Genomic DNA, 113,232 nt, shown 5'->3' with positions numbered 1-113,232 from the left:
GGTCAATTTCGCCGCCAATCTCGGTATCGTCGCCCTGCCTGTCGGCCTTCTGATGATATCAGGCGAGCTCGATATCTCGATCGGCGCGATGATCCCGGCGGGCTCGATGACGATCGCCATTCTCTCGGGCTATTACGAGCTGCCGATCGCCATCGGCATGCTCGGCGTGCTCACCATCGGTATTGTCGTAGGGCTGATCAATGGTTTACTGGCGGTGCGCACCAGCGTGCCCTCGCTGATCATCACCCTCGGCACGCTGGTGGCGGTGCAGGGGCTCGTGCTGGCCGGATCGGTCATCCTGACCGGGGCCGCTTCGGTTCCGCTCAATGCCCCGGCCTGGGCCAAGACGGTGTTCGGCGACCTCATTCAGGGCAAATTCCAGGTGATCATCCTGTGGTGGCTGGCGCTGACGGTGGTCTTTGGTTTCGTGCTGCACGCAACGCGCTACGGCAACTGGATCGTCGCCATGGGTGGAGACGAGGTCAGCGCGCGCAATGCCGGCATCCCGACCGATCGGCTGCGGATCGTTCTCTTCGTTCTCTCGAGCACGGCCGCCTCCTTCGTCGGAATGTGCGGCGCCATCCTGTTCAATTCCGCGCAGGTCTCGGGCGGCATGAACTACATCTTCAATACGATCGTCTCGATCGTCGTGGGCGGCGTGCTGCTCACCGGCGGCTTCGGTTCGGTCGCCGGGATCTTTCTCGGCGCGCTGACCTTCGCCGTCGTCAGCCAGGGCATCTACTTCACCGACATCGACCGCAACTGGTCCAACCTGATTATCGGCGTGATGCTGATGGCCGCCGTTCTGATGAACAACACATTCCGGCAGATGGCCTTGAGCTTCGTACCGAAGAAAAAGAAGTGAGCGTCAACCATGTCCGACAATATTCCGATCCTTGAACTCCAGAATGTCGACAAGAGCTTCGGCCCGATCGACGTGTTGCACGACATCTCGCTCAAGGTCCGCGCCGGCGAGGTGCTCTGCCTGCTCGGCGACAACGGCGCCGGCAAATCGACGCTGATCAAGACGCTGGCCGGGGTTCACAAACCGACGCGCGGCACCATCCTGATGGATGGCAATCCGGTCGAATTCAGCGGGCCGCGCGATGCGCAGGAAAAGGGCATCTCGGCGGTGCATCAATTCGGCGGCACCTTTCCGCTGATGTCGATCGGCCGCTCCTTCTTCGTCGGCGTCGAGCCGACCAAGGGCTGGGGTCTTTTCAAGGTCTATGACCGCAGGAAAGCCAATGAGATTGCCGTCAAAGCCGTCCAGGATTTCGGCATCACGCGGATCGACGATGGCGACCGCCTTGTTGGCGGGCTGTCGGGCGGCGAACGCCAGTCGCTCGCCATCGCCCGGGCCGTGCATTTCGGCGCGCGCGTGCTGATCCTCGACGAACCGACCGCCGCTCTCGGTGTGAAGCAGGCGGCGCACGTGCTGAGGATCGTCAATGAGGCGAAGCGGCGCGGTCTGGCGGTGATCTTCATCACCCACCAGGTGATGCATGCGATGGCGGTGGGTGATCACTTCGCCGTGCTCATCCGCGGGGCGATCGCTGCCGATTTCCGCCGGGGCGAGAAGACCCGCGAGGAGATTACCGACCTGATGGCCGGCGGGGAAACCATGGCGGATCTCGAAGCGCAGATCGACACTTACATTGCCAGCCATGAGAACCATTCGTCGCCGGCCGAGTAACCGCTGACGGCACCGTAAACAACACTGCGCAAAACACACATCGTCCGGCAGCGGCAAAACAGACCGCCGCCAGGGAAGGAAAAATATGTCTGGAATCCGGAGGTCAAAATGAAGATCGCAATCGACCCGTTCATGCATCGGCATCTCTCACTCGAGGCGTTGCCGGGGAAGGTCAAGGAACTCGGCTACGACTGGATCGAGCTCTCGCCGCGCGGAGATTTCCTCGAATGGTTCAAGGCGCCGCGCGTCTTTCCCGAGCGGATCAAATTATTGAAGCGCGCGCTGAAGGAGGCGGATGTCGGCATCGCCTCGCTGCTGCCGATGTACCGCTGGGCCTCCAACGACGAGACCGAACGCCAGGCCGCCGTCAAGCACTGGAAACGCGCCATCGAGATCGCGGTCGAGCTGGAAGTCAGCGTGATGAATTCCGAGTTCGGCCGCGGCCCGCATCCGGACAGGGGATCCTGCTACTGCTGCCACACCGGCTCGATGATCGAGGCCTGCGAAGATGCCTGGTGGCGCTCAATGGAGGAGCTGGTGCCGATCCTTGAGCGCGAGGGCATTCAGCTCAATGTCGAGCCGCATCCGGAAGACTGGTGCGAAACGCTGCAGCCGGCGCTCGACATCATCCGCACCGTCAATTCGAAGAGCGTCAAGTTCCTCTATTGCGCTCCGCACACCTTCTATTTCGGCGACGATACCAAGGCGATGCTGCGCGAGGCGAAGGACGTGCTGGCGCATGTCCATGTCGGCGACACGTTCAATCACAAGGCTTCGTCGGGCCTTCGTTATATCCTTAATCCGCCCGGCACCAACGCCCGGGTGCACCAGCACCTCAATATCGGTCAGGGCGAGGTTCCCTGGGACGACTTCTTCGGCACGCTCGCCGAGATCGGCTTCGACGGCATCATGACCAGCTGCGTCTTCGCCTGGGAGGACAAGGCGGATCAGAGCGGCACTTTCATGCGTGCCGAAATCCAGCGCTACATCGATAAGTATTGGAGGGCGAAATGACCCTTCAGGTTGGTGTGATCGGTACGGGTATGATCGGTCAGGATCATATCCGCCGCCTGACGAATGTCGTTTCCGGTGTCGAAATCGTCGGTGTCACCGATATCGATCAGGCCCGCGCCGCCGCTGCCGCCCCCGCGGGGGCGGAGGTCTTCGCTACCCCGTCGGCGCTGATCTCTTCGGGAAAAGTGCAGGCCGTGATCATCTGCTCCTGGGGGCCGGCCCATGAGGAGCAGCTGCTCGCTGCCATTGCCGCCGGCAAGCCGGTCTTCTGCGAAAAGCCGCTGGTAACCTCCGAGGCAGCTGCACTTCGCGTCATGGAGGCGGAAGCCGCCTTCGGACGGCGGCTGGTGCAGGTGGGCTTCATGCGCCGTTTCGATGCCGATTACCGCCGCCTGAAGGCCGTCATCGACGGCGGCACACTCGGCGCGCCGCTGCTCTTTCATTCCGTGCATCGCAACGCCTCCGTTCCCGCGGGCCTCTACACCTCGGAGATGCCGCTGAACGACACGCTGGTGCATGATGCGGATATCTCCCGCTGGCTCCTGTCCGACGAAGTCGCCGGGGTGGAGGTGCGTGTGCCGCGCCGGTCCTCACGTAGTGGCGCGTTGCGCGACCCGGTGTTCGTGCTCCTGCACATGGCCTCGGGCGCGCTTGTCGATGTCGAGATTTCGGTGAACGTCGCCTATGGCTACGACATCCGCGGCGAGATCAGCTGCGAGGCGGGCGTCGCAGCACTTCCGAACCGCCCGGCAACCGTGATCTCGGATTCGAGCGGTATTCGCCAGGCGATCCCCGAAGACTGGCGCGAGCGCTTCATCGAGGCTTACGACCAGGAATTTCGTGAATGGATCGTCGCCGCCTCCAAGGGCACGGCCGGCGGTCCCTCCACCTGGGATGGCTACGCAGCCACGCTGGTGGCCGATGCCGCTCTCAAGGCCGTGGCCAGCGGCGGCCTCGAACCCGTCAACATGATACCCAAACCCAAGCTTTACGCCGCGCCGACCGCCATGGCGGCGGAATGACGCGGCAGGCCATTTCAGGAGCAATGATCAGATGATCAACGGAGAAAGATCCATCGAGCGCCCCTTGCGCTGGGGCATGGTCGGCGGCGGCCGCACCGGGCAGGTGGGCTACAAGCATCGAACCGGCGCCCAGCGGGACGGCACCTACCGGCTCATTTGCGGGGCGTTCGACCTCGACGCCGAGCGCGGGCGCGATTTCGGCACGAAGATCGGCGTCGTCGCCGACCGCTGCTACGGCGACTACAAGGAGTTGATCGCCGTAGAGGCCGGGCGCGAGGACGGCGTCGAGGTCGTCTCGATCGCCACGCCGAACTTCACCCATTACGAGATCACTAAAGCATGCCTGGAAGCCGGGCTGCACGTGATCTGCGAAAAGCCGCTGTTCTTCACCGTCACCGAATGCGACGAAATCGCGAAGCTCGCCGCAGAGAACGGCCTGATCGTCGGCGTCACCTATGGCTTCACCGGCCATCCGCTGGTTCATCAGATGGCGGCGATGGTCAGGAAGGGCATGCTCGGCGAGATCCGCATCGTCGACATGCAATATAGCCACGGCTTTAATTCGGGCGACGATGGCGGCGCCGGCGAGGCGGTGAAATGGCGCACCAATCCGAAGACCGCCGGCCCGACCTTCGTTCTCGGCGATATCGGCACGCACCTCTACTATCTCTCCGAGGTCGTGCTGCCGCATCTGAAGATCGAAAAGCTGCTCTGCGACCGCAAAGCCTTCATTCCGACCCGTGCGCCGCTCGAAGACCATGCGACCGTCCTCATGCATTACGACAACGGCGCCCGCGGCCGTCTCTGGGTGTCGTCGGTCAATGCCGGCAACATGGGTTCGCAGCGCTATCGTTTCGTCGGCTCCAAGGCCTCGATCGAATGGTCGGATGCCCATCCCGACCAGCTGACCTACGAAGTGCAGGGCGAGCCGAACCGGATACTGCATCACGGCATGCCCTATCTCGAAGAGGAAAGCCTCGCGACCGACCGCATGGGCGCGCTGCATACCGAGGGCCTCGGCGATAGCTGGGCGAACATCTATCTCTGGATCGCCCAGGCGATCGACGCAAAGCGCCGCGGCGACGAAGCCTTCCTCAGGAGCCACCATTATCCCGGCATCGAAGCCGGCACAGAAGGCGTGCGCTGGCTGGAAAACTGCGTCCGCTCGGCCGATGCGGGCGCGGCCTGGGTCGCGTTCGAGTGACGACGAGGGGACGCGCCGGATCTCCTCCATCCTCCTCCCGAGGCGCGTCCCCACCCCCCTCTTTTTAGAAAGATAACGAGATGAAACTTTCGATCTGCACCGATGTCATGGGCAACCTTTCCTTCACCGACATGCTCGACAAATGCGTCAAGCTCGGCGTCGAAGGCATCGAGATGACCGGCGGCGGCTGGTCGCTCGCACCGCATTTCCGCGCGGATGAATTGCTCGAAGATAAGGGCCTCCTGAGAACCAAGCTTAAGGAAATCGAGGCCCGCGGCCTGGAAATTGCCGCACTGAATTGCTCGGCAAACCCGCTCGACCCGGGCGACATGGGCAAGCGTCACCGCAGAGAGATGGAGCAGACGATCCGTCTTGCCGGCGAAATCGGCGTCAAGACGATCGTTACCATGTCCGGTCTTCCGGAAGCCGCCCCCGGAGACAGCGTGCCCAACTGGCTCGTCTACACCAAGAGCTGGCCGGACGAGATGCCGGAACGTGACCGCTACCAGTGGGAAGATCGCGCCTTCCCTCTCTGGCATGATCTGGTGAAGCTCGCGAGCGAAGTCGGGGTCGAGCGATATGCGCTCGAAAACTTCTCGGCGATGCTCGTCTGGAACCCGGAAACCCTGTTCCGTCTGCGCAACGAGGTCGGTCCGGCGGTCGGCATGAACCTCGATCCGAGCCACTTGTTCTGGAAGGGCGCCGATCCGATTGCCGCGGCACGCGCGCTGGGCAACGCCATCCATCATTGCCACGGCAAGGATACGCGTATCGAGCGGGGACTTGCCGACGTCAATGGTCTTCTGGAACTGAAGGACGTGACCGACGTCGCCAACCGCAGCTGGAATTACGTCGCCGTTGGCGCCGGCCATGACCTGCAGTGGTGGAAGGAATTCTTCTCGGTCGTCAGGATGGTCGGCTACAACGGTTGGGTCAGCCTCGAGATGGAAGACTTCACCATGTCGACCGAGGCCGGCATTCAATCCTCCATCGAGGCGCTGCAAGCAACGATCAGTCGCTGACAGGGCAGGGCGGCTTTCGCGCCGCCCTCCGCGTTCAAATGAGCCTGGACACTATTATGGACACATGTTCTATAAAGCGGACAAGCTTGAACCGGAGCGCGCCATGCACCTTTCCATGTGGACTTACCCCTGGGATATCCAGGACCAGGGGCTTGATGCGATAAGCGCCGAGCTGAGCACCCGCGCCGGGCTCAACACGATCAGCATGGCGACCTCCTATCATGCCGGCCGCTTTCTCCAGCCACGCAGCCCGCAGCAGAAGGCCTATTTTCCTGAGGACGGGACGGTCTACTTCCGGCCGGACGAGAGCCTGTGGCAGGACAAGCTGATCCGGCCGCTGATGGCGGAGAATGTCACCGAGCGCGGCGACATGCTGGAGGCGCTGACCAGGGGACGCGACGCGACCGGTCTTCGGGTCTCCTGCTGGACGGTCTGCCTTCACAACAGCCGCCTCGGCATGCTGCATCCCGATCACGTGACGCGCAACGCCTTCGGCAATCCCAATTATTATAATCTCTGCCCCTCCAGCCCGGCGGCGCGCGCCTATGCCGTCACCCTTGTCCGCGACATCACGGAAAATTACCGGCCGGATATGGTGGAATTGGAAAGCCCGAATTTCATGGGTTTCGCGCATGAATACCATCACGAGAAAGACGGCGTCGGCCTCAATGCCGAAGACGATTTCCTGCTGTCGCTCTGCTTCTGCGACCATTGCACGGCGCGCGCGGCAAAGGCTGGCGTACCGGCCGAAGGTGCGCGCCGAACGGTTGCGCGTTTCATCGCCGAACTCTGCGAACGGGCCGTTCCGGAACGGCAGTTCCCGGATTTTCCGGCAGCCGGCATCGATGCCTTCCGCGACCACCCCGATCTGCATGCCTATCTCGCCTGGCGCAGCGAACCGGTGACCAGCCTGATCGGCGAGATCAAGGCGGCGGCCGATCCGGCGAGCCGGATCGTGCTGATCGACCTGAAGGATGGCTGGCTCGGCGGCGTCGATCTCTCAGCTGTCGGCAAGCTCTGCGACGGGGCGATCCTCTGCTGCTACGACATGACGCCGGATGCCGTCGGCGATGTCATCCGCACTGGCCGGGCGGCGATCGGGCCGGAGAAATTCCTCGGCGTCGGCCTGCGCGTCTTCTATCCGGAGGTCGGTGAAGCCGCGGTGCTGGCGGCCCGCGCCAAGGCGGCCGTCGATGCCGGCGCCGACGGCATGAACTTTTACAATTACGGCCTGATCCCGGCCAAACGTCTTGACTGGGTCAGGGCGGCCATCGACGGGCTTCGCTAAGCGGCAATCGGTTCGGCGACCTGGATCAGACAATCGCCGGCCTGACTGTCGCAATGCAACCGGTGGGAAATGACAATGCCGCCCTCGGCAAAGCGCAGCTCTTCCTCCGGCTGCTCCAGGCGTTCCAGGTCATGATACCATCCGGCCAGATCGCCGGCCGAAACCGTGGCGCCAAGGGCTGCGGCCGGCTCGAACCAGCCTCTGCGATCGGCGTAGATGCCCTGGCTGTGCCGGGAGAGCGAGAGGAGCTGCAACGGCCCGGGTTTGGTCAGCGGCGTGCGGGAAAGAACCGGACGCCTGATAATGCCGAGTGTTATGAGCAGCCGATCGATCGCTGCCGCCGTGAAAGCCATCGTCGCAGGCGTCACGGTTCCGCCGCCACCGAACTCGCCGGAAAGACCGACGATGCCGGCCCTGGCCGCGGCCCCCATCGATGTCGGCGCCGCCGGGCCATTGTCGGCGATGAAGGCATGCGACGCGCCCATCGCCCGCATCAGCGCGACCGACCGTTCGAAGCGGGCGGCGTCGGCCTGACGCTCGATCAGCGTGCAGGGCAGGTGCGCCATCGACGTGCCGCCCGAATGCAGGTCGAACATGACGTCATGGCGCGGGAAGAGCTCATGTTCGAGGAAATGCGCCAGGCGCGCCGTTGGGACCCCCGCGGGATCGCCGGGAAAAGCCCGGTTGAGGTTGCCGCCGTCGAAGGGCGAGCAGCGTTTGGCCGCCATCACCGCCGGCAGGTTCGTCATCGGCAGGATGGTGACGGCGCCACTTATATCAGCAACATCAAGCAGGCGCATCAGCCGGCCGAGCTGCAGTTCGCCCTCGTATTCGTCGCCGTGGTTGCCGGCCATCAGCAGCAAAGACGGCCCCTCGCCATTCTTCAGGCGAAGGATCGGAATGCGGATCTGATAATAGGGCGAACGGTCGATCGAATAGGGAATGGCGAGATGGCCGGCCTGCCGGCCCTGGCGTGAAAAGTCGATCGGATTGACGAGGCCGCTATGCATGATCTCTCCAGTGCGGGCGGCTACAGCGCCGCAACCGCGGTCATTTCGACACGCAGATCGGGATCGGCGAGCCGCGCTTCCGTGCAGGCGCGCGCCGGCGGGTTTTCGATGTCGATCCAGTTGTCGTAGACGCCATTCATCGCCTCGAAATCGGTAATCGCCGGCAGGAAAACGTTAACGGCGAGGAGACGCGAGCGATCGGTCCCGGCTTCCTGCAAAAGGGCGTCGATCTTGCCGAGCACATCGCGGGTCTGCTCCTCGATGCCGGCCTTGCGATTTTCCGCGATCTGGCCGGCAATATAGACGAGACCTCCGTAGCTGACGGCCTGGCTCATACGCGAGCCCTTCTGATAGCGCTGGATCATGCGGCTTTTCCTTTTCTTGGTTTTACATTCTTGGTTTCACAGGGAGAATTCAGCCGAAGCTTGTGAGATAGGCCGCCGTCACCGAATAATCCGGATCGAGGCCATAAAGGATCGCATGCCGGTCGAGGCAGGTGCAGGGATGCGAGATGCCGAATTCGATGACGTCGCCCACGGCGACGTCGCAGTCATCGGCAAGCGTTAGGAAGGCATGCTGATCGTTGAGGCGGAAAACTCTGGCGCCGTCGAGATCGGCGAGGCGCACGCCATTGCAATAAAGCGCCAGCGGCCGCGGCAAGTCCTGGTCCATCGCCACATCGCGCATGCCCATGCCTGCGATCGCAAGCCCTGGCTCCGGCCGCGACAGGACCTCGGCCCAAACTCTGAGCGCCGGACGGAAACCCGCCGCCGCGGAAACGATGTCGCCGCCGATGCGAAAGCCGGCGCGCGCGTCGAGACCGGCAAGGCCGCGCTCATAGACGCCGTGGTCGTGAAAGAAGATCGCGCCGCTGCGCAGCACGAGCCGGCAGGCGGGATCGGCCGCGACGACGGCCGAAAGCCGCGCGACGATGATGTCGAAAAACACCGAACCGCCTGCTGTGACGAGAAGCGGCCGCTCTCTTCCGATGCGGACGCGGATCTTCGGCAGGAAATCGGATGTCATCGCCATCAGCGCGTCGATGCGAAGCATCGTTTCTTCCGGATCGGCGGTCGCGGCCGCACCCTCATAGGCGGCGATGCCGCTCAGCCGCAAGGCCGGCGTCTCCACGGCAAGGATTGCGTCGAGAATTCCCGCCGCGGCTTCGGCGCTACGAAGACCGGCGCGGCCGGCGCCGAATTCCACCAGCAGGCCAAGAGGCGGCAGATCGGCGCGCTCCTGCCAGGCGAAGGCAAGCGCCTCGACGAGCGCTGTCGAATCCACGAAGACATGGAGCTCCGCATCGGGATAATGGCCGAGCAGGGCCGCCAGCCGGCGGGCCGCGGAGACGCCGCCGATCTCGTTGGCGAGGATCAACCGGCGCTGTCCGGCCTTGAGCAGCACGGCGGCTTGGCGGATGTCGGCGACCGTCGTGCCCCAGGCGCCTGCCGAAAGAAGCATGTCCGCCAGTGCCGTCGACATCGGCGTCTTGGCGTGCGGCGCGATTTCGGCGCCATGGCTTTTCACATAGGCCATCATCAAGTCGACATTACCGGCGAAGGCCTGCCGGTCGAGCGAGATCAGCGGCAGTGCCATTCTGCCGTCATAGGGCTTCCATCCCCGGGTTCCGATGGCCGCGAGCGGCAGCGGCGGATGGCCGGGCGGAAAGCCCCGCACCCGCTCGTCGATCAGGACGTTTTCGGTCGCAGTTTGAAGATCAGACATGGGAACCTCTCCCGATCTCGGCCGGATCGGCCAAACCAAGGCGATAGGTGTCGTTGGCGGTGGCAAAAAACAGAGCGCGCTGCTCGTCCAGAGAGAGCTCGGCGGCGACCGTGCGGAACACCTGATAGACCTGGTCGAAAGAAGCATGCAGGCCGGCGACCGGGAAGTCGCTGGCAAACATCGCGCGCGCGGGGCCGAAACAATCGAGGCAATGTTCGATCACTGGCTGCAGGCTTTCGAGCGTCCATCCATGATCATAGGCGACGAGGTCGGAGATCTTCAGGCGCAGGTTCGGCTCTTTGCCGAGCGCCCGCAGGCCGCGGTGCCAGAGCGCCATGCCGTCCTCCGTCCGGTCGGCAGGGCTGCCACCGTGATTGAGAACGAAAAGCGTTTGCGGAAACGCCCGCACCAGGTCGAGCGCCTCGTCCATCTGCCAGGGATAGAGCATCAGGTCGAAGACCAGCCCGAGCCGCGTGGCATGGGCAAGCCCCGCGCGCCAGGCGGGATCGGCCATTCGATCCGGACGCGGCGCAAAACGCTTCGCCGCATCGGGATGCCAGCTCAGAATATCACGGATGCCGACGACGTTGGGATTTTCCGCTTCGGCTTCGAGCAGGCGCCGGGCGTCCGGCCCGTCGAGGGGAACGCGGGCGACATAGCGGCGCGCCACGCCGGAGGTGCGGTCGAGGCCATCGAGCCAGCGGCTCTCTTCCAGCGGATAGGCAACGGACCAGCCGGCCTCCACATGCACGGTCGCAACGACGTTCTGGCGCACGGCGTCGGCACGATAATCGTCGATGCCGTAATCGCGAAGGATCGGCGCCAGGCTGCCGAATACCATCTCCTCGCCCGGTGCCCGCGCCTTCTGCAGCCAGGGATGGCGTTCCAGCGCAAGGTCCCAGAGATGGTGGTGCGGGTCGATCACCGGCCCGTCGTAACGCTCTTTCATCGGCGCGCCTCCCGGCCGGAAACGAGCAGGAGGGCGAGGATCAGCGTGCCGAACATGATCGACCGCCAGCCGGGCGAGGCGTTGACGACGGTGATCAGCGCCGTCGTGGTGACGAGCAGGATCGCCCCCGGAATGGTGCCGGCATAGGTGCCGCGACCGCCGAGGATGGAGGTGCCGCCGAGCACGACGGCGGCGATCGACGTCAGCAGATAGGGATCGCCGATGCCGACATAACCTTGCCGGTTCATGCCCAGCACGAGAATGCCCGCCAGCCCGGCAAAAAAGCCCGACAGCGTATGGACGATCAGCGTGTTGCGGGTGACGCTGATGCCGGAAAGCCGGGCGGCAAGCGGGTTTGCCCCGAGCGCCAGAAACCGTGCGCCGATCGGCATGCGGTGGACGAGCAGCAGCACGACGATCGCAACGGCGAGCCACAGAATGATGCCCGAGGGAATGCCGAGCGGCCGCGCCTGCCCGAGCAGGATGACGGCCGGATTGCTGACGGTGACTGCGCTGCCGCCGGCGATGATGACCAGCAGCCCCTGCAGGAAGGTCGCCATGGCAAGCGTCATGATGATCGGCGGCACGCGCAGATAGGCAGCGCCCGCGCCGTTCATCAGGCCGATGCCGGTGGCGATGGCAAGCGCTGCCGCAATGCCGGCAAGGCCGGTCGGATCCCAGGCCGGCGAAATCAGCGGCAGCAGGATCGCCGTGACGGTGATGACGGCCCCGACCGAAAGATCGATGCCCCCCATCAGGATGACGAGCGTCTGCCCGGCCGCGACGATGCCGATCACCGCGGCGAGTTCGAGGAGATAGCGCAGATGACCGTAGGCGCCGAACCCGCGCAGCGAGAGGCTTGCGACGATCCAGACGAACGCGACCAGAAACAAGGTCAGGAGCGGCGGATTTCGGAATGTGGACCGGATGATGTTCATCGCCTTGCCCTCCAAACCCCAAGAAGCTCCGGTACGGCGACCGCACCGACGATGATCAACCCTTGCGCGACATATTGCGCGACCGGCGGAAAGCCTAGGAAGAACATCACGTTGATCATCACCGAGAGCAGCAGGCTGCCGCAGATCGCCCCGCGCATCGTGCCCTTGCCGCCGAGGAAACCCACCCCACCGAGCACGGCAGCGGCAATCGAGTTCAGCGTGAAGGGTGTGCCGATCACAGGATCGCCCGAGCCGGTCTGCGCCGCGACGAAAAGACCGGTCAGCGCTGCAAGCAGACCGGAGAGCGCGAAGGCTGCGACCTTCACCCGTTCGACCGGGACACCGGAGCGGAATGCGCCGACCGGGTTGTCGCCGGCCGCATAGATGCCGAGGCCGAGCGGCGTTGCAAGAAAAGCTTTCCAGAGCATGAGGATCACGAGGAGCAGCAGGAAGGCGACGGGCGTGTGGCCGGCAAGCGCCGTCGACAGCCAATCGGGAATGAACCCGCCCGGCCGCGGCAGCAGGATGAGCGCGACACCGCTGATGATGAAGGAGCCGGCCAGCGTGACGATGATCGCCGGCAGCCTCAGATGCGTGACGATGGCGCCGATGACCGCGCCGATTGAAAGGCCGGCCAGCGCGACCGCCAGAATGCCGCCCGGCACGCCGAACACCCCTTGCATCGTCGTCGCCGCGATTACCGCGCCGAGGCTGACGAGCGGGCCGATCGCCAAGGTGATGCCGCCGTTCAGCATCAGCAGCGCCTGCGCCATGGTGACGAGCGCCAGCGGGAACCAGTTCTGCGTGAACTTGGAGAAACCGCCGACGGACAGGATGCCGGGAAAGAGCACCGCATAGAGGATGAGAAAGCCGGCGACGACGAGATAGAGGCCGCCGAGGCCGCGGTTGCGGCGGAGCTGGATCGAGCCGTAGAGCCGGGATGGTGAAATCGTGCTCATGCCGCCTCTCCCTGCGTCGCCGCCGCAATACCCATCGCCGCGCCGACGATCGCGCTTTCGCTGATCGCATCCTGCGACAGGGTTGCCGCGATGCTGCCTTCGCGCAGAACCACGACGCGGTCGCAGAGATGGACGAGCTCCGGTGTATCGGAACTGGCGAGAATGACGAGCCGCCCCTCGGCGGCGAAGGCGCGCAGCATCAGATAGATTTCACGCTTGGTCTCGATGTCGACGCCGCGCGTCGGATCATTGAGGAGCAGAACGGACGGATCGAGCGGCAGCCATTTGGCCAGCGCCACTTTCTGCTGGTTGCCGCCGGAAAGCGCCTGCACCGGGCGGGCCGTATCGCCCTTGATCGTCAGGCGACGCGCGAGATCGGCGACTAGGCCGTTTTCCGCCGCCAGGTCGCGCAGCCCCTTGCGGGCAAGCCGTGCGAGCGAGGGCAGGATGAGATTGGCGGCGATGGAGTGGGGCAGCACCAGTCCCTCATGTTTGCGGTCGGCCGGCACATAGACGATGCCCGCCGCATTCGCCGCGCCGACATCTGCGGGCAGGCCGGGTTTTCCCGATACCTCGGCCTGAGCGGCGGAGGCCGGGATCGCACCGTAGAGGCCGAGCAGCAGGTCTTCCTGACCTTGCCCCACCAGCCCACCGATGCCGACGATCTCGCCGGCGCGGGCGGAGAAGCCGATATGGCGCACCATGCCGGCGGAAAAGTCTTCGACGCTGATGCGCATCGCGCCGGGCTTGGCGGCGGCGCGCGGCGGAAACAGGTCGCCGGTCTCGCGGCCGACCATCAGGCGGACCAGCCCCTCGCCATCGATGCCGGAGAGCGACTGGTCGGCCGCGACGCCGCCATCCTTCAGCACCGTGACATGCGAGCAGAGCGCCTGCACTTCGTTGAGGCGATGGGAAATATAGAGAATTGCGGTGCCGCGGCCCTTGAGCGTCTCGATGAGCCGGGCAAGGATACCGGCTTCATGGGCGGAGAGCGACGAGGTCGGCTCGTCTAGAATGAGCACACGGGGCTTGCGGAACAGCGCCTTGGCGATTTCCACCATCTGACGGCGGCCGAGCGCGAGATCGGCGACCGGCATGTCGAGCGGTTCGGTAAGCCCGACCATGTCGCAGACCTCCCGCACGCCGCGATGCAGCGCTGGATAGTCGATGAGGCCGAACCGGCGCGGGAAGGCGCCGGTCCCGATGTTTTCGGCAATCGAGAGATTGGCCGTCAGGCTCAGCTCCTGCTGCACCACGGCGATGCCCGCCGCCCGCGCCGCCGCCGGGCTGAAACGCCCGACAGGCCTGCCGTCGACAAGGATGGAGCCGCTGTCCGGCTGGAGGGCGCCGGACAGGAGATTGATCAGCGTCGACTTGCCGGCGCCGTTTTCGCCGAGCAGGGCGTGAACCCTGCCCGGCAGAAGGGCGATATCGACGCCCTTCAAAACGGGATTGCCGAAAAATCCCTTGAACACCTGCCGGGCTTCCAGCAAGGGCCGTTCTTCCGTCATGACGGTGTCCTCAGCTCAGGATTACTTGGCAAGCAGCTTGTCGAAGAGCGCCTGGTCGTAATCCGAGTAGATATAGCCGTCAGCCGGGAACTTGTCGGCGCGGGCGAGGTAGCTGCCGATGGTGCTGTCGTCGATGACGGGCAGCGGCACCTTGACGAAAGCCGGCACGTCCTTGCCTTGCAGCGCCTGTACGGCGGTATAGACAGAGAGCGCGCCGAGCCAGTTCGGCTGCATCGTCGCCCAGCCCTTCAGGCCCTTCTCCTTCCACAGCTCCAGGAACTGCCTGGCATTTTCGCCCGTCGTCGGCACCTGGTCGCGCCCCTGGCGCTCGAAGGCGAGGACGGAACCGGCCGACAGCGCGCCGCCGAGCGACAGCACGCCGTCGATCTCGGGATTGGCAAACAGCAGGCTGGTCATCGCTTCCTGTGCGGGCGCGACGTTATATTCGGTGTTGGTCTCGGTGATCACCTGCAGACCCGGATTGGCGTCGAGCACCGGCTGGGCACCCTTGCGGCGATCATCACTGACCGAAATGCCGGCCGGGCCGTTCATGATGATGATCTTGCCCTTGCCGCCGAGCTGGCTGATCATCCACTTGGCAGCGGTCGCACCCCATTCGTTGGAATCGGTGTTGATCTTTGCCGTCACCTTGTCGGTGTTCACAAGACTGTCGAAATTGACGACGGCGATGCCCTTGTCGCAGGCATCTGAAATGACGCGGTCGAGCGCGTTGGAGGAGCCGGCGATGACGACGATGGCGTCGACATTGGCGTCGATCATCGACTGGATATGCTGGATCTGCGTCTGGGCGTTGCCCTGCGCGTCGGTGATCATCAGGTCCTTCACGAGACCCGCCTTCTTCAACTCTTCCACTTCGGCGGTGATCGTGCCTTCGGTCTGCTTCATCCAGGTCGGCACCGAATAGATGTTCGCCCAGCCGATTGTATAAGGCGCTTTCCTGTCGCCCTTGATGCAATTGGCGGCGGCCGAGGCCGTGCCGGTGGAAAAGACGAGGAGGGCTGCCGCGGCGGCGGCACCCGCGAGAAGGCGACGGCGCAGTGAAGCGGAAATGCTGTTTTCAAAATTTTTCATGTCGATCCCCTTTTTGTTACGGCAGCCTTGACGGCTTGCCATCTATGTCCAATATATCGTACATATGATCCTTATACCGGACGAGGCGATCTTATGCCGATTTTTCCACCTCGCAAGAGGGGTGAAAAAAATTTTCGTCTGCTGTGAAATCACGGAGGTCGGTTGACAGATGCGGCGGAGGATTTGAAAAGCTTGGCCGAACAGAAATTGGGATCGACAGCAATGGATGCAGTTCAGGACGAAGCAGCCGGCAAACGCGCCCGCGGGCTCGACCGCGCCTTCGAAATCCTCGATTTCCTGCGCCAGAAACGGCAAGCGCTGAAGCCGAACGAAATCGCAGCGCAGATCGGCGCGCCGCGCTCCTCGGTCTACGAACTCGTCAACCTGCTGCTGAGCAACGGCATTCTGGAATTCACCGGCGGCGAGGGACGGGTCTATCTCGGCCGCAAACTCTATTTCCTCGGCGCCGCCTATGAAAATCATTTCGATTTCACCCGCGAATGCGAGGCGACGCTGGAACGGCTTGCCGACGAGACACGCGAGACGGCGCAGTTCTGCATGCTGGATGGCAACCGGTATACGGTGGTGCGCATGCGCGAAGGCGCGCGGCCGTTCCGCATTTCGACCGATGTCGGCCAGTCGGTGCCGATCCCGTGGACGGCGTCGGGACGGCTGCTGGTTGCGCATCTTTCGGATCAGGACATCCTGAATTTCATTCCGCCGCAGGATTTCCGCCTGCCGGGCGGCGAATGGCTCGAGCCCCAGACCTTCATCGCCGAGGTGCGCCAGGCCGAGCGCGAGGGCCTCTTCACCTTCAACAGCATCGTCGACAGCTTCACCCACTGTTTTGCCGTGCCGGTGCGCGGCGAGGAAGGCCATGCCGCCGCAACGCTCTGCCTCGTCACCCCGCGCGACGACGGCATCGCCAACCGGGACCGCTATCTCGACTGCCTGAAGAAGGCCGCCGCCGGCCTGGAGCATGCCCCGGCCCGGCCGAAACGAAGCTGATGCTGCAGCTCATGAACCACTCAGTCGCTTCACGACATCATCGACCGTCTCCCTGACCGGGTAATAACTTGGCCCGCCATCTTTCTGCAGCACGCAGACATAAATATAGGTGCAGTTGGGGAAAGGCCGCACGGCAACAACGTGTTCGGGATTGATGAAGACGAGGGGGTCGTTTGGCCCCGCGTAGTGGAATGGCACTAGCCTCATCTATCATCCTCCCTGCGTATTCCCGCAATGAACGTGAAAGGCCGCGGTTGGTTTCGGAACGGCTCGTGGTTTCAACACGACCAGTATTCGACGGCGATACGGCACGGCGGCCGTGACGGGCTCGGGGGGCTCGCCAGTCCTTGGATCGCCACCCGATCGTTGAATTTCGAGTTTTCAGCCGATCCCGGAAATCTATTCACTCTTCATTCGAATCTACGAAATTAAGTTTCTCTATAAAATCTATGGAGAACGTATCTTAGCGTCCGACGGCCAGATTGTAGCTCGGCTCCCGAAAGGACCGGGCCGGCGACGGCAAACGGAGAGGACGCAAAATGACACGGAAAATCAGGCTTGGAGCATTTCTCCCCGGTGGCGGGCAGCATGTTGCATCCTGGCGCCATCCCGACCAGCCGGCCGATGGTGCCACCAGTTTCGAGTTTCACAAGCAACTCGCTCTGACAGCCGAGCGCGGACTCTTCGATGCTTATTTCCTGGCCGACGGTCTGGCTGTCGGTTTTGGCGGAGCACGCGAAGGCGGCAATGCCCGCGTCGCCGGTTTCGAACCCGTCACATTGTTTTCCGCGATTGCGCCTTTCACCACCCATCTCGGCTTTATCGCGACGTCCTCGACGACCTATGAGGAGCCCTATACGACTGCTCGCAAATTCGCCTCGCTGGATCTGATCTCCGAGGGCCGCGCCGGCTGGAATGTCGTGACCACGACGGGCGACCTCACGGCACAGAACTTCAATCGCGACACCCAGCTTCCGCATGCCGAGCGCTACCGCCGGGCCGCCGAGCATGTCGACGTCGTCCGCAAACTCTGGGAGAGCTTCGAGGACGACGCGTTCATCCGCGACAAGGAGAGCGGCGTGTTCTTCGATCCGGCGAAGCTGCACGATACCGACCATCGCGGCGAGCATTTCAGCGTGCGCGGTCCGCTCAACGTCTCGCGCTCGCCCCAGGGACATCCCGTTATCGTCCAGGCCGGGCAGTCGGACGACGGGCGTGGGCTTGCCGCGGCAACGGCCGAAGTGATCTTCACCGCCCATCAGCACATCGAAACCGCCCAGGAATTCTACCGTGATATCAAGGCACGCGCCCGCGGTCTCGGTCGCAACCCCGATCACATCCTCGTCATGCCCGGCGTCTCCGCCTTCGTCGGCAGGACCGAAGCCGAGGCGCGGGAGAAGTATGATCGCCTGACCTCGCTCATCGTCGAAGAGGACGGGATCGGCCTTCTCAACGGCCTGACCGGCGGCACGCTCGACCTGCACGGTTATGATCTCGACGGGCCGCTGCCGCCGGCGCCGCCGACCGAAGGCATGAAGAGCCGCCAGGCCCTCATCCGCCAGATCGCCGACGAAAACAACTTCACCATCCGCCAGCTCTATCAGTGGATCGCATCGGCCCGCGGCCATTACACCATCGTCGGCACGGCCGAGCAGATCGCCGACACGCTGCAGACTTGGTTCGAGAACGAAGCGGCCGACGGCTTCAACATTCTGCCGCCCTGGCTGCCGACGGCGCTCGACGATTTCGTCGATCTGGTCATCCCGGAATTGCAGCGCCGCGGCCTGTTCCGCACCGCCTATGAGGGCAGGACGCTCCGGGAAAATCTCGGCCTGCCTTTCCCCGCCAATCGATGGGCTGCCGGACACGCAACCCTCCAGGCAGCAGAGTGAGGAGCGACCCATGGCCTATGAAATCAACCAGACTCTGCCAAGAAGCTTCGGCCGCCTGAAAAGCGGCGAAAGAAGCACGATTTCGATCCTCGCATCTTATCTGCGCGGCGCGCTCGCATCGCTTTTGCCGCGGTACGGCCTGCTCCTCGCTTTCCTCGCGCTCTGGCAGGTATCGAGCACCGAAGGCTGGGTCAATCCCGCCGTCTTCCCGCCTTTGAACGCAATCCTCTCGGCTCTGTGGACCAACCTTGCCAACGGCGCGCTGCTCGATGACATCGCCATCAGCCTGCAGCGATCCGGAACCGCCTTCGCCTTTGCCGTCGTGATCGGCATTCCGCTCGGCCTGTTCATGGGCCAGGTTCGTGCGGTCGAGCAGGCGCTCGATCCCATCCTGCAGCTCTTCCGCCAGACCTCGGCGCTGGCGCTCTATCCGGTCTTCATCCTGCTGCTCGGCCTCGGCGAAACGTCCAAGATCTTCGTGATCTTCTGGGCGACGCTGTTTCCGGTGCTGCTCGCCACGATCGGCGGCGTCAAGGAGGTGGACCAGAAGCTCATCGAGATGGCGCGCACCTATGGCGCCGGATCGCTGACCGTCTTCCGCCGCGTCATCCTGCCGGCCTCCGTCCCGGCAATCTTCGTCGGGCTGCGCCTCTCGGCGACGACGGCGCTGCTCCTGCTGATCGCCGCCGAGATGATCGGCGCCAACAAGGGCATCGGCTTCCAGGTCATGAACGCCCAGTACAATTTCCAGATCCCGCTGATGTTTGCGGCGATCCTGCTGCTCGCCTTTCTCGGCCTTGCCGCCAATGCCTTGCTGGTTCTCTTGCAGCGCCGCCTCTGCCGCTGGTCTCAGCCGAACGCTTGATCTCTTTCTCCGATTTTCCTCTTCCGAAAGGACACGTCATGACTTTCCATCCTCGCAACCTTCTCCTGCCGGCCCTGATCGCGCTCGGTCTCGCCACGCCGGCAGCCGCCACCGATTCCGTCAAGCTGCGCTATCTCGCGAGCCAGGGCGGCCTTGCTGCCCATGAACTCGCCGACGCGCTCGGCTATTTCAAAGACACCGGCATCACGCTGGAGAATGTCGGCTATGCCCAGGGCGGGCCGGCCTCCCTCATTGCGCTCGCATCCGGTGACGTCGAGATCGGCAGCGCCGCCACGTCAGCCGTTTTGAACTCGATCATCGGCGGCAACGACTTTGTCGCCGCCTATCCGTCGAACGGCATCAATGACGAGGTGCAGTCGACTTTCTACGTGCTGGAAGACAGCCCGATCAAAAGCATCAAGGACATCGCCGGCAAGAGCATCGCCGTCAACACGCTCGGCGCCCATCTCGACTACACGATCCGCGAGGCCCTGCACTCCGTCGGCCTGCCGAGCGACTCCGCCAATCAGGTCGTCGTTCCCGGGCCGCAGCTCGAACAGGTGCTGCGCTCCAAGCAGGTCGATATTGCCGCCTTCGGCTACTGGCAGACGACCTTCGAAGGTGCGGCGCTGAAGAATGGCGGCCTGCGGGCGGTCTTCGACGATACCGACGTGCTCGGCGACATTGCCGGCGGCTTCGTGGTTCTGCGCCGCGATTTCATTCAGAAGCATCCCGAAGCCTCGAAGATCTTCGTCGAGCAGTCGGCCCGCGCCCTCGATTATGCCCGCGAACATCCCGAGGAAACCAAGAAGATCCTGGCCAAGGCCCTGACCGAACGCGGCGAAAACCCTGATATTGCTCAATACTTCCGCGGCTACGGCGTGCGCGCCGGCGGCCTGCCTGTTGAGCGCGATATCCAGTTCTGGATCGACGTCCTGGTTCGCGAGGGCAAGCTGAAGCAAGGCCAGCTGGCGGCGAAGGACATCATCTTCGCGGCCGATGCCAAGCCGGCAAGCAACTGAGGAAGAATGATGAGCCTCGCCCAAGACATTCGCCGCGGAGAGGTGACGATCCGTCACCTCTCCAAATCCTACAAGCTGAACGGCAGCCATCTGCAGGTTCTGAAAGATATCAATCTCCACATCCGCTCCGGCGAAAGCCTCGCCATCGTCGGCGCCAGCGGTTCGGGCAAGACGACCCTGCTCAGGGTTCTGGCCGGCCTTGAGGAGTCCGATACCGGCGAGGTGCTGGTCGACGGCCAGGCGATACGCGGTGTCGGCGCAGAACGCGCCGTCATCTTCCAGGAGCCGCGCCTTCTTCCCTGGCTTGATGTGCTCGACAATGTCGCCTTCGGGCTGGAAACCAGGGGCCTGTCCCGCGAGCAGGCGAGGGGGCGGGCACGCCACTATGTCAAGCTTGTCGGCCTGCAGCAATTCGAGGCGGCCTATCCCCGGCAGCTCTCCGGCGGCATGGCGCAGCGCGTCGGCATCGCCCGGGCGCTTGCCGTCCAGCCGGAAATCCTGCTGCTCGACGAGCCGCTCGGCGCTCTCGACGCGATGACCAAGATCGGCATGCAGCAGGAGCTCGCCCGGATCTGGCGCGACGAGGATGTGACGACCATTCTCGTCACCCATGATCTCGAAGAGGCGATTTATCTCGCCGACCGTATCCTGATCCTGCCGCGGGAAAAGGGAGCCGAACCGCGCCTGATCGACATCGATCTGCCGCGCCCGCGCGATCGAAGCGCACCGGAATTCGTCCGGCACCGCGAAGAGCTGCTGAACCTGTTCGGACTGCATTGAAGGCTGCCGCCTCCATCAGTTCCGCAGGCCGGAGACATTTCACCTGGCCCAGGGGTCGATGAGTTCGACCCCAAAGCCCTCGAAATCCCTCGTGTTACGCGTCGCGAGGCTGAGATCGTGAGCAACCGCGTTCGCAGCGATAAGTCCGCCCATCGACGACCGGCCGCGGCCCCTCCGCTTCGCCTGGCCCATAAGGTCTCCCCATGCCAGGGCAACCGGCTCGTCCACCGGAATGATGCGATGCTCGAAGCGTTGCGTCAGGTCGTGGGCAAGCCATTCGGCCAGCGCATCGCGTTTCCGTCCCTTGTCCATCAGGGCAATACCGCGCTGGATCTCTGCGACCGACACGATGCTGATGAAGCTGCGATCCTCGTCGAGCTTGTCCAGCCACTCCAAGACGCGCTCAGCAGGGTTCGGCTTCGTCACCTCGGACAGGACATTGGTGTCGAGCAGAAGCTTCACAGGTCAGGATCACGCGGTTCGTCGCGCTGACGCTCAAGGTCCAGATCGGCGCCGCGAAACGGCGATTCCATCAAGAATTCGGCAAGCGTCCCCTTGCGTGCCGTCTTCCGCTGCCATTCCTCGGCGGAGACGACGACCACGCTGGGTTTGCCGTTTCGTGTGATGGTCTGTGGCGCGGATTGCGCGCGTTCGATCACCTCGGAAAGCTTCGCCTTTGCACCGGCTACAGTCCAGCTTTCATCACCTTGCTTTGGTAGCCGCATCGCTCACCTTCTGACCAGTATGACCATCATGACCATATAGCCGGTACTAGGTGTTAGCAAGTGGCGCCGGTTCGATCGAATAGTTCAACTTGCAGGGGCCGACGATGCCCGGCCCCTCCATTGTGCTGAAGAAACCGGAGCGGCTATCAAGACTTGTTCTTCGCTCCGGCAGTCAAATAGGGCCGCCGATCCAGTTCCGCCGACCGGTAGGAACTGCGCAGCCGCAGCAGATCTTTGCGGGCGATCAGGCCGCATAGTTTGCCGGAAGCCGGATCGACGATCGGAATGCGGCCATCGCCGGTCGACAGCATCAGGTCGGCGATGAAGGCGACGGTATCATCTGGATGCCCGACGGGAACGGAGCCGTCCGTGACGTTTTCGCCGAGCGTCTGGGTGGCAAGCTCCGCCTTCCCCTGCCAGAGCAGGGCGTCCGCCCGCGAAACGATGCCGGCCAGCCGGCCTGAAGCATCGACCACGGGATAGATCCGGTGGGTTTTCTCTTGGGAGGTGAAGAAATCGCAGGCCTCTCCGACCGTCATGCTGACGGGAAGCGTGTCGACATCGCTGATCATGATCTCTCTTGCCCGGGAGAGTTCGAACGGATCGACGCCATATTCGCGGGTGATGTGTTGCCCGCGGCGCGCAATCTTCTCGGTGAGGATCGAGCGGCGCAGCAGCAGGACCGTGACGGCATAGGCCACAACCGTTGCGGCGAGCAGCGGAACAAGCGTGCCGATGTCGCCGGTGATCTCCATTGCAAAGAAGGTGCCGGTGAGCGGCGCCCGCATGGTTCCGCCCATCATCGCCGCCATTCCGAGCAGCGCCCAGAAGCCCGGATCGTTGCCCGGCATGACGAGCCCGACCAGCCATCCGAGAGCGCCGCCAAAAATGAGCAGCGGAGCCAGCACACCGCCCGATGTGCCCGACGACAAGGCAAACAGCCAGATGACGGTCTTCACCAAAAGGATCGACATGACAGCCGGTGCGAGCAGCCGGTTGTTGAGCAGGCCGTCGATGATGTCGTAGCCGACGCCCATCGCCCGCGGTTCGATCAGGCCGCCGAGGCCGATGACGAGACCACCGAGCATCGGCCACCACATCCAGTGGATCGGCAGCGCCTCGAACAGATCCTCGATCCGATAAAGCAGCGTCGTCAGCAATCCCGATTGCAGCCCCGATATGATGCCCATCGCCGCACAGGCGAAAATCCCCCACCAGGGCAAATCCACCTGGAAATGGGTCGGGAACAGCGGGCCTGTGCCGAAGAGCAGTGGGCGCCAGCAGATCGACACACAGGCGGCAACGGCGACCGGAATGAAGCTGCGCGGCTTCCATTCGAACAACAGGAGTTCGACCGCCAGCATGACCGCGGCGATCGGCGAGCCGAAGATCGCCGTCATGCCCGCGGCGGCACCGGCGACGAGCAGCGTCTTCCGCTCGGCCGCGCTCATGTGGAAGAATTGCGCGAACAGCGATCCGATCGCCCCGCCCGTCATGATGATCGGTCCTTCGGCGCCGAACGGGCCGCCGGTTCCGATCGAGATTGCCGATGACAGCGGCTTCAGGACCGCGACCTTCGGCGACATTCTGCTGCCGCCGATCAGAATGGCTTCGATCGCCTCCGGAATGCCGTGGCCGCGGATCTTCTCCGATCCGAAGCGGGCCATCAGGCCGATGACCAGCCCGCCGAGCGGCGGCACCAGCACCACCCACAGCGAGCGCGGCACGGCGGCGAGAGAAGCGGGCTGAATGCCGATCTGCCCGAACCAGATGACATTGGTCACAAGCGCGATCAGGCTGACGAGACACCAGGCCGCAAAGGCGCCCGCGGTGCCGACGATGACGGACATCCCGACCAGCAGGAGGACCCGCTTGTCGGTGGTGAAATCGCCGGCCTCGCGCCGGGAAAGACCGCCGGTGAAATCATGCGGCCGGTTGCTGGGTTGATGCTGCGCCATGGAAGCCTCTGCTACGCGGAAATGGGTGTGCTTGAGTGGCGTGATTATATCGTGATACGATATAAATCAATGGACGAAAGCAAGAAGGCGAAAATGTCTCGGACGATGCCTCACTTGACCGGCCGGCGGCTGCCCATCTATTCGAGATCGGCAAGAGCGCGCGCATGGATCACCTCCTGCGAACGACGCGGCAGAGGAGAATAAGTGTGAAGAAAATCCCGCCGCCGCTCAGACAGGAAGATTACGAGGCGCTCGCCGACCTCAGGTTCGCGCTTCGCCAGTTCATGGACTTCAGCGCCTCTGCCGCCCAGTCGGAAGGACTGCCCGTGCAGCAGCATCAGGCGCTGCTGGCGATCAAGGGGCAACGCGGCGGCGAAGCGATGACCATCGGCATGCTGGCCGAGCGGCTGATCATAGCGCCGCACACGGCGACCGAGCTCGTCGGGCGGCTGTCTGATGCCGGGCTGGTCGAACGCCATGCCGATCCCACAGACAGGCGCCGCCAGACGCTGCTGCTGACCGAAAAGGCGGACGAGCTTCTGACAAGGCTGAGCGCCGTCCATCTTTCGGAAATCAGGGTGATGGCGCCGAAGCTGATCGAGCTTCTCCTCGAGCTTCAGAAGACGGCGCCGAAGGCGGAGTGAACGAAGCCGCGCTGCGAGTTATCTTGAAAGCGTCTTGCCGAGACGATGGATATGGGCGGCGCCGATGCCGCAGCAGCCGCCGATGATCGTGGCGCCAGCCTCGGCCCAGGAGCAGGCAAAACGCGAATAGGCGTCGTCATTCAGATCGTCGCGGGTGTCGTGCAGGCCTTCATTGGCGGCCGATGCGCCCTGTTCCCCTTCGAAGGCATTGGCATAGACGCCGATTTCGATCTGAGCGTCCGCCTGGCGGAACACGCGCGCCGCCGTCTCGACGGCGCCTCGCATGACTTCAGGCTTGCTGCAGTTGAACAGGAAGGCTTCCGCACCTGATGAGACCGCCCAGGAGGCCGCGTCCTCGACACTTTCGCCCGAGCGGAGCTTCGGTTCGCCGCTGTCGATATCGGCCTCGTCATCCGCCAATGTGAAGGAGATCCAGAACGGTTTGCCGGTTGCCGACACCGCCTCGCGGACGGCCTCGCCCTCGGCGATCAGGCTCAGCGTCTCACCGAGCCATATGTCGACGAAAGGCGCGAGGTTTTCGACAAGCACCTTCAGATAATCCTGCACCCGCGAGGGCTGAAAATTCTGCGGCTCGTAGGAGCCGAAGATCGGCGGCAGCGAACCGGCGACCAGCACCTTGCGGTCGGTGATGGAATCGGCTGCCTCGCGCGCCAACCGGCCGGCAAGACGGATCAGCGCCGCCCCCTCCTTCTGGAACCGGTCCTCGCCGATATGGAAGGGCACCAGCGCATAGCTGTTCGTGGTAATGACCTCAGAGCCGGCGGCGATGAATTCCTTATGCACCTCGCGGACGATATCCGGCGAATTGATCAGCGCCAGGGCCGACCATTCCGGCTGTTTCAATTCCGCGCCGAGCCGCAGCAGCTCGCGGCTCATGCCGCCATCGAGGATTCGTGTCGTGCTCATCAAGGGTCTCCATTCAGGCTGCCGCGCCGTTACCGGCGGCGGGCTTTTCATAACAAACGGGGTGAAATGCGCGTCGATACGCGCCGGGGTTCATGGCCGGACCCTGCTAGCGTCGCACCGGCACCTGCGCTTCGAGACCTCGAAAGACGCGGGCGATGACTGCGGTCAATGCGAGATAGAAGAGGGTGACGACGAGCAGCGGTTCGTAGACCAACAGCGTGTCCTGGCGGACCTTGTTCGCCACGGCATAGAGATCCATCACCGTCACCGTGAAGGCAAGCGGCGTCGCCTTGAGCTGCATGACGATCTCGCCGGCAATGGTCGGCAGGGCAATGCGGATGGCGCGCGGCAACCAGATGCGCCGGGTCAGCTTCCAGGGCGACAGGCCGAAGGCCCGGCCGGCTTCGAGCTCGCCCTTGGGCACGGCAAGCAGGGCGCCGCGCAAGACCTCCGCCTCATAGGCGGCATAGTTCAGCGTAAAGCTGACGGCTGCGAAGAAGAAGCCTTCGCGCAGAATCGGCCAGAACAGGCTCTGGCGAATGCCGGGGATCATGGGCAGCAGAGAGCCGACGCCGTAATAGAGAAGCCACAGCTGGATCAGCAGCGGCGTGCCGCGGAAGAAGGTGCAGTAGCCGCGGGCAAGCAGCCGCGTCAGCCTGCCGCCACTGACCTGCGCGAAGGCGAGACCGATGGCGATGATGAAACCGAACACCACCGAGATGACCAGCAACGACACCGTCTGCCAGGCGCCGGTCAGAAGAAGCGGCCAGTAGGAAGAGATCCAGGTGAAACTCATGGGGCGCTTTCTTCAGGCAAGGCGAGGCTGTCCCCGCCGCACCCGTCCCTCGATCAGTTTGAAGGCGACGTTGGAAACGAGCGTGATGGCGAGATAGAGAAGGGCCGAGGCCAGGAAAAACACGAAGTAATGTTTGGTGCTCGCCCCGGCGAGACGGGTGGCGAGCGCCAGCTCCTGGTAGCCGACGACCGCGACCAGCGCGCTGTCCTTGGTGATCGACATCCATAGATTGGCAAGCCCCGGCAGCGCATTCGGCAAGAGCGCCGGCAGCAGAACGCGGCGGAAGCGCAGCATCGGCCCCATGCCGAAGGCCTTGGCCGCTTCGATCTGGCCGGTGGGGATGGCGAGGATCGCGCCGCGCAGCACCTCCGTCATATAGGCGCCCTGCACGAAGCCGAGCACGGTGATCGCCGCGACGAAACCGTTGACGTTGACAGGCGGCAGGTCCAATGCCGCCAGCAGCCGGTTGAGACCGTCGGTGCCGGCATAATAGAGCCCGACGATCAGGATCAGCTCGGGAACAGCGCGGATCACCGTCGTGTAGAAATCGAGCAGCAGGCGAAGTGCGCGATTGCCCGAAAGCTTTCCCAGCGCACCGCCCGTGCCGAGCAAAAGTCCGACCGCGAAGGCGCAGGCCGAGATGGCGACCGTGGAGACCGCACCTGCCAGAAGAACGCCGCCCCATCCCGGAGGATAGGGAGACAGCAGGTCCAGAATGCCTTGTTGCGTGGTCGCCATCGGAATTGCTTACTTCGCGCCGTAGATGTCGAAGTCGAAGTATTTCTTGGTGATGGCGTCGTACTGGCCGTTGGCCCGAACCGCAGCGATTGCCGCATTCAGCTTGGCTTTCAGCTCCGTATCTTCCTTGCGCAGCCCGCCCGACGACCAGATCACGTCGAACTTCTTGCTCTGGAGAGCCGGAATGAGACCATCCCAGGAAATGTCGACGATCGAGCATTTCTCCTTCATCTCGGTGCAGACGGCGTTCATGAGATCGATTTCCCATCCGTGCCACTCGCCCGAGGCGTCCTTGGCGAAGAAGGGCGGATAGGATTCATTCATGACGCCGAAGCGGACTTCGGCCTGCGCGGTGACGGCGGAAAGCGCAAGGGCCGCGCCGGCGAAAAGCATGGGAAGCAGTTTCATTCGCAGGATTCTCCTGGTTCGTGTGTTAGTGATGATGGATGCGCATCAATGGGCGCCGAGACGGGTGAACTCCCGGCAGCGGGCGCTGACCGGCGCCCCGAAAACCTGCTCCGGCGGCCCTTCCTCCTCGATCCGTCCCTGATGCAGGAAGAGGACGCGGCTCGACACATCCCGGGCGAAGCGCATTTCATGCGTGACGATCAGCATGGTGCGTCCTTCTTCCGCGAGATCGCGGATGACCTTGAGGACCTCGCCGACCAATTCCGGATCGAGCGCCGATGTCGGCTCGTCGAAAAGCATGACGGCAGGATCGACGCAGAGCGCCCTCGCAATCGCCGCGCGCTGCTGCTGGCCGCCGGAGAGAAAGGCGGGATAGGCGTCACGCTTGTCGAAAAGCCCGACCTTGTGAAGCAGGGCCTCCGCCTTTTCGACCGCCTCGCGCCTGGAAATGCCCATGACATGGACCGGCGCCTCGATGACGTTTTCCAATACGGTGCGGTGAGCCCAGAGATTGAAACTCTGAAACACCATGCCGAGCCCCGTCCGCAGCCGTTCGATCTGCCGCCAGCTCTGCGGCTGCAGCTTCCCGCCGCGACCGGCCTTCATCCCGACTTCCTCGCCGTTCACCGCAATGCGGCCGCGATCCGGTGTCTCCAGGAAATTGATGCATCTGAGAAAAGTGCTCTTGCCGGAACCCGACGAGCCGATGATAGAGATCACATCCGACTTGTGGGCCTCGGTGGAGATACCCTTGAGAACCTGTTGCGAGCCGAAGCTTTTATGGAGATCTTCGACGCGAAGAGCAGGAAAGGGTTGATCCGACATGCATGGGTCCGGCTGAACTTGAGATGCGAAGGATAATGATAAAATAACGCGGTTTTTTCGCGCAATTATCACCTATTTTGCATATTTTGTGCAAAATAATCTTCCTCGCGCATCGAATGCGGCAGAATGTATGATGTGCCGCAGCTGAAATGGAAATGGACAATGGAACAGCTGGATCGTTTTGACCGTGACATCCTCGATATCGTTCAGCGCGACTGCCAGCTGAAGGCCGAAACGATCGCCGAACGGATCGGCTTGTCTGTCTCGGCCGTGCAGCGGCGGTTGAAACGGCTGCGCGAGGAGGGGATCATCAAGGCCGAGGTCGCCGTCGTCGATCGGAAAGCGACGGGAACATCGATGGTGTTCATCGTCGGCATGGAGATCGAGCGGGACAATTACGACGCTTTGGCGAAGTTTCGGCTATGGGCGGAGAAGCAGGATCATATCCAGCAGGTCTATTACGTCACCGGCGCCGTCGACCTGATCGCCATTGTCACCGCCCGCGACGTCGAGCATTATGACGACATCGCCGCCCTGATCATGGCCGACAATCCGCAGATCCGCCGCATGCACACCAATGTCGTGTTGCGCGACGTCAAGCTCGGCCTATTCGTGCCGCTGGAATAGCGATCGCGCCCGGGCGGCTGGACTCATATCGGACAAAGGGCATAATTCCGGGCGCAGATCCTTGGGAGGAATGACCGTTGACGCTACGACACCAGATCATCGCATTGGCGATCGTCCCGCTGGTCATTTCGATCCTCGCGATCACCACCTTCATCACCTGGCAATCGGCAAACCTCGCCAAGAACAGCATCGATACGTTCGAGCAGAACATGCTGAAGACCAAGGAAGCCGAGATCCTCAACCTGACCAATCTTGCGCTCTCCGCCATCCAGACGATTTACGACAAGGCCGGCGCAGACGACGAGGCCGCCAAGCAGCAGGTGGCGGCGATTCTGACCTCGCTCGACTACGGCAAGGACGGATATTTCTTCGTCTACGACTACGACGGCAACAACATCGTCCATCCGCGCCAGAGTTTCCGGCATGGTCACAATTGGCTCGATCTCACCGACCCGGATGGCGACAAGGTCATTGCCGAACTGATCGCCACGGCCAAGGCAGGCGGCGGCCTGCATCAGTACAAATGGCAGAAACCGTCGACCGGTCAGATCGCCGACAAGCTCTCCTTCGTCGTCAGCCTCGACAAATGGCACTGGGTCGTCGGCACCGGCGTCTATCTGGATGACGTCTTTGCCCAGAGTGCCGCCGCCAACAAGGTGATGCGCGCCAACATCAGGCGGACCTTCGTCATCGTTGCGCTGATCGCCGTACCTTCGGTGCTCGTGGTGTTCACCACCTGCATGCTGCTGACGTTCCACGAGCGCCGCATGGCCGACGGCCGGCTCAAGGCGCTGACACAGCGGGTCATCGACACCCAGGAAGAGGAGCGCACGCGGCTGGCGCGCGAGCTGCATGACGGCATCTCCCAAACTCTTCTCGGCGTGCGTTATGCAATGGACCTCGCCGGCCGCAAAGTCAGGACCAATGTCGATGAGGCTGCGCTGACCATCGAGCGCGGCGTCGAGGCGCTGAACGGCGCCATCAAGGAAATCCGGCTCCTCTCGCATGATCTGCGGCCCCGCGTGCTCGACGATCTCGGCCTGAAGGCCGCGCTCGAAGCGCTCTGTCACCATTTTGCCGAGCGGACGGGGATCGAGACGGAAATCGACGCTTCGGCGTTCACCGATACGCTGAAAGCCGAAGCCAACACCGCGCTCTATCGCGTTGCGCAGGAAGCCTTCAACAATGTCGAGCGGCACGCAGGCGCCTCGAAGCTTTCGGTCAAGCTCTGGAGCGACAGTGGCCGCGCCCGTATGACGATATCCGACAACGGCGCCGGCTTCGACGGCAGCAGGGACGGCGCATCCGGCAGGGCGGGGCTCGGCCTGCGCAACATGCAGGAGCGCATGGCCCACTTCCGCGGCCTGTTGCTGATCAACAGCAGCGAGGCTGGCACGACGCTGACGGCGATGATGCCGAGATCGGCCAATCTTGTCGCCGGCAAGCAGGCGGAAGCCGCATGACGGAACGACCCAAAATCAGGGTGCTCCTGATCGACAACCATCCGCTGGTGCTGGACGGTCTGAAAGCCGTGCTCGAAACCTTCGACCATATCGAAGTCGCCGGCACCGCCGGCCTGGCTCAAACCGGGCTCGACATTGCCCGGCAGATCCAGCCGCAGGTGGTGCTGATGGACATCAACATGCCGAAGCTCAGCGGCATCGATGCGATCGAATTGTTCAGGAATGAATTTCCTGAGACCCGCGTCGTGATGCTCTCCATGCATGACAGCCGCGAGTATATTTCCTCGTCCGTCATGCATGGTGCCGCCGGCTACGTTCTCAAGGACGTTTCGACGGACGAGATCGTCGCGGCGATCGAAACCGTCGCCGACGGCGGCACCTATTTTTCCTCCGGCGTCTTCGATGCGCTGATGGGCGAACGCGCGGAGGAGGGGAGCGATCCTTTGACGCCGCGCGAGCATGACATTCTCGGGCTGATCGTTGCCGGTAGGAGCAACCGCGAGATCGCCGAAGTGCTCGGGATAAGCTCCGCCACCGCCGAAACCCATCGCAAGAACCTCAAGAAGAAGCTCCGCATCGCCACGACGGCTGGCCTCATCCGCTATGCGCTCGACCACGGCATCGCCTCGAGTGTAGGTGGAAATCCGCGCCTACCCACTTCTGGGTAGACCCCGGTATTTCGCCTCTGCGCCCATCTTGTGGGGATAAAACCAACGCCCTAGGACTCCAATCACGGCTGGCCAAGTGCCAAGCCGTTGGGAGGAATTCACATGCGTTACATCAGCTTCCGATCCGCCGGAAAAGCTCGAGCGACCCGAACCGGGCCTGCTGCCGCCGCCGGCTGACAGACCTGCCTTCCACGCCCGACAACTGGAACATGGCGACCGCTATTGCGGCGCCTGAAAGGTATTCCGACATGGAAAAACCACGTAGCAAGGCAGCGCTCTGGCTGCTGATCATCCCGTATATAGGTCTGCTCTGGCCGGCATTTTACAATCTCCGCGAGCCGTCGCTTTTCGGCTTCCCCTTCTTCTACTGGTATCAGCTTCTCTGGGTGCCGATCACGGCGACGCTGACCTGGATTGCTTATCGGAGCGTGCGCCATGACGACTGACATCAACGGTACGGCGCTTGCCGTCTTCATCTTCTTTTTCGTTCTCGTCACGGTCATGGGCTTCGTCGCCAGCCGCTGGCGCAAGCCCGAGACGCTCGCCCATATCGATGAATGGGGTCTCGGCGGCCGCAACTTCGGCACCTGGATCACCTGGTTCCTCGTCGGCGGCGATTTCTATACCGCCTATACCGTGATCGCCGTCCCGGCTCTGGTCTATACGGTCGGCGCCTACGGCTTCTTCGCGCTGCCCTATACGATCGTCGTCTATCCCTTCGTCTTCATGGTCATGCCGGTTCTGTGGAAACGCGCCAAGGATTTCGGCTATGTAACGGCCGCCGACGTCGTCCACGGCCAGTACGGATCGCGCGGTCTCGAACTCGCGGTCGCGGCAACGGGCGTCATCGCCACCATGCCTTACATCGCCCTCCAGCTCGTCGGCATGACGGCGGTCCTGAAGGCACTCGGGCTGCATGGCGAACTGCCGCTGGCGATCGCCTTCATCGTGCTGGCGCTCTACACTTACTCCGCAGGCCTGCGCGCCCCGGCGCTGATCGCCTTCGTCAAGGACATCATGATCTATATCGTGGTGATCGCAGCTGTCGCCCTCATCCCGTCGAAGCTCGGCGGCTACGCCAATGTCTTCGCCTCGGCCGATGCGGCCTTCCAGGCCAAGGGCTCCGGCAGCCTGCTGCTCGGCGGCAATCAATATGTCGCCTATGCCACGCTCGCTTTCGGCTCGGCGCTTGCAGCCTTCATGTATCCGCATACGCTGACCGGCATCTTTGCCTCCAACAGCGGCAAGACGATCCGCAAGAATGCGATCATGCTGCCCGCCTATACGCTGCTGCTCGGACTTCTGGCGCTGCTCGGCTATATGGGCCATGCCGCCAATCTGAAGCTCGACAGCGCCAATGACGTGGTTCCGACCCTGTTCAGGACGCTGTTTTCAGGCTGGTTCTCCGGCTTCGCCTTTGCGGCGATCGCCATCGGGGCACTGGTGCCGGCAGCGGTGATGAGCATTGGTGCCGCCAATCTCTTCACCCGCAATTTCTGGAAAGCTTATGTCGATCCGAAAGTCGGCGATGCCGGCGAAGCCAAGGTCGCAAAGGTGACGTCGCTGGTGGTGAAGGTCGGTGCGCTGCTCGTCATCATCTTCCTGCCGACGCAGTTCGCACTCGACCTGCAGCTGCTCGGCGGCATCTGGATCCTGCAGACGCTTCCGGCCCTGGTCTTCGGTCTCTACACCAACTGGTTCCGTGCACCCGCTCTGCTTGCCGGCTGGTTCGTCGGCTTCTGCGGCGGCACCTTCCTCGTCTGGGATGCCGGCTGGAAGCCGCTGCACCTGATCAGCCTCGGCGGCGAGCCCTTCACCGTCTACACCGGACTGCTGGCGCTTGCGGCAAACATCGGCGTTGCCGTCGTGATCAACGCCCTTCTTCCGGCCAAGGTTCCGGCCCGGGCGTGAGTCCAATCAAAGCAAAGGGCGGCAAACGCCGCCCTTTGCAATTCGCATTCCAGCAGAAGCTGACGATAAATCAATCCGATTTAAAACTCTTCCCAATCGCCGGCCAATGCTGCGTTCCCCTGGGCCGCATTTCCCTGGCCCGCGCTTCGCTGAAACGACCTGCCTACCTTGGCAATCATCTGGCGCGCCGGCGAGGACACAGGTTGAGCATGTTGTGCCGCGGCAGCGGGCTGCGATGCGCGCTTCGATGCCACCGCGCCCCCGATGCTGAACTGGCCTAAGAGCTGGAACAGCGCGTCGGCTTCCTTGGCGAGATTATGGGCGGCGGCTGTCGCTTCTTCCACCATGGCGGCGTTCTGCTGCGTGCCCTGATCCATCCTGTTGACAGCAGTGTTGATCTCCTTCAGCCCCGTTGCCTGCTCTTGCGAAGCGCCGACGATAGCGCCAACATTGCCGTCGACCTGCTGTACCTGTGCGACGATCTCTTCCAAGGCTTTTCCGGTCTCGCCGACCAAAGCGACACCGTTTTTCACATGACCATTCGAAGCGTTGATCAGTTCCTTGATTTCCTTCGCAGCCTTGGCGGAACGTTGCGCCAACTCGCGCACCTCCTGGGCAACGACGGCAAAGCCCTTGCCTGCTTCACCGGCGCGGGCGGCTTCGACGCCGGCATTCAGCGCCAGCAGGTTGGTCTGGAAGGCGATTTCATCGATGACACCGATGATGCTTCCGATTTCGGTGGCGGAGGATTCGATCTTGCCCATGGCATCGACCGCGCCCCGGACGACGCTGCCCGAACGCTCTGCGCTGTCCTTCGTCTTGCGAACGAGCTGTCCTGCTTCCTGTGCCTTGTTGCTCGAGTCGGCGACGGTAGTGGTGATTTCCTCCAGCGCAGCGGCGGTTTCCTCAACGGATGCGGCCTGCTGTTCGGTCCGCTTGGCGAGATCGTCCGAGGAAGATCGGATCTCCTGTGCGCCGGCGGCGATGGCACTGGCGTTCTGGGCAACCTTCTGCATGGCAGCGCGGAGCTTTTCGACCGCGGTATTGAAGTCGGCTCTGAGCTTTTCCAGAGAGGGGATGAACGGCGTGTCGATCTGCTGCGTAAGGTCGCCGTTTGCCAGCGCCTGCAATGCATCGCCAAGCTGGCCGACAGCGCGGTCGGTTTGCTCGGCAAGAGTGCGGCGTTCGTCTGCATCCTGCTCGAGCCGATGCCGTTCTGCGACGGCCCGCTTGGCTTCCGTGTCGGCTTCCCGCTCCGCCTTTGCCGAAATGGCGTCGCGCAGGCCGGCCACGGCGCGCGCAAGCTTGCCGATCTCATCACCCCGCGCTTCGAGGCGACGGTCGCCGTCGAGATTGCCCTCCGCCATCGCCTTCAGCGACAGCTGCAGTTTTGCCAGCGGGCCAACGATCGTGCGCGCGGTAATCGCAGCGGCAACGATCGAAAGAAGAGCCGCGATGCCGAGCGCCGTCAGGACCATCGGCTTGAAGCCGCTCGCCGTGCTGCGGACCTCGCCGCCAATCGATTTGTTCAATGCTTCCTGATAGTCGATGAATTTGTTGATGGCGCCGAGCCAGGCAACGAAGGCCGGCCTTGCCTGTTCGAGCAGGATCTTGCGGGCCGCCTCGCCATCGCCCTTTTCCTGCAGCGCAATGATCTGGGCGACGAGAGGATTGGTTTTCGCCTGGATGTCGGCGATCTCGCTCAGAATGGTCTTTTCCTGATCCGTGGCACCCGCCGGCGATGCAACCATCTCCGCCATGCGTTTTTCGTTTTCGGCGTAGGAGGCGGCGAGCTTTTCGATCAATGCCTCGGCCGTCTTGCGTTCATCGGCGGAGGTCACCAGGGTCACGTCGCGAATGGCGATTGCCCGATCGTGCACGCTGCCGCGGTAATTGATAGCAAAGCGCTGCTTGACGCTGTTGACGTCGTTGATCGTCCCGAGATTGTTGTTGATCTCCGCGACCTGCACTGCCGAGTAGATGCTGAGGCCCGCCATCAGCAGGATCAGAAAGCTGAAACCAAGGGCGAGACGCATCGCGATCCCGAAACTCTTAATGCTGTTCATTCGCGCGCTCCATCGTGTCGGCGAGGTTTAAAGGTGTCTGGGACCAGGATCTGTCCCCGAATGCGTCGCCGGGCACCACTGCGCACGTCGCATCTAGAGCCGGGCGAGCGTCAGGGTAACAAGTCGATTTCATGCGGGATTTCGGGATACCTGGCGGGCCATCATGGCGTAGGTGACGATCCTCAGAACGTCGCTCCGATATGCTTAAAAATAGGAGGAGATATTTTAGAGAGTGTAAACGAAGCCGACAGGGCATCATTATGCTGCGCTTTTTGGACATTTTGTCGTATTTTTGGTCGTAGTGACACCAACGCCCGCGCCGGAATAGAGTACACCAAGTTGTTGGTTTGAATTGGCACACATTTCCTGTTGCAAACGGGCCGTTTAAATCTGCCTGCCAGCATCGATGTTCAGCGATGAAGTTCGCCGTTAAGCGCAACTCTTTGAGAATTGTTAGAAGTTCTCGCAGACTATGCGGTACGGATAAGGGAATAGGGCAGAGGTGGCACGACAGGCTTCTTCCACGTCAAGGCACGATCGGAACCTGGCAGCGAGCTGGCAGGAACTGCTGGACAGTGCCGTGCGCCTGGACTGGGAATGCCGCACCGGCGAAGCGCTCGAGGCTGCAGAAGCGGCTTATGAAGCAGCCCTCGAGGCGGGCGATGTTGCCGGAGCCTTGCGCGCCTCGCATCGGCTTGCGCTCATCCATTTCAACAAGGAGACCTTGGCTGAAGGTCTGAAGATCTGCCTTCGTGCTGAAACCTGGCTCCGATATTGCCAGGATCAGGCTGCGATCATTTCCCTTCAGTCGGTCCATGGCGGCATTCTCGTGGCGCTCGGCGATCTGGAAACCGGCTTCGCCCTGCTGATCGACTGCCAGAAACGCACCAAATCCTGCCCGGATCCGTTGGCCAACTGGCGAGCGCGCACCGCCTATGCGGTGGCACTGTTCGATTCGAACGACTTCGACCGCGCCGCCGAGGCGGCGGCCGAGAGCCTTAATTATGCGGAGGCGAGCGGTCTGGCTAAGAGCTCCGTGCTGATCGCCCGCTCGATTGCCAGCCATGGCGGCGCGCGCGCTCGGCGAACATCGGCTGGCACGGAAGGAGATCGACGCTCTCCTGCTTACCCGCACCGAGGAGCAACTGCAGTCGATCATGATAGAGGCGCAGGCCGAAAACCTGAGCTACGAGATTGCCGAATGCCATTGTTATCTCGGGCTTCTGGCCTGGACGCGCGGCGAAGACGCCGTGGCGGCGAGCGGCTATGTCGCCGCCATTGCCGCCTGTCAGGCCGCGCAGGACGAGGTGCTCGAGGCGGAGACCTCCTATTGGTACGCCTATCTTCTGGCCGGCCAGGGCGCTTTCGATGAAGCGCAGTCGCTGCTTGCCGGCGTCGAGGCGATGGAGCAGGTTCTGGTCGTGCCGCGCATGAAGCTGCGCCATTTCGACATGCGCTTCCGGATTGCCGAAATGGCCGGCGACTGGCGGGCGGCCTTCGACCATCACAGGATCTATCACGAGCTGGTGGTCGAGGATTATCGGCGGCTTGCCTCGGCGCGCGCCTATACGATGAAGCTGGCGCTCGATCTGGAGACCATGCGCCGCAAGGAAGACAGCGCCCGTCTGGAGCGTGAGCGCCTGCTGGAGGAAAATCTGCGGCTTGCCGCCGAACAGCGCGAGGCGGTGCTGGCATCGCGCACCGATCCGCTGACCGGCCTCGGCAATCGCCGCGAATTGCAGCTCCGGTGCAGGGACTGGGCCGATACCGGCGTCACCCATGCAGCCCTGATGCTGTGCGACATTGATCACTTCAAACGCATCAACGATGTCTTCTCCCATTCGATCGGCGATATCGTCCTCGCCCGCGTTGCCGGCTTGCTGGGCGATGCGGGGGCGGAAGGCGGTCTGGCGATCCGCATGGGCGGCGAGGAATTCCTGCTTCTGCTTCCCGGCACGCGAGCCGCGGACGCCTTTGCCGCCGCCGAACGGCTGCGCCTACGGGTGCAGGACCATGATTGGTCTGAGGTCGCTCCGAAGCTAGAGGTCGCCTGTTCCATCGGCCTGGCGGATTGGTCCCTGGCCGATAGTTTGGAAGCGGCGCTGCAGGTGGCCGACGCCAATCTTTACGCCGCCAAGAATGCCGGCCGCAACCGATGCATGGCGCCGGCACCCTGACACCTTCGCACAGCCGTCGCCTCCGGCTTCAGCCGCGCAGCAGCGGCAGAAGCTGATCGCCCTGCCGCTTGATCTCGGAGAGATAGGGCGTGTCGGACAACACGAAATGTGTGATCCCGAGATCCTGATATTTGCGCAGCGACCGCGCCACATCCGCCGCCGACCCGACCAGCCAGGTGGTGCCGGCGCCGCCGCCGCCGAATTTGCCCGGCGCGGTATAGAGATTGTCGTCGAGAACATCGCCACGCTCGTAAAGAGCAAGCAGCCGCTGCTGGCCGACGGCAAGCACGCGCTGGTGATCGTGCCAGCCGGTGCCGTTGCTCCTAGCCATCTCGGCGACCTTCGCCTCGGCGTCGGCCCAGGCTTGTTCTGTCGTGTCGCGGACCAGCGTCGTTATCCGCAGCCCGAATTCCAGCGGCGGGAGGTCGCGGTCGAGCGCCCGGCTCAGCCCCTTGAGCCGTCCGATCCGCTCGCGGACGCCCTCGAGCGGCTCGCCCCAGAAAAGCTGGACATCGGCCTCGGTTGCCGCCACCCGTTCGGCCGCTTCCGAGGCGCCGCCGAAATAGAACTTCGGATGCCGGCGGTTGCCGCGAACCTCGATGCGCGGCACCACGGTGGATTCGGCGACCCGGAAATGGTCGCCTGTAGAGGTGACGTTTTCTTCGGTCCACAGCCTGCGGACCAGCCGCATGAATTCCTTGGTCCTGCCATAACGATGCGCCTGATCGCCCTCGCTGTCGCCATAGGCGGGCAGGTTGTCCTTGCCCGAGACGATGTTGATCCGCACCCGGCCGCCCGTCAGATGGTCGAGCGTCGCCGCTGCGGAAGCGAAGTTCGCCGGCCGCCAATAACCCGGACGGATCGCAATCAGCGGCTCGAAGGTGGTGGTCCGCGCGGCGAGCGAGGCCGCGACGGTAAAAGTGTCGGGACGGCCCCAACCGGTGCCGATGAGCGCGCCCTTCCAGCCATGCTCCTCCAGCGCCTTTGCGTGGCTGGTCAGCGTTTCCAGGCTGTTGTGGTTGTCGACGGCGGAATCGCCGCGATGGCCGGCTCTGATGTCGTTCGGAATATACCAGAGAAATTCGGAATGATTGCTCATGCGATGCTGCGGTTCTGTGTGGTTGGAAAGGGAGCCAAAGGAAAATCGAGCCGACAGATCATACGGCCGCCTGCACGTCCTGCCCCCGAAGCGCAAAGCCGTTCGGCGGGCGCCCGAGGCCGAGATTCTCCCGCAGCGTTGTGCCTTCATATTCGTGCCGGAACAGGCCGCGCTTGCGCAGGATCGGCACGACCTGATCGACGAAATCGGTGAGAGCCGTGGGCAGGATCGGCGGCATGATGTTGAAGGCGTCGGCGGCGCCATTCTCGAACCAGATCTGCATCGCATCGGCGATCTGCTCGGGCGTTCCGATGACGGTGCGATGGCCGCGCGCGGTGGCGACCGCGAGATAGAATTGGCGCAGCGTCAGATGATTGCGCGAAACCAGGTCGGAAACCAGCTTCAGGCGGCTTTTGTTGAGTTCGGTATCTCCCGGCAGGGGAGGGGCGGGATCATCAAGCGAATAGCCGGAAAGATCTACACCCTTATAGTGGCGGGCAAGGATGTTCCAGGCGATGGAGGGGTGAACGAGGGACTGGATATAGTCGTAATTCGCCTGAGCCTCCGCTTCGGTTCCGCCGAGAACGGGGAATATGCCGGGACTGATCAACAGGTCGTCCGGCCGCCGCCCGTAGCGGGCAAGCCGCCCCTTGACGTCGGAATAGAATTCCTGGGCATCGTCGAGCGTCTGATTGGCGGTAAAGATCATCTCGGCGGTGCGGGCGGCAAGTTCGCGTCCCGGTTCCGATGCGCCCGCCTGCACGATGACGGGATAGCCCTGAACGGGGCGGCCGACATTGAGCGGACCCGCCACCGAGAAGAACTTCCCCTTGTGATTGACGAGATGCACCTTGTCGGGATCGAGATAGACCCCGCTTTCCTTGTCGCGGATGAAGGCATCGTCCTCGTAGGAATCCCACAATCCCTTCACTAGATCGACGAATTCCTCGGCCCGCTCATAGCGATCGGCATGGGCGGGATGGCCTGCAATCGAAAAGTTCTTCGAAACGTCGGCGCCCGTCGTGACGACGTTCCACGCCGCACGCCCCTTGGAGATATAATCCAGCGAGGCAAATCTGCGGGCGAGAAGATAGGGGTCCTCATAGGTCGTCGATGCCGTGGCGACGAAGCCGATATGTTCGGTCGCCTGCGAGAGGGCGGCCCAGAGGGTCAGCGGCTCGAAATGCGCGCCCTGGGCGGTGCGGCGAAACGCCTCCAGATCCTTGGCGCGCTCCCACCCCGCCGGGCTATCCGCGACGAAGACGAGATCGAATTTCCCGCGTTCGGCGGTCTGCGCAAGCTGCCGGTAGTGATCGATATTGAGTCCTGCGTCGGCTTGCGCATCCGGATGACGCCAGGCGGCGATATGATGGCCCGTCGCCATGATGAATGCGCCGAGCCGCATTTGCCTTTTCGATGTGCTCATTGGCTTATCCCCAATTCAAATTGCGCTGTCGGTGGATGTCACGCTGCCTTGCGGCCCGGGACGTCGACCCCGAGCCGGCCGAGAAGATGGCTTCGGAACTCTGCAAAGCGCGGATCGCCATGATCGCGCGGCGTCGGCAGATCGATCCAGAGATCCTCGATCAGCCGGCCTTCGTCGAGGACCAGTATCCGGTCGGCCAGCGAAATCGCCTCGTCGACGTCGTGGGTAACGAGCAGCACGGCAGGACGGTGCCGTGCGCACAATTCCCGCAGCAAGTCGTGCATTTTCAGCCGGGTCAGCGCGTCGAGCGCGCCGAAGGGTTCATCGGCGAGAAGCAAAGCCGGTTCGCGCACCAGGGAGCGGGCAAGGGCGACTCTCTGCTGTTCGCCGCCGGAAAGCTGGTTCGGCCACGCGGTTTCCCGCCCTTCAAGTCCTACCTCCGCCAAAGCCTTCCTGCCGCCTTCCTGGCCGGAGGCGCCGGGCAGGCCGAGCGTGACGTTCTGGATGACGCTGCGCCATGGCAGCAGCCGGGCATCCTGGAAAACCACCGAAAGCCTTTCCGGCGTCTCAAGGGTGCCGCTTCCCTCAACACCGTGATCGAGGCCGGCGAGGGCGCGCAGGAACGTGCTTTTGCCGGAGCCGCTGCGGCCGAGCAGGGCAACGAATTCGCCCTCCACTATATCGAGGTCGATGCCGTCGAGAATCGTCTTTGCCGAAAATCGGCGGACGAGGTTTCGGACATGGACGGCGTTGGCTTCGGGCTTCAGTTTGCCAGGGTGCGGCGCCATGAGAGGGCCCTCCGTTCGATGAGACGGACGAGGCCGTCCGAGACGAGACCCAGCAGCACATAGACCACGAGGCCGACGAGGATGACGTCGGTCTGCCCATAATTGCGGGCAAGATCGATCATGTAGCCGAGCCCGCTGGTGGCGTTGATCTGCTCGACGACGACAAGAGAAACCCAGCAGAGGGTGACGGCGAAGCGCAGCCCCAGGAGGAAACCGGGTAAAGCGCCCGGCAGCACCACCTGGAGGATGAAGTCCTTCTGGCTCATGCGCAGCGTCTCGGCCAGTTCGACATAGCGACTGTCGATGCTGCGCAGCGCATTGTGCGTGTGGATGTAGATCGGCACGATAACGGCAAGCACGATGGTCGTGACCTTCATGCTCTCGCCGATGCCGAACCACAGGATCAGCAAGGGGATCAGGGCGAGCGTCGGTATCGCCCGCTTGATCTGGACCGGGCCGTCGATCAGCGCTTCGCCGATCCGGGAAAGACCGGCGATCACAGCCAGGACCGTGCCGATCAGCAGGCCGATGCTGAGGCCGACCAAAGCGCGCGTCGCCGACGTCAGGAGATTGTCCTGCAGGCGGCCCTGCTCCAAGAGCCGTGCGAAAGCCTCGACGACCGTCCACGGAGCCGACAGGACACGCGGGTCAATCCATCCGAGCGCCGAGCCGACGACCCAGGCCAATACCAGCAATGCCGGCCCGATCTGCAGCCCGAAAGGTATCGCCGGGCCGGGACCCAGCCTGCGCCGGGCGCGCGGGCCGGCAGAGCCGAGAAGACCAACCGGCCTTGCCGCGCGTAAGCCCGCCGGCGCAATTTTGCCGCCTGACCTCAGGGACAGTTTCGCCTCATCTGCATCCCAAATGGTTGCCATGCTTGAAATCTCCTCCTGAATGGAATGGGGAAAGTTACAGGCCCTTGGCCAAAGCCGCCGCACCCAGCTTTTCGAAGCGATTGTCGAAAATCCGCTCGACGTCGAACGGCTTGTTGCCGAGCTCGTCCGCCAGCAGGTTGATCGTTTCCTGATGACGCTTCTTAACGTCGCTCCAATCGGAGGGAACGATCTGCTCCCCGGTCATCTTGACGAGATATTCCCCGTCTTCCTGGCTGAGTCCCTGCTGACCGACGTAATATTCCGTGATCCAGAGGTCCGGGTTGCGGTTCACCCATTCGGTAGCGCGCGCCCACAGGCCGACATATTCGGCGAGGGCGGCCGCCTTGGCGGGATCGTCCAAAACCCATTGCGGCGCATAAAGATGGCCGGGATCATCGCGCAGGCCATGCTCGATAAGCGTCGCGCCATCCGGCCCGTATTGCGTGATGTAGCGCCTGATATAGACGGTGCCGAGCGGTGCGATGTCGACCTGTTTGCTCGCCAGGGCCTTCGGATAGACATCGCCGGTGCTCGGCAATTCCACGAGAGAGACGTCGCTACTCTTCAGACCGGCGGCGTGAAGCGCGCGCAAGACGAGAGTGCCCTGAGCCTGACTGGGGCTGAACGCGATGCGCTTGCCGCGAAAATCCGCGAGCGTCTTGACGTCGGCGCCGGGTGCGATGCCGAAGCGGTAGATCGGATTGGCGATCGGGTCGCGGCGTTCGCGATAGGCGATGTTGCGGACCGGCAGGTTGTTCCAGTTGGCGAAGATCGAGGGGATCTCGGCCACCGAACCGACATCGAGCGCATGAGCGCGAAAAGCTTCCGACGTCTGCGGCCCGCCGCTGATATTGGCCCATTTCACTTCGAAAGTGAGCTCCTTGTCGAGGCCGGACACTTCGAGCGCCTTCTGCGTGACCGGATCGCCGATCGTCAGCACGGTGCCCGGCGGCACTTTGGCAAGGAGGGGAGCGTCCGCCTGGGCTGCGGCCGGATTGTGAATGGCGCCGAAGCCAAGCAGACTGAACAATGCGATTTTGAATGTCTTTGCCAATGTCATCATCGATCTTCCCGTTTCGGATTGCTGATTGCAGGAACGATGCACGGTAAGATGGAACATTATCCACTAAATCTATAGACTATTTAATTCAATAATCGCGCCCCTGATAAAAAACTGTCCCAAAGCGCAGGCCCGCCGGACCGATGGGCACCCCGAGGATTGCCGATGCCCAGACGCAAAAAGGCGCCTGAGCATTTGCCGCAGGCGCCTTGTGGTCGGTTCAGTCTTCGATCTTGTCTAGGAGCCGGCAGATGTCAGTCGCTGACGTCAGGCAGCAGCCGGCGGGTATTCGTTGGCCCGGAATACGTGATGATGCACCTTCCCGGTAAAGAGCTGCAGCAGCTCGCCGGTGACCTCACGGCTCTCGAAGCGCACATCGGAGTTTAGCGCTGCGCTCACCGCATCCATATCGGGATAACGGATCGCCAGGGCCATGGCATAGACCGGGGCGCCTTCGTCGCGCTCCATCCCGTCCAAGACCCGAACTTCCTCGGCGCCTGGAAATTTCGTCCAGAGAGGAACGAGCCGCTCTCTGACAAAGGCGCGGAATTCCTCTTCTCTGCCGGGATGGATTTCGCCTTCAAACAAAGCATAACGAATGATCATAGGTTCTCTTTTCCAAAACTCGCCGGAGCCGGATCGATGTGATGCGGGGAGGGGAGGGCGTATCGATCGATACGCCCTGATTGGAGGCTTATTTGCCCCAGATTTTCTTATATTGATCGCGGTAGCCGTTATCGGGATCGAAGCTGTTCTTCGGTCCGCCGTCGAACTCGACGTTCGCGCTGGTCACCACATGCAGCGGCGACACATAGCCCGACCACGGGGCACCGGCGAAAGCGCGGTTCAGCTCGTCGACGAGCTGCCAGCCCTGGAGGTTGAGCGGTTCGGCGACCGTGACCGCCTGGAACTGCTTGGCGCGGATACGCTGATAGGCGCTCTCCGAACCGTCGCCAGCTGCGACGTTCACCGGCTTCCCGTCGCCGGCAATGCCGGCTGAGGCAAGCGACGGTCCCATGAAGTCGTAATAGAGGTCGTTGATCGCCAGCGAATGCGTCCACTTGGCGCCATACTTCTGCAGCAGCGAGGTGGTCAGCTGCGGCATGCGCTGGGAGGTTTCGGCGATCGGCGTGTCGACATATTCGAGCACGGTTCCGCCGAGATCCTCGATCTCCTTCTTCATGCGGTCGGCCTTGGCAATCGCAATTGCATAGGTCGAGTCGGTGAAGATGATGACTCCAGGCTTGCCGCCGGCATCGACGAAAGCCCAATCCGCCGCGGATTTCGAGACTTCCATCGCATCGGTGGTGACGTTGGCGAAAACGCCGACTTCGGGAACCGGACCGACGGCCGAGGCGGCGTGCCAGGAAACCATCGGAATGCCGGCTGCCTTTGCCGCTTCCATCGCCGGCTTCTGCTCGACCGCGTCGAAGCCGTTGATGATGATGCCGTCGGGCTTCAGCGCCATGGCCTGGCCGAAGGCAGCCGTCCGTCCGCCGATCGAGCCGGCGCCGTCAAGCGCCTTCACCGTCCAGCCCAGAGCGCCTGCCGCTTCCTCAACGCCGTTGACCACGCCGAGAATGCCGCCGTTCTTCATATCGCCGGCAAGAATGACGATGTTCTTTCCGCTAGCGCCCTTGGGGCCGCTCGTCGGGCCATCCCAGGCGCTCACCTTGGACGCATATTTGTCGACCACGGCCTTGGCGTCGGCCATGGAATCGGCCAGTGCCGGCATGCTGAGCATAACGGCGACGGTTGCGACCGTTGCCTGCAATAAAGTCCTGCGCTTCATGTTCACTCCTCCATTTTGTTTGTTGTGGAATGCCGGTGAGCCGACATCCTCATTTGGATGCGGGTGTGATCCTCCTCACAGCTCCGCGCTTGCGCTGGGCATAACCTGCAATGCCGATGGCAATCAGCAGGGTTACGCCGTTGAACAGCGGTTCGACGAAGAACGACCCGCCGAATTGCTGAATTCCCGATATACCGACCGCCAGAATGATGACGCCGATCAAAGTGCCCCAGACGTTCACCCGGCCCGGCTTGATCGTCGTCGATCCGAGAAATGCGCCGACCAGCGCCGGCAGCAGATATTCAAGACCGACGCTCGCCTGGCCGATGCGCAGCTTCGAGGCGAGAAGGACCCCGGTCAGAGCAGCCAGCAGGCCGGAGGTGACGAATGCGCCGATCACGAACTTGCGGACCGGAATGCCGTTGAGGGCCGCAGCCTTGGGATTGGCGCCGATCGCGTAGAGATAACGGCCGATCGGCAGATATTCGAGCACGATCCACATGCAGATGGCGATCAAGAGCACGTAGAAGCCGGTGATCGGCAGGCCGAACAGCATGGTGCCGTTCAGCGCATAAAAACCTTCAGGCAGGACACCGACCACCTGCCGCCCGCCGGTGTGCCAAAGGGCAAGCGCGTAAAGAACCGTGCCGGTGCCGAGCGTGGCGATGAAGCTGTCGATCTTGGCGACCTCGACCAGCAGGCCGTTGATGAAACCGGTGAGGACGCCGAGCGCAAGTACGATGAGGACGGCGACCGGCCAGGGCAGGCCGTAGGCGGTCTGCAGGCTGATGGCGAGGATATGCCAGAGCACGATGCCGTAGCCGACGGTCAGATCGATGCGGCCCGATGCCATCGGGATCATCGCGGCCAGCGACAGAAGGGCGATGATCGCCTTGTCGGAGACGATCGAGCGGACGTTCAGCACGGTCGGAAACGTATCCGGCAGAAGGATCGAGAAGATCACGATCAGGCCGAGGGTCAGGATCACCAGCCCGTAAACAGGGATCAGGCGGCCGATCTTCTGGCCTGTGGACAGGCCGGCCATTTCGCTCTTGGTCGGCTCCAGCGCGGTGGATTCAATGGATTGCATGGCTGTTCTCCCGATGGCTCAAGCCGCTTCCGACGCAGATGCTGCCGTTATGACCGCCTCCGTCGTCAGAGCGTTTCCAGTCAGTTCGCTGACGATTTTGCCCCGCGAGAAAACCAGCGCGCGGTGGCAGATATGGGCGATTTCCTCGAAATCCGTCGAGACGACGACGACCGCGAGACCGGCTTCCAGTGCCTGGGTGATCAGGCGGTAGATCTCGGCGCGCGCGCCGATGTCGACGCCGGCTGTCGGATCTTCGGCGACCAGCAGCTTGCGGCCGGTGGCCAGCCAGCGGCCGACGACCACTTTCTGCTGGTTGCCGCCCGACAGCGCCTCCACCGGCAGATCCGGATCGTTCGGCCTGAGGCCGACGGTATGGCCGATCGCATGGGCAAGATCGGCTTCGCCGCGCGGCGACAGAAAGGAGAAAAGTCCGCGACCGACGGCGCCTGGATTGAGGTAGGTGTTTTCCCGAATGGAAAGCGAGAGCGCAACGGATTCCTCCGTCCGGTCACGGGCGATCAATCCGATGCCTGACGCCATGGCCTGCCGCGGGCTGGAAAGATCCGGCACCTGACCACGCAGCAGAACCGAGCCATTGAAAGGCTCGCAGCCGAATAGCGCCCGGCCGATCCGTTCCTGGCCGGCGCCGCGCAGTCCCACCAGTCCAAGCAGCTCACCCTCTCTTATATCGAAGGAAATCGGGCTTGTGCCGGCGCAGACCAAGTCGCGAACCTCAACGATCGCCTTGCCGGGCTTGATCTGGCTTTTGGAGAAGAGACTGTCGCCGCTGCGGCCGATGATCATCGTCACCAGTTCGTCGGGCGTGGTCTCGCTGACGGGCTTCTGTCCCACCATGCATCCGTCGCGCAGCACGGCGACGCGATCGGCGATGCGGAAAATCTCGTCCAGCCTGTGGGAAACGTAGATCATGCCGACGCCCCGCTCCTTCAGGGGGCGGATCGCATTGAACAGCCGATCGACTTCGTCGGCGGGAAGGCTCGCGGTCGGCTCGTCGAGCACCAGAACGTCGGCCTCGACGGCAAGTGCGCGAGCAATGGCGACAAGCGATTTTTCGGTGCGCGACAGGGCCGAGACCCGCGTCGTCGGATCGAAGTCGCAGCCGACCAGTTTCAAGGCTTCCCTGGCGCGCGCCTGCGTCCTGTTCCAATCGATCAGGCCGCCGCGCATCGAGAAGCCCTGCGACAGGCCCATATTCTCGCCGACCGTCATCCACTCGATCAAACCGAGATCCTGGTGGATGAAGGCAACCGGCTGCCGCTCGTTCGGTTTCGGCGGACGATGATGGTAGCTCTGGCCGCGAAAAAGAATGTCGCCATTATCCGGCTTGTAGATGCCGGCAAGCGTCTTGATCAGCGTCGATTTCCCGGCGCCGTTTTCACCCAGCAGCGCCAGGATCTCGCCCTCGCGCAGATCGATCGACACATCACGCAGCGCCTGCGTGCCGCCGAAGCTCTTGGTGATCGATTGGAACTCCAGCAGTCTCTTGGCTTCCACTGTGGCTCCTCCCAAAGCTGCAGCTGTTCTTATGGAAAGATGTTATCGATAACATCGTTCGATAGTCAAGCGGAAAGTGACGATCCCCAACCCCGCGAGATGACGTCAGTCGGCGCGAAATCCGTCGAGGAGATGCATCATCTCGGCGGAGTCCTTCGGCCCAAGGCCGGCGGAGCAAAGCAGGCGGTGAATCTCCACCACCGCGCCGGTCATCGGCAGCGGCGTCTTGGTCTTCAGCGCAAAGGCCTGGAGCGAATCCAGGTCCTTCAGCATATTGTCGATCCGCCCTGTCGGCGAGAAATCCCGGGCGGCGAATTTCGCCATGAATTCCTGCAATATCCGGCTGTCCGCCCTGCCGCCGGCAAGGGCTGCCGGAATTGCGGCGGGATCGACGCCGCCGGCTTCCGCCAGCTTGACGGCTTCGGCGACCGCCTGGAACAGCACGGCGCAGAACAGCTGATTGATCAGCTTGGTGGTCTGCCCGGCGCCGGAGGCGCCCATCAGCGTATAATTGGCGGCAAGATGCCGCATCACCACGCGCGCCCGCTCGAAATCCTCGGGGCTGCCGCCGGCCATGATCGTGAGTTTTCCGCCGAGCGCACCGGGCACGCCGCCCGAAAGCGGGCAATCCACCCATGCCATGCCGGTGTCCGCACGCAGCCGCTTCGCCATGTCGGCCGTCTCGGCGGGGTCGATGGAGGACATGTCGATCAGCAGCTTGCCGGCGCTGGCCGCCGCCGCAATACCCCTTTCGCCGAAGACGACGGCGCGCACGATGCTGGCGTGATTGAGGCTGAGAATGCAGAATTCCGACGCCGAGACGGCACTCGCCGCGGAGTTCGCCGCGTACGCGCCTTTGGCCGCCAATGCCGCGACCTTTTCGGCATCGAGATCGAAGACCGAGACTTTGTGGCCGGTTTCGATCAGCCGAGTGACGATCGCCGTTCCCATGATGCCGGCGCCGATGACGGCGACATCTGCTCTATAATCATCCTGCATGGAAACCTCCCTTGACGGCCGCACTTCTCAGCCCCTCACAAGCCAGCGCCACCATATCATCCAAAGCCATATCGATCGCCACCGTTACCACCCCGGCTTCACCTGTCGGCGACTCCAGCGTCTGCAGCTGACTGTCGAGTAGCGACGCCGGCATGAAGTGGCCCTGCCGGGCCTGCATCCGCGAGAGCAGCAGATCGCGCGTCCCCTCCAGGAAAACGAAGGCCAGGCGCCCGCCCGCCGCCTGACGCAGCCTGTCCCGATAGGTCCTCTTCAGCGCCGAACAGGAAATCACCAATCCCTGCGACGCCTGTTGCGCGGTCTTAATTTCCTCGCCGATCCGGTCGAGCCAGGGCAGGCGGTCGGCGTCGGTAAGCGGTATGCCTTTCGCCATCTTCTCGACATTGCGAGCCGGGTGGAGTTGGTCGCCCTCCAAAAACGGCATGCTATTTCGAGCGGCGATACCCGCTCCGACCGAGGATTTGCCGCAACCGCTCACGCCCATGACCACGACGGCCAAAGGCAGCGCTTCTTTCTCGAGTTCCATCGTCGCGTTCCTGTCAGAGGCAGGTCGTGATGCCGCCATCGACATAAAGCGTATGGCCGTTGATGAAAGAGGATCCGCGGCCCGAGAGGAAAACGGCGGCCCCCACCAGTTCCTCAACATTGCCCCAGCGCCCGGCCGGCGTCCTCTTCTCAAGCCAGGACGAGAATTCGGGATTGTCGACGAGCGCCTGGTTGAGCGGCGTCTTGAAATAACCCGGCGCGATCGCGTTGATCTGCAGGCCGTGCTTGGCCCAGTCGGCGCACATGCCGCGCGTCAGATTGCGCACTGCGCCTTTGGTTGCCGTATAGGGGGCAATGCCCGGGCGGGCGAGTTCACTCTGCACGGAAGCAATATTGATGATCTTGCCCTGGCCGCGGGCGATCATGGCTTTGGCGGCTGCCTGGCCGACGTAAAACACGCTCGAAATATTGGTGGTCAGCAGCAGTTCCCATTTGTCCGCCGGAAAATCTTCCAGCGGCGTGCGAAACTGCATGCCGGCATTGTTGATCAGGATGTCGAGCGGGCCGATATCGGCCTCGATCGCATCGATCCCCGCTTTGGCGGCGTCCTTGCTGGTTACGTCGAAGATGGCCGCATGGGCAGACAGTCCGTGCGCCTTGAGGCTCTCGACGGCACGTTTGACGCTTTCGGGCGTGCGGCCGTTGATGACGACCTCGGCGCCATGCTGCGCCAGGCCCTCGGCCAGCGCATATCCGATCCCCTGGCTCGAGCCAGTGATCAGGGCAAGCTGCCCGGTCAGATCAAACAGGTTCTTCATGCAAATAACTCCTCCGGTGTCGCTGCGAATGACGGCTTATACCGCCACTTCAGGTGAAACTCACTTGACATCGCTTTTTCGAATTATATGTTATCGATAACATAATCAACTGTCAAAATGCGGGACGGAGATGGAATGCCTGAGCTAGAGATCTTGATGGCCGGAGCCTATCCGGAATGGGATATGGTCGATCTGGAGGCGAAGTATCGTATTCACCGCCTGTGGGAAGCGGCCGATAAGCAGGAACTGATTGCAAGGGTCGGCAAGAATGTTCGCGCCATTGCGACGCGTGGCGAACTCGGCGCCTCCGCCGAACTGATGAAACAATTGCCGAAGCTCGAGATCGTCTCCTGTTATGGCGTCGGCACCGATGCCATCGACCTCTCCTATGCCCGCGCCAACGGCATTCGCGTCACCAATACACCCGACGTTCTGACCGAGGATGTCGCCGATATCGCCATCGGACTGCTGATTGCCACGGCGCGGCAGATTCCGCAGGCCGATGTTTTCGTCCGCGCCGGCCAGTGGGGCAATGTCGCCATGCCGCTGGTAACGCGCGTCGCCGGCAAGAAGGTCGGACTCGCCGGCATGGGGCGGATCGGCAAGGCGATCGCCAGGCGGGCTGCCGCTTTCGGCTGCGATATCGCTTACTTCGCCCGCAACGAGCACACGGATGTTCCTTATGCTTACCAGCCGGACCTGGTGGCGCTTGCCGATTGGGCCGATTTCCTGATCGTCATCGTCCCCGGCGGGCAGGCGACGATGAAAATCATCAATGCCGAGGTGCTGAGAGCGCTCGGTCGTAACGGCATGTTGATCAATGTTTCGCGCGGGACGACCGTCGACGAAGAGGCGCTGATCGCAGCCCTTCAGAACGGCACCATCCAGGCCGCCGGCCTCGACGTCTTCCTCAACGAACCGAAGATTGATGCGCGTTTCCTGACGCTTCAAAACGTGGTGTTGCAGCCCCATCATGGCTCCGGTACCGTCGAAACCCGCAAGGCCATGGGCCAGCTGGTCAGAGACAATCTCGCCGCGCATTTTGCCGGCAACCCGCTTCCAACTCCCGTCGTGTGAGGGTTTCGATATGAAAGCCATCGTCATTCATGCCGCCAAGGATCTCAGGATCGAGGAGCACGAGCCGGAGGTTGCGGGCGAGGGGCAGGTGGAAATTGCCATCGAAGCCGGCGGCATTTGCGGCTCCGACCTGCATTATTACAATCACGGCGGCTTCGGCACCGTTCGCCTGCGCGAGCCGATGATCCTCGGCCACGAAATCGCCGGCACGGTCAAGGCGCTGGGTGCGGGTGTGAGCGATCTTGCCATCGGAGACCGCGTTGCGGTGTCCCCGAGCCGGCCGTGCAATCATTGCCAATATTGCCTGAAGGGACAGCAGAACCACTGCCTCAACATGCGGTTTTACGGCAGCGCCATGCCGATGCCGCATATTCAAGGCGGCTTTCGCCAGCGGCTGGTGGCGGAGCGCTGGCAATGCCACAAGGTTGCCGACGGCATCTCCATTCACGAAGCGGCCTTCGCCGAACCCTTTGCCGTGACATTGCATGCCGCCAGCCGCGCCGGATCGCTGCTGGGCAAACGAGTGCTCGTCACCGGCTGCGGCCCGATCGGCATGCTGGCGATCGTTGCGGCGCGCGTTCTCGGCGCCCGCGAAATCGTCGCGACCGATGTGACCGATAGCGTTCTGGCGATTGCCCGCACCAGCGGCGCGGATCGAACGATCAATGTTGCCACGCATGCCGCCGACCTGGCCGCCTACGGCGCCGACAAGGGCTATTTCGACGTCATGTTCGAAGCATCGGGCAATGAGCGGGCGGTGCGCGCCGGTCTGGAGGCGCTGAAGCCCCGCGCCGTTCTCGTGCAGCTCGGTCTCGGCGGCGATGTCTCCATCCCGCAGAACATGATCGTCGCCAAGGAAATCGAGATGCGCGGGACATTCCGCTTTCACGAGGAATTTGCGCTTGCCGTCGAGCTGATCAATGCGCGCCGCGTCGATCTGAAACCGCTGCTGACAGGTGTCTTTAAGATCGACGAGGCCGTCGCCGCCTTTGAACTGGCAAGCGACCGCAGCAAGTCGATGAAAGTCCAGATCGCCTTCTGACAAGGCACGGATTATCGGGCGCTTCGATCCGTGCTTTCGCGCAGCACGACCCTGTAGCCGGTCAATGTGATTTCGTCGCCGGTCGCCTCGCCGCTGCCCTGCAGGGCATCCAGCAGGCGGACGGCGGCCTGGCGGCCGATGCCGTAACAGTCGACATTGATCGTGGTGATGCTGGGATGACAGATCGACGAGATCTCGTAATCGCCGAAACCGGCAATGGCGATATCTTCAGGCACGCGCATTCCCCTGCGCTTGCATTCCATGATCGCGCCGAAGGCGGACAGGTCGGAGACGCAGAGAACGACTTCCGTGTCCGGCCAGCGCTCCAACAGACTGACGATTGCCTGGCCGCCCTGCTCCATGGTGATCGGCGGCACGCCGAAGGAAATTGCCCGGCCCGGTCCCAGGCCCAGTTCTTCGACCGTCTTCAGGAAACCGCTGCGCCGCTGGCTGCCGCGCGTATCGCGCGCCGTCGTGCCGCCGATATAGCCGAACCTTTGATAGCCCTGGCTGGCTAGCGTCCGCACCAGCAGCGACATCGCCTCGCTGTTGGAAAAGCCGACGACATGATTGATCGGCTCCTCCGGAATTTCCCAGGTTTCAACCACGGGAATGCCGGCCTTATCAAGCATGCGCCGCGCCCGGTCGGTATGCGAGCCGCCTGTCAGGATGATGCCCTCGGGACGCCGGCGCAGCATCGCCTCGATCAGCTTTTCCTCCTTCTCAGCGGCATAGTCGGTATAACCGAGCAGAAGCTGAAGGCCGGTATTCTCCAGCGCGTCGGTGATGCCGCGCGCGGTGTCGGAAAAATTCGAATTGTTGATGGAGGGCACCAGCGCCGCAATGAAGCCGCTGCGCCGCGAGGAAAGGCTGCCGGCGGAAAGGTCGAGCACGTAACCGAGCGCATCGACCGCTTCCATGATGCGCTTGCGCGTCTCTTCGGAAACGCTCGCATCCTGGCGAAAGGCGCGCGAAACGGTCATGGCCGATACGCCGACATATTTGGCGACCTCAGCCATCGTCAGCTTTTGGGCGTCTCCTCCCTTGAGACGCTTGTCTTTTGGCTCATCCTCGTTTTTCACTGGTCTCCGCCCTTAAAACAGCTATCCGAGTTGGCAACTCCGGATAGGATAAAGTTATCGCTATCATCGCACAATCAATATTATTACTGGAATGCTGCGTTCCACAGTCCATCGATCTCTGTACGAAGGCCGCGAAGCAGGGCAGAATGGTATCGATAACAATTTGAGACGAGGAGGCATCATGTTCGGGGAAATCGAGGGTACGGGGTTCGAGGTTCTCGACCCGCGCTTTGAAAGCTGCTTCGTCGGCCATGCCCGCGTCGAGCGGCTTTGGACGGGCGGCCGCTGGCTGGAGGGACCGGCCTGGTTTGCAGCCGGGCGCTACCTGGTCTTCTCGGATATCCCCAATAATCGCATGATGCGCTACGACGACACCAGCGGGCAGACATCGGTCTTCCGCTCGCCCAGCGACAACTCCAACGGCAACACGGTCGACAATCAGGGACGGCTGGTCACCTGCGAGCATCTGACGCGCCGTGTCACGCGGACTGATTTCGACGGCGGGATCACCGTGCAGGCCGATCGCGTTGCGGGCAAGCGGCTCAATTCTCCCAACGACGTCGCCGTCAAATCCGACGGGACGATCTGGTTCACCGACCCGAGCTACGGCATCCTTCACGATTATGAGGGCGACTACGGCGAAGAGGAAATCGGCGGATGCCATGTCTACCGGTATGATCCGGCGACAGGCGTAACCGACCGGGTGGCTTCCGATTTCGTCAAGCCGAACGGCCTGGCTTTCTCCCCCGACGAAACGGTACTCTATATCGCCGATACAGGCGGAACGCATCTGCCCGGCGGCCCACGTCATATTCGAAAGCTTGCCGTATCCGGCGATGGAAAGCTGAGCGACCTCGGCATCTTTGCCGAATGCACCGCAGGCTTTTTCGACGGCTTCCGCCTCGACCGGAAGGGAAGGATCTGGACGAGCGCCGGCGACGGTGTGCACGCCTACGATCCGGATGGCACGCTGCTCGGCAAGATCCATATTCCCGAGATCGTCTCCAATGTGGCTTTCGGCGGCGAGAAACGGAATCGCCTCTTCATTACCGCCACCACGTCGCTCTATGCCGTCTATCTCACGGCCAATGGCTCAAGGCCGGGATAATCGCTGAGCCGCCTTTCAGGCGGCCTAAGTTTGTCGACAAACTCTCCTCCGTCATGCTCGGCCTTGTGCCGAGCATCTGACTACAATAATTGCTTGACAGGAAAACATTTATTTTCAATGACTTAATTGCGCTGGCGTAGATCCTCGGCACAAGGCCGAGGATGGCGTCGCGGGTTTTGCAGTGGTTTGCCCGCAAGCCTGAGGCCGCCTTTTCAGGCGGCCTGCCTTTTACCAGCGCACGGGCGCTTCTTCCCTATCGTTGGCTGAGACTGTCAGCCAATCTGACGAGACCGAGGAAATCCGACCTGTAGCCGAAGGCATCCGTTCCCCGCGATGCCGCAGCGAGATCGGCGATCGCCTGATAGGGATAGGCATCGAGGGCGCTGGTGCGGCTCAATTTCTGGCCGAAGGCGGCGACGGCCACCGAGAAGCGAACGTCCTCAGGCGCGGCATCGATAGTGGCGACCGCGTTGCCGTCACCGACCGGCGTGGTGATCAGGGCGCTCTTGTCTTCGCCCGGCCGCTTGTAACGCATCTTGACGAAGGCGAGCTCGCCGTGATGCGCGCTGCCCGATGCCTCGGCCGGCGCCTTGTCGGCTGCGCCGTAACGCAGGTCATCGTTCATGACCGCGGGGCTGCCCTTGGGCGTGATCTCGTAGATCGCTGTGACGCTGTGGCCGGAGCCGATATCGCCAGCATCGACATGGTCATTGTTGAAATCCTCGCGTTTGAGAGAGCGCGTCTCGTATCCGATCAGCCGGTATTCGGCGATCCGTTCCGGATTGAACTCCACCTGGAACTTGACGTCCTTGGCGATCGGAAACAGCGTCGATCCGGCCTCTTCGACCAGCGCCTTCTGCGCCTCTGCCAGGGTGTCGATATAGGCGGCGCTGCCATTGCCGTTCTGGGCGAGCGTCTGCATCAGGGAATCGTTGAGATTGCCGCGGCCGAAGCCGAGAACGGTCAGGAAGATGCCATCCTTGCGTTTCTCCTCGATGATGCGTTTCAGATCCTCGTCGCTCGACGGGCCGACATTGAAGTCGCCGTCCGTCGCCAGCATCACCCGGTTGACGCCGTCCTTGACGAAGGCCTTTTTGGCAAGATCGTAGGCCGCCTCGATACCCTCGGCACCGCCGGTCGAGCCTCCAGCCTCCAGCCTGTCGATCGCCGACAGGATCTTCGCTTTCTCCGCCACCCGCGTCGGCTCGAGCACCGTGCCGGCATTGCCGGCATAAGTGACGATCGACACGGTATCGTCGGCCTTCAGCCTGTTGACCAGCAGCCGGAAGGCGCTCTTCAGCAGCGGCAGCTTGTCCGGTTCGTCCATCGAGCCCGAGACGTCGATCAGAAAGACGAGATTGGCGTGCGGCGCGGTCGCCGGCGCGATGTCATAACCCTTGATCGCCACATGCATCAGTTCCGTGTCGTGATTCCATGGGGTCGGCATCACCGTCACGGTCGCCTTGAAGGGCTGATCGGCCGTCTCGGGACCCGGCCAGTCATAGGGGAAATAATTGATCATCTCCTCGACGCGAACCGATTGCGGATCCGGCATCGCCCCGCCGGTGAGCGACCGGCGGACGAAGGAATAGGAAGCGCTGTCGACATCGGCGGAGAAGGTAGAAACCGGATCGGCCGCGACACTTTTGATCGGATTTGCCGCGGCATTGGCAAAGCGCTCGCGACCGGGGTCGAGCTGGAGCTGAGCACGTCCATCCGCCGGCGGAACAGGCGAGGGGGCAACGGCGGCCATCGGTTCAGCCAGTAGCTGGCCTTGAGCAACCACGCCAGGAGCAGCCGGCGCAGCACGTTTGGCCATGCTAAGGGCCGCCGCGGATTCATCCGATTTGTTCTTAAGACCGGCGATCTCGCCGGCATCGAATTCAGCGCGCAACTCCGCAGCGGACTTTGCCGCCTGAGGCTCCTTGTCCTGCAAGATTTGAGCGCTATCAGCCGCCGACGATTGAGCCGGCCGATTCTCTTCGGCCGGCGCTTCGGAAAGCCGAGGTTGGGACGGTTTCGGCTGTTCATTTTTCGAAACGGTGCCGGCGATCTTCTCCCGGTCGACGATCGGTTGGTTGCGGGCCAGTTCGAGGGTGAGATAGCCGGCAGCGGGAATGACGAGCAGCGTCGCAAGGGCTGAACCGGCGAGGAATTTCTTGTTCACAGCAGGGCTCCATATCCAGTTGATGATGGAGCTTGGACGCCAGCCTTTGGTATTTCCTTGGGCTGCCGCTGCATTATTTTCCGTGCTGTCGAAGGCCTGCATCGCCGCCGCAAGCGCGCGCGCCCGCGCCTGTGGATCGGCTACCGGCGGGGTGAGGCGGGCGAGTTTTTCGAGTTCCTTGTCCATCATACCTCTTCCTTACCGAGCATTGCCTTCAGCCGCTTGCGCGCCTCGTGGACCTGCCAGGAGACGGTCGCCTCCGAGCAGCCCATGACATCGGCGGCCGCCGAATGGCTGAGGCCTTCGCCATAGACGAGCAGCACGGCGTCGCATTGCCGTTCCGGCAAAGCGCGCACGGCCGCCCATAATGCGCTCGACATCTCGTCGTCTCCGCCCGGCGCGTCCGCCTGCGGTTCGGCAGCATAGGCGCGGAACGTCTGCTCCTCTCGTGCGCGTTTGCGCCTGTGATCGCGGGCGGCGTTCAGCGTCATCGTATAAAGCCATGTCCTGAAGCGGCTGGCGCCGCGAAAGCCGCGGATGGCGGCGCCGATTTTGACGCAGACCTCCTGGGCGATATCGTCCGCATCCGTGGAACTGCCCGACCATCGCCACGCCGTCGCGCGGATGAAATCATAATGGCGCGAGACCAGTTGCCCAAAGGCCTCCCTGTCGCCGCGCTGTGCTCGTTCTATGAGCTCCGCATCCAATGCGCACCTACCCCCAAGCTATCAAGCAAGATGCTATTTCAGGATTGAGACGTTTCTCGGATGGCTTTCCTTGGGTCGTCCGCGAAAAAATAGCGGATCTTTTTGAAAAAAGCGGCAAAGCCCTGAATGCAGGATCAAAATAAGAAAGCATCGCGACATCCACGGGTCGCGGCCAGACAGATTGCCTCCGCCGCAAAGGGGCATGATGGACGCAGAGTCGGCCAAGGGCATGATCCGCATGTCCAAAATCGAAAGGACCCTCAATGTCCGCTCCATCGCCTGTCCCCACCGAAAAGGGCATCCTGCAGTTTCTCCAGATTTGCGATAGCTTCTATCCCGCAGACGCCGTCGAAGCGTCGGTTGAGCAGCAGCGGCATTGGTACGATGCCCTTTGTGCGCGCTTCGACCGCCCGCTGCCCCCGGATATGATCTTTGCGGACGGCATGGTCCAGCGCATACCGATCCGGCGCTACCGTCCGCGGAAAATCATCAGCCGGACTGTTCTGCTTTATCTCCATGGCGGCGGCTTCGTCGTCGGTTCGCTTGAGAGCCATCACGCCATCTGCGCCGAGATCGCTGATTTTGCCGGCGCCGAACTCGTTTCCGTCGATTACCGGCTGGCCCCTGAATATCGCTGGCCGGCACAGACGGACGACGGCTTCGCCGTGCTCAAACATCTGCTTGCCGCCAGCAACAAAGTGGTTCTGATCGGTGACAGCGCCGGCGGCAATCTCGCGGCGGGCCTTGCCTTGCGGGCGCGCGATGAGGAGCTATCGGGCGTCGTCGGCCAGGTGCTGATCTACCCCAGCCTCGGCGGCGACCTCGATACAGGGTCCTATGCGGAAATGGCGGCCGCACCCGGCCTGACGACGGCCGATGTCGCCTATTATCGCGAAGTCCTGCGGGCGCCTGCAGGAAATGAGATCGCCGAGCCGCTGCAGGCAGCTTCGCTCGTCGGACTGCCGCCGACTTTCATCACCGTCGCGCATTTCGATCCGCTTCGCGATGACGGCCGGCACTATGCCGCCCGGCTGACCGCGGAGGGCATCGAAGTCTGGTTCCGGGAGGAGCCGCAGATGGTGCATGCCTGGCTGCGCGCCCGCCATATGAGCGATGGCGCGCGCGACGGCTTCCGTGCTGTCTGCGAGGCCGTCAGACATTTCGCGATGCTTTGACGATCACATCAGATCGCGCGCAATCTTCTTTTCCGCGAAGATCTTTTCGAAGATCTGCACGTCGTCCTCGAACGCAGTGACGACGGCGCTGATGATCCAATCGGTTGCGGTACAGGCAATCCGCGCCGTTGCCACGGTCCGCACGAACCAGCCGGGACGGTGCATGTCGCAGGTCCAGGTCGACACACCTGTCATCGACAGCGGATCATCCGGCGAAATCGACCAGACTTCCTCGCGCAATTGCCGGGTCGACAGGCCCGTCTCAGGATGTTCATAAAGCCCGGTCTCCTCGTGGATGCGATAGTCCGTCCGATTGGCCGAGAGATCCCGCACGATCTGCCGTGTCGTCGCGGCAGCCGCGTGCTCGATATATCTCGGCAGGGGATCGGGGTTGGCCGGCGCCGCGATAGCGATCCTGCGATGGTCGCCGAGCACCGGCAACCCCAGGCCGAGCGAGGCGATATCGATGTCGATCCCTTCGTCCTCAGGCGGCGGCAGGATCATCGGCCAATAGGCGGTGGACAGCGAAAGGCGGATGCGATGCCCGTTGCGGAAGCGATAGCCGCAGGCATCAAGCACCAGTCGGATCGACACCGTCTCGCCCGGGATCAGCGGTTTCGGATCGGCATTGCCGTCGCGGTGGGTGAGATTGACGACGCCGAAGGCGACGCGCATGGCCGTGCCGTCGGGATGGACGTCGATCAGCCGGGCGCAGAGGTTTGCATGCGCCGCCCGGGGCCGCAGCCGCAGTGTCAGCACCGGCCGGCCGAGATAGTCGCAATCATGGGCAAGCGGCATGGTATCGAAGACCAGCGAGCCGGCATCGTCCGAGCGTTGATCGATTGCCATTTCGGCGTCGGGCTTGAGCGTGAAATATTCACCCGATGCCGTGCCGGTATCGAGAGGAGACCTGAGATAGACCGGATGCTCGGGCGCATGCGGGATCGGCATGCCTTCGGTCAGCCTGCCGAATTGCTCGACGTAGAAACATTGCATATGCGGCGGCGTCCAGACATCACGCGCGATCCAGAAACCGGGATCGCTGTCGCGCCGCGGCGCCGGGCGGACGGCATCGAGAATATAGGCGCGGGCCTGCGGCAGCCTGTCGATGCCATTGTCCTCGCCACGCAGCCATTTGTTCCACCAGGCGATCGCTTCGCCATGGAAATCGGCGCGCGGTTTCGGCCAGGCGAAGTGCGGATATTTGTGCACCCAGGGACCGATCAGCGCTTTCGCCTTCTCGCCCAGACCCTCGACCGCCATCAGCGGCGTATTGCGGTAGCCATCCGCCCAGCCGGCAATGACGAGCGTCGGAATCTCGACGCTGGAAAAATCCTCGGAGATCGAGCCGTGACGCCAGAAATCATCGCGCCGCTGATGGGCCAGCCACTCCTCCATGAAAAAGGGTTCGCCCGCCAGGCGCTCAAGCCACATCGCCTTCCAGCGCTCGCCGACAAGTGCCGGATCGGGCGGACGCGACTGGTAGCCAAGCATCGTCGCCGCCCATGAGAGTTGGGCCGAGAGATGGCAGCCGTTCTTGTAGTGGATATCGTCATTGTAACGGTCGACGGACGAGGCGATCGAGATGACGGCTTTGAGCGCCGGCGGGCGCAGGGCTGCGACCTGCAGGCTGTTGAAGCCGCCCCAGGAGATACCCATCATGCCGACCGAGCCGTTCGACCAGGGCTGCGCCGCGATCCAGGCGATCACTTCGCAGGCATCGGCAAGCTCTCGCTCGGTATATTCGCCGTCGATGACGCCGTCGGATTCGCCCGATCCGCGGATATCGACCCGCACGCCGGCAATGCCGGCGGCGGCGAACACCGGATAGGTCGACTCGTCCCTGGGGCTGGTCCCGTCCCGCTTGCGGTAGGGCAGGAATTCGAACACGGCAGGAACGGGATTCTGCTCAGCGCCGTCGGGCATCCAGATGCGTGCCGCCAGCCGCGTCCGATCCTTCAAGGTGATCCACTGATTTTCGATGGTTGTGAAGCTGAGGTCTGACATTGTCATATATCCAGAAGAGCTTTAGGCATTAAGCCACACGCGGCTGCCGATGTAGCCGTTGGACATATCGTTGCCGATATCGTCGACATATCCCTTCAGCATTTTCGAAGAGGCCATGATGTAGTCGTTGAAGACGGGCAGAATCAGACCGCCATCGTCTCGCACCATCAGGGCCAATTGCCGATAAAGCACCTTGCGCTTAGCCTCATCAAGTTCTGACCTTGCTTGCAGAACCAATTTGTCGAAGTCAGGGCGCTTGAAACGCGTGTCGTTCCATTCTGCGGTCGACAGGTAAGAGGTGGAATAGCGCGAATCCTGGGTCGGACGACCGCCCCAGAACGAGGCGCAGAAGGGCTGCTTGTTCCAGACATTGGTCCAGTAGCCGTCTTCCGGTTCGCGCTTGACGTCGATCGTGATGCCGGCCTTGCGCGCGCTTTGCTGGAACAGGATCGCCGCATCCACAGCGCCCGGAAAGGCTGCGTCTGACGTGAGCAGCTGAATGGAGCGGTCGAGACCCGCTTTCTTGAAGTGGAAGGCGGCCTTGTCTGGATCATAAGGGCGCTGCTCGATATCGGTCGGGGCGAGAGCGTAGTTAGAATTGACCGGATAGTCGTTGCCGATGGCTCCGTAGCCGCCCAGAACCTTGTCGAGGATCGCCTGACGATCGATGGCATATTTCAGCGCAAGCCGAAGATCAGTGTTGTCGAAGGGAGCCGTGTCGCAATGCATTAGGAAACAATAGAAGCCCTTGCCTGCATTCCGGAGGATTTCGACGGTCGGTGCTCGCTGCAGCATCGGGACTGTCTTGGGGTCGACATTGTTGACGAAATGGACTTGGCCGGAGGCAAGTGCGGCAACGCGGGCGGTATTGTCGTTGATGACGAGGATTTCGACACTGTCGACAAAGCCGCGGTCGGAGCGCCAATCCTTCGGGTTTTTCTCGAAGGTTGCGTGAACGCCCGGTTCGAAGCTTTTCAGAATGTAAGGACCTGTACCGATGGCCGCCGCAGGCTTGTCGAGGCCGCCCTTCGGTTGGATGATCAGGTGATAGTCGGTCAAAAGCAAAGGTAGGTCCGCATTGCCTTCCGAAAGTGTGAGGACAAGGTCGCCCGCTTTTTCTTCGATACCGGTGATCGAGGCCATGAGTCCCAGAGCGCCCGACTGCGAATTCTTGTCCGCGTGTCGCTTCAGTGTCGCGACGATGTCCGCGACGGTCATCTTGCTGCCGTCGTGAAACTGCACGTCGTTCCTGATTTTGAAAGTCCAGACGGATGCGTCCGCCGATGGCGTCCAGGAAGTCGCCAGCGACGGCAAGGGCGTACCGGTCTTAGGGTCGGATTCGACAAGGGTGTCGCCCCAGAGACGGCCAATCACGAACAACACCGAGGCGCTATAGGTCGCGGGATCGAGCGCATCACTGGTGGCGCCGCCCTTGAGACCGAGTTTCAGATGACCACCGCGCTTCGCTTCCTGCGCGCGGGCATCGCGCGGCATCAAGAGGCCGGAGGTGAGGACTGGCAAAGCACCCAGCGCGACGGCACCGCCAACGAAGTGACGGCGGCCGATACTCAGGGGCGAAGATTGATCCTTTTCACGTGTCATTTCAGTTCCCTTTTCAACGTTATTAGAGGGGAACGTAGAGATCAGGCTGCTTCACGCAATTTCGCGACTTGACGCATCTTTGAGCGAGTTTACGCTGCTATCCTCAAGACGGAACCGCCGATGCCCCACCTAGTTGAGAACCTCAAGATCGCCTGTGCCACGCAGCGTTCCATTTCGCATCTTTGCCGCGCGATCGACATCAACCGACAGCAATTCAATCGATATATCAACGGCCAGACGAGGCCGTCTGCCCATAATCTCGCGCGCATAGCCAAGTATTTCGATCTCGACGCGGCCGACTTTGGTCTCGCTCCCAGGCTCTTTCGCGAGCGGCTTCGCAAACCGACTCTAGATCTCAATCAAAGTTCCGAACTATTAAAGGCGTTCCCAGGCGATCTGACCGCGCTCCGGCGCCATATTGGCTATTTCCAGACCTATCATCGCTCCCCGTCCTGGCCGGGAATGGTTGTCTGTTCGTGCAGCCGCTTTGTGGAGAAGGGTGGGCTTGTGCATGTCAAATCAATGGAGCGCCTGCGGGACGCTGGAAACGGCATCCAGCAATTTTCGAAATATGTCGGCCTTGCGGCCTTCTATCGAAACCGGATCTTCATTACGGAGCGAGTCGTCGGCCCAAATCCGGTACTTTCACAGACGATCCTCCTGCCATTCGATGAGTACCAGCGCGTCTATCTGCGCGGGACGACAATGGGAATCTCGTGGCGACGGGAAAATCTCCCGTATGCGTCGCGGATGATCTGGCGGCATGTCGGCGCCGAGCCCAACCTGCGCGAGCTTCTGTCGCGTTGCGGACCATTGCCGCTGTCTTCACGCCAGCTGCCACCGACGGTGCGCTCGTTCCTCGCAGATCCATCCGCGGAAGTGTATGCGGTGCCGGCAGAGTATTGAAGACACCGATTTCCAACGAAGCCATCATATCCGGATGAGTGCCGAACGATTTCGCGCCTTCAATTCCCGGCGCTTGCCATCTTCCGCGTCGTCAGTACCCGTTCTAGCCAGCCAATTTCCATTTCCGGCACCGATTTCAACAGCAGATCGGTGTAATCATCGAAGGGTGGCGACAGTGCCGTCGATTTCGGCCCGAAGCGCACCAGCTTGCCGCGATGCATCACCGCCACGCTGTCGGCAATCGCCCGGACGATCGCGATGTCGTGCGTGATGAAGATATAGGACAGCTGTTCCTCCTGTTGCAGACGCAGCAGCAGCTTGAGGATGCCCTCGGCCACCAGCGGATCGAGCGCCGAAGTCGGCTCGTCGCAGAGGATGAGTTCCGGCTTGGCGGCAAGGGCCCTCGCGATCGCCACCCGCTGCTTCTGGCCGCCGGAGAGTTCGGCCGGGTAGCGGTCGATGAAGCCGTTGCCCATTTCGATCTGGTCGAGCAGTTCCTTCACTCTGGCCGTCTTCTCGGCACCTCTGAGGCCATAATAGAAGGTCAACGGCCGGCCGATGATGTCGCGCACCGTCTGCCTCGGGTTCATCGCCGTGTCGGCCATCTGATAGATCAGCTGGATACGCCTGAGGTCGTCGTTCGGCCGGTTCTTCAGATCGGGCACCAGTGGCTTGCCATCGAAGACGATGCGTCCGCTCCTCGGCGGCAACAGGCCGGTAATGGCGCGTGCCAGGCTCGATTTGCCGGAGCCGGATTCGCCGACGACGGCAAGCGTCTGCCCCTTTGGCACATGCAGCGAGACATCGTGCAGCACCTTGAAGCCGTTGGAATATTCGGCGCTGACATTCTCCACTTTGAGAAGTGCCGCGGACTGATCGGCGGCTTCTTCGCGATAGGCCTGCCTGACATTGACGAGAGCGCGGGTATAGGCCTCGCGCGGCGCCTCGATGATCTGCTGAACGCTGCCATACTCCACCTGCTTGCCATGGCGCAGAACCATGATGTCGTCGGAAATCTGGGCGACGACGGCAAGATCGTGGGTGATGTAGAGGGCAGCCGTATGGGTCTCCTCGATCGCATGTTTGATCGCCGCCAGCACGTCGATCTGCGTGGTGACGTCAAGGGCCGTGGTCGGCTCGTCGAAGACGATGAGCTCGGGGTTCGAGCAGAGCGCCATCGCCGTCATCGCACGCTGCAGCTGGCCGCCGGAGACCTGATGGGCGAAACGCTCGCCGAAGGTCTCGGGATTGGGCAGGCCGAGCACGCGGAACAGATAAAGCGCCCGTTTGCGCGCCTCCTCCCTGGTCATCAAGCCATGCTTGAGCGAGGCTTCGATCACCTGGTCGCCGAGCCTGTGCGCTGGATTGAAGGCGGCCGCCGCCGATTGCGCGACATAGCAGACCCGTGCGCCGCGGATTTTCCGGATGCCGTTCTTCCCCAGCGTCAGAATATCGGCGCCATCGAGCCGCACCTCGCCGCCGGTGATTTCGGCGCCGCCGCGGCCGTAGGCAAGCGCCGAGAGGCCGATCGTCGACTTGCCGGCGCCCGATTCTCCGATCAGGCCGAGAACCTTGCCCTTCTTGAGGTCGAAGGACACGCCGTCGACGATCGTCACCCGCTTGGGCGGCTCGCCCGGCGGATAGCTGGTCGCCTCGATCTTGAGATTGCGAACGGAAAGAAGCTCAGGCATCGCCACGCCCTCCCTTGAGGCTGGATGTGCGTTTCAGCAGCCAGTCGACGACGAGGTTGACGCAGACGGCGAGCACGGCGATCGCCGTGCCCGGCACCAATGCGGCTGAAATGCCGAAGATGATGCCGTCCTTGTTGTCCTTGACCATGCCGCCCCAGTCGGCCGCCGGCGGCTGAATGCCGAGGCCGAGGAAGGACAGCGTCGAGAGGAACAGGATCGAGAAGGCGAAGCGCAGGCCGAACTCGGCCAGCAGCGGCGACAGCGTGTTCGGCAGGATTTCGCGGAAGATGATCCAGAGCTTGCCTTCGCCGCGCAGCTTGGCCGCCTCGACGAATTCCATCACCGCGACGTCGAGCGCGACGGCGCGGCCGAGACGATAGACACGGGTAGAATCGAGGATCGCCACGACAAGAATCAGGACGATCATATTCTGCGGCAGGACTGCAAGCACCACCAGTGCGAAGATCAACGTCGGGATCGACATCATCAGATCGTTGAAGCGGGAAAAGACCGTGTCGACGAGGCCGCGCGAGACGGCCGCGGTGAAGCTCAGGATGATGCCGAGCGAGAAGGAGATGATGGTGGCGGCGGAGGCGACGAGCAGCGTCGTGCGCGCGCCATAGATCAGGCGCGAGAGGATGTCGCGGCCGAGATTGTCGAGGCCGAAGATATAGTGATCGTCCGGCAGCTGCCAGACGTCGCCTAGGACCTGCGTCTCCCCATAGGGAGCGATCCAGGGTGCGAAGAGCGCGAAGATGAAGGCCAGGGCAATGCCTGTTATGCCGATCCAGGCGGTGATGGGAATGTCTCTTGCTCTCATCGCGGATGCCTCAGCCTTGGATTGGCGACGATCGCGAGGATATCTGCGATCATGTTGAGGAAGATGTAGACGGCTGCGAAGATCAGGCCGCAGGCCTGCACCACAGGCATGTCGCGCACGGTGACCGCGTCGACCATATATTGCCCCATGCCGGGATAGACGAAGACGACTTCGACGACGACGACGCCGACAACGAGATAGGCAAGGTTCAATGCGACGACGTTGATGATCGGGGCCAGCGCATTGGGAGCAGCGTGCTTGACGATCGAGCGCAAGGCGCCAAGGCCCTTCAGCTCGGCGGTCTCCATATAGGCCGAAGACATGACCGAGAGGATCGCCGCCCGCGTCATGCGCATCATGTGCGCCAGCACGACGAGTACCAGGGTCGCGGTCGGCAGCGCAATCGCCTTCAACCGTTCGACGAAACCCATGCTGTCGTAGACTGTCGCCGGAAAGGTCGCCATGCCCAGCTTCACGGCGAAGAACAGGATCAGCAGATAGCCGATGAAGAATTCCGGCAGGGAGATCGCCGCAAGCGAAATCACATTGATGATCTTATCCGGCATGCGGTTGCGGAAATGCACCGAGAGCATGCCGAGGCCGACGGCGAGCGGCACTGAGATGACCGCCGCGAAACCCGCCAGAAAGAGCGAATTGCCGAGGCGCTTGCCGATCTGCTCACTCACCGAATTCTTGCTGGCCCAGGAGGTGCCGAAGTCACCCTGGACGGCGTTGCCGAGCCACTCGACGTAACGCGTCGTCACCGGCCGGTTCAGCCCGAGATCCTGACGGATATTGGCGACCGCCTGCGGTGTGGCCGACTGGCCGAGATAGGTGGTGGCGAAATCGCCGGGCAGCGCTTCCAGGCCGCCGAAAATCAGGATGGAAACAGCGAAAAGCAGGATGATGCTGAGCACGAAGCGCTCGAGGATGAGGGCAAGCAGCGGAAAACGCTGCCGCAACCTCAAGCCCGGCAAGATATTGCTCGGGGCAGGATTGGTCATGGCGAAGGCCTCTCGTAAAACGTCAGGAGGGACCGCAGGTTTCATCCCGCGGTCCCGGCTTCGTCGGAGATCGAAGGGCGTTGCGCCCCTCAGGCGTCCAGCCAGACGCGGGTTGCGACATAGCCGTTCGACATATCGTTGCCGATGTCGTGGACATAACCCTTCACCTGCTTGGTGGAGGCGTTTACGAAGTCGTTGAACATCGGCAGGATCACGCCGCCTTCATCGCGCACCATCATCGCCATGGCGCGATACATGTCCTTGCGCTTGGCTTCATCAAGCTCGGAGCGGGCCTGCAACAGCAGTTTGTCGAAGTCGGGACGCTTGAACTTGGTGTCGTTCCAGTCCGCCGTCGAGAGATAGGCGGTGGAATACATCTGGTCCTGCGTCGGCCGGCCGCCCCAGTATGAGGTCGAGAAGGGCTGGACGTTCCAGACGTTGGTCCAGTAGCCGTCGCCCGGCTCGCGCTTAACCTCGATCTCGATCCCAGCCTTCTTGCAGCTTTCCTGATAGAGCACGGCCGCATCGACGCCGCCGGGGAAAGCGACTTCAGAGGTGCGCAAGAGGACCGAGCCGCTATGGCCCGATTTCTTGTAATGGAAGGCGGCCTTATCGGGATCGTAGACACGCTGCTCGATGCCTTCGGGAAACAGCGCATAGGTGCTGTTGATCGGGAAGTCGTTGCCGACCTTGCCGTAACCGCCGAGGATCTTCTGCACCATGGTTTCGCGATCCATGGCGTATTTCAGCGCCAGGCGCAGGTCGTTATTGTCGAACGGCGCCTTGTCGCAATGCATGATGAAGACGTAGTGGCCTCGGCCGGCGGTCGAGAGGATCTCGACGTTCGGCGCGCGTTTCAACAGATTGACGGTCTTCGGATCGACGCGGTTGATATAGTGCACCTGGCCGGACGAAAGTGCGGCGATGCGCGCGGTCGCATCGTTCATGCCGATGACCTCGATCGAATCGACATAACCCCGGTCGCTGCGCCAGTCGTCCTTATTCTTTTCGAAGGTGGCCCGCACGCCCGCTTCGAAGCTCGTCAGCTTATAGGGGCCGGTGCCGATCGAGGCGAGGGGATCCTCGACACCACCATTCGGCTGGATGACCAGATGGTAGTCGGAAAGCAGCAGCGGCATATCGGCATTGCCTTCGCTGAGTGTCAGCACCAGGTTGCCGCCGTCGGCCTTGATCTCCTTGATCGAGCCGAGGACACCGAGCGCCCCGGATTCCGACTTTTTATCGGTGTGGCGCTTCAGCGTCGCGACGACGTCGTCGATCGTCAGTTCCTTGCCGTCGTGGAACTTGACGCCCTTGCGGATCTTGAAGGTCCAGGTCACCGCGTCTTTCGACGGCTCCCAGGATTCGGCGAGCGCCGGCACGGCGGCACCGGTCAGCGGGTCTGACTCAACCAGCATGTCGCCCCAGCAACGGCCGACGCAGAACATGAACTGCGACAGGAATTTCGCCGGGTCCTTGGAATCGGTGGCGGCACCGCCTTCGAGGCCAAGCTTCAGATGGCCGCCACGCTTCGGTTCGGCGGCCTCGGCGCGTTCGGTGAAGAGCTTGTCGGCGACGGCAAGTGTGATGCCCGCCGCCATGGCGCGTCCCATGAATTCGCGGCGGCTGAGCCCGCCCGCAGTGACGCGACTTGCAAGATATTTCGTATAGTCGTTCATTCCCCAGTTCCTTCTTTATGGTGCGTTGACAGAACTTCCGGGCAGGATCGCAGGCGGTTTCCTCTCCACCTCCGGTGCCCGCATCATGCGGGAAACATTGCGGTTGCTGCCGCCTGCTTATTGTCCTTTCCAAATGGGGTTGCGCTTTTCCGCGAAGGCGCGAGCGCCTTCCAATTGGTCTTCGCTCGAATAGAGGCGGTCGACGGTTGCAAACTGCCGTTTGGTGATCTTGTTCATGGCAGTCTGGAACGTCGAACCCTCCGCTTCGCGCACGATTTCCTTGATGGCCGCATAGACGAGCGGCGGCCCGCTTGCGAGCAGCCGGGCAAGCTCCCAGGCTCTCTCCATCAGCTGGCCGGCCGGCAGGACCTCGTTGACGAAGCCCCAGCGATGCGCCTCTTGAACATCGAGCCAGCGTCCCGTCAAAAGCATGTCCATGGCGATGTGATAGGGGATGCGCTTCGGCAGCTTGATCGACGCCGCATCGGCAACCGTGCCGGAGCGTATTTCCGGCAGTGCGAACGTCGCATGTTCGGCGGCGAGGATCAAATCGGCCGAAAGGGCGATCTCCAGTCCACCGCCGCAACAGATGCCGTTGACCGCACAAATGACCGGCTTGTTGAGGTCGCGCAATTCCTGCAGCCCGCCGAAGCCGCCGACACCGTAATCGCCGTCGACCGCATCGCCTGATGCGGCCGCCTTCAGGTCCCATCCGGCGCAAAAGAACTTCTCACCGGCGCCCGAGACCACGGCGACGCGCAATTCAGGATCGTCGCGGAAATCCCGGAAGATCAGTCCCAGCGCACGGCTGGTCGCAAGGTCGATGGCGTTCGCCTTCGGCCGGTCGATGACGACTTCGAGCACTGCGCCGTCATGTCGTGTGCGAATGTGGTCGCTCAACCTATGCTACCTCCTCCGTCGTATGAGGGCATCGACTGCGGCAACACCGCGCCCTTCGCGAAGAACCATCAACGGATTAATGTCCAGTTCCTCCAGGCATGCCGCGTTCTTTACGACATAATCCGCCGCTGCTGCGATAGCGGCGACCACGGCGTCGAGATCGCCTTTTGGCCGCCCGCGATAGCCATAGATCAATTTTGCCAGTTTGAGGCGCAAAATCGCCGCGTGAATTTCGGTTTTGGTGGCCGGAAGCGGCAAGATGACGGAATCCTCAAGCAATTCGACGAAGATTCCGCCCGCTCCCAAGGTGAGCGACAAACCGAAGACCGGATCGCGAATGGCGCCGACGATGAGCTCGGCGACCGGCGGATCGATCATCTTCTCGACGAGATAACCGGCATTCGACGGCATTGCCGTCGCGGCGGTCGAGACGGCCTGACTATTCCTGAGGTTGAGCGCAACGGCGCCGGCTTCGGTCTTGTGCGCAATGCCGAGACCTTTCAGCACGACCGGAAAACCGAGCCGTTCGGCCTGCTCGGCGGCCTCATGGGGAGAAAAAGCCTGCAGCCCCCAGGGAACGGGGAGGCCGCAGGCAGCAAGCTCCGTCTTCGCATCAGCTTCTGTCAGCGTCTCGATCTCACCGTCCATGGACGGCACGTCGAGCAGCGGCAGGGGAGGCGGGGCTTGCCAAGCTTGGCCGATGCCGGCTGCGACCTCCGCTGCAACGATGGCTTCGTCGATGCCCGAGAAGGCGACGATGCCATTGGCCATCAGCCGATCGGCGACAGGTTCGGGCATATTCTCCGGAAGCGTCGCGAGAAGGCCGGCCAGCGCACCGGTGGCAGAGGCGGCAGTGATGACCGCATCTGCCGTCATTGCCCATTCGGACGCATCGCAGCGGTCGCACCGCGGGAAGTCGAGGACGACCAAATTGAGGGCATAACCGCCTTTGAACATGGCGCTGAAGGCTTCGGTCTGGCGGGCGAAATCACCCCACACGAAAGTGTGGTAGTCGAGCGGATTGGAGAGCGTCACCATCTCGCCGAGAACCCGCCGCAGGCGCGGCAATTGCTGCGGCTGCAGCGCCGGGAATTCGATATTGCGGCCGATGGCGGCATCCGCCATCAGCGAAGCTTCGCCACCCGAGCAGCTCATCGACGAAATCGACCGGCCTGGCAGGGGGCCGGCGACATGCAGCAGCTTCAGGGTTTCGAGCAATGCCGGCAGGCTCTGGACACGGCCGATGCCGAGGCGGGCAAGCACGGCATCCGCCACCACATCGCTGCCGGCGAGCGAAGCGGTGTGCGACACCGCAGCCTGCTTTGCCTGCTCGGATCTGCCGACCTTCAGCACGACCACCGGCTTCTTGGACTGCCGGGCAATGGCGGCAAGGCGTTCGAGACCGGAGACATCGCCGAAACCTTCGACATGAAGGCCGACCGCGGTGACACGCGGATCCTCGATCAACGCGCAGGCGACGTCGGCAAGCGATGTCTGCGCCTGGTTGCCGGCCGTGACCACATAGGCGATCGGCAGCCCGCGGGTCTGCATGGTCAGGTTGATGGCGATATTGGAAGACTGTGTGAGGATCGCCACGCCGCATTCGATGCGCTTCATGCCGTGCTGATCGGGCCAGAGCAGCGCGCCGTCGAGACCGTTGATCAGCCCGTAGCAATTGGGCCCAAGGATCGGCATGTTGCCGGCCGCCGAAAGCAGCGCCTGCTGCAGGTCGGCGCCATCGGCAAGTTCCGCCGTCGCCTCGCTGAAGCCCGATGCATAACAGACCGCGCCGCCGGCTCCGGCCGCAGAAAGGCTGCGCACGATCTCGACGGTGAGCGTCCTGTTGACGCCGACGAAGGCGGCGTCCGGAGCCGAAGGCAGATCGGCGACCGAGCGATAACACGGCCGTCCGAGCACCTCGTCGAGTTTGGGATGGACGGGCCAGATCTTGCCTGAGAAGCCCATGCGGTCGCACTGCTCGATTACCCGGCGCGCCTCGCGACCGCCGAAGACGGCGATCGTTTGCGGTCTGAGCAGGCGGTCGAGTGGGCGGGATCTCATCGGCTCACGCTCCCAAGGGCCGAAGCAGGTCGCGGCTGATGATATGCCGCTGGATTTCCGACGTGCCGTCCCAGATGCGCTCGACGCGGGCATCGCGCCAGAAGCGGGCAAGCGGCAGGTCGTCCATCAGGCCCATGCCGCCGAAGATTTGGATCGCCTCATCCGTCACGCGGGCGAGCATTTCGGAGGCGTAGAGCTTGGCCGAAGCGATCTGCCGGTCTGCCGGAAGGCCGGCATCGAGCCGCCAGGCGGCTGACAGTGTCAGCCACTCGGCCGCGTCGATCTCGGTGATCATGTCGGCAAGCTTGAACGAGACACCCTGATTGGCGCCAATCGGCTTGCCGAACTGCTTGCGCTCGGCGGCATAGGGCAGGGCCATTTCGAAGACGCGCCGCGCCCGGCCGACGCAGGTGGCGGCAACCGTCAACCGTGTGCCGTAGAGCCATTGATTGGCGATATCGAAGCCGCGATGCACTTCGCCCAGCACCTGGGCTTCGGGGATCCGGCAATCGGTAAAACTAAGCGTGCAGTTGTGGTAACCCCGATGCGAAACGGAATCATAGCCTTTCAGGATCTCGAAGCCCGGCGTGCCGCGATCGACGAGGAAGGCGGTGATCTTCTTCTTGATCCCCTTCGGCGTTTCCTCCTCACCCGTCGCGGCAAACACGATGACGAAATCGGCGACATCGGCATGGGATATGAAGTGTTTCGTGCCGTTCAGCACGAAGTCGCCGCCGTCGCGGCGGGCAGCACATTTCATGCCGCGCATATCGGAACCGGCATCCGGCTCGGTGATGGCGAGCGCGTCGATCTTGTCGCCGCGCACTGCCGGCAGCAGATAACGCTCGCGCTGCTCACCCTCGCAGGCCATCAGGATGCCGGAGGGACGGCCGAAAAAAACCGTCAGCCCGAGAGAACCGCGACCGAGCTCCCGCTCGACCAGCGTGAAGGTGGCATGGTCGAGGCCGGCGCAGCCAATCTCCTCTGGGAAATTGCAAGCGTAGAAGCCGAGATCGATGCATTTGCGCTGGATCTCGCGGCCAAGTTCCGGAGGGACGATGCCGGTCCGCTCGACCTCGTTCTCATGCGGATAGATCTCGGTCTCGACGAAGGCGCGAACCGTCTCGACGATCATTTCCTGTTCCTGGCTGAGACCGAAATCCATGCCCTATCTCCTAGCGTTTCTGGCCGACGGAACGGCCAGCACCTTCGGGCAGCGCCAACGCCGCATGGGCGCTGGCGATCGCCTTGACCTTGTCGAGCACGGCGGCCGGCGCCGGCGCGGCCTTGCCCACCTTGCTGTCGACATGCAGCATCATCTGCTCGGCGGTTGCGAGAGCTTCGCCCGTCGCCGTGTCGTAGAGGGTATGGAAGAGATGCAGCCGCTTTTCGTCGACCGACAGGATTCGGCAGGTCGAATGGATCGCCTGGCCGAGCTTTGCCTCGCCGAGATGGCGGATGTGGCTTTCCACCGTATAATAGCTCTGCCCCGCCTCGACATAGGCGAGATCGACGCCGATCAAGCGCAGCAATGCATCCGATGTATCGCCGAAGACTTGCAGGTAGCGGTGCTCGGTCATATGGCCGTTATAGTCGACCCAGGCGGGGCTGACCTTCGTCTCGACGAGCCTCAGCGGCTTCGACGGGTCGAACGACTTCGTCGCGCCGCCGCCGTCTGCCCAGAGCGATTGCTCGAAATCCTTCAGCAGCTTGCCGGCGCCCCAGCCCTTGCCGCCGTCGCCGCCCTTCAGCGCCTGCAGGATGCCGACGAGGTTTTCGTCGCGGATGCGTTCGAGCGCGCGGATCGAAAGGCCGCCCGCCTGCTCGTCGGACTGCTCGCCGATCTTTTCGATCAGAGCGTCGTCGAGATCGACGACATCGGTGAGCTTGGTCCAGGGCCAGGCAAGGCAGGGACCGAACTGGGCGAGGAAGTGACGCATCCCGGCTTCGCCGCCGGCGATACGGTAGGTCTGGAACAGGCCCATCTGCGCCCAGCGCAGGCCGAAGGAGTAGCGGATGACATCATCGAGCGTCTCGACGGTGCAGATATCGTCATGGATGAGCCACAGGGCCTCGCGCCAGAGCGCTTCGAGCAGCCGGTCGCCGACGAAGGCTTCGATCTCCTTGGCGATGTGGACGCCCTTCATGCCGATCGGCGGCAGTCTTTCCATCGCCGCCTGGATGGTCGCCGGCGAGGTCTTTGCGCCGCCGACGATTTCGACCAGCGGCAGCAGATAGACGGGATTATAAGGGTGGGCGACGAACAGGCGTTCGGGATGCGTCATGTCGCGCTGCAGATCGGTCGGCAGCAACCCCGACGTGGACGAGCCGATCAGCGCATCCGGGCGGGCCGCGGCGTCGATCTCGGTCAGCACGCGGCGCTTGAGGTCGAGCCTCTCCGGCACGCTTTCCTGGATCCAGTCGGCGTCAGCGACGGCTTCCGCGAGCGTCGGGCAGAAGCGCAGCCTGCCTCGCGGCGGCAGCGGTGCGCCGGTCAGCATGGCATAGGCTTTTTCGGCGTTGGCGATCACCTCGCCGACGATGCGGCCTGCTTCCGGATGCGGGTCGAACACATCGACGTCGATGCCGGCCAGCAGGAAACGGGCAATCCATCCGCCGCCAATGACGCCGCCGCCGATACAGGCCGCCTTGCTGATCTTGGTCATGATATCCTCAGCGTTTCGTCAGCTTCAGCTTGTTGCGCACATCTTCCGGTCCGATGATGCGCGCACCCATGCCCTCGACCACCTGCACCGCCTTTTCGACGAGCTGCGCATTGGTGGCGAGCTGGCCTTTGCCGACGAAGAGGTTGTCTTCAAGGCCGACGCGCACATTGCCGCCGGCCAGAACCGCCGCGGCCGGATAGGCCATGGCGTTGCGGCCGATCGAAAAGGCCGAAAAGGTCCAGCTCTGAGGCAGGTTGTTGACCATCGCCATGAAGGTGTTGAGGTCGTCGGGCGCGCCCCATGGAATGCCCATGCAGAGCTGGATCAGCACCGGGTCTTCGATCAGGCCTTCCTCGGCGAGCTGCTTGGCGAACCAGAGATGGCCGGTATCGAAGGCCTCGATCTCCGGCCGCACGCCGAGATCGGTCATCTTCCTCGCCATGGCCCGCAGCATGGCCGGCGTGTTGGTCATGACATAGTCGCCGAGGTTGAAGTTCATCGTGCCGCAGTCGAGCGTGCAGATCTCGGGCAGGCATTCGGCGACATGGCTGACCCGCTCGCTGGCGCCCGCCATGTCGGTGCCTGTCGGATTGAGGGGAAGGGGGCTTTCGACATTGCCGAAGACCAGGTCCCCGCCCATGCCGGCGGTGAGATTGAGGACGACGTCGATATCGGCCGAGCGGATGCGCTCGGTGACTTCCCTGTAGAGATCGTTGCGGCGGCTGGCAGCCCCCGTTTCCGGATCGCGGACATGGCAGTGAACAACGGCCGCCCCAGCCTTGGCGGCGTCAACCGCGGAATCCGCGATCTGCTTGGGAGTGATGGGAACATGGCTGGATTTGGAAACCGTATCGCCGGCGCCGGTGACGGCGCAGGTGATGAAGACATCGCGGTTCATCGCAAGAGGCATGATTTTGTTCTCCCCGTCTTGTCAGCCATTACGCGGCAGGATCGGCTGAGATGCTTTGCATTCTCGGAAGCTATCGATACATTATCGGAACAAGAGGAGATGACCTTGCTGCAGCGATCAACGGAACGGCTCGATATCGACCTTCTTGTCTTGCCGGAGACCAACCTGATCCTGATCGCGTCGGTCATCGAGCCGCTGCGCGGCGCCAACCGCATCGCCGGCAGCGAACTCTATCGCTGGCGGCTGTTGACGCCGGACGGCGCGCCGGTGCCGACCACCAGCGCGATCGCCATCCCGGCCGAGGGCACCTTCCGGGCGACGACCGAGGAGACGCCGCTTTTCGTGCTGGCCAGTTACAACTGGCGCCGCAGCGCGACGCCGGCGCTGAAGATGCAGCTCTCGCAGGCGGCCCGTCACCGCACGATCATTGCCGGCATCGAGTCCGGCACATGGCTGCTGGCCGAGGCAAGCCTGCTCGACGGACTGCCGGCGACCGTCCACTGGGAGGATTACGAGGATTTTGCGCTGGCCTATCCCGAGGTCAGAGCCGTCAAGGACCGCTTCGTCATCGACGGCAAGCGGCTGACGACATCAGGTTCACTGCCGACCGTCGACCTGATGCTGGAGGTGATCCGGCAGCGGCAGGGTTATTCGCTGGCGCTCGAGGTCAGCCGGCTGTTTCGTTACGAGCAGCCTTCCTTCCATGTCGACGAACCGCTGTCTGCGGGACTGCGTATGCATGATCCCCGCGTGACACAGGCGGTGCGGTTGATGGAGGAACATATCGAGCAGCCGCTGATTCTCACGCGGCTCGCCCGCAGGATAGGCATCAGCGCCCGGCATCTGCAGGATCTTTTCCAGCAGAGCATCGGCGCGCCGCCGCATGTGCATTATCTGGCGCTGCGGCTGAATGCGGCGCGCCGCAAGGTGATCGAAACGACAGCCTCCTTCGCCGACATCGCGGCGGCGACCGGTTTCAATTCGGCCTCGGCCTTTGCGAGAAGCTACCGGGCGAGTTTTTCCGAGAGCGCATCCGAAACCCGGCGCCGCCTGCGCCGCCGCATCACGCCATCGCCGGCGCCGCCATAGGCTGGAAGGCCTCGCGCACCATTTCGGCGAGTTCCCGAACGGCCTCGCTGGAACGGAAAGTGCTCCGGCGAAGCACGACCTTCGAGGAATCGACCGGTGGAAAGCCGTCTTCGGCGGTCAGTTCCCGGCAGCCGGGCGGGATGCTGCTGCGGGAGAGCGTGGTGACGGCAAGGCCTGCAGTCACCGCGTTCTTCAGCCCCGAGCCGGTATCGGCGATGAAGGCGATCCGGTAGCTGCGGCCGATCTGTTCCAGCGAGCGGAGCGCAAAATCGCGTGACCAGGTGGAATTGCGATAGGTCGCAACGGGCAGCGGATCGATGTCGTGCAGCCGATGGACCATCGATGTCACCCAGACTGTGGGATCGATGCACAGGACCTCCCCCTTGTTCTGATCGCTCCAGTCGAAAACGACGGCGAGATCGAGTTCGTCCCGTTCCAAGGCGGCGAGGTTGCGGACCGTATAGTCGCAGGACACCGTGACCTCGACCGCCGGATGGCGCACGGCGAAAGCCGCCAGGGCTGCAGGCAGCACCGTCTGGCTGTATTCCTCGGGAATCCCGATCCGCACCGGCCCGTCGAGTGGCTTGCTGCGGATCGTCGCGGCGGCCTCGTTTAGAAGATCGATCACCCTGCGGGCATAGGGCACCAGCTGGATGCCCTGGCGGGTCAGCAGCACGCCGCGGGCGCCGCGCTCGAAAAGGATCTCGCCGATCGCCGCCTCGAGCCTCTTGATCTGGGTGCTGACGGCGGACTGCGTCCGCCCGATGCGTTGGGCAGCCGCGGAGAAATTCGACGTCTCGGCGACGACCAGGAAGGTCCTCAGAAGGTCGCTCTCGATTGGTTCATGCATGAGACAGCCATAGAAAAAATCGATAAGAGCTATCTCTACTATTCGTTTGTCTTATGTCAATTGCTGGCGCAGAAATGAGCGGCGTTCGACTTCCTTCTTTGAGACCATCTGCGTGACCATTGAAAATCCGACCACGCGCCTCGCAGGCAGCGAGCACGAGAAGGGTGTGCTTCTCATCGTTGCCGCGACGCTCGCCTGGAGTGCGAGCGGCGTTTACTCGCGGCTGCTGACGACCGACGTATGGACGGCGATCGCCTGGCGGTCGTTGTTCGGAGGCCTGTTCCTGCTGATCCCCTGCCTTTTCCTCGAAGGGGGCATCTCGCGGCGGCAATGGCGTTCCGTCTTCCATCCCTCCGGTCTTGCGATGATCGCATGCCAGACCTTCAGTCAGGGATGCTTCATCGGGGCGCTCTACATGACCACCGTCGCCAATGTGACGATGATCTATGCAACGACGCCCTTCATTGCGGCGCTATTCGGCTGGCTTATCCTCAAAGAGAGGGTCGCCAGGCGGACGCTGATCGCCGGCGCCGTATCCCTCTTCGGCGTCGGCGTCATCGTCGCCTCGTCGATCGGCGGCGGCACCGGCTGGGGAGACCTCTTAGCGCTCGGCATGACCGCGTCCTTCGCGCTGGTCATCATCATTCCGCGCATCAATCCCGGCGTGCCGAGCCTGCCGCCAACTGTCGTCAGCGCTTTCCTGACCCTCGTCATCTTCGCGCCGTTCGGTTCGGTCGGCTCGCTCGACCTGCACAACTGGATCGTTCTTGCCGCCTTCGGCGCCACCAATTTTTCGCTGGCGCTGGTGCTCTTCCTCGCCGGCGCAAAGCGGATGCCGCCGGCAGAAGCGGCGCTGATCGGCACGATGGAAATCGTGCTGACGCCCTTCTGGGTCTGGCTGCTGTTTTCCGAGCAGCCGCCGGTCGCCACCTATTTCGGCGGCGCGGTCATCCTCGGGGCGGTGTTCTGGCACACGGCAATCGACGTCAGCCGCAGCCAGCGGTCACGCGACCGCTAGAGCCGGCTTTACAGCGTCATGTAGTCTTTAGCCTCGATTAGCCGAAGAACGCACGAAGCTGAGCGAAAAATCCGCTTGGTTTGGGATCTGCCATCTTGCGCACGCGGCGAGCGACCGTTGCGGCGCTAACGCGTTCACCAAAATGACAGAAGCAGACAAGCTCGTGCAATTCCCCGTCGCTGAGTTCGAAGAACCGTTTGGCTTCTCCGTAACTATCATCTTCCATTCCTGCTGCCCGCAGAATGGGATCAGCGAATGCGACCGAGATCGGCGTGTCGTCATCCCGCATGGCAATGCGATCTGCGATCGGCTGATATTCTGTTTCGTGAAGCGTCTTAAGAAACGGTCTAGGGCTGCGTTCGAGACTTTCGGCCCACCGTAGAATCCGTTCGCGCCGCGTTAGTTCAAGGCGCTTGCAGGTCGTGCTGACCTTCGCAATCGTTTTCAACTGCTCCAGTGCATACTGTTCCATTTCGGCCTCCTATCTCCGAGAAAAATAGATGGTCCGCTCCCAAAAATAGCGTGGCTCAGGTCGCAGCCGATGTCCAATCACGATTGGCAACGGCATCCGCCGCTGGTCGGACAGAGGCGATCACAGCGCGACAACCGGCGGAGAAACCCTGCATCGCTCAAGTCATTTGATCGGAGAGCTGTAATTCAAACTTCTGAACCGATCCGGAAAACCGCCCTATTCCGGGGATCAACTCATATCTTCCGGCGGCAAGCTATCGCAGTTTTCCGACTGTCGTCTTTGAGTTGCGCCCATGTCGTTTTTTCGGGCGCTGTTTTCCGCCGGGCATGGTTTGTTTGTGATGTTCAAGGCGCTCGTCACTGGCGACAGAACCGTTGGAAGGCCGACCGAAGATTCCAAGATGAATCGAAAGGAGGTTCTGGAGTCCGAAACCAGCTCTTTGCGCAGCAAATCGGCGGATTGCGGCGGCGATGACGAGCGGAAACGACAGGCCAGACCCGTCGTCTTCACTCTTCCCCTCCATCCAATCTGTCCCCGCCTATTTGCGAAATTCGAATATCGCCCGATGCGGCGTTGTGAATACCGGGCTGCAGAGGAGGCAGGCCGGAGGAAAAATTGCCATCGATTGCATCGGTTGCAGATCGAGGCATTCAACGAATGGGAGGAATCCATGAGCAAGAATAGAGGCGTCGTTTATTTGAGGCCGGGCAAGGTCGAAGTTCGCGACATCGACGACCCGAAGCTGGAAGCGCCCGACGGCCGCCGCATCGAGCACGGCGTCATCCTGAAGGTGATCTCCACCAATATCTGCGGCTCCGACCAGCACATGGTCCGCGGCCGCACGACGGCAATGCCAGGCCTGGTGCTCGGTCATGAAATCACCGGCGAGATCATCGAGAAAGGCGTCGACGTCGAGATGCTCGACATCGGCGATATCGTCTCGGTGCCGTTCAATGTCGCCTGCGGCCGTTGCCGCTGCTGCAAGTCCCAGGATACCGGCGTCTGCCTGACGGTCAATCCGGCCCGCGCCGGCGGCGCTTACGGTTATGTCGACATGGGCGGCTGGATCGGCGGACAGGCGCGCTACGTCACCATTCCCTACGCCGATTTCAATCTGCTCAAAATCCCCGATCGGGACAGGGCGATGGCGAAGATCCGCGATCTCACCATGCTCTCCGATATTCTGCCCACCGGCTTCCATGGCGCGGTGCGCGCAGGCGTCGGGGTCGGATCGACCGTCTACGTCGCAGGCGCCGGCCCTGTCGGCCTTGCGGCTGCCGCTTCGGCGCGCATCCTCGGCGCCGCCGTCGTCATGATTGGTGACTTCAACAAGGATCGCCTGGCGCATGCGGCAAAGGTCGGTTTCGAACCGATCGATCTCTCCAAGAGCGACCGCCTCGGCGACATGATCGCCCAGGTCGTCGGCAGCAATGAAGTGGACAGTGCTATCGACGCGGTCGGCTTCGAGGCGCGCGGCCATTCGGGCGGCGAACAGCCGGCGATCGTGCTCAATCAGATGATGGAGATCACCCGCGCCGCAGGTTCGATCGGTATTCCGGGCCTCTACGTCACCGAGGATCCGGGCGCCGTCGACAATGCTGCCAAACACGGCAATCTGTCGCTCCGCTTCGGCCTCGGCTGGGCCAAGGCGCAGTCCTTCCACACCGGCCAGACGCCGGTGCTCAAGTATAATCGGCAGCTTATGCAGGCGATCCTGCACGACCGGCTGCCGATTGCCGATATCGTCAACGCCAAGGTCATTCCGCTCGACGAAGCTGCCGCAGGCTATGAGAGCTTCGACCACGGAGCGGCGACGAAATTCGTTCTCGATCCGCACGGCGAGGTGGCGAAAGCCGCCTAGCGCCAAAGACTGGAGACCAAACTTGCAGCGCCGCGCTTCTTTTCAGATGCGCGGCGCTGCAACATTTTGAATCTCTCACTGACTAAGAATCTATCGGCAAACTACTCGATGCTGAATGGGAAATATTTTGCGTTGATCATGTCATAGGTCCCGTCCGCCTTGATGGTCTTCAACGCTTCGTTCAAGCGCGTAAGGCGTTCTTTGTCATCCAGGCGCAGCGCGATACCGGCACCTTCACCGAAATATGTGACGTCGACCAGATCCGGTCCTTTGAACTCGCAGCAAGTTCCAGCCTTCGTATTGGCGATCCAGTCGTAAATGGCGAGTTTGTCCTCCAGGATGATATCGACGCTGCCGTCCGACAATCCCTTGTACAATTCAGGCGAAGACCGGAAGACCTTCTTTTTCATCTCCGGATAAAGATGGTTGGCGTAGGATTCCTGCGCCGTCGACGACGTTACCCCGAGGATTTTGCCGCTGAGGGCAGCGGGGCTGACATCGCTGATCGGCGAATCTTTCCGGGCGATGAATACCGACGGGCTGTTGTAGTATTTCTCCGTGAAGGCAACCTTTTGCCGCCGCTCGAGGCTCATCGACATGGACGAGATGATCGCATCGTATTTATCGGCGACGAGATTGGGGATGATATCGTCCCATTTCTCGATGATGAACTGGCATTCGAACTTGCCGACCTCGCAAAGCGCATTGGCGATATCGATGTCGAAACCCTGAAGCTTGTTGTTGGCATCGAGATAGTTGAAGGGCGGAAATGCGCCTTCGACGGCAATTCGCATCGGCATCTGATCTTGCGCGGCCGCCTGTAATGGCAAGGCTGCGGCCAAGAAGATACCCAGCCCGCCCGCCATCAGCGCTGCGCGCAACATCGTCTGAAGGGATATGCGCAGCATCGTCGGGAGCTCCTTGGGGCGTAATCGATCTCGCCCATAGTGCGCCCTAGCTTTTAATTCTACGTGAACGCTTCTTTGTTAGCGTCGACGCATGCGCCCGTGTGGTGGTGTCAGGGGTTTAGGCTTGCACATCGTTGTTCCTTCCAGCTCCAATACGTTTCAGCAATCCTGGATCGCCTCGGGAAGGATTCTCTTTCTGATCGCCGTCAGCGGGCTTGGAGCGATTGGTCTCGTCGTTTTATCGGCGCTGTGGGCAGGAACCGAAAGCGATGCCGCCGCCCTTGATCGCCAGCGCCAGCTGGTGAATGCGCGGCTGCGGGAGCAGGTCGATCAGGTCGCACATGTTATCGGCCAGTTCGGCAACGGTTATCTCACCCGCGTTTATCCTGCCGCCCGTTCAACCGGGGGCTCCTCCAGTCTCGACGCCGTCCTGACGGCAGCAGCCGGCAGTGCGATCAGCCAGACCGCAATGTCCGCTTTCGGCTACGACCAGGCTTTTGTTGTCGACGAGAAGGCCCAGCTGCTCATGCTGGCGGACGCCCAGACGGAAAAGCGTTATCGCTGGATGAAACCTCTGTTTCTGCCTCTCCTTCAAGATGCCCGCCTGGGGGTAAGACAAGGGACGGCGTCCGAACGAACGCCGGCCTCGATGGAAAGCCGCCTTGCGAGTGCCGCCGGCTCCAACCGTGCGTTGGCCAATCTGATGCGGCTGGAAGGCCGCCCGACGATCGTCGGCGTCGTCGCCATCAACGACGCCGATCGGGGTCGGCAGCAGCCGATGCGGCAGTTCCTGATTGTCGTTCGGTTTATCGATGGTGCGGCGCTCGACGAATTGAGCCGGCAACAGGGGCTCAACGGCGCGCGCTTCGCGCGCACCGCCGACGCCGACGAGAACGAGGTCGCGTTTCAGATCGACGCGACGGCAAACGGCGAACCGATCGGCTTCATCGTCTGGCGGCCCGATCTTCCGGGTTCGAGGGTCATCGGCCGTTTGATGCCGGCGCTTTCGATCGCAGCCCTGGTGATCGCGGTCCTGTTTTCGGTGCTGCTTGTGCGCCTGCGAAGCAGTCTCGGCGAATTGAAGAAAAGCGAGCTGCATGCCCGCCAGCTTGCCTTGCATGATGTGCTGACGGACCTTCCCAATCGGGCATTGTTTGCGATGCGGTTCGACGCGTGCCTGGCCGAGACCCGGAATTCGACCGAGCGCTCGGCCGTTGCGCTTCTCGACCTCGACCGCTTTAAAGCCGTGAATGACACGTTCGGCCATGCAGCCGGCGATGAACTCATCAGGATGGCTGCGGAGCGAATCCGCTCCATACTGCGTCCAGGCGACACGCTTGCCCGGCTCGGAGGCGACGAATTTGCGCTGCTTCTCCGGGACATCAAAGATTATGATCAAGTTTTGCCGGCAATCTGCGAGGCGATCGTTGCCGAACTTGGCAAGCCCTTCCCGCTTTTGCGCGGCGAGGCGGTCGCCCGCGTCGGCGGCTCGATCGGCGTCACCGTCGTGCCGGATGCCGGCCGGAATGCCGACGACATCATGCGCTATGCCGACGTCGCCCTCTACGAAGCAAAGATGGGCGGGAGAGGTCAATGGCGGGTCTATTCGCCGTCCATGGACGGCGGCAGAAACGCGCGCGACATTCTCAAGAACGAATTGCGCGAAGTTCTGGCCAAAGGCACGGCCTCATCCGCCGGTCCACGCTCGGATGCCATTGCAAACAGGCCGGACTTCGGTTCGCTCGAGGTCTATTACCAGACGGTGCACCGCGCCGAGGGCGGATATTCTGCCTCGGGCGCAGAGGCCCTGGTGCGCTGGCGTCACAGCCAGCGCGGGTTGTTGACGCCCGCCAGCTTCATCCCTGTCGCCGAGGAGGGCGGCCTCATCGACGCTCTCGGTTTCTGGGTGTTGCGCGAAGCCTGCCGAGCCGCCTGCAAATGGCCTGACGATACGTTTGTTGCCGTTAATGTGTCGCCCGCCCAGTTGCGGCGGCCGAATTTTGCCGAGGAAGTTTTCGCCGTGCTTGAAGAGAGCGGGCTGCCGCCGTCGCGGCTTGAGCTGGAGCTCACCGAATCTTCGCTGATCGAGGATAATTCCGACGTCTATTCGGTGCTGAAGTCGCTGCGCAGCCGGGGTATTCAGATTTCGCTGGATGATTTCGGAACCGGCTTTTCATGCCTTAGCCACCTGATGCGCTTCGACATCGACCGCATCAAGATCGATCGATCATTCGTCTCGCTGCTTGGCACAAAGGCAAATGGGGCAGCGATCATCGGCGCCATCGTCGCGCTCAGCCGCAACCTCGGCATCTCGACGACGGCGGAAGGGGTTGAAACAGAATATCAACGCGACTTTCTGGCCGCCCTCGGCTGCACCGACCTCCAGGGCTATTTCTTCTCCAAACCGGTTCCTCTGCGCGAACTCGACTGTTTCCGGGAACCTGAGAGCGCCGCCGGATCGCTGACGATCGCTCCAGACGCGGTCGCCTGAAAAGCTTCGGAACTTCCGCCAGCTACCGGAACTTTCGCCGCAGGCGGAGGTTGACGCCGGAGAACGGAGGATGTGATGGGCGAGATCGGCGAGTGGCGGCACCTTTGCGTCGACATGCAGCGGATGTTTGCCGAAGACACGCCGTGGCATGTGCCCTGGATGGCGCGAGTCTCGCCGCAGATCGAGGAACTCGCCGGACGGCACCCCTCCCGAACGATTTTTACCCGCTTCCTGCCGCCCGATCAAGCGGACGAGATGCCGGGGAAATGGCGGGAATATTACCGGAAATGGTGGATGATGACCGGCGAGCATCTTCCGCGCGACCTCGTCGATCTGGCCGCATCGCTGGCGTCACTGGTTCCGCCGGCAAGGCACTTCGACAAACGTACCTATTCCCCCTGGATCGACGGCCGCCTTCATCCGATCCTTCAATCGGAGCGGGTCGATACGCTTGTGATTACGGGCGGTGAAACCGATGTCTGTGTGCTTGCAACGACACTTGGCGCCATCGATCTCGGCTATCGTGTGATCGTGCTGAAGGACGCCGTCTGCAGCAGCGCCGATGACACCTATGACGCGTCGCTGGAGCTTCTGCACGATCGGTTTTCCGTCCAGCTAGAATTGATGGAGACCGAGGAATTTTTGCGGGATGTTGGCTGAAACAGCTCCCGTCAGCGCACTCCCAATTCGCGATGCGATCTGCGGAGTTTTGCAGGCGTGACGTGATAGGTGCGTCTGAACCAGTTCACCAGATGGGCGCAATCGGTAAAGCCGCATTCATAGGCGATCTGGGCGATCGACCGATCGCTGTTGAGCACCATCCACTTTGCGGCTTTCAGGCGCATCTGGCGCCAATATTCGCCGGGAGCGACCTGCAGATGTTTTTGGAAAAGCCGGGAAAGCTCCCGTTCCGATGTACCCACACTCGCCGCAATGTCGGCGAGCGAACAGAGTTCGTACATCTTCTGCCGCATCAGCCCGATCGCATTCGCCACGCGGCGATCCCCGCACTTCATGCCGAGATCGGGCTCTTCGATCGCGCCTTGCCTGTCGAAGCCGTGATCGCCGAGGAGATAGTGGAACGCCTTGTGGGCACGGGATTCCCCGCAGGCATTCGAGACCAGATACATTGCAAGCTTGATCGACGCCAATCCGCCGGGACAGGTGATGACGTTCCCGTCGACCACGACCGGCCGGTCGGTCACGGGAGTGATATCCGGAAAAGTCTGGCGAAGTAGCCCCGCCAGCGTGAAATGGACGGCGCATTTCTTCCCGGCGAGCAGGCCCGCCTCGGCCAGCACGAAACTTCCCGAACAATTGCCGGCCACCGGCACGCCGTTGCGAACGGCCGCAGTGACGAAGTCGTAGAGTTCCGGCGGGATCCTGTGGTCGGCATGGAGTATGCCTCCGTGCACGACGATGAAGTCGTAATCGCTGGGATTTCCGTATGTCCTGCCGGGTGTCAGTTCCAGGCCGCAGCTCGACCGTATCGGATCGAGATTGTGCGACAGCAGCTCCCAGTCACAATAGATCCGCCGGCTGAAATCACCTTCGTCGCCTGCAAGCCGAAGAAAATCCGTGAAGCAGGCAAGCGGCATCAGCGTGAAATTCGGTGTCGCGACGATCCCCACTCTGAGCGGAGAGGTGATCTCGGGCGGCGGTTTGCTCGGCCCCAGCTGGGAGTAGTCGCGCTGCAAACGAAGGTCCTCCGGACCATGGAAATTGTCCTAAACGTACAATACCGCGGCAACCAAGACAAATACCATCGATTTGCGTTGGGAGGCGCGGTCCGAGACTCGGAAAACCGCCATTCCCTCCCGCCAAGCAGACATGCCAAAGCGCAAAAGGGGAACATAATGAAGAATCTTCTCGCAATTTCGACGGTCGCGTTGATCGCCGGCATCGCATCCAATGCCAACGCCGCTTGCGGCACCGTCACCGTCGCCAACATGAACTGGCAAAGCGGCGAACTTCTCGCCCACGTCGACAAATTCATCCTCGAGCACGGTTTCGGCTGTCAGGTGGAGTTCGTGCCCGGCGATACCGTGCCGACGATCACCTCGATGGTGGAAAAAGGCCAGCCCGACATTGCCGGCGAGGCCTGGGTCGATCTCGTCCCTGAGATCGTCAAACGCGGCGTCGACGAGCACAGAATTGTAAATATCGGACCGGCCTTGTCCGACGGCGGCATCCAGGGTTGGTATATACCGAAATTCATCGTCGACGCTCACCCCGAGATCAAGACGGTCGATGATGCCTTCGCGCATCCGGAGCTTTTCCCGGCGCCCGAGAATACGGCGAAAGGAGCGGTCTTCAACGGCCCGACGGGTTCGGGCGGCTCGGTCGTCACTGCCCAGCTTTTCAAGGCCCATGGCGGCGAGGCCAAGGGCTTCGACCTCGTCGATCCCGGAACCCAGGCCGGTCTCGACGGCGCCATGGCGCGGGCCTATGAGCACAAGGAGGGCTGGATGGGCTATTACTGGTCGCCGACCGCCCTTCTTGGGAAATATTCCATGGTGCGTCTCGATGCCGGCGTCCCCAATGATGCGGCGGAGTGGAAGCGCTGCAACACCGTTGCCGATTGTCCCGATCCGAAGAAGAACGAGTGGCCGAAGGACCATGTCGTGACGCTGGTCTCGCAGAAACTGGCGGAAGGCGGAAATGCCGGCGTGATAGACTATCTCCGCAAGAGGTCATGGGACAATCAGACCGTCAGTTCGGTCATGTCGTGGATGACCGATACCCAGGCGGGCGGCGACGACGGCGCTGTGCACTTTTTCAAGGAGCATCCGGAGGTCTGGAAGTCGTGGCTGAGCGCCGATGTGGCGGAGAAAATCACCGCCGCCCTCTGAACGATAAACGCGCGGGCCGTCGAGGCCCGCGCATCCGCTCGGCAGACTGTGAAACCCGCCAGGATCCAAGATGACGACCTCCTTTCCGAAGACCTTCTCCGAGATCACGCTTGCTGGCCATAGGCTGCGCAACAGGATCGTGTTCGGCGCCCATACGGCAAATATGTCGGTGAATGGGCTGCCGGGCGATCAGACCACGGCCTATTATGTCGAACGGGCAATCGGCGGGGCAGCGATGATCGTCGTCGAGCCGATGCCGGTCCATCCGGCCACCGTGCTGACGCGCGGCAACTTCCGCACATCGGACGACTCCGTCATCCCGGCGTTCAAGAGGCTGACCGACAGCGTCAAGCAGCATGGGGCCGTCATCGTTCAGCAGCTCTATCATGTCGGAAGCCACGGAGACTCCGATCTTTCCTTTCATCCGCATTGGTCGCCTTCGGGAGGACCGAGCTATCATGACAGTGACGGCTCGCATGCGATGACGGAAGACGAGATCGAGGAAACCATCGACGCCTTCGTCAAGGCGGCGCTGCGCTGTCGGGCGGCAGGTTTTGACGGCGTCGAGGTCTGGGCCGCCTATGGCGGTCTTCTCGATCAGTTCTGGACACCCTTCTATAACCGCCGCGAGGATCGCTGGGGTGGAAGTCTCGAAAACAGAACGAGATTCTCCAGGGAAATCCTCAGCCGCATCCGGCACGCCTGCGGTCCTGATTTCATCATCGGGCTGACCGTCAGCGACGAGCCGGGCTGTCCGACCGCCTTGAATCGCGACCAGTTGACGGAAATCGTTGCCGGCCTCGATGAAGAGAGGCTGATCGATTACGTGACCTGCGGCTCGGGCGGATATTTCGACTATGGCAGCCTGATGCCGACCTTTCTTTATCCCGAGCGATTGGGTGTCGAGCTGTCGGCACGCCTGAAGCAGGTGGTGAGGCATGCGCTGGTCACGGCGGAAAGCCATATTCGAACACCCGAAAATGCGGAAATCACGCTCGGGGAGGGGGCGGCGGACCTAGTCTCGATCGTCCGCGGCCAGATCGCCGACCCGCATCTTGCCAACAAGGCGCGCTTGGGAACGCCCGAAGATATCCGCGGCTGTCTGTCCTGCAACCAGATGTGCTGGGGCCGCCGGTCGCGCGACTACTGGATCAGCTGTCTGATCAACCCTTCCGTCGGGCGCGAGGCGGAATGGGGCGGCGACCGGTTCGAACCTGTCGACAATCCTCAGCTCGTGCTGGTCGTCGGGGGAGGGCCGGCCGGCTTGGAAGCGGCACGCGTGGCCGCCGAACGAGGCCATCGGGTTATTCTTGCGGAAGCCTCGGATCGGCTGGGCGGCGCTTTCCGCCTTGCCGGCGAGCAGCCCCGGCGCGCGCAGATACTCGACCTCATTCGCTGGTACGAAACCCGCTTCGAAAAACTCGGCGTCGAGGTTCGTTTCAATACCTATATCGAGGGAAGCGACGTCGCCGAGATCGGCGCCGACGTGGTGATCGTGGCGACCGGATCACTGCCGCAGGAAACGGGCTTTCAGAAGGCTATGCCCGACCGGCCGTCGCTCGCCGGGATCGAGCAAGGAAATGTCTTCTCTGCAGAAAGCGTCATGGCCCGCCAGGCAAGGCTCGGCAAACGTGTTGTCGTGGTGGACGAAACCGGCGGCTGGAAAGGCTGCGGCACGGCCTGGAAGCTCGCCGAGCAGGGGCACGAAGTCGTGCTCGTCACACCCGACGCACTCATCGGAAAGGAACTGCAACGCACCTCCGCCGACGTTCCCCTGCGCCGGACGCTCAGCATGCTCGGCGTTCAATTCCGAACGGAGACCAGCATAGCGAGCTGGCAAGGCAATGCCGCAATCCTCGTCTCCCACCTGACCGGAAAGCGCGAGACGGTCGGCGCCGACAGCCTCGTCTTCTCCACCACCAATGTTGCCGCGAACTGGCTCGCCTTGGAGCTGACCGAACTCGCTATCCCCTTCGTCGAGATCGGCGATGGTGTGGCTCCAAGGCAGGCTCCCTATGCCTTCTATGAGGGACGGCGCGCCGGAATGGCGATCGGAGCCGCGGAGGACACGCGAAACGGCGCAACGGCGAAGATTTGCGCGGCATAGCCGGATTGAAGATCGTCATGCTGATCGCCAGCACGTCTGCAGAGCAACTCGCGACAGCGCCGAGTTAAAACCGCGAGGCACTCTCGAAGGTGAGGAACGGCATTATTCGATTTCGTCTTCGAGTATCTTCACCGGCCGGTCCCACTGGATGAGCACGACACAGCCGGTATCGCTCCAGACCGAATGCTCGCTGCCGGGTGAATTGACGATATAACTGCCGCTGATGTAGTCGCCCGTCTCGTCGGATTGAATACCATCGAGCACCAGGATGGTCTCTAGCCCCTCGTGGCGATGGCGGGGAACGGAGGCGCCGGGCTTATATTTCAACAGCGCCACGCCCGGCTGATCGCCCTCGAAGGGGCGGATCCAGTGAATGGTGACATTTTCGCGGAAAGGGCCGAATTCCAATTCCTTCCAGCCGCCTGACGTCAGCAGTTCGCGGGTCGTTTCAGGCATTGGCAATGCTTTCCAGAATGTCGTCGACATGGGCGGTCCAGCCGACGATAGCGCCCTGGGCGCGGATCATGGCGATGGCGGCGGCTTTGAATTCAGGGAAATAGCTTTCCGTCGCCTCCTCGGCGAGCAGGCATTCATAGCCGCGGTCGTTTGCTTCTCGCATCGTCGTCTGCACGCAGACTTCGGTGGTGACGCCGGAAAAGACGAGCTGGCTGATGCCCTTCTGCCGCAACACGGCGCCAAGCTCGGTAGCGTAGAAGGCGCCCTTGCCGGGTTTTTCGATGATGATTTCCCCTTTCACAGGAGCAAGTTCCGCAAGAATTGCCGTGCCGGGTTCGCCTGAGATCAGGATGCGGCCCATCGGGCCTTCGTCGCCGATCCTGAGCGAAGGATTGCCGCGGTCGCGTTTGGCCGGCGGCAGGTCGGACAGATCAGGCCGGTGGCACTCCATCGTATGGATCACAGGCAGGCCGGCATTGCGGAAGCCCTGGATGAGCCGTTTGACATCCGGCACGATCCTGGTGATGCGGCTGACATCGTTGCCAAGGCTGGCGCCGAAGCCGCCGGGCTCGGCAAAATCGCGCTGCATGTCGATGACGATAAGGGCGAGCTCATCGTGCCTGACCGGAAAGGCGAAAGGTTCGGCCTTGATCCCGACCATCAGTGATGCCCCGCCATGTGGGCGCCGATCACGCCGATATCGGCCGAACGCGCCGGTGTCTCGTAAACCAGCCTGCCTTCCGAAATAACCATGATGCGATCGGACATTTCGAGCAGTTCGTCGAGGTCTTCGGAGAGCAGCAGCACGGCAGCACCTGAATTGCGCGCCTTCATGATGCGGGCGCGGATCTCGGCGACGGCCGAGAAATCGAGGCCGAAACACGGGTTGGAGACGATGAGCAGATCGACATCACCCGTCAGCTCGCGGGCGAGCACCGCCCGCTGCACGTTGCCGCCTGAAAGCGCTGCGATCGGCGAGGAGGAAGAGGCGGTCCTGACCTTGAAGTCGGAGATCAGCGCCGACGCACGCTTCTTCATGCTGCCCCTGTTCAGCCAGATCGCGTCCTTGCCGTCCGGCTTCAAGTCGAAGGTGCGGAACGCAAGGTTCTCGCTCACCGTCATCTTCGGCGCGCAGGCATTCTGCAGCGGCTCCTCGGGGATGAAACGCACCTTGTTCTTGCGGGTCTCGCCGCGGGTGGCGCGGTAAGCCTGGCCATTGACCATGACCCGGCCGGTATTCGTCGGGCGCTGTCCGGAGAGAATTTCCGTCAGCTCCTTCTGGCCGTTGCCCGATATGCCGGCGATGCCGACGATCTCGCCGGAGCGCACCGTGAGCTCGTCGATTTCGATCGTTTTCAGGCCGGAACGATCCGGCGCTGTCACCCGGTTTACCGACAGCACCGGTCTTGCCACTTCCGCCACCGGCAGGCGGCTGTCGAGTTCGGCGAGCTTGACGTCGCCGATCATCATCGCCGCCATATCCGATGTGGAGAGTTCGCCGACCTTGCCGGTGCCGACCAGTTTGCCGCGCCGCAGGATCGAGACGGCATCGGCGAATTTCGTCACTTCGTGGAATTTGTGAGAAATCATCAGCACGGTGAGTTCGCCGCGCTCGGTCATCCCGCGCACGATGCCGAGCATCTCGTCTGCCTCCGCCGGCGTCAGCACCGAGGTCGGCTCATCGAGAACGAGGAAGGAGCGGCCGAGATAAAGCTGCTTGACGATTTCGAGCTTTTGCTTTTCGCCGGCGGCAAGCTGACTGACCGGCCTGTCCAGCGGGATCTTGAACGGCATGCGTTCCATGAAGGCCGCCAGATCCTTGCGCTCCCCGGCCCAGTTGATCACCGCGGGTACTTCGGCACGGCTGATGACCAGGTTTTCCGCGCCGGTCAGAGAGGGTACCAGTGTGAAATGCTGGTAGACCATGCCGAGCCCGTAGGTCGCGGCATCCTTAGGTGAGCCGATCGCCACCTCGCGGCCGTCGACCGACAGCGAGCCTGACGTGGCGTGATAGAAGCCCATGACGCATTTGACCAGCGTCGACTTGCCGGCGCCGTTTTCACCGAGAAGCGCGTGAAAAGAGCCGGCCGGAACGGCGATCGAGACGTTGTCGAGCGCGGTAAAGCTGCCGAAGCGCATGGTCATGCCGAGCGTATCGATACCGATCGCCTTGCCGGCCTTGGGAAGGGGCGTGTCGCGAACGGTGCTCATGGCAGCTGGCTCACAAAGGTTTCGGAATTGGTAACCGAGCCGAAGACGCCGCCCTGCATCTTCACCATCTTGATTGCGGCGAGGTGGTTTCCATAATCGGTCGCCCCACAGCAGTCCTCCAGCAGCAGGCATTCGTAGCCACGGTCGTTCGCTTCGCGCATCGTCGTCGAGACGCAGACATCGGTGGTGATTCCCGCGAGGATGATGTTCTCGATGCGCTTCTGGTTGAGGATGAGCTCAAGATCGGTGGCGCAGAACGAACCCTTGCCGGGCTTGTCGATGATCGTCTCGCCTTCGATCGGGTAGAGTTCGGGGATGATGTCCCAGCCGGGTTCGCCACGCGTCAGGATACGGCCGCAGGGGCCGGGATCCCCTATCCCGGCGCCGATCCGCCGCGAGCGCCAGCGTTTGTTGGCCGGCAGATCGGCGAGGTCGGGGCGATGGCCCTCGCGCGTATGGATGATGTGGTAACCCTTGGCCCGCATGGCGGCAAGCACGCGCTTCATCGGTTCGATCGGCGCCTGCACCAGCGACAGGTCGTAGCCCATATGGTCGACATAGCCGCCTTTGCCGCAGAAATCCGTCTGCATGTCGATGATGATGAGCGCGGTGTTATCAGGCCTCAGAGCGCCGTTATAGGGCCACGCATACGGATCGGCGTCGATAAAATGCCCTTTGGTTTCGACCATCGCGTCCATCATTCTCTCTCCTATTCCGCAGCAGGCTTGAGGGTTCGCCTAAGGGCGCGTCGGCTTGTCAAATCCGCAGGACATGCAGTTCCGGGACGAGCCCGACGCCGCGTTCGGATTTGTTGAGGCCGCCAAGTCCGTTCATCACAAGTCCGTTCATCACGAGTCCGTTCATCACAGGGCTCCGTTATTTCGTAAGCGACAGCGCGCCCGGCGCACCGGCAAGCGAGCGAGTGGGCGAGGAAGTGGCAACCAGGATGATCAGGGTGAGCACGTAAGGGGCAGCGTAGAAGAGGTAGTAGCCTTGTGTGACACCGACCGATTGCAGCGCCGGGCCGAGCGCGCCGGCACCGCCGAACAGCAGGGCGGCGAGGAAGCAGCCGATCGGGTTCCAGCGCGCGAAGATGACGAGGGCCACGGCCATCAGGCCCTGACCCGACGAGATGCCTTCGTTCCATGAGCCCGGATAATAGAGCGAGAGATAGGCGCCGCCGATTGCCGCCAGCGAGCCGCCCGCGGCCGTCGCCAGCAGGCGAACCCGGTCCGGGTCGATGCCCATGGCCCGGGCCGCGTCGGTGCTGTCGCCGACGACCCGCAGGATAAGGCCGATGCGCATGTTCTTGAAGGCCCAGAACAGGAAGAGAGCAAGTGCTGCGCCGATGAAGAACAGCACGTTGATATTGAGTGCCGCCTGTACCTGCGGCATGTTCGACCAGCCTCCGAGCGCGATCGAGGGCAGTTTCGGCGCCACCGGCTGGATGAAGGATTTGCCGAGGAAGAACGCCATGCCGAGACCGAATTGCATCATGGCGATGCCGATGGCGATGTCATTGACCTTGGGGAATTTGCAGATCCAGCCGTGGATGAGGCCGAAGATCGCGCCTGCCATCATCGCGGCCAGCACGCCGAAGGTCGGCGAGCCAGTGATGACGGCCACCGCATAGGCCGTCATGGCGCCGAAAACCAGCGTGCCTTCCAGGCCGAGATTGATGCGGCCGGAACGTTCGGTGATCGTCTCGCCGAGGCTGACGAAGATGAACGGGGTGGAAACGCGGATGGCGCCTGCAAAGATCGCCAGCGGCACGCCCCAGATGCCGATGCCTGTCTCTTCCATCAGAGGGTCCTTTTCCAGAGATCGGGATTGAAGATCTTGAAGCGGCCGTAGAAGGTCTCGCAGAAAAGAATGACGATGAAGAGTGTTCCCTGCAGCACCAGAACGGTCGCATCCGGCAGGCCCATGCGCCGCTGGATGAGGCCGCCCGAGGCGTCGATGCCGCCGAGCAGGATCGCCACTGGAATGATTGCAAGCGGATTGTGCCTGGCGAGGAAAGCGACGAGGATGCCGGTATAACCGTAACCTGCCGCAAGCGAGGCATTGGCACTTCCCTGCACCGCGGCCACTTCGATCATGCCCGCCAGACCGGCAAAGCTGCCGGCAAGTGCGGTAAAGCCCGCGATCAGCTTGCCGACCGGCAGCCCCTGGATCTGAGCGGCGCGCACGTTGCCGCCGGCAATGCGGGCGGCAAAACCGTAGCTCGTCGCCTCGATCACGATCCAGGAGACAATGCAGGCGAGGATGCCGATGACGAGACCCCAATGCACGTCCATGCCGGGAATATTGCCGAGCATGTATTCCGCCGGCAGCGGCCTGGTCGATGGCTTGTTGAGGCTTGCCGGATCGCGGAGCAGCCCTTCGACGAACTGGTTCATCAGGGCAATGGCGATATAGGAGAGCAGCAGCGACGAGATGGTTTCGTTGACGCCGCGGTAGTGGCGCAGGAAGCCGGCAAGGCCGATCCAGATGCCGCCGACCACCATGGCCGCCATCGCCATCAGAACCAGGGTGAGGAAGACCGGCGCCGTGCCGGCGAGCGGCAGAGCCATGGCTGCTGCAGCAACGCCGCCCAGCACGACCGCTCCTTCCCCGCCGATGATGACGAGGCCGAGACGGGCGGGCAGGGCGACGCAGAGTGCCGTCAGGAGAAGGGGTGCGGCACGGCTGAGACTGTTTTGCACCGAAAACCAGCTGGCGAAGCCGCCGGTGTACATCAGTTGGAAGAGGGTGGCCGGTGACTTGCCGACCGCCAGGATGAAGAGGGAGAAGATCGCAAGACCGATGAGGATGGCCGTAAGCCCGATGACAACAGGCTCGGCTCGCCGCGCGGTCCATTCGAGGACCGGGCGCAGCGAAGCCGGTTTTCCCACGATCGATAGTACAGGATCATTGGCCTCGATGGTCATGGCGCTTCTCCCCTCGCGGTTTACGCTGTGGACCCGACGACGCCCTCGACCAGATAATTCATGCTTTCGAGCTCGATCGCGTCTTCAGCGTAGCTCTTGTCGGCAGTCACGACGGTGTCGCCCTTGTTGTCCTTCAACGGTCCCTTGAAAACCGAGAAGCCGCCCTTCATCATGCCCGCCTGCGTGGCTTCGAAGGCCTTGCGGCCCTCCGCCGACACGCCGGGGCCGAGCGCGCTCATCTTGACGAAGCCGTCCTTCAGGCCGCCGCGCACGAAATTGCCGAGGTTTTCGCCGGCCTGCGCCTTTTTGACGAAGTCGCTGTAGACGTTACCCCAGGCCCATTCGGCGCCGGTGAGGTATTTTTCGGGAGCAAGCGGGCTCTGGTTGGCATGATAGCCGCAGACGAAGGCGCCGCGGCCCGCGGCCGTCTCGACGACCACTTTCGGGCTGTCGACGTGGCAGGTGATGACGTCGGCGCCTTGGTCGACCAAGGCGTTGGTGGCTTCGGCCTCCTTGACGGCGAGCGACCACTCGCCGGTGAAGATCACCTGGCAGGTGATCGTAGGATCGACTGTGCGCGCGCCGAGCAGGAAGGCGTTGATATTCTGCAGAACCTGCGGGATCGGCTTGGCGGCGACGAAGCCGATCTTCTTGCTCTTCGTCGCATGGCCGGCGGCGATGCCGTTCAGATACTGGCCCTGGAATATATAGCCGAAATAGGAGCCCGTATTGGCCGGATGCTTGCCTTCCTGCCAAAGGCCGCCGCAATGGCGGAACTGAACGTCGGGATGCTTGGCGGCCATGGCCAGCATGTGCGGGTCGAAATAGCCGAAAGAGGTCGGAAAGAGCAGGGTCGCACCGTCGAGATTGATCATCGACTCCATGGTCTTCTGGACATCGACGGTTTCCGGCACATTCTCTTCCTCGACCAGCGTCACGCCCGGCAGGGCCTTGACCACGGCCGCGCCTTCCGCATGTGCCTGGTTGTAGCCGTAGTCGTCCTTGGGGCCGACATAGATGAAGCCGATCGTCAGCGCGGTTTGGGCCGCTGCAGAGGAGCCGATCAGGCCCGGCATGACGCCGGCGAGCGCTCCGGCCGCGGAAGCCTGCAGGAAATTGCGGCGGTTCATGGAAAGGAGTTTGGTCATTGGAATGCTCCTTGCGGCGCTGGGCCGGTTGCGAAACAGGACAGTAAAGTGCATGCAATGCACATGCCAAAAGGCAAATTATTGTTTTCTATATATAATTTTCGAATCGACAATCTATTGCGTTTAAAGTGCACGCAGATCCATCGTAGTAACGCATAAAAAGTAATCATGCTGATTTTTGTGCCTAATTTAACTGCGGAGTCAGCGTGTCGCCAGCTACGGTAGACTGCGCCTTGCATCAGAAAGTGAAAAGCTAACAATATCTTCCCCACGCAGTTTGACTTATCGAGTGCCGAGCGGCATCTGTATGCAGAGTGTTGACGTGAGCAGATTCGTATCGTGAAGCAGGCCAGACGCAGAGAAGTCATCCGCACCGGAACCACCGTTGAACAGATGGTGAGGGCGATTTCCGACATGATCGTTACAGGCGAAATCCTGCCGGGTGGAAAGCTGGACGAGGTGTCGCTTGCTGTTCGTTTCGACGTTTCGCGCACGCCGGTCAGAGAAGCCCTGCGTGAACTCAGCGCCATGGGATTGGTCGCGCGCGAACCAAACCGCAGCGCCGTCGTCACCAATGTCACCGAGGCCTATCTGCATTCGATGTTCGAGGCGATGGCGGAACTCGAAGCAATCTGTGCCAGGCTCTCAGCCGAGCGTATGACGGTCGATGAGCGGCGGGCGCTGGAACTGGATCATCGGGGATCGGTGAGGCTCGTGCATGCCGGCGCGGAAGAGGAATATTCGGCTCACAACACCGAATTCCACACCCGGCTTTATCGCGGCGCGCATAACGATCATATCTTCGAGATGGTGACTCAGACGCGGGCGCGGCTCGCGGCTTTTCGGCGGGCGCAGTTCCGTCTGCCTGGGCGTCTGGCGAAATCCTACGAAGAGCACGGCCGGATCGTGACCGCAATCATGCGCGCGGACGCAGCCGCCGCGGGGCAGGCGGCATATTCCCACGTGGAAATTGTCAGCGATGCCAGCGCGGTATTTGCAACGGCCGAGGAATAAGCAGACCGCGACCGGTCAATCACCCCGGTTGTTTCCCGGTCTACTCCGCGGCTTCAATGAAGCGGTGGCGTTCGTAGAGGAACTTCAGCACGGCCTCCCGGCATTTGAGATATGTCCTGCTGGAGGCGAGTTCGATGCGATTGCGGGGACGGGACATGGTCACATCGAGCACTTCGCCGATGCCGGCCGCCGGGCCGTTGGTCATCATCACGATGCAGTCGGAGAGCAGCACCGCCTCATCGACGTCATGAGTGATCATCACCATCGTGTTGCCGAGCCGGGCGTGGATTTCCATCACGGCGTCCTGAAGATGGGCACGGGTCAGCGCATCCAGCGCGCCGAAAGGCTCGTCGAGCAGCAGGATTTTCGGCTCCATTGAAAGCGCGCGGGCAATGCCGACGCGCTGTTTCATGCCGCCGGAAATTTCCGAAGGCCGCTTATCCCTGGCATGCGCCATTTGCACAAGGTCGAGGTTGGCCATGACCCAGTCATGCCGCTCGGCCTTGGTCTTTGTTCGGTTGAAGAGTTTGGAAACGGCGAGATTGACGTTCTCGTAAACGGTCAGCCAGGGCAGCAGCGAGTGGTTTTGGAAAACGACGGCGCGTTCGGGACCGGGTCCGTTGACCTCGCGGTTTTCGAGGAGCACGGCGCCTGCGGAAACCGGGGTCAGGCCGGCAATCAGGTTGAGCAGGGTGGATTTGCCACAGCCCGAATGGCCGATGATCGAGACGAATTCGCCCTCTGATATCGTCAGGTTGATGTCCTTCAGGACTTCGGCGCGCACGCCGCCGCGATCGAAATGTTTGTCGATATGATCGAGCTTCAAATAGGCATTCATCGGGACGTTCCTTAGCTGGCGGTGGCGCCGCGAGTGATGAGTTTGCCGAGCGCAGCCACCAGCTTGTCGAGGGCGAAGCCGACGATGCCGATATAGGCGAGCGCGACGATGATATCCGGCAGGCGCGACGAGTTCCACGCGTCCCAGATGAAGAAGCCGATACCGACGCCGCCGGTCAGCATTTCGGCTGCGACGATGGCGAGCCAAGAGAGGCCAACGCCGATCCTGAGGCCGGTGAAGATGTAGGGGGCCGCCGAAGGGAGCATGATCTTCCAGAAAAACTCGAACTGGTTGAGCCGCAGCACTTCGGCGACGTTGCGGTAGTCCTGCGGGATATTACGTACGCCGACGGCGGTGTTGATAATCACCGGCCAGATCGAGGTGATGAAGATAACGAAGATCGCCGAAGGGTTGGAATCCTGGAAGGCTGCGAGCGACAGCGGCAGCCAGGCGAGCGGTGGAACCGTTCGCAGCACCTGGAAGATCGGATCGAGACCGCGCATTGCCCAGACCGATTGGCCGATGATCGCCCCGATGATAACCCCGGTGACGGCGGCAAGGCCAAAGCCATAGAGCACGTGTTGCAGCGAAACGAGCACGCGCCAGCCAAGCCCGATATCCTGGGAGCCGTTGTTGAAGAACGGATAGGCGATCAGGTCGTAGCTCTCCTGCCAGACCCGATGCGGCGAGGGCAGAGAGGCATCCGGCGATGAACAGAGCACCTGCCAGACGAGCAGGATGAGTACCAGCACGACGGCTGGCGGAACGACGTTGCGAAACGCGGCGCTTGCCGCACGAGCAAAATCGATCCGTGATCCGTGCTTGCCGGAAAATGGCAGGACCTTTGCCGCCGGCTTGGCAGCGGCGGCAGCGGAGGGATTTTCTTGACTTGCCAGGGCGGGCATCGACGCGCTCCTCACGGGAATGAAAGGTCGGCGCGCCCGCGGCGCGCCGGAGGCGGGATCAGGAGACGGCCTTGATCGAAAGGCTGTCGAGATAGGCGGAGGGATTTTCGGGATCGAAAACCTTGCCGTCGAAGAAGGTCTCCTTGCCGCGGGAGGACGAGGCGGGAATATCGGCTGCAGCAACGCCGAGATCCTTGGCGGCCTCGCGCCAGACGTCCTCGCGGTTCACCTGGTTGACCAGCGCCTTGATGTCGGTTGTACCAGGCAGATTTCCCCAGCGGATGTTTTCCGTCATGAACCAGGTGTCGTGACTCTTGAACGGATAGGAGGCGCCGTCTTTCCAGAACTTCATGTAGAGGTCGGTGGCCTTGGCCTCGCGGCCATTGCCATAATTGATGTCGCCTTTGAGGCGGCCGAGCACGTCCTTGGTCGGAACGTTGAACCACTGGCGCTTGCCGAGGATATCGGCCATCTCCGCTTTGTTATCCATGCTCTCGCACCACTGCTGAGCCTCCATGACAGCCATCAGCAGGGCCTTGGCGGCATTGGGATTCTTTTCGATCCATTCGGCGCGGAGCCCCAGCGCCTTTTCGGGATGCCCCTTCCAGAGCTCGCCGGTGGTCGCCGCGGTAAAGCCGATGCCCTGGTTGACGAGCTGCTCATTCCACGGCTCGCCCACACAGAAGACGTCCATGTTGCCCACCTTCATATTGGCAACCATCTGCGGCGGCGGCACGACGATTGTGGAAACGTCCTTGTTCGGGTCGATGCCGCCGGCGGCGAGCCAGTAGCGGATCCAGAGATCGTGGGTCCCACCAGGGAAGGTCATGGCAGCCTTGACCTCCTTACCTTCCGCCTTCTTTTTCTCGAAGGCGGCCTTCAGCTTGGAGGCGTCGAGCTGCACGCCGGTTTCGGCATATTCCTTGGCGACGGAAATGCCCTGGCTGTCGAGGTTGAGCCGGGCGAGGATCGACATCGGCACCGGCTTGTTGTTCTGCGTCACCTTGCCGGTATGCATGAGATAGGGCAGCGGCGAGAGGATGTGGGCACCGTCGATGCCGTTTGCTGCGCCGCCCAGCACGAGATTGTCGCGGGTCGCGCCCCAAGATGCCTGTTTGGCCACATCTGTTTCCGGAAGGCCGTGCTTGTCGAAAAAGCCCTTTTCTTTAGCGATGATCAGCGGCGCGGAATCCGTGAGCGCGATAAAGCCGAGCTTGATGCCTTTCACTTCAGGGCCCGCCCCGGCGGCAAAGGCGCCGGACGGAAAGGCAGTCTTCACGGCGCCGATGAGGGCAGCCGTTGCGGTCGTCTTGAGCATGCTGCGGCGGGTAATGCCGGTTGTCGAAATCCCAGTCGTCGAAATCTTTTTCATCTGCAGGTTCCCCTCTGCTTGCTGAATTCGGACGCAAAAAAACGCCGCCGGAATTTACGTCCAGAGATGGGAGTATCCTGGAGTGCAAAGACCTTGCGACGTCGGTGTCTGTGTAGGCGCTGAATGCCGCGCCTATCCGCGCCGGTCGCCGTTGACCGATGCGCCTTAGAACCTGCAATCAGCGTGCCAATCCTGAAAGCGGCCGATAACTGCCTGAATCAACAGGAGATACTTCGCAATTCCACAGTTGATTATATTTTAGGCATCTATACTAAATGATGATGCATTAGGCGATTGCTGCTATGCTCGCAGTCATGAATGCGCCTGTTTGTGCAGTGCACACGCGCCGTTTCGGTCGCCTGGCCGGGACCATCAAGCCGAAATTATCGCTCCAGTCATAGGTCTTTGCCGAAAAGGGCCGAGAGGCTTTAGCAAAAGATGCCGATGCTACGCCCGCTGCCAGATGGTTCGCGAGGACGATCCGCGCCGGCGAGAGATCACGGCTTATCTCGTCAAGCCGGAACGAGGTGGCCGCGTGAAATTTGCTCGATCGTTGTAACGCCAAGCAGGGCCATATTGCTATGGAGCTCAGATTTTAGGATGTCTGCCGCCCTCAATACGCCAGGCAGACCGGCAACGGCCGCCGCATAAAGGAACGGCCGCCCGACAAACACGAAACGTGCCCCCAGCGCCAAAGCCTTGATAATATCGGTTCCGCGGCGAAAGCCGCCATCGATCATGATGGGGATCCTGTCGCCCAGGCGTTCCACGATCTCGGGAAGCGCCGCGAGCGGAGAGATGGCGCCATCGAGCTGACGGCCACCGTGATTGGAGACGATTACCCCGTCAGCCCCTGTCTCGGCAGCACGCGCCGCATCGTCCGGATGAAGAATGCCCTTGACGATCAGCTTGCCGTTCCAGCGGTTGCGGATGCGCTCGAGATGGCTCCAGTTCAGATGGTCTCTTCGGCCAAAGTCCCGCGTAACGTTCGAGGCGATGATGGGTGCGCCTCGGGTTGCGTAGGAGTTTTCGAAATGCGGGATGCCGTGGCGGGCGATCGTGCGCAAAAATGTCCCGATGGTCCATTGCGGGTGCGAAACACCCTGCCAGGCCAAAGCAAGGCTGGGCCGCAGAGGCGTCGAGAAGCCCGCCCGGATATTGTTTTCCCGGTTCGGGAGCGTGGCCGTATCGACGGTCAGCAACAAGGTGCCAAAGCCTGCCGCAGCAACGCGGTCCACCAACGCATCGATGCGTTCGGGCTCTCCGGGCAGGTAGGCTTGGAACCAGGTCGCGGGCGCGGCGGCAACAACCTCTTCGAGCCGGATGAGCGAGGATCCGCTCATGATCATCGGAATGCCGACCTGCGCTGCGCCGGCGGCAAGAACAATGTCGCCGCGATAGGCCATGAGCGCGCTGATCCCCATTGGGGCGATACCGAATGGGGCGGTATAGGTCTGACCGAATAAGGTCGTTTCGGTACTTCGCTTCGATACGTCCTGGAGAATACGCGGCCGAAACGCATAGGCCTGAAAGGCGTCGAGATTATTTCGCAGCGATGCGTTGGTTTCGCTTCCACCGGAAATATAGCCGTAGAGCGGCTTTGGCAGGTGCCGTTTTGCCTTTGGCTCAAAGTCATCGAGGCAGAGCATAGCCTGCGCCAGTCGGGCCGACCGACGGGTGTCAAGGCTGCTTATTTTCATGGCTTACTCCGTTGGATTACAGACGAATTTGCTTCCTTGGAGAAGGCGGTGAATGCGATTGCATCCACCGATACCGACTGCCAGCCTCCCCGCAGCTTCATCTTCGCTTGCTTCGAATGCTTCCTTGCGACCCTTCCGAATGGACGGAAGTATCAAGGTAATCAGCATACCGGCGGTAATCAACAGACCGCACGATGTCTATCGCTCGAATGGTTCACCGAGCGACGCAACACCGTTCAGTTTCAGCAGGCGACGGTCGGCGGAGATGATGCCGAGCACGATGATCGTGACGAGATAGGGCAGGCTTGACAATAGCTGCGAGGGAACATCCAGTCCGGTTGCTTGGGCCGCAAGACCCATCAGCGAGACTGCGCCGAAAAGACAGGCGCCAAGGAAGATGCGACCGGTGAGCCAGGTCCCGAAGACGACGAGGGCGATGGCGATCCAGCCGCGTCCGGCGATCATCCCGTCAGCCCAGAGTGGTGTGTAGACGACCGCCGCATAGGCGCCGGCGAAACCTGCCATCGCGCCACCGAAGGCGATGGCGAGGATACGGACCGATATCACCGAATAGCCGATGGCGTGGGCGGCCTTCGGGTTCTCGCCGACGGCGCGGACGATGAGACCAAGCTTGGTGTAGGCAAGTATGGCCCAAAGAGCCAGCGTCGCGGCGAGCGAAATCCACACGACGATGTCCTGGACGAAAAGGCCGCCGATGACAGGCAGTTCCGACAGCGCTGGAAGAGCAAGCTTTGGAAGACCCTTGACCGTCAGGCTTTCATAGGTCTTGCCGAAGAGGGCCGAAAGGCCTTGGCCAAGAATGCCGATGGCAAGGCCGGCAGCCACCTGGTTTGCCCGGAACCCGAGCGTGACGAAGGCAAAGAGCAGTGAAAGGGCGGCGCTGCCGAGCCCTGCGACGATGAAGCCGAGAAAATGTCCGCCGCCATGATAAACGACGATGAAGGCGAGCACGGCGCCAAGGGCCATCAATCCCTCGACCCCGAGGTTGAGAACACCGGCGCGCTCGGCCACCAATTCGCCGAGTGCCGCCAGAAGAAACGGTGTCGCAGCCGCAAGCATGCCGGCAAGAATGAACTCGATGGCGTTCATGGCAGGCTCCGCTGGGCCGTGCGGCGCCATTCAAGACGATAGCGCACGAAGGCGACGGCGATGAGGTAGGCGAGCAGCAGACTACCCTGGAAGACGCGGACGGCGGCGATCGGCAGGCTGGCCGAGACCATGGCATTGTCGCCGCCGATATAGATAACCGCCATGACCAGCGCCGAGGCCACGATCCCGATTGGATGCAGGCCGCCGAGATAGGCGACGATGATGGCCGCATAACCATAGCCGCTCGCGACCGAACGCTGCAGCTGGCCGAGCGGACCGGCCACTTCGGCAGCACCTGCAAGACCGGCAGCAAAACCGCCGATCAGCAGCGAAAGCCAGATCGCCCAACCTTCCCTGAAGCCGGCGTAGCCGGCAGCGCGCGGCGCCAGACCACCGACCTGCAGCTTGTAGCCGATGAAGCTCTTCTGCATGAAGACCCAGGCGGCAACCGACAAAACGAGGGTGATGAGGAAAGAGACGTTGACGCGAGTCCCGGCAATCAGGGTCGGCACCATCGCATCGTACTGGAACATCACCGACTGCGGGAAATTGAAGCCGTTCGGATCCTTCCAGGGGCCGAGCAGCAGATAGTTCAACAATTGCGCGGCAACGAGGCTCAGCATCAGCGAAACGAGGATCTCATTGGCGTTGAGGCGAACGCGCCAGAAAGCAGTGAGAGACGCCCAAATCGTGCCGCCGATGGCGCCAAGCAGCAGCATCGCCGGCCAGATCCACTGGCCCGTCGCCTGGGGAAACCAGACTGGAATGGCGGAAGCGAAGATCGCCCCAAGGATAAACTGGCCTTCGGCGCCGATATTGAAAACCTTGGCGCGAAAGCCGATTGCCAGCCCCTGGGCGATGAGGAGGAGGGGCCCAGCCTTTAACAGCACCTCCGAAAATGAAGCCCAGGAGAGGAAGGGTTCGAAAAGCATCGCATAGACGACCGCGACGGGGTCGCGACCCATCAAGACGTAAAGGCCGAGATTAAGTGCGATCGCGCCCCCGAGCGCGATGACGGGTGCGCAGAGGGCGGCGGCCAGCGAGGCGCGCTCCCGGCGGACCAGGGTGGGAAGGGAAGCAGGAAACCAGACGCTCATTATTGAACTTTCTCGGGCGAGGCATGGGCCCCGATCATGTATCGGCCGATCTCCTCAGGCTTGGTGTCCCGCGTTGCAAGCGGCGGGCTGAGCCGGCCGTGATGCAGCACCTGGATGCAATCGCAGAGTTCGAACAGTTCTTCCAGCTCCTCGGAAATGACGAGGATCGCCATGCCCTGATTGCGCAATGCGACCAGGCGGCTGCGGATAGCAGAGGCAGCGCCGACATCGACGCCCCAGGTCGGCTGCGCCACGAAAAGCAATTTCGGAGACAGCATGATTTCGCGGCCGACGATGAACTTCTGCAGGTTGCCGCCGGACAGGGTGCCGGCTTCCGCATCCGGGCCGGATGTGCGGACATCATACTGATGGATACAATCCTTGGTGAACGTCATCGCCCGTGCCCTTTCGATGAGACCACGCCGTAAAAGCTTGAGCGGATGGGCCGTCAGCAGGCTGTTGAGGACGAGCGACATTTCGGGCACGGCGCCGCGTCCGAGCCGGTCTTCCGGAACGAAGGCAAATCCGAGCTGCCGCCGCGCGGCGGCATCGAGCCTGCCGACATCCGTTCCCATCATGTAGATCCGGTCGCGTTGTTCGCGCCCCAGCATGGTCTCGCCCGAAATCAGCGCCGCAAGCTCACTTTGGCCGTTGCCCGAAACACCGGCGATCCCGAGAATTTCGCCGGCACGTACCGCAAGGCTGAGGCCGGAGAGCGGCACCGCAAAGGGATCGTCGGGCTGGTGGTCCAAACCGATGATCTCCAGCCGCTTTTCCCCGCCAGACAGCGGCAGCGCCGAGATGGGTGCGGGCATATCGCGGCCGATCATCATCCGGGCAAGGTCATGAGCATCATGCTCGCGCGGATCGACATCCCCGGTCACGCGCCCGCCGCGCAGGATTGTCGCGCGGTCACAAATCGCCCGAATTTCTTCGAGCTTGTGGGAAATCAGCAGGATGGAAACGCCGCCGTCGCGCAGCCGAAGCAGGGTGTCGAAGAGCTTCTCCACCATTTGCGGCGGCAGGACGGAGGTGGGCTCGTCGAGGATCAGCAGCTTCGGATTGGTCATCAGGCTGCGGATGATCTCCACCCGTTGCCGCTCGCCGACGGACAGCGAATGCACATGGGCGAGCGGATCGACCTCGAGGCCGAACTCCCGTCCAAGCGTCCGGATACGTTCCTTGAGATCAGCTTTGCGACCCGGCACCACCAGCCGAATATTCTCGATGACCGTCAAGGTCTCGAACAACGAAAAATGCTGGAAGACCATGCCGATGCCCTTGCGCCTCGCCTCCGCCGGGGAGGCGAGGCGCAAGGGAGTGCCTTGCCAGACGATATCTCCGTCGTCTGGCTGCTCGACGCCGTAGATCAGCTTCATCAGCGTCGATTTTCCCGCCCCGTTTTCTCCGAGGATCGCATGGATCGATTGCGGAGCCACGTCCAGATCGATTGCCTGATTGGCGTGGATCTGGCCGTAGCTTTTCGAAATGCCGCGCAGCGACAGGAGCGGGGTGGTCATGAATTATTTCGGCAGCGGCGTCGAGACGCCCTTGACGTGCCAATTCATGGCGATGATCTCGGGGTCGGCCATGGTTGCGCCCGAGGCCACACCTTCGCTGCCGTCGGCCTTGGTGATCGGCCCGGTGAAGGGCGAGAAGCTGCCGTCGGCGATCTTTGCCTCGACCTCTTTGATCTTGGCCATCACGTCGGCCGGAATATCGGCGCTCCAGTCGACCACCTCGACAACCTTGTCGGCAACGCCGAGAAACGCATTGGCCCCCTTGAACGTGCCGGCGAGATGGGCATCGACCGAGGCCTTGAAGAACGGCGACCAATCCGTCGAGACGCAGCCGAGATAAGTTTTCGGCGCATATTTCTTCATCGAGGAGTTGAGGTTGAAGGCGTAGACGCCGGCGTCTTCGCAAGCCGAGATGACGGATGGCGTATCCTGGGCATTGGAGAAGATCACGTCGCACTTCTGTGCGATCAGCGCCTTGGCTGCCTCCTGCTCCTTGGCCGGGTCGAACCAGGAATTGACCCAGACGACGGAGACTTCGATATCCGGCTTGACCGCCTGGGCGCCGAGCGTAAAGGCATTGATCGAGGTGATGAGTTCGGGAATGGCAAAGGCCGAGACGGAGCCGAGCTTACCGGTCTTGCTGAGTGCCGCCGCTGCCATGCCGAGCAGATAGGTGCCCTGGAAATATTTGGCGGCGAACGGCGAGAAATTGGGAGCAACCTGGAAGCCGGAGGCATGCAGGACCGTCACGCTCGGATCACGGCGGGCGATCTGCAGGGCGCCGTTCTGATAGCCGAAGGAGCCGGCGATCAGAAACTTGTTTCCGTCGGCGACCGTCTTGGTCATAATGCGGTCGGCGTCCGGGCCTTCGGCGATATTCTCAAGCACGGTGACCTTCACCTTGTCGCCGTAAGCGGCCTTGATCGGCTCGAGGCCGGCGGCAAGGGCGTGCCCCCAGCCGACGTCGCCGATCGGCGAAGGGACGACGAGGGTGATGCCGAGCGGCTGGTCGGCGGCGAAAGCAAGACGGCTGCCGAGCGCGCCGGCAAGGCCGGTGGCGGCAGCGGCCGTCATCAGGTTTCTGCGGGTCAGTTTGGTCATGTTCTCAGTTCCCTCTTTTGGCTTTTTAAAATTCTACGGCGGATAGTGCAGCCTCGGCGTCGGCCGACAGTTTGGCCTCGTCGAGACCGGGAAACTCCCCGTTCTGCCAGACGATGCGGCCATTGATCATCGTCATATCGGTCGCCATGCCGATGCCGACGCGGGCAATCAGGCTCAACGGATCGTGCCGCGTACCGACATAATCCATGCGACGCGTGTCAATCGCAAACAGGTCGGCTGCCATGCCGGGCGCCAGCCGGCCGATGTCGCGCCTGCCGAGCAGGCTCGCACCGCCTGTCGTGCCGTAGCCGAGGAAATCGACGGGCGGCGGCACGGGATGGGCGCGGCTCGAAGATACCAGGCACTGCAGCATATAGGCAGAGTGCAGGCAGTGCATCAGATTGGAATTGTCGTTGGAGGCGGCCCCGTCGCAGCCAAGGCCGATGCGCAGGCCGAGGGCGGCCATGGCGGGAATATCGGTGACCTCGGCGCCGACAAGATAAACCGGTTCGGGGCAGTGCGCCACGCCGGTGCGGCTCGCCGCCATCGTCCTGAGTTCGTCGTGGGTCAACTCCCAGCAATGGGCATAGAAGGCGTCGGGGCCGGCAAAGCCGAGTTCTTCCAGATAGTCGACGGTGCGCATACCATAACGAGCGTGAATGACCGGGCTTTCGCCCTCGCCGACATGGGTGTGCATCATGACGCCGCGATCACGCGCTAGCGCCACCGATTCCGCAAAGGTCTCGCGATAGCAATTCACCGGCTGGCAGGGCGCCACCACGACCTGGCGCATACTGAACGGCTTGGCATCGTGGTAAGTGTCGATCAGCCGGGCGCAGTCGGCGATAAATTCGTCGGTCGTTTCCAGCATCTCGTCGGGAATGGTCGAGCCCTGCGACTTCGGCAGAGTATTGCCGCCGCGGCCAGCGTGGAAGCGCATGCCGAAGAGCTCGGCGGCTTCGAACTGGCGGTCGATCAGCCGCTTCCCGGCGTGCCGGGGGAAATTATATTGATGGTCGAACGCCGTGGTACAGCCATGTTTGATCATCTCGGCCATCGCCGTGACGGAGGAGTGGTAAAAACACGCCTCATTGAGCTGCGAAAAGATCGGGTAGATGCGGTCCAGCCACTCGATGACCGAAAGCTTCGTCCAGTCGAGATCGGCGCGATTGCGCACGAAGCATTGAAAAAAATGATGATGGGTATTGACGAGGCCGGGATAGACGAACCAGCCGGTGGCATCCTGAACGGTCGTGCCGTCGCGAAGCGCGTCCGCCGCCAGATTTTCACCGATCGCCACAATCGCCGAACCGTCGGTTAGCAGATCGACATTGCGACGGACGACCGGCCCCTTGCCATCGTCGACAATCACGGCCGTGCAGTTCTTCAGGAGATATCCCGCCATGTCACGCCTCGCCCGGTTCTTCGATATGAGGTTCGGGCTTCAATTCGTGCAGCCGGTGAATACCCGGCATTTCGATAAACCTGTCGAGGGCGCGCAGTGCCCGCGACCAAAGCCGGATGGCGGGATAGGAATCCAGCGCCACGCCCCCATCGGGTGCCAGCGCCACATAGGGAAAGCAGGCGATGTCGGCGATTGTCGGCCGGTCGGCGGCAAGATAGCGCATGCCGCGAAGACCCTGCTCGACGAGCCCGGCCTCAAGCTCGCGAAGTGCGGCGATGCCCTGGGCCTGCAGCGCGTCGATATCGCCCGGCCGCAGCAGCATTTCATGAAGCCGTGCGCCACCCAGGCTTGCCGTCAGCCGGCCCGAGAACGACAGCCATTGCTGCACCCGGGCCGCTTCCTCGGCCTTGCCGCTGCCAAGCCATTCGGGTGCTGCCTTGGCGGCGAGATAAACGAGGATCGCCGACGACTCGGTCAGGATCAGATCGCCATCCTCCAGGATTGGAATGGAGCCTGCCGGATTGAGGGCGAGAAGCTCGGGGCCGCGATGCTCGGCGCCGGGATGGAAATCCACCGGGCGGAGTTCCAGTTTCACGCCGGTCAGCGCCGCCATCAGGCGCACCTTGTAGCAACTGGGGGAGAGAATGTAGTCGTAGAGCTTCATTGCGCCACCAGCTGCGCGCCATAGGTATAATTGTGACGCTTCAGCCAGCGTCGGTAGGCGATCGATGTGAGATCGGCCCGCGTCGGGATTTCCATGCCGGGATCGAGCGGCAGAAGCGGCGGGATCTGGTTTTCCAGGATCGAACGGTCCTGCAGGAAGATCGTCTGCTGGAAGTGGATGAGATCGGTCATCGCGGTCTCGTCATCGAAAAGCGCCATCCACGGCCAGACGTCGCACAGGTCCTCGGCCAGCGGCTGCACGAAGAGCGTGATGACATCCCATTCGCTCGGACGCGGCGGGCAGGTCTTGTAGAGCACGGAGCAGGTTGGTGCCGGCACGCGGTACATATACTCCGTGGTGATGCCGCCGCTTGCCGATTTGGCGGCCTGCGGCTGGTAAAACTTCACCTGCGTTGCCCAGACTTCATCTTCCTCCTCGCGGATCTCGACCGTGTAGTTCTGAACCTCGGTGTGCGGCTCCGCGCCGAGAATGTCAGTGTGGACGAAGGGGAAATGGGCAATGTCGAGAAAATTCTCGACGGCGCGCAGGGGCGAGCAGCGCACGCGCACCACGCCGACGTCGACGAAACGGCGGCCGGGCTGGTCGGCCTCGGGAATCGGGAAAATTTCCTTCTGCGGTTCGCCGAGCGAGGACCAGACATGGCCGTAACGCACGCGCACCGGCAAAACACGGCCGTCGCCGCCCGTGACCCTCGCATTGCCATCGGCGTCGCGCGCCACCTCGATCGGCTCGCCCATCAGCGCCGTCTTGCGACCGGCGCTATCGAGCTGACTGAAAAGCCCAACCGGATACCATTCGTCGATCATCGCCTGCATGCTCACCGCGCGATCTCCTTTTTCTGAAGATCCTCAGCCCGGCGCCGCAGACTTTCGGCGGCCTGCGAAGCGCCGATGGCCGCGGCAGGGCCGACGTCATCCTTCAGGAGCACATGGATCAGCGTCTGACCGTCTTCCTGGGCGGATAGTAGCAGACAGAGAGTGCCGGTGGGTGCGTCGATCTCGAGAAGACCGTCAGGGTTCGCCTTCACGCCGGCCGCCGCTTCAATCGCGGCGGTGCCTGCAAACGCCGTCAGCGAGCGTAGGGGAATGAGGCCGTCAAGCCTCGGCGGCTTCGAAGCGGGCGTGCCGACGGCCACCCAGATCACGCTGCCTGCTTCCTCGACTTCATGGGTGGCGACACGGATGGTTTCCGGCGGCGCCAGTCCCGGATGGGCGGGAATGCGCAGACAGTTTCCGGCCTCGCCATAGCTCCAGCCGTGATAGATGCACGAAAGTGCCTCGCCGCGCACGAAGCCATGAGACAAGCGCATGCCGCGGTGCGGACAGCGATCCGCCGATGCCGATATACGCCCCGAAGCGCTGCGCCAGAGGGCGATCGATCCAGATGCCGTCCGGGCCGGCATGACGGTAGCGGCCGGCAGATCCCGGGAAAGGGCGACTGGCGTCCAAAAGCCGGTCGGATCGGATGGCATGACTAGACTTCCTGAACCATACTACGTTTTGTAAAACGATACGCTCAAGGCCTCACGTTTGCATAGTTTTTTCGCATTGGCAACAATGGTTAAATAATATGCATATCGCAAAAACCGCATTTGGTGTCAGGCCGTTTCGCCGATCATCGCAGTGCGTTCTATGCTCTCGACCCATACGTCGATTGGCCCCAGTGAGCACCCCACCTCCATCATGTCGATCAACTCCTCCGGTCCTGAAAGCTCGAGTTCTATCCGCATTGAACTTGCATGCGATATGCTGTGCGAGAGCCCGAGTTTGGCGGCATGGCGCCGGATCCAGGGGATAAAGGACGCAGCCTTGAGATCACCGATAATCGTCATCCGCTCCTGAAGGTGGCTTGTATCTTGTCCCATGCTCGCCCTTGTTTTTCCAACACCATAGCGCCTGAATGAACTTGCGAAAGGGGTATCGTCGAAGCGAGGGTACGCTGTCGGCGTTTGCTCTGCAAAAGACCGGCGACCGTCCACGATGTTCATAGGCTTTGTCGGTCGATCGAGAGGCTGGGCTTGTGGTTGGTCGTTGCTGTGTTAACTAGCTGTCTTGCGGTTTTCCGCCGGCTGCTCAAGGCCAGCGGAAAATCCCGCATTCAACAGCTGCGCGATCGGAACCCGCATGAAGAATGGACAGCAGGATAAACGCGAAATGCCCTCGTCGCCGACCAGCCGGTCGCCGCAGGAGCGCCAGCGGTCCCTGGCGATCGGGCTTTTGCGTGCGCGCGAAGCGGTGATGAGCCATTTCCGGCCGATCCTGGCGGCGCATGATGTAACCGAGCAGCAGTGGCGGGTCATTCGTGTGCTCTCGGAAGCGGGAACGCTCGATGCAAGCGAAGTGGCGGAAAAGGCCTCGATCCTGGCGCCGAGCCTGACGCGCATGATCCGCTCGCTCGAGGAGCGCGGCTTCATCACCAAACATAAGGACAAGGCCGACGGCCGACGGGTGCTGCTGCGGATTACGGCCGCAGGGCGGGCAATGGTCGACGAGGTCATGCCGGAGAGCCTGAAGGTCTACGCCGATATAGGTGCTCGCTTCGGTGGAGAGCGGGTCGAGCAACTCTTGGACATGCTTGACGAACTGACGGCGCTGAGACTCGAAGGTGGGACGAGCGGTGAAGAGTGACGCCTTTCGGTCGCTGTGGAAAGCCGCTTGATTAATGTGTTAAATATACGATTGACGACCCGCCCGGTCTGCGGCAGTCTTCCGCGGTATTGACACTGTTGGGAGGCAGAGTTGGACCTGTTGCAGAACCGCAGCCTCGTCGATCGCGCCTGGGCGCCGACACCTTACGATCAATGGTCGGACGATCTTCATAACATCTGTGGGAATTTCAATCCGCACACGATGGAGCGCGGCGACAAGGTGGTCGGCACGGCAAGCCGCATCGACGTCTGCGGCATGGAATTCGCCCATGTCTCCAACGATCTCGATTATGTCCATCGCGGCTGGGACGATATTCGCCGCGATGCCCACGAGCATCTGTTCCTGATCCTGCAGCTCGAGGGAGCCTGTGGCGTAGAGCATTCCGGCCAGCAGAACATTCTCGATGTCGGCGAATGCATTCTGGTCGATTCCACGCGGCCGACCACCTTCTATTTCCGCGGTCACTTCTCCAATCATCTGTCCCTGCATTTGCCGCGGCAATTGATATATTCGGGCAGCAAGGTGGATTTCGACGTGGCCCGCAAGCTTGCGGCCGACGATCCGATGACGATGATGCTGCGTGCGCTGATCGCCAAGATGATGACGACGCCGGAAAGCGAAGCGGCCTCGCCGCATCTGCGCCAGCTGATGTTCGACACGACGCGCCAGGCATTTCTGTCGACCGACATCCAGACGGCAAGCCTGACTTCCTTGCATGAGAGTGCCGGCAGGCGCATGCAGATGGTCGATATTCTGATCGACAAACACCTGACCGAGAGCGATCTCAGCGCCAAATGGCTGGCGACGAGGCTCGGCGTTTCGATCCGCACGCTGCAGCAGGACTTCCAGGGACTGGGCATGACCTGCACCACCGTCATCCGCGACAAGCGCCTGCGCTTTGCACGCGAAAAGATCGAGCAGCTCAAGGAGCAGCGCAACACCGGAACGATCGCCGAAGTCGCCTATTCCGCCGGCTTCAACGACATTTCCTATTTCAACCGCAGCTTCAAGGAACTGTTCGATTGTGCGCCGAGCGAGCTGCTGCGCGCCGGCGAACCGGTGCCAAAGATGGTCTGACGCGCAATTTGCGCTTCCGTCCAAGACGAGGTGCGTTTCTCCCCAAGACGGTTTTTCCAGCCAAAGTCATAGTCCTCCCCAATGTCACGGGAGGAGAATATCGTGAAGCAGTCTACCCTGCTCATCGGTGGCGAAACTGTCGCCACCGCCCATCATGCGCCGGTTGCCAATCCGTCGAACGGCGAAATCGTCGGCTATATGCCGCTTGCCGGGGAAACCGATCTCGACCGGGCCGTTGCCGCCGCTGCCGAGGCCTTCAAAAGCTGGTCGCAGACCTCGAATGAAGAACGCGCCGCGGCCTGCCGGGCCATTGCCGAGAAGATTGCCGAGCACGCCGAAGAACTGGCGCAGATCCTGACCCGGGAGCAGGGCAAGCCGCTCAACGGTCTAGGATCGCGCTTCGAAATCGGCGCAGCACTTGCCTGGACGCGCCATACGGCCGAACTCGACCTGCCAGTCGAAATCCTGCAGGATGACAATGAGGGCCGTGTCGAGCTGCATCGCAAGCCGATCGGCGTCGTCGGCTCGATCACGCCCTGGAACTGGCCGGTCATGATCGCCTGCTGGCACATCGTGCCGGCGCTGCGGGCCGGCAATACCGTCGTCATCAAGCCGTCGCCCCTGACGCCGCTCTCGACCATCCGTCTCGTCGAGATCATCAACACGGTGCTGCCGGCCGGCATCGTCAATGTGATCACCGGCGAAAACAGCATCGGTGCGGCGCTTTCCGCCCATCCAAGCATTGCCAAGATGACCTTCACCGGCTCGACCGAAACCGGCAAGAAGATCATGGCCTCGGCGGTGGCCACCCTGAAGCGGCTGACGCTGGAGCTTGGCGGCAACGATGCGGGCATCGTGCTGCCCGACGTCGATCCGAAAGCCATCGCCGAGGGCCTGTTCTGGGGCGCCTTCATCAACAACGGCCAGACCTGCGCGGCGCTGAAACGCCTCTATGTGCATGACAGCATCTATGAAGAGGTCTGCGCAGCACTTGCCGATTATGCCGGCAAGATCACCATTGGCGACGGCCTGGATGAGGCAAGCATCCTCGGTCCGATACAAAACGAATTGCAGTTCAACAAGGTGCGCGAGCTCGTCGACGACGCGCGCGCAAAGGGCGGCCGCATTCTGACCGGCGGCGCGCCGCTGGATCGGCCCGGCTATTTCTACCCGATCACGCTGGTTGCCGATGTCGACCATGGTGTCCGGCTGGTCGATGAGGAGCAGTTCGGACCGGCCCTGCCAATCATCCGCTACAGCGATCTCGACGAGGTGATCGCCCGCGCCAACCAGAATCCGGCCGGTCTCGGCGGCTCGGTCTGGTCTGCCGATGTCGAGAAGGCGAAGCGCTATGCCATGCAGCTCGAATGCGGTTCGGTCTGGATCAACAAACATGGCGCGATCCAGCCAAACGCACCTTTCGGGGGCGTCAAACAATCCGGCATCGGCGTCGAATTCGGCGCCGATGGGCTGAAGGAATTCACAACGATCCAGACGGTGTTGAGCTGAGCCATGACGACTTACGATTACATCATCGTCGGTGGCGGATCCTCGGGCTGCGTGCTGGCCAACCGCCTGTCGGAAAACCCAGCGCACAAGGTGCTCCTGATCGAATCCGGCCGCCGCGACGCCGATCCGTGGATCCATATCCCCGCGACCTTTTTCAAGGTGCTGGGCAAGGGGATCGATATCCATCCCTATGCATCGAACCCGGACAAAGGCCTGAACGGCCGGCCGAGCATCGTGCCGCAGGGCAATGTGCTCGGCGGCGGCAGCTCGGTCAATGCGATGATCTATATTCGCGGCCATCGCAATGACTACGACACCTGGTCGCAGATGGGCTGCGAGGGCTGGTCCTATGACGATGTGCTTCCGGCCTTCCGCTCGCTGGAGCACAATGAGCGGCTGAACGGCCAATTCCACGGCAAGAAGGGCGGCCTGCACGTCTCCGATCCCCGCCATCGGCATCCGCTGAGCGAGGCCTTCGTCCAGGCGGCGACCGAAATCGGCATTCCCCATAATGACGATTTCAACGGCGCCGATCAGGCGGGCGTCGGCTTTTATCAGAGCACCACCCACGGCGGCCGGCGCTGGAGCTCAGCCCAGGCCTTTCTGCGCGAGGCGGAGAAGCGGCCGAATCTCACCGTGCTGACCGAGCGCAAGGTGGCGCGCCTGCTGTTCGAGGGGCAGAGGGCGACCGGCGTGGAACTGCTCGATGGTGCGACCTTCAGGGCGTCGCGCGAAATCGCGCTCACCGCAGGCGCCATCGCCACGCCGAAGATCCTGCAATTGTCGGGGATCGGCGATGGTGCGCATCTTGCCGCGCTGGGCATCCCGGTGATCGCCGATCTGCCGGGGGTCGGCGCCAATTATCAGGATCATCTCGAAGTGCCGGTACAAGGCGAGACGCGCGAGCCGATCTCGATCCTCGGCCACGACAGGGGCCTGCGGGCCGCCGGCCATATGCTGCGCTATCTCACCTCGCATCGCGGGCTGCTGTCGTCCAACGTCGTCGAATGCGGCGGCTTCGTCGATACCGCAGGCACCGGCCAGCCGGATGTGCAGTTCCATGTGCTGCCGGTGCTGATCGGCTTCGTCGACCGCGAAGCGGAGCCCGGCCACGGCCTCAGCATCGGGCCGTGTTACCTCCGGCCGCGGTCGCGCGGCTGGATCAGGCTGAAAAGCGCCGATCCCAGGGAGCAGACCGATTTCAACGCCAATCTGCTGTCTGATCCCGCCGATATCGAGACACTGGTGCGCGGTGTCGAAACGGCAATCCGCATCCTCGATGCCCCGGCGCTCGCCAAGCTGGTCAAGCGCCGCGTGCTGCCGAAACCCGGCGTCGAGAAAGATCCGGAGGCCCTGCG

At 62.3% G+C, this 113,232-nt stretch carries 106 protein-coding genes (2 of these 106 only partly in view); 37 read left to right on the top strand and 69 right to left on the bottom strand.

Annotation, left to right across the window (positions count from 1 at the left end; translation table 11 throughout):
* The 7 genes from CO657_RS34515 to CO657_RS34485 all read left to right on the top strand — a co-directional run.
* Positions 1-865: the 3' portion of an ABC transporter permease gene (locus CO657_RS34515; protein WP_054183628.1), read on the top strand. The gene continues 134 nt to the left of window position 1, outside the view; the window shows 865 of its 999 coding nt (coding positions 135-999); its start codon lies off the left edge, out of view; it ends in the stop codon at positions 863-865.
* Between the two features lie 9 nt (positions 866-874).
* Positions 875-1,696 (top strand): ATP-binding cassette domain-containing protein, encoded by an 822-nt coding sequence (locus tag CO657_RS34510; protein WP_054183627.1) that lies wholly within the window; start codon positions 875-877, stop codon positions 1,694-1,696.
* Positions 1,697-1,804: 108 nt separating this feature from the next.
* Complete coding sequence (locus tag CO657_RS34505; protein WP_054183626.1) at positions 1,805-2,710, top strand: sugar phosphate isomerase/epimerase family protein; 906 nt, start codon at positions 1,805-1,807, stop codon at positions 2,708-2,710.
* A complete protein-coding gene (locus CO657_RS34500) occupies positions 2,707-3,732 on the top strand; it encodes a Gfo/Idh/MocA family oxidoreductase (protein WP_054183625.1) in 1,026 nt (341 codons plus the stop codon). The genes CO657_RS34505 and CO657_RS34500 overlap by 4 nt, the downstream gene beginning before the upstream one ends.
* Positions 3,733-3,763: 31 nt before the next feature.
* On the top strand, positions 3,764-4,936 hold the full coding sequence (locus tag CO657_RS34495; RefSeq protein ID WP_054183624.1) for a Gfo/Idh/MocA family protein: 1,173 nt from the start codon (positions 3,764-3,766) through the stop codon (positions 4,934-4,936).
* Positions 4,937-5,016: 80 nt separating this feature from the next.
* Positions 5,017-5,958 carry a sugar phosphate isomerase/epimerase family protein gene (locus CO657_RS34490; RefSeq protein ID WP_054183623.1) on the top strand — a complete coding sequence of 314 codons (942 nt, stop codon included), beginning with the start codon at positions 5,017-5,019 and terminating at the stop codon, positions 5,956-5,958.
* Positions 5,959-6,061: 103 nt separating this feature from the next.
* Positions 6,062-7,246 carry a hypothetical protein gene (locus CO657_RS34485; RefSeq protein ID WP_054183679.1) on the top strand — a complete coding sequence of 395 codons (1,185 nt, stop codon included), beginning with the start codon at positions 6,062-6,064 and terminating at the stop codon, positions 7,244-7,246.
* On the opposite strand, the gene CO657_RS34480 is transcribed toward CO657_RS34485, so the two are convergent.
* The 8 genes from CO657_RS34480 to CO657_RS34445 are packed head-to-tail and all read right to left on the bottom strand — an operon-like array spanning position 7,243 to position 15,430.
* Positions 7,243-8,256, bottom strand: coding sequence for a succinylglutamate desuccinylase/aspartoacylase family protein (locus CO657_RS34480; protein WP_054183622.1), 1,014 nt, complete (start codon positions 8,254-8,256; stop codon positions 7,243-7,245). The genes CO657_RS34485 and CO657_RS34480 overlap by 4 nt on opposite strands.
* Positions 8,257-8,276: 20 nt before the next feature.
* Positions 8,277-8,621 carry a RidA family protein gene (locus CO657_RS34475; RefSeq protein WP_054183621.1) on the bottom strand — a complete coding sequence of 115 codons (345 nt, stop codon included), beginning with the start codon at positions 8,619-8,621 and terminating at the stop codon, positions 8,277-8,279.
* 49 nt (positions 8,622-8,670) lie between these two features.
* Positions 8,671-9,981, bottom strand: a complete 1,311-nt coding sequence (locus CO657_RS34470; protein WP_054183620.1) for an amino acid deaminase — start codon at positions 9,979-9,981, stop codon at positions 8,671-8,673.
* Positions 9,974-10,930: an amidohydrolase family protein gene (locus CO657_RS34465; protein WP_054183619.1), complete on the bottom strand. Its 957-nt coding sequence runs from the start codon at positions 10,928-10,930 to the stop codon at positions 9,974-9,976. The genes CO657_RS34470 and CO657_RS34465 overlap by 8 nt, the downstream gene beginning before the upstream one ends.
* Positions 10,927-11,868: an ABC transporter permease gene (locus CO657_RS34460; RefSeq protein WP_054183618.1), complete on the bottom strand. Its 942-nt coding sequence runs from the start codon at positions 11,866-11,868 to the stop codon at positions 10,927-10,929. Before CO657_RS34460 ends, CO657_RS34465 begins: the two co-directional genes overlap by 4 nt.
* Positions 11,865-12,827 (bottom strand): ABC transporter permease, encoded by a 963-nt coding sequence (locus tag CO657_RS34455; RefSeq protein ID WP_054183617.1) that lies wholly within the window; start codon positions 12,825-12,827, stop codon positions 11,865-11,867. The genes CO657_RS34460 and CO657_RS34455 overlap by 4 nt, the downstream gene beginning before the upstream one ends.
* Positions 12,824-14,338: a sugar ABC transporter ATP-binding protein gene (locus tag CO657_RS34450; RefSeq protein ID WP_054183616.1), complete on the bottom strand. Its 1,515-nt coding sequence runs from the start codon at positions 14,336-14,338 to the stop codon at positions 12,824-12,826. The genes CO657_RS34455 and CO657_RS34450 overlap by 4 nt, the downstream gene beginning before the upstream one ends.
* Positions 14,339-14,359: 21 nt before the next feature.
* Positions 14,360-15,430, bottom strand: coding sequence for an ABC transporter substrate-binding protein (locus CO657_RS34445; RefSeq protein ID WP_054183615.1), 1,071 nt, complete (start codon positions 15,428-15,430; stop codon positions 14,360-14,362).
* Positions 15,431-15,652: 222 nt separating this feature from the next.
* Between CO657_RS34445 and CO657_RS34440 the strand changes: the two genes are divergently transcribed.
* The 5 genes from CO657_RS34440 (at position 15,653) to CO657_RS34415 (ending at position 20,997) form a co-directional block, all read left to right on the top strand.
* The gene (locus CO657_RS34440; protein ID WP_054183614.1) at positions 15,653-16,438 is read left to right on the top strand and encodes an IclR family transcriptional regulator; all 786 of its coding nucleotides are present in this window, start codon (positions 15,653-15,655) and stop codon (positions 16,436-16,438) included.
* Positions 16,439-16,977: 539 nt separating this feature from the next.
* The gene (locus CO657_RS34430; RefSeq protein ID WP_054183612.1) at positions 16,978-18,330 is read left to right on the top strand and encodes an LLM class flavin-dependent oxidoreductase; all 1,353 of its coding nucleotides are present in this window, start codon (positions 16,978-16,980) and stop codon (positions 18,328-18,330) included.
* 10 nt (positions 18,331-18,340) lie between these two features.
* On the top strand, positions 18,341-19,195 hold the full coding sequence (locus tag CO657_RS34425) for an ABC transporter permease (protein WP_054183611.1): 855 nt from the start codon (positions 18,341-18,343) through the stop codon (positions 19,193-19,195).
* A 38-nt stretch (positions 19,196-19,233) separates the two neighbouring features.
* Complete coding sequence (locus tag CO657_RS34420; protein WP_054183610.1) at positions 19,234-20,217, top strand: ABC transporter substrate-binding protein; 984 nt, start codon at positions 19,234-19,236, stop codon at positions 20,215-20,217.
* Positions 20,218-20,226: 9 nt separating this feature from the next.
* Positions 20,227-20,997: an ABC transporter ATP-binding protein gene (locus tag CO657_RS34415; RefSeq protein ID WP_054183609.1), complete on the top strand. Its 771-nt coding sequence runs from the start codon at positions 20,227-20,229 to the stop codon at positions 20,995-20,997.
* Between the two features lie 39 nt (positions 20,998-21,036).
* Here CO657_RS34415 and CO657_RS34410 read toward each other — a convergent pair whose 3' ends face one another.
* The 3 genes from CO657_RS34410 to CO657_RS34400 form a co-directional block, all read right to left on the bottom strand.
* Positions 21,037-21,459 (bottom strand): type II toxin-antitoxin system VapC family toxin, encoded by a 423-nt coding sequence (locus CO657_RS34410; protein ID WP_054183608.1) that lies wholly within the window; start codon positions 21,457-21,459, stop codon positions 21,037-21,039.
* Entirely contained in the window at positions 21,456-21,722 is a 267-nt protein-coding gene (locus CO657_RS34405; protein ID WP_054183607.1) for a type II toxin-antitoxin system Phd/YefM family antitoxin, read from the bottom strand. Before CO657_RS34405 ends, CO657_RS34410 begins: the two co-directional genes overlap by 4 nt.
* A 146-nt stretch (positions 21,723-21,868) precedes the next feature.
* A complete protein-coding gene (locus CO657_RS34400; protein WP_054183606.1) occupies positions 21,869-23,680 on the bottom strand; it encodes a chloride channel protein in 1,812 nt (603 codons plus the stop codon).
* 206 nt (positions 23,681-23,886) lie between these two features.
* Here CO657_RS34400 and CO657_RS34395 point away from each other — a divergent pair, with 206 nt between their 5' ends.
* Positions 23,887-24,324, top strand: coding sequence for a MarR family winged helix-turn-helix transcriptional regulator (locus CO657_RS34395; RefSeq protein ID WP_054183605.1), 438 nt, complete (start codon positions 23,887-23,889; stop codon positions 24,322-24,324).
* An 18-nt stretch (positions 24,325-24,342) separates the two neighbouring features.
* Here CO657_RS34395 and CO657_RS34390 read toward each other — a convergent pair whose 3' ends face one another.
* From CO657_RS34390 to CO657_RS34370, 5 genes are all read right to left on the bottom strand, one after another.
* Positions 24,343-25,251, bottom strand: a complete 909-nt coding sequence (locus CO657_RS34390; protein ID WP_054183604.1) for a homocysteine S-methyltransferase family protein — start codon at positions 25,249-25,251, stop codon at positions 24,343-24,345.
* 106 nt (positions 25,252-25,357) lie between these two features.
* Complete coding sequence (locus tag CO657_RS34385) at positions 25,358-26,047, bottom strand: ABC transporter permease (protein ID WP_054183603.1); 690 nt, start codon at positions 26,045-26,047, stop codon at positions 25,358-25,360.
* Between the two features lie 12 nt (positions 26,048-26,059).
* The gene (locus CO657_RS34380; protein ID WP_054183602.1) at positions 26,060-26,785 is read right to left on the bottom strand and encodes an ABC transporter permease; all 726 of its coding nucleotides are present in this window, start codon (positions 26,783-26,785) and stop codon (positions 26,060-26,062) included.
* A gap of 9 nt (positions 26,786-26,794) precedes the next feature.
* Positions 26,795-27,193: a transporter substrate-binding domain-containing protein gene (locus CO657_RS34375; protein ID WP_063856440.1), complete on the bottom strand. Its 399-nt coding sequence runs from the start codon at positions 27,191-27,193 to the stop codon at positions 26,795-26,797.
* Positions 27,194-27,238: 45 nt separating this feature from the next.
* Entirely contained in the window at positions 27,239-28,018 is a 780-nt protein-coding gene (locus CO657_RS34370) for an ABC transporter ATP-binding protein (protein WP_054183601.1), read from the bottom strand.
* A 162-nt stretch (positions 28,019-28,180) separates the two neighbouring features.
* Here CO657_RS34370 and CO657_RS34365 point away from each other — a divergent pair, with 162 nt between their 5' ends.
* The 5 genes from CO657_RS34365 to mctP all read left to right on the top strand — a co-directional run bounded on the left by CO657_RS34365 (position 28,181) and on the right by mctP (position 32,687).
* The gene (locus CO657_RS34365; RefSeq protein WP_054183600.1) at positions 28,181-28,645 is read left to right on the top strand and encodes an Lrp/AsnC family transcriptional regulator; all 465 of its coding nucleotides are present in this window, start codon (positions 28,181-28,183) and stop codon (positions 28,643-28,645) included.
* 77 nt (positions 28,646-28,722) lie between these two features.
* A complete protein-coding gene (gene mctS / locus CO657_RS34360) occupies positions 28,723-30,108 on the top strand; it encodes a two-component system sensor histidine kinase MctS (protein ID WP_054183599.1) in 1,386 nt (461 codons plus the stop codon).
* Positions 30,105-30,776 (top strand): two-component system response regulator MctR, encoded by a 672-nt coding sequence (gene mctR, locus CO657_RS34355; RefSeq protein ID WP_054183598.1) that lies wholly within the window; start codon positions 30,105-30,107, stop codon positions 30,774-30,776. Before mctS ends, mctR begins: the two co-directional genes overlap by 4 nt.
* A gap of 248 nt (positions 30,777-31,024) precedes the next feature.
* Positions 31,025-31,222: a DUF3311 domain-containing protein gene (locus tag CO657_RS34350; RefSeq protein WP_003591841.1), complete on the top strand. Its 198-nt coding sequence runs from the start codon at positions 31,025-31,027 to the stop codon at positions 31,220-31,222.
* Entirely contained in the window at positions 31,212-32,687 is a 1,476-nt protein-coding gene (mctP, locus tag CO657_RS34345; RefSeq protein WP_054183597.1) for a monocarboxylate uptake permease MctP, read from the top strand. Before CO657_RS34350 ends, mctP begins: the two co-directional genes overlap by 11 nt.
* Before the next feature lie 80 nt (positions 32,688-32,767).
* On the opposite strand, the gene CO657_RS34340 is transcribed toward mctP, so the two are convergent.
* Together CO657_RS34340 and CO657_RS37815 are read right to left on the bottom strand one after the other, a co-directional pair.
* Positions 32,768-34,753: a HAMP domain-containing methyl-accepting chemotaxis protein gene (locus CO657_RS34340; RefSeq protein ID WP_054183596.1), complete on the bottom strand. Its 1,986-nt coding sequence runs from the start codon at positions 34,751-34,753 to the stop codon at positions 32,768-32,770.
* A 526-nt stretch (positions 34,754-35,279) separates the two neighbouring features.
* Positions 35,280-35,819, bottom strand: a complete 540-nt coding sequence (locus CO657_RS37815; RefSeq protein WP_245487196.1) for a hypothetical protein — start codon at positions 35,817-35,819, stop codon at positions 35,280-35,282.
* Between CO657_RS37815 and CO657_RS34335 the strand changes: the two genes are divergently transcribed.
* Positions 35,818-36,930 (top strand): GGDEF domain-containing protein, encoded by a 1,113-nt coding sequence (locus CO657_RS34335; protein WP_245487195.1) that lies wholly within the window; start codon positions 35,818-35,820, stop codon positions 36,928-36,930. The two genes, CO657_RS37815 and CO657_RS34335, sit on opposite strands and share 2 nt — an antisense overlap.
* 28 nt (positions 36,931-36,958) lie before the next feature.
* On the opposite strand, the gene CO657_RS34330 is transcribed toward CO657_RS34335, so the two are convergent.
* The 12 genes from CO657_RS34330 to CO657_RS34275 all read right to left on the bottom strand — a co-directional run bounded on the left by CO657_RS34330 (position 36,959) and on the right by CO657_RS34275 (position 48,896).
* The gene (locus tag CO657_RS34330; protein ID WP_054183595.1) at positions 36,959-38,029 is read right to left on the bottom strand and encodes an LLM class flavin-dependent oxidoreductase; all 1,071 of its coding nucleotides are present in this window, start codon (positions 38,027-38,029) and stop codon (positions 36,959-36,961) included.
* A 58-nt stretch (positions 38,030-38,087) separates the two neighbouring features.
* A complete protein-coding gene (locus CO657_RS34325) occupies positions 38,088-39,455 on the bottom strand; it encodes an LLM class flavin-dependent oxidoreductase (protein ID WP_054183594.1) in 1,368 nt (455 codons plus the stop codon).
* Positions 39,456-39,493: 38 nt separating this feature from the next.
* A complete protein-coding gene (locus CO657_RS34320; RefSeq protein WP_054183593.1) occupies positions 39,494-40,243 on the bottom strand; it encodes an ABC transporter ATP-binding protein in 750 nt (249 codons plus the stop codon).
* Positions 40,219-41,118 carry an ABC transporter permease gene (locus CO657_RS34315; RefSeq protein WP_054183592.1) on the bottom strand — a complete coding sequence of 300 codons (900 nt, stop codon included), beginning with the start codon at positions 41,116-41,118 and terminating at the stop codon, positions 40,219-40,221. The genes CO657_RS34320 and CO657_RS34315 overlap by 25 nt, the downstream gene beginning before the upstream one ends.
* A gap of 34 nt (positions 41,119-41,152) precedes the next feature.
* Positions 41,153-42,178, bottom strand: a complete 1,026-nt coding sequence (locus tag CO657_RS34310) for an ABC transporter substrate-binding protein (protein ID WP_054183678.1) — start codon at positions 42,176-42,178, stop codon at positions 41,153-41,155.
* A 267-nt stretch (positions 42,179-42,445) separates the two neighbouring features.
* The gene (locus CO657_RS34305) at positions 42,446-42,784 is read right to left on the bottom strand and encodes a hypothetical protein (RefSeq protein WP_054183591.1); all 339 of its coding nucleotides are present in this window, start codon (positions 42,782-42,784) and stop codon (positions 42,446-42,448) included.
* A gap of 88 nt (positions 42,785-42,872) precedes the next feature.
* Positions 42,873-43,970, bottom strand: coding sequence for an ABC transporter substrate-binding protein (locus tag CO657_RS34300; RefSeq protein ID WP_054183590.1), 1,098 nt, complete (start codon positions 43,968-43,970; stop codon positions 42,873-42,875).
* A gap of 49 nt (positions 43,971-44,019) precedes the next feature.
* Positions 44,020-45,060 carry an ABC transporter permease gene (locus CO657_RS34295; protein WP_054183589.1) on the bottom strand — a complete coding sequence of 347 codons (1,041 nt, stop codon included), beginning with the start codon at positions 45,058-45,060 and terminating at the stop codon, positions 44,020-44,022.
* An 18-nt stretch (positions 45,061-45,078) separates the two neighbouring features.
* A complete protein-coding gene (locus CO657_RS34290; RefSeq protein ID WP_054183588.1) occupies positions 45,079-46,575 on the bottom strand; it encodes a sugar ABC transporter ATP-binding protein in 1,497 nt (498 codons plus the stop codon).
* 105 nt (positions 46,576-46,680) lie between these two features.
* Complete coding sequence (locus CO657_RS34285; protein WP_054183587.1) at positions 46,681-47,574, bottom strand: NAD(P)-dependent oxidoreductase; 894 nt, start codon at positions 47,572-47,574, stop codon at positions 46,681-46,683.
* Entirely contained in the window at positions 47,564-48,118 is a 555-nt protein-coding gene (locus CO657_RS34280; RefSeq protein WP_054183586.1) for a gluconokinase, read from the bottom strand. Before CO657_RS34280 ends, CO657_RS34285 begins: the two co-directional genes overlap by 11 nt.
* 13 nt (positions 48,119-48,131) lie before the next feature.
* The gene (locus tag CO657_RS34275) at positions 48,132-48,896 is read right to left on the bottom strand and encodes an SDR family oxidoreductase (protein WP_054183585.1); all 765 of its coding nucleotides are present in this window, start codon (positions 48,894-48,896) and stop codon (positions 48,132-48,134) included.
* Between the two features lie 135 nt (positions 48,897-49,031).
* Between CO657_RS34275 and CO657_RS34270 the strand changes: the two genes are divergently transcribed.
* Complete coding sequence (locus CO657_RS34270; protein WP_054183584.1) at positions 49,032-49,973, top strand: 2-hydroxyacid dehydrogenase; 942 nt, start codon at positions 49,032-49,034, stop codon at positions 49,971-49,973.
* A 10-nt stretch (positions 49,974-49,983) separates the two neighbouring features.
* Positions 49,984-51,015, top strand: coding sequence for an L-idonate 5-dehydrogenase (locus tag CO657_RS34265; protein WP_054183583.1), 1,032 nt, complete (start codon positions 49,984-49,986; stop codon positions 51,013-51,015).
* A gap of 11 nt (positions 51,016-51,026) precedes the next feature.
* Here the strand turns inward: CO657_RS34265 and CO657_RS34260 are convergent, their stop codons facing one another.
* Complete coding sequence (locus tag CO657_RS34260) at positions 51,027-52,097, bottom strand: LacI family DNA-binding transcriptional regulator (protein ID WP_054183582.1); 1,071 nt, start codon at positions 52,095-52,097, stop codon at positions 51,027-51,029.
* A 181-nt stretch (positions 52,098-52,278) separates the two neighbouring features.
* Here CO657_RS34260 and CO657_RS34255 point away from each other — a divergent pair, with 181 nt between their 5' ends.
* A complete protein-coding gene (locus tag CO657_RS34255; protein ID WP_054183581.1) occupies positions 52,279-53,205 on the top strand; it encodes an SMP-30/gluconolactonase/LRE family protein in 927 nt (308 codons plus the stop codon).
* Between the two features lie 253 nt (positions 53,206-53,458).
* Here the strand turns inward: CO657_RS34255 and CO657_RS34250 are convergent, their stop codons facing one another.
* Both CO657_RS34250 and CO657_RS34245 read right to left on the bottom strand, forming a co-directional pair.
* Positions 53,459-55,561 carry a vWA domain-containing protein gene (locus CO657_RS34250; protein WP_054183580.1) on the bottom strand — a complete coding sequence of 701 codons (2,103 nt, stop codon included), beginning with the start codon at positions 55,559-55,561 and terminating at the stop codon, positions 53,459-53,461.
* Complete coding sequence (locus CO657_RS34245; RefSeq protein ID WP_054183579.1) at positions 55,558-56,079, bottom strand: RNA polymerase sigma factor; 522 nt, start codon at positions 56,077-56,079, stop codon at positions 55,558-55,560. Before CO657_RS34245 ends, CO657_RS34250 begins: the two co-directional genes overlap by 4 nt.
* Here CO657_RS34245 and CO657_RS36990 point away from each other — a divergent pair.
* Together CO657_RS36990 and CO657_RS34240 are read left to right on the top strand one after the other, a co-directional pair.
* Positions 56,079-56,222 (top strand): hypothetical protein, encoded by a 144-nt coding sequence (locus tag CO657_RS36990; RefSeq protein ID WP_156339785.1) that lies wholly within the window; start codon positions 56,079-56,081, stop codon positions 56,220-56,222. The genes CO657_RS34245 and CO657_RS36990 overlap by 1 nt on opposite strands.
* Before the next feature lie 120 nt (positions 56,223-56,342).
* Positions 56,343-57,254, top strand: coding sequence for an alpha/beta hydrolase (locus tag CO657_RS34240; RefSeq protein ID WP_054183578.1), 912 nt, complete (start codon positions 56,343-56,345; stop codon positions 57,252-57,254).
* Positions 57,255-57,257: 3 nt separating this feature from the next.
* On the opposite strand, the gene CO657_RS34235 is transcribed toward CO657_RS34240, so the two are convergent.
* Complete coding sequence (locus tag CO657_RS34235) at positions 57,258-59,261, bottom strand: CocE/NonD family hydrolase (RefSeq protein WP_054183577.1); 2,004 nt, start codon at positions 59,259-59,261, stop codon at positions 57,258-57,260.
* Between the two features lie 21 nt (positions 59,262-59,282).
* Positions 59,283-60,863, bottom strand: coding sequence for an ABC transporter substrate-binding protein (locus CO657_RS34230; RefSeq protein WP_054183576.1), 1,581 nt, complete (start codon positions 60,861-60,863; stop codon positions 59,283-59,285).
* 120 nt (positions 60,864-60,983) lie between these two features.
* Between CO657_RS34230 and CO657_RS34225 the strand changes: the two genes are divergently transcribed.
* Entirely contained in the window at positions 60,984-61,769 is a 786-nt protein-coding gene (locus CO657_RS34225) for a helix-turn-helix domain-containing protein (protein ID WP_037146576.1), read from the top strand.
* Positions 61,770-61,828: 59 nt separating this feature from the next.
* Here the strand turns inward: CO657_RS34225 and CO657_RS34220 are convergent, their stop codons facing one another.
* From CO657_RS34220 to bcoG, 9 genes are all read right to left on the bottom strand, one after another.
* Positions 61,829-63,460, bottom strand: a complete 1,632-nt coding sequence (locus tag CO657_RS34220) for an ABC transporter ATP-binding protein (protein ID WP_054183575.1) — start codon at positions 63,458-63,460, stop codon at positions 61,829-61,831.
* Positions 63,453-64,280, bottom strand: a complete 828-nt coding sequence (locus tag CO657_RS34215) for an ABC transporter permease (protein WP_054183574.1) — start codon at positions 64,278-64,280, stop codon at positions 63,453-63,455. The genes CO657_RS34220 and CO657_RS34215 overlap by 8 nt, the downstream gene beginning before the upstream one ends.
* Positions 64,277-65,284 carry an ABC transporter permease gene (locus CO657_RS34210; RefSeq protein ID WP_054183573.1) on the bottom strand — a complete coding sequence of 336 codons (1,008 nt, stop codon included), beginning with the start codon at positions 65,282-65,284 and terminating at the stop codon, positions 64,277-64,279. The genes CO657_RS34215 and CO657_RS34210 overlap by 4 nt, the downstream gene beginning before the upstream one ends.
* 89 nt (positions 65,285-65,373) lie before the next feature.
* Positions 65,374-66,963 carry an ABC transporter substrate-binding protein gene (locus CO657_RS34205; protein WP_054183572.1) on the bottom strand — a complete coding sequence of 530 codons (1,590 nt, stop codon included), beginning with the start codon at positions 66,961-66,963 and terminating at the stop codon, positions 65,374-65,376.
* Between the two features lie 117 nt (positions 66,964-67,080).
* Complete coding sequence (locus tag CO657_RS34200) at positions 67,081-67,863, bottom strand: carnitinyl-CoA dehydratase (protein ID WP_054183571.1); 783 nt, start codon at positions 67,861-67,863, stop codon at positions 67,081-67,083.
* A gap of 6 nt (positions 67,864-67,869) precedes the next feature.
* Positions 67,870-69,924, bottom strand: a complete 2,055-nt coding sequence (locus tag CO657_RS34195; RefSeq protein WP_054183570.1) for an acetate--CoA ligase family protein — start codon at positions 69,922-69,924, stop codon at positions 67,870-67,872.
* Between the two features lie 4 nt (positions 69,925-69,928).
* On the bottom strand, positions 69,929-71,089 hold the full coding sequence (locus CO657_RS34190) for an acyl-CoA dehydrogenase family protein (protein WP_054183569.1): 1,161 nt from the start codon (positions 71,087-71,089) through the stop codon (positions 69,929-69,931).
* Between the two features lie 10 nt (positions 71,090-71,099).
* A complete protein-coding gene (locus tag CO657_RS34185) occupies positions 71,100-72,590 on the bottom strand; it encodes a carnitine 3-dehydrogenase (RefSeq protein ID WP_054183568.1) in 1,491 nt (496 codons plus the stop codon).
* Positions 72,591-72,597: 7 nt separating this feature from the next.
* Positions 72,598-73,500, bottom strand: coding sequence for a 3-dehydrocarnitine:acetyl-CoA trimethylamine transferase BcoG (gene bcoG, locus CO657_RS34180; RefSeq protein ID WP_054183567.1), 903 nt, complete (start codon positions 73,498-73,500; stop codon positions 72,598-72,600).
* Between the two features lie 99 nt (positions 73,501-73,599).
* Between bcoG and CO657_RS34175 the strand changes: the two genes are divergently transcribed.
* Positions 73,600-74,589: a GlxA family transcriptional regulator gene (locus CO657_RS34175; RefSeq protein ID WP_054183566.1), complete on the top strand. Its 990-nt coding sequence runs from the start codon at positions 73,600-73,602 to the stop codon at positions 74,587-74,589.
* Here the strand turns inward: CO657_RS34175 and CO657_RS34170 are convergent.
* Complete coding sequence (locus CO657_RS34170; protein ID WP_041672096.1) at positions 74,564-75,439, bottom strand: LysR substrate-binding domain-containing protein; 876 nt, start codon at positions 75,437-75,439, stop codon at positions 74,564-74,566. The genes CO657_RS34175 and CO657_RS34170 overlap by 26 nt on opposite strands.
* Positions 75,440-75,551: 112 nt before the next feature.
* Between CO657_RS34170 and CO657_RS34165 the strand changes: the two genes are divergently transcribed.
* Positions 75,552-76,457 carry a DMT family transporter gene (locus CO657_RS34165; RefSeq protein WP_003591783.1) on the top strand — a complete coding sequence of 302 codons (906 nt, stop codon included), beginning with the start codon at positions 75,552-75,554 and terminating at the stop codon, positions 76,455-76,457.
* A 37-nt stretch (positions 76,458-76,494) separates the two neighbouring features.
* On the opposite strand, the gene CO657_RS34160 is transcribed toward CO657_RS34165, so the two are convergent.
* Positions 76,495-76,929 carry a hypothetical protein gene (locus CO657_RS34160; RefSeq protein WP_054183565.1) on the bottom strand — a complete coding sequence of 145 codons (435 nt, stop codon included), beginning with the start codon at positions 76,927-76,929 and terminating at the stop codon, positions 76,495-76,497.
* Positions 76,930-77,157: 228 nt separating this feature from the next.
* Positions 77,158-77,439: a hypothetical protein gene (locus CO657_RS34155; protein WP_128715651.1), complete on the bottom strand. Its 282-nt coding sequence runs from the start codon at positions 77,437-77,439 to the stop codon at positions 77,158-77,160.
* Between the two features lie 160 nt (positions 77,440-77,599).
* On the opposite strand from CO657_RS34155, the gene fdhA reads away from it, so the two are divergent.
* A complete protein-coding gene (gene fdhA / locus CO657_RS34150) occupies positions 77,600-78,790 on the top strand; it encodes a formaldehyde dehydrogenase, glutathione-independent (RefSeq protein ID WP_054183677.1) in 1,191 nt (396 codons plus the stop codon).
* A gap of 101 nt (positions 78,791-78,891) precedes the next feature.
* Here the strand turns inward: fdhA and CO657_RS34145 are convergent, their stop codons facing one another.
* Positions 78,892-79,698 carry an ABC transporter substrate-binding protein gene (locus CO657_RS34145; protein WP_054183564.1) on the bottom strand — a complete coding sequence of 269 codons (807 nt, stop codon included), beginning with the start codon at positions 79,696-79,698 and terminating at the stop codon, positions 78,892-78,894.
* 91 nt (positions 79,699-79,789) lie between these two features.
* Between CO657_RS34145 and CO657_RS34140 the strand changes: the two genes are divergently transcribed.
* Together CO657_RS34140 and CO657_RS34135 are read left to right on the top strand one after the other, a co-directional pair.
* Complete coding sequence (locus tag CO657_RS34140; RefSeq protein ID WP_197283894.1) at positions 79,790-82,189, top strand: putative bifunctional diguanylate cyclase/phosphodiesterase; 2,400 nt, start codon at positions 79,790-79,792, stop codon at positions 82,187-82,189.
* Between the two features lie 75 nt (positions 82,190-82,264).
* On the top strand, positions 82,265-82,849 hold the full coding sequence (locus CO657_RS34135) for a cysteine hydrolase family protein (protein WP_054183562.1): 585 nt from the start codon (positions 82,265-82,267) through the stop codon (positions 82,847-82,849).
* A gap of 11 nt (positions 82,850-82,860) precedes the next feature.
* Here CO657_RS34135 and CO657_RS34130 read toward each other — a convergent pair whose 3' ends face one another.
* Entirely contained in the window at positions 82,861-83,886 is a 1,026-nt protein-coding gene (locus CO657_RS34130; protein ID WP_054183561.1) for a GlxA family transcriptional regulator, read from the bottom strand.
* A gap of 159 nt (positions 83,887-84,045) precedes the next feature.
* Here CO657_RS34130 and CO657_RS34125 point away from each other — a divergent pair, with 159 nt between their 5' ends.
* Positions 84,046-85,041, top strand: a complete 996-nt coding sequence (locus CO657_RS34125) for a glycine betaine ABC transporter substrate-binding protein (RefSeq protein WP_054183560.1) — start codon at positions 84,046-84,048, stop codon at positions 85,039-85,041.
* A gap of 70 nt (positions 85,042-85,111) precedes the next feature.
* The gene (locus CO657_RS34120) at positions 85,112-87,148 is read left to right on the top strand and encodes an oxidoreductase (protein WP_054183559.1); all 2,037 of its coding nucleotides are present in this window, start codon (positions 85,112-85,114) and stop codon (positions 87,146-87,148) included.
* Positions 87,149-87,250: 102 nt separating this feature from the next.
* On the opposite strand, the gene CO657_RS34115 is transcribed toward CO657_RS34120, so the two are convergent.
* From CO657_RS34115 to CO657_RS34085, 7 genes are all read right to left on the bottom strand, one after another.
* Positions 87,251-87,604 carry a cupin domain-containing protein gene (locus tag CO657_RS34115; RefSeq protein WP_054183558.1) on the bottom strand — a complete coding sequence of 118 codons (354 nt, stop codon included), beginning with the start codon at positions 87,602-87,604 and terminating at the stop codon, positions 87,251-87,253.
* Positions 87,597-88,265 carry a cysteine hydrolase family protein gene (locus tag CO657_RS34110; protein WP_054183557.1) on the bottom strand — a complete coding sequence of 223 codons (669 nt, stop codon included), beginning with the start codon at positions 88,263-88,265 and terminating at the stop codon, positions 87,597-87,599. The genes CO657_RS34115 and CO657_RS34110 overlap by 8 nt, the downstream gene beginning before the upstream one ends.
* Positions 88,265-89,815, bottom strand: a complete 1,551-nt coding sequence (locus tag CO657_RS34105; RefSeq protein ID WP_054183556.1) for an ABC transporter ATP-binding protein — start codon at positions 89,813-89,815, stop codon at positions 88,265-88,267. The genes CO657_RS34110 and CO657_RS34105 overlap by 1 nt, the downstream gene beginning before the upstream one ends.
* Positions 89,812-90,513, bottom strand: a complete 702-nt coding sequence (gene biuH, locus CO657_RS34100) for a biuret amidohydrolase (RefSeq protein ID WP_054183555.1) — start codon at positions 90,511-90,513, stop codon at positions 89,812-89,814. Before biuH ends, CO657_RS34105 begins: the two co-directional genes overlap by 4 nt.
* Positions 90,514-90,691: 178 nt before the next feature.
* On the bottom strand, positions 90,692-91,618 hold the full coding sequence (locus CO657_RS34095) for an ABC transporter permease (protein WP_054183554.1): 927 nt from the start codon (positions 91,616-91,618) through the stop codon (positions 90,692-90,694).
* Complete coding sequence (locus CO657_RS34090) at positions 91,618-92,745, bottom strand: ABC transporter permease (RefSeq protein WP_054183553.1); 1,128 nt, start codon at positions 92,743-92,745, stop codon at positions 91,618-91,620. The genes CO657_RS34095 and CO657_RS34090 overlap by 1 nt, the downstream gene beginning before the upstream one ends.
* A gap of 20 nt (positions 92,746-92,765) precedes the next feature.
* Complete coding sequence (locus CO657_RS34085) at positions 92,766-93,893, bottom strand: BMP family ABC transporter substrate-binding protein (RefSeq protein WP_054183552.1); 1,128 nt, start codon at positions 93,891-93,893, stop codon at positions 92,766-92,768.
* A gap of 339 nt (positions 93,894-94,232) precedes the next feature.
* On the opposite strand from CO657_RS34085, the gene CO657_RS34075 reads away from it, so the two are divergent.
* The gene (locus tag CO657_RS34075) at positions 94,233-94,907 is read left to right on the top strand and encodes a GntR family transcriptional regulator (protein WP_054183551.1); all 675 of its coding nucleotides are present in this window, start codon (positions 94,233-94,235) and stop codon (positions 94,905-94,907) included.
* 40 nt (positions 94,908-94,947) lie between these two features.
* On the opposite strand, the gene CO657_RS34070 is transcribed toward CO657_RS34075, so the two are convergent.
* The 13 genes from CO657_RS34070 to CO657_RS34010 form a co-directional block, all read right to left on the bottom strand.
* A complete protein-coding gene (locus CO657_RS34070; RefSeq protein ID WP_054183550.1) occupies positions 94,948-95,745 on the bottom strand; it encodes an ABC transporter ATP-binding protein in 798 nt (265 codons plus the stop codon).
* Between the two features lie 11 nt (positions 95,746-95,756).
* Positions 95,757-96,650 carry a nitrate ABC transporter permease gene (gene ntrB / locus CO657_RS34065; RefSeq protein WP_054183549.1) on the bottom strand — a complete coding sequence of 298 codons (894 nt, stop codon included), beginning with the start codon at positions 96,648-96,650 and terminating at the stop codon, positions 95,757-95,759.
* 58 nt (positions 96,651-96,708) lie between these two features.
* The gene (locus CO657_RS34060) at positions 96,709-98,022 is read right to left on the bottom strand and encodes a CmpA/NrtA family ABC transporter substrate-binding protein (protein ID WP_054183548.1); all 1,314 of its coding nucleotides are present in this window, start codon (positions 98,020-98,022) and stop codon (positions 96,709-96,711) included.
* Positions 98,023-98,534: 512 nt separating this feature from the next.
* The gene (locus CO657_RS34055) at positions 98,535-99,722 is read right to left on the bottom strand and encodes an alpha-hydroxy acid oxidase (protein WP_054183547.1); all 1,188 of its coding nucleotides are present in this window, start codon (positions 99,720-99,722) and stop codon (positions 98,535-98,537) included.
* Positions 99,723-99,920: 198 nt separating this feature from the next.
* Entirely contained in the window at positions 99,921-100,832 is a 912-nt protein-coding gene (locus CO657_RS34050; protein WP_054183546.1) for an ABC transporter permease, read from the bottom strand.
* On the bottom strand, positions 100,829-101,929 hold the full coding sequence (locus CO657_RS34045) for an ABC transporter permease (RefSeq protein WP_054183545.1): 1,101 nt from the start codon (positions 101,927-101,929) through the stop codon (positions 100,829-100,831). Before CO657_RS34045 ends, CO657_RS34050 begins: the two co-directional genes overlap by 4 nt.
* Positions 101,929-103,449, bottom strand: coding sequence for an ABC transporter ATP-binding protein (locus CO657_RS34040; RefSeq protein ID WP_054183544.1), 1,521 nt, complete (start codon positions 103,447-103,449; stop codon positions 101,929-101,931). Before CO657_RS34040 ends, CO657_RS34045 begins: the two co-directional genes overlap by 1 nt.
* Before the next feature lie 3 nt (positions 103,450-103,452).
* On the bottom strand, positions 103,453-104,550 hold the full coding sequence (locus tag CO657_RS34035) for a BMP family ABC transporter substrate-binding protein (protein ID WP_054183543.1): 1,098 nt from the start codon (positions 104,548-104,550) through the stop codon (positions 103,453-103,455).
* 25 nt (positions 104,551-104,575) lie between these two features.
* Positions 104,576-105,955, bottom strand: a complete 1,380-nt coding sequence (locus tag CO657_RS34030; RefSeq protein WP_054183542.1) for an amidohydrolase — start codon at positions 105,953-105,955, stop codon at positions 104,576-104,578.
* A gap of 1 nt (position 105,956) precedes the next feature.
* On the bottom strand, positions 105,957-106,619 hold the full coding sequence (locus tag CO657_RS34025) for a glutathione S-transferase family protein (RefSeq protein WP_012555538.1): 663 nt from the start codon (positions 106,617-106,619) through the stop codon (positions 105,957-105,959).
* Entirely contained in the window at positions 106,616-107,461 is an 846-nt protein-coding gene (locus CO657_RS34020) for an aromatic ring-hydroxylating oxygenase subunit alpha (protein WP_054183541.1), read from the bottom strand. Before CO657_RS34020 ends, CO657_RS34025 begins: the two co-directional genes overlap by 4 nt.
* Positions 107,458-108,111 carry a Rieske 2Fe-2S domain-containing protein gene (locus CO657_RS34015; RefSeq protein ID WP_054183540.1) on the bottom strand — a complete coding sequence of 218 codons (654 nt, stop codon included), beginning with the start codon at positions 108,109-108,111 and terminating at the stop codon, positions 107,458-107,460. The genes CO657_RS34020 and CO657_RS34015 overlap by 4 nt, the downstream gene beginning before the upstream one ends.
* Positions 108,112-108,237: 126 nt before the next feature.
* On the bottom strand, positions 108,238-108,504 hold the full coding sequence (locus CO657_RS34010) for an acylphosphatase (RefSeq protein ID WP_054183539.1): 267 nt from the start codon (positions 108,502-108,504) through the stop codon (positions 108,238-108,240).
* Between the two features lie 259 nt (positions 108,505-108,763).
* Between CO657_RS34010 and hpaR the strand changes: the two genes are divergently transcribed.
* The 4 genes from hpaR to CO657_RS33990 form a co-directional block, all read left to right on the top strand.
* On the top strand, positions 108,764-109,267 hold the full coding sequence (gene hpaR, locus CO657_RS34005) for a homoprotocatechuate degradation operon regulator HpaR (RefSeq protein ID WP_054183538.1): 504 nt from the start codon (positions 108,764-108,766) through the stop codon (positions 109,265-109,267).
* Positions 109,268-109,378: 111 nt separating this feature from the next.
* The gene (locus CO657_RS34000) at positions 109,379-110,365 is read left to right on the top strand and encodes a helix-turn-helix domain-containing protein (RefSeq protein WP_054183537.1); all 987 of its coding nucleotides are present in this window, start codon (positions 109,379-109,381) and stop codon (positions 110,363-110,365) included.
* A 102-nt stretch (positions 110,366-110,467) separates the two neighbouring features.
* Positions 110,468-111,874 carry an aldehyde dehydrogenase family protein gene (locus tag CO657_RS33995; RefSeq protein WP_054183536.1) on the top strand — a complete coding sequence of 469 codons (1,407 nt, stop codon included), beginning with the start codon at positions 110,468-110,470 and terminating at the stop codon, positions 111,872-111,874.
* Between the two features lie 3 nt (positions 111,875-111,877).
* Positions 111,878-113,232: the 5' portion of a GMC family oxidoreductase gene (locus CO657_RS33990; RefSeq protein ID WP_054183535.1), read on the top strand. The gene runs 241 nt beyond the window's last position; 1,355 of the gene's 1,596 nt are visible here — the first part of the coding sequence; the start codon lies at positions 111,878-111,880; its stop codon lies beyond the right edge, outside the window.

It is taken from the genome of Rhizobium acidisoli, from assembly GCF_002531755.2.
In the GTDB taxonomy this organism is placed as follows: Bacteria; Pseudomonadota; Alphaproteobacteria; order Rhizobiales; family Rhizobiaceae; genus Rhizobium; species Rhizobium acidisoli.
Note: the sequence above shows the minus strand (reverse complement) of the source record. Positions and strands in the feature narration are given on the sequence as shown.

Excerpts from the sequence above, each read along its gene's own strand:
- CO657_RS34485 (WP_054183679.1), top strand. The coding sequence starts at position 6,062 with ATGCACCTTTCCATGTGGACTTACCCCTGGGATATCCAGGACCAGGGG.
- CO657_RS34120 (WP_054183559.1), top strand. The coding sequence starts at position 85,112 with ATGACGACCTCCTTTCCGAAGACCTTCTCCGAGATCACGCTTGCTGGC.
- CO657_RS34050 (WP_054183546.1), bottom strand. The coding sequence starts at position 100,832 with ATGAACGCCATCGAGTTCATTCTTGCCGGCATGCTTGCGGCTGCGACA.
- CO657_RS34280 (WP_054183586.1), bottom strand. The coding sequence starts at position 48,118 with ATGGAACTCGAGAAAGAAGCGCTGCCTTTGGCCGTCGTGGTCATGGGC.
- CO657_RS34450 (WP_054183616.1), bottom strand. The coding sequence starts at position 14,338 with ATGACGGAAGAACGGCCCTTGCTGGAAGCCCGGCAGGTGTTCAAGGGA.
- CO657_RS34320 (WP_054183593.1), bottom strand. The coding sequence starts at position 40,243 with ATGGCGCCGCACCCTGGCAAACTGAAGCCCGAAGCCAACGCCGTCCAT.
- CO657_RS34420 (WP_054183610.1), top strand. The coding sequence starts at position 19,234 with ATGACTTTCCATCCTCGCAACCTTCTCCTGCCGGCCCTGATCGCGCTC.
- CO657_RS34140 (WP_197283894.1), top strand. The coding sequence starts at position 79,790 with ATGCGCCCGTGTGGTGGTGTCAGGGGTTTAGGCTTGCACATCGTTGTT.
- fdhA (WP_054183677.1), top strand. The coding sequence starts at position 77,600 with ATGAGCAAGAATAGAGGCGTCGTTTATTTGAGGCCGGGCAAGGTCGAA.
- CO657_RS34135 (WP_054183562.1), top strand. The coding sequence starts at position 82,265 with ATGGGCGAGATCGGCGAGTGGCGGCACCTTTGCGTCGACATGCAGCGG.
- bcoG (WP_054183567.1), bottom strand. The coding sequence starts at position 73,500 with ATGCCTCTTGCGATGAACCGCGATGTCTTCATCACCTGCGCCGTCACC.
- CO657_RS34385 (WP_054183603.1), bottom strand. The coding sequence starts at position 26,047 with ATGAGTTTCACCTGGATCTCTTCCTACTGGCCGCTTCTTCTGACCGGC.
- CO657_RS34365 (WP_054183600.1), top strand. The coding sequence starts at position 28,181 with ATGGAACAGCTGGATCGTTTTGACCGTGACATCCTCGATATCGTTCAG.
- CO657_RS34105 (WP_054183556.1), bottom strand. The coding sequence starts at position 89,815 with ATGAGCACCGTTCGCGACACGCCCCTTCCCAAGGCCGGCAAGGCGATC.
- CO657_RS34235 (WP_054183577.1), bottom strand. The coding sequence starts at position 59,261 with ATGTCAGACCTCAGCTTCACAACCATCGAAAATCAGTGGATCACCTTG.
- CO657_RS34125 (WP_054183560.1), top strand. The coding sequence starts at position 84,046 with ATGAAGAATCTTCTCGCAATTTCGACGGTCGCGTTGATCGCCGGCATC.
- CO657_RS34240 (WP_054183578.1), top strand. The coding sequence starts at position 56,343 with ATGTCCGCTCCATCGCCTGTCCCCACCGAAAAGGGCATCCTGCAGTTT.
- CO657_RS34250 (WP_054183580.1), bottom strand. The coding sequence starts at position 55,561 with ATGATGGACAAGGAACTCGAAAAACTCGCCCGCCTCACCCCGCCGGTA.
- CO657_RS34060 (WP_054183548.1), bottom strand. The coding sequence starts at position 98,022 with ATGAAAAAGATTTCGACGACTGGGATTTCGACAACCGGCATTACCCGC.
- CO657_RS34085 (WP_054183552.1), bottom strand. The coding sequence starts at position 93,893 with ATGACCAAACTCCTTTCCATGAACCGCCGCAATTTCCTGCAGGCTTCC.
- CO657_RS34175 (WP_054183566.1), top strand. The coding sequence starts at position 73,600 with ATGACCTTGCTGCAGCGATCAACGGAACGGCTCGATATCGACCTTCTT.
- CO657_RS34370 (WP_054183601.1), bottom strand. The coding sequence starts at position 28,018 with ATGTCGGATCAACCCTTTCCTGCTCTTCGCGTCGAAGATCTCCATAAA.
- CO657_RS34190 (WP_054183569.1), bottom strand. The coding sequence starts at position 71,089 with ATGGATTTCGGTCTCAGCCAGGAACAGGAAATGATCGTCGAGACGGTT.
- CO657_RS34440 (WP_054183614.1), top strand. The coding sequence starts at position 15,653 with ATGGATGCAGTTCAGGACGAAGCAGCCGGCAAACGCGCCCGCGGGCTC.
- CO657_RS34215 (WP_054183574.1), bottom strand. The coding sequence starts at position 64,280 with ATGAGAGCAAGAGACATTCCCATCACCGCCTGGATCGGCATAACAGGC.
- CO657_RS34305 (WP_054183591.1), bottom strand. The coding sequence starts at position 42,784 with ATGATCATTCGTTATGCTTTGTTTGAAGGCGAAATCCATCCCGGCAGA.
- CO657_RS34400 (WP_054183606.1), bottom strand. The coding sequence starts at position 23,680 with ATGGCGCAGCATCAACCCAGCAACCGGCCGCATGATTTCACCGGCGGT.
- CO657_RS34350 (WP_003591841.1), top strand. The coding sequence starts at position 31,025 with ATGGAAAAACCACGTAGCAAGGCAGCGCTCTGGCTGCTGATCATCCCG.
- CO657_RS34195 (WP_054183570.1), bottom strand. The coding sequence starts at position 69,924 with ATGAGATCCCGCCCACTCGACCGCCTGCTCAGACCGCAAACGATCGCC.
- CO657_RS34205 (WP_054183572.1), bottom strand. The coding sequence starts at position 66,963 with ATGAACGACTATACGAAATATCTTGCAAGTCGCGTCACTGCGGGCGGG.
- CO657_RS34015 (WP_054183540.1), bottom strand. The coding sequence starts at position 108,111 with ATGCCATCCGATCCGACCGGCTTTTGGACGCCAGTCGCCCTTTCCCGG.
- CO657_RS37815 (WP_245487196.1), bottom strand. The coding sequence starts at position 35,819 with ATGGCTGGCAATCGAGCGGGCGATCAGCACGGAGCTCTTAGCCAGACC.
- CO657_RS34070 (WP_054183550.1), bottom strand. The coding sequence starts at position 95,745 with ATGAATGCCTATTTGAAGCTCGATCATATCGACAAACATTTCGATCGC.
- CO657_RS34040 (WP_054183544.1), bottom strand. The coding sequence starts at position 103,449 with ATGACCACCCCGCTCCTGTCGCTGCGCGGCATTTCGAAAAGCTACGGC.
- CO657_RS34500 (WP_054183625.1), top strand. The coding sequence starts at position 2,707 with ATGACCCTTCAGGTTGGTGTGATCGGTACGGGTATGATCGGTCAGGAT.
- CO657_RS34490 (WP_054183623.1), top strand. The coding sequence starts at position 5,017 with ATGAAACTTTCGATCTGCACCGATGTCATGGGCAACCTTTCCTTCACC.
- CO657_RS34110 (WP_054183557.1), bottom strand. The coding sequence starts at position 88,265 with ATGGTCGGGATCAAGGCCGAACCTTTCGCCTTTCCGGTCAGGCACGAT.
- CO657_RS34170 (WP_041672096.1), bottom strand. The coding sequence starts at position 75,439 with ATGCATGAACCAATCGAGAGCGACCTTCTGAGGACCTTCCTGGTCGTC.
- CO657_RS34415 (WP_054183609.1), top strand. The coding sequence starts at position 20,227 with ATGAGCCTCGCCCAAGACATTCGCCGCGGAGAGGTGACGATCCGTCAC.
- CO657_RS36990 (WP_156339785.1), top strand. The coding sequence starts at position 56,079 with ATGCGCACCTACCCCCAAGCTATCAAGCAAGATGCTATTTCAGGATTG.
- CO657_RS34185 (WP_054183568.1), bottom strand. The coding sequence starts at position 72,590 with ATGACCAAGATCAGCAAGGCGGCCTGTATCGGCGGCGGCGTCATTGGC.
- CO657_RS34295 (WP_054183589.1), bottom strand. The coding sequence starts at position 45,060 with ATGCAATCCATTGAATCCACCGCGCTGGAGCCGACCAAGAGCGAAATG.
- CO657_RS34285 (WP_054183587.1), bottom strand. The coding sequence starts at position 47,574 with ATGCAGGATGATTATAGAGCAGATGTCGCCGTCATCGGCGCCGGCATC.
- CO657_RS34315 (WP_054183592.1), bottom strand. The coding sequence starts at position 41,118 with ATGGCAACCATTTGGGATGCAGATGAGGCGAAACTGTCCCTGAGGTCA.
- CO657_RS34470 (WP_054183620.1), bottom strand. The coding sequence starts at position 9,981 with ATGTCTGATCTTCAAACTGCGACCGAAAACGTCCTGATCGACGAGCGG.
- CO657_RS34425 (WP_054183611.1), top strand. The coding sequence starts at position 18,341 with ATGGCCTATGAAATCAACCAGACTCTGCCAAGAAGCTTCGGCCGCCTG.
- CO657_RS34230 (WP_054183576.1), bottom strand. The coding sequence starts at position 60,863 with ATGACACGTGAAAAGGATCAATCTTCGCCCCTGAGTATCGGCCGCCGT.
- CO657_RS34445 (WP_054183615.1), bottom strand. The coding sequence starts at position 15,430 with ATGAAAAATTTTGAAAACAGCATTTCCGCTTCACTGCGCCGTCGCCTT.
- CO657_RS34390 (WP_054183604.1), bottom strand. The coding sequence starts at position 25,251 with ATGAGCACGACACGAATCCTCGATGGCGGCATGAGCCGCGAGCTGCTG.
- ntrB (WP_054183549.1), bottom strand. The coding sequence starts at position 96,650 with ATGCCCGCCCTGGCAAGTCAAGAAAATCCCTCCGCTGCCGCCGCTGCC.
- CO657_RS34035 (WP_054183543.1), bottom strand. The coding sequence starts at position 104,550 with ATGACCAAACTGACCCGCAGAAACCTGATGACGGCCGCTGCCGCCACC.
- CO657_RS34160 (WP_054183565.1), bottom strand. The coding sequence starts at position 76,929 with ATGGAACAGTATGCACTGGAGCAGTTGAAAACGATTGCGAAGGTCAGC.
- CO657_RS34475 (WP_054183621.1), bottom strand. The coding sequence starts at position 8,621 with ATGATCCAGCGCTATCAGAAGGGCTCGCGTATGAGCCAGGCCGTCAGC.
- CO657_RS34330 (WP_054183595.1), bottom strand. The coding sequence starts at position 38,029 with ATGAGCAATCATTCCGAATTTCTCTGGTATATTCCGAACGACATCAGA.
- CO657_RS34510 (WP_054183627.1), top strand. The coding sequence starts at position 875 with ATGTCCGACAATATTCCGATCCTTGAACTCCAGAATGTCGACAAGAGC.
- CO657_RS34310 (WP_054183678.1), bottom strand. The coding sequence starts at position 42,178 with ATGACATTGGCAAAGACATTCAAAATCGCATTGTTCAGTCTGCTTGGC.
- CO657_RS34095 (WP_054183554.1), bottom strand. The coding sequence starts at position 91,618 with ATGGAAGAGACAGGCATCGGCATCTGGGGCGTGCCGCTGGCGATCTTT.
- CO657_RS34025 (WP_012555538.1), bottom strand. The coding sequence starts at position 106,619 with ATGAAGCTCTACGACTACATTCTCTCCCCCAGTTGCTACAAGGTGCGC.
- CO657_RS34010 (WP_054183539.1), bottom strand. The coding sequence starts at position 108,504 with ATGGGACAAGATACAAGCCACCTTCAGGAGCGGATGACGATTATCGGT.
- CO657_RS34090 (WP_054183553.1), bottom strand. The coding sequence starts at position 92,745 with ATGACCATCGAGGCCAATGATCCTGTACTATCGATCGTGGGAAAACCG.
- CO657_RS34495 (WP_054183624.1), top strand. The coding sequence starts at position 3,764 with ATGATCAACGGAGAAAGATCCATCGAGCGCCCCTTGCGCTGGGGCATG.
- CO657_RS34055 (WP_054183547.1), bottom strand. The coding sequence starts at position 99,722 with ATGAAAATAAGCAGCCTTGACACCCGTCGGTCGGCCCGACTGGCGCAG.
- mctP (WP_054183597.1), top strand. The coding sequence starts at position 31,212 with ATGACGACTGACATCAACGGTACGGCGCTTGCCGTCTTCATCTTCTTT.
- CO657_RS34480 (WP_054183622.1), bottom strand. The coding sequence starts at position 8,256 with ATGCATAGCGGCCTCGTCAATCCGATCGACTTTTCACGCCAGGGCCGG.
- CO657_RS34380 (WP_054183602.1), bottom strand. The coding sequence starts at position 26,785 with ATGGCGACCACGCAACAAGGCATTCTGGACCTGCTGTCTCCCTATCCT.
- CO657_RS34030 (WP_054183542.1), bottom strand. The coding sequence starts at position 105,955 with ATGGCGGGATATCTCCTGAAGAACTGCACGGCCGTGATTGTCGACGAT.
- CO657_RS34340 (WP_054183596.1), bottom strand. The coding sequence starts at position 34,753 with ATGAACAGCATTAAGAGTTTCGGGATCGCGATGCGTCTCGCCCTTGGT.
- CO657_RS34115 (WP_054183558.1), bottom strand. The coding sequence starts at position 87,604 with ATGCCTGAAACGACCCGCGAACTGCTGACGTCAGGCGGCTGGAAGGAA.
- CO657_RS34460 (WP_054183618.1), bottom strand. The coding sequence starts at position 11,868 with ATGAACATCATCCGGTCCACATTCCGAAATCCGCCGCTCCTGACCTTG.
- CO657_RS34455 (WP_054183617.1), bottom strand. The coding sequence starts at position 12,827 with ATGAGCACGATTTCACCATCCCGGCTCTACGGCTCGATCCAGCTCCGC.
- hpaR (WP_054183538.1), top strand. The coding sequence starts at position 108,764 with ATGAAGAATGGACAGCAGGATAAACGCGAAATGCCCTCGTCGCCGACC.
- CO657_RS34300 (WP_054183590.1), bottom strand. The coding sequence starts at position 43,970 with ATGAAGCGCAGGACTTTATTGCAGGCAACGGTCGCAACCGTCGCCGTT.
- CO657_RS34325 (WP_054183594.1), bottom strand. The coding sequence starts at position 39,455 with ATGAGCACATCGAAAAGGCAAATGCGGCTCGGCGCATTCATCATGGCG.
- CO657_RS34505 (WP_054183626.1), top strand. The coding sequence starts at position 1,805 with ATGAAGATCGCAATCGACCCGTTCATGCATCGGCATCTCTCACTCGAG.
- CO657_RS34270 (WP_054183584.1), top strand. The coding sequence starts at position 49,032 with ATGCCTGAGCTAGAGATCTTGATGGCCGGAGCCTATCCGGAATGGGAT.
- CO657_RS34465 (WP_054183619.1), bottom strand. The coding sequence starts at position 10,930 with ATGAAAGAGCGTTACGACGGGCCGGTGATCGACCCGCACCACCATCTC.
- biuH (WP_054183555.1), bottom strand. The coding sequence starts at position 90,513 with ATGGACGCGATGGTCGAAACCAAAGGGCATTTTATCGACGCCGATCCG.
- CO657_RS34210 (WP_054183573.1), bottom strand. The coding sequence starts at position 65,284 with ATGACCAATCCTGCCCCGAGCAATATCTTGCCGGGCTTGAGGTTGCGG.
- CO657_RS34430 (WP_054183612.1), top strand. The coding sequence starts at position 16,978 with ATGACACGGAAAATCAGGCTTGGAGCATTTCTCCCCGGTGGCGGGCAG.
- CO657_RS34220 (WP_054183575.1), bottom strand. The coding sequence starts at position 63,460 with ATGCCTGAGCTTCTTTCCGTTCGCAATCTCAAGATCGAGGCGACCAGC.
- CO657_RS34045 (WP_054183545.1), bottom strand. The coding sequence starts at position 101,929 with ATGAGCGTCTGGTTTCCTGCTTCCCTTCCCACCCTGGTCCGCCGGGAG.
- CO657_RS34275 (WP_054183585.1), bottom strand. The coding sequence starts at position 48,896 with ATGAAGAACCTGTTTGATCTGACCGGGCAGCTTGCCCTGATCACTGGC.
- CO657_RS34405 (WP_054183607.1), bottom strand. The coding sequence starts at position 21,722 with ATGCGGCTACCAAAGCAAGGTGATGAAAGCTGGACTGTAGCCGGTGCA.
- CO657_RS34265 (WP_054183583.1), top strand. The coding sequence starts at position 49,984 with ATGAAAGCCATCGTCATTCATGCCGCCAAGGATCTCAGGATCGAGGAG.
- CO657_RS34335 (WP_245487195.1), top strand. The coding sequence starts at position 35,818 with ATGGCGGCGCGCGCGCTCGGCGAACATCGGCTGGCACGGAAGGAGATC.
- mctR (WP_054183598.1), top strand. The coding sequence starts at position 30,105 with ATGACGGAACGACCCAAAATCAGGGTGCTCCTGATCGACAACCATCCG.
- CO657_RS34225 (WP_037146576.1), top strand. The coding sequence starts at position 60,984 with ATGCCCCACCTAGTTGAGAACCTCAAGATCGCCTGTGCCACGCAGCGT.
- CO657_RS34375 (WP_063856440.1), bottom strand. The coding sequence starts at position 27,193 with ATGAAACTGCTTCCCATGCTTTTCGCCGGCGCGGCCCTTGCGCTTTCC.
- CO657_RS34255 (WP_054183581.1), top strand. The coding sequence starts at position 52,279 with ATGTTCGGGGAAATCGAGGGTACGGGGTTCGAGGTTCTCGACCCGCGC.
- CO657_RS34145 (WP_054183564.1), bottom strand. The coding sequence starts at position 79,698 with ATGCTGCGCATATCCCTTCAGACGATGTTGCGCGCAGCGCTGATGGCG.